This is a genomic window from Pelomonas margarita (assembly GCF_043555875.1).
GTDB classification, from domain to species: domain Bacteria; phylum Pseudomonadota; class Gammaproteobacteria; order Burkholderiales; family Burkholderiaceae_C; genus Pelomonas; species Pelomonas margarita.
The window spans coordinates 55,235-167,245 of the sequence record NZ_JBIGHW010000010.1; the positions used below are offsets into that span (position 1 = coordinate 55,235).

The window sequence follows — 112,011 nt, forward strand, 5'->3', positions numbered from 1 at the left end:
GGCTTGCCCACTCGCTGTGCGTCGGCGCCAAAGCTGGCGAGCGCCAGCAGCAGTAAACAGATCGGCCGGTTCAAGGATTTCCTCTCAAATGGGATCGGAGCCTAACGCTGGGTGGCCACCCACGTTGCCAGGGCGTCCAGCACCGGCCGCCCCTTGGCCGCCGCGTCGGGATGGTTGACGAAGGCCACGAACACCCAGGGCTTGCCCGACGCATCCGGCACAAAACCCGCCAGGCCGACAGCATCGCGCAGCGTGCCGGTCTTGAGCCGCGCCAGCCCGGTGGCCGGGCCGTCGCGCAGCCGGCGTGACAGCGTGCCGTCCTCGCCGGCGATGGGCAGCGTGGCCAGCAGGTCCGGCGCCTGGCGGCCGGCGTGGGCCACGCGCAGCACCCGCGCCAGCTGCGCCGGGCTGATGCGCTCGTGGCGCGACAGGCCGGAGCCGTTGTCCATCACCAGCCCCTGCACCTCCACGCCACGCTCGCGGAACCAGTCGCGCACGACGCGATCGGCCGCCGCCAGCGTGGGCTCGCCATCACGCGCAGCCTGCGCGCCCAGCTGCAGATAGATAAGCCGGCTCAGCGCGTTGTCGCTGCTCTTCATGACGCCGCGCATCACCTCCGCCAGCGGCCGCCCGCGGTGCGTGGCCAGCACCACGGCGCCGGCCGGCGCGGCGGCCTCGGCATCACCCGGGCCCAGCGTGCCGCCCAGCTCTGCCCACAGCTGTCGCACAGCCTGCGCCACCAGCCACTGGCGGTCCAGCAGCTGCAGGCTGGCGCGCTGGCGGCAGCCCGCCGGAAACTCGCCCTGCAGCCGCAGCACGGTGCGACCGTCGACGCCGGGCCGGGCCTGCGCGGGCTGCCAGCCGTCATCCCAGTCCTTGCAGGGGCGGCCGGCGGCCAGCGTCATGGCGCTGGCATCCACCACCAGCCCCGGCAGCGTCGGCACGCTGCGCGCCGTGACACCCGCCGGGGTGGCCTGCAGCTCGAAGTCCAGCAGGCTGCCGTTGAAGTGCAGCGCATCGGGGATGACGTTGTAGGGAAACTCGGGGGACTCGTCGAACGGCGGCTGGCCCAGGTCCGGCCGCGCCGGGCGGAACAGCGTGCGGTCGATGACAAGACCGCCGCGGATGTCGCGCACGCCGCTCTCGCGCAGCTGGCGCAGCAGCCACCACAGCGCGGGCCAGTCGAGGTCGGGGTCGGCGCCGCCCCGCAGGATGAGCGATCCCTCGATCACGCCGCCCACCGCCGGCGCCGCCGCCAGCAGCTCGGTGCGGCCGCGATGGTTCAGGCCCAGCCGGTCCAGCGCGACGATGGCACTGACCAGCTTCATCGTCGAGCCGGGCGACATCGGGTCGTCGGCGCGACGCGCCAGTGCGGGGCGCGAGCCGTCCAGCGGCTGCAGCAGGTAGCCCACGCTGTCGGCCGGCAGGCCCTGACGTGCGAGCACGGCCTGCACGGGATCAGGCACGGTCGTCGTCGCGCAGCCGCTCAGCAGCAGCGCGCCCGCCAGCCAACCCAGCGCACGCATCAGCACGCCCCCAGGCGGCGCGCCACGACGCGGGCCAGCGCCACGTCTTCCAGGCCGATACCCACGCTCTTGTAGACGGCGATGTCGGCCGCCGCGCGCGGGCGCGGGCGGGCAACCAGCTCGCCCAGCTCGACCCAGCGCTCGGCCGGGCAGTGGACAAGGTCGCCGGCCTCCAGCTCGGCCGCCGTGCGCCATTCGACGGCGATCGTCGTGGCGCGGGCCAGCAGCGTGTCGTCAAGCTCGCGCGCGGCGCGAGTGCTGGAGCCCACTGCCGCGACGAAGGCGCCCGGCCGCACCCGCGCGCCGTCGAACAGCGGTGTGGGCGAGCGCGTGGCGGTGACGATCACGTCGCCCTCGGCCGCCGCCATGGCGGCATCGACGGCCTCGCCGCCGAACTCGGCCGCCAGTGCCTCGGCACCCGAGCGCGCGCAAACCAGCACGCGCTCGAAGTGACGCAGCGGCATGAGCGCCTCCAGATGCGCGCGCGCCTGGATGCCCGCGCCGAAGACGGCCAGCGTGCGCGCCTCGGGCCGGGCCAGCAACTCGGTCGCCACTGCAGTGGCGGCCGCCGTGCGCAGCCGCGTGAACTCATTGGCCTCCAGCGTGGCCAGCGGTGCGCCGGTGTCGGCCGAGAACAGGCTGACGAGAAAGTGATAGCGCCCGTTGCGGGCCGAGTAGACCTTGGTGCCCAGCACCGCGGGCAGATCGCCGTCGGCCTGCAGGATGGCCCCCATCGCGCTGATGGCCAGCGCAGTGCCGTCCACGGCGCTGGTGGCCCGGTGGCGGGCCAGCACCTGGGCCTGGCCGTGGCCGTGCTGGGCAAAGGCGGCATGCAAGGCCTGGCGAGCGGTGTCCCGGTCGAGGGTAGCGATGACCTGGGCTTCGGTGATGAGCTGCACGGGAACTCCGGATGACAAGTGAAAGAGGCCCCCGCAGGGGCCTCACGCGCACGGTTATCGCGAGCTTAGAGCTTCCAGCTGGCGGAGAGCATGAAGGTGCGGCCACGCGGGTCTGCAACACGCGGATCCCAGCCAGCACCCGAGGCGCTGTCCACGTTGTGCCAGGTGAAGGAGGGCTGTCGATCGGCCAGGTTGATGATGCTGCCACTCAGCGTCACGTTCTTGAGGCCCGAGTAGCTGCCCACCAAATTGAAGGTCGAGTAGGACTTCACCGTGCGCGTGTACGGCTGGGCAGACGTGTAGTTGGCGCCGCCCTGGGCTGTCGGGCCCCGGTTCTGGTCTTCGTAGCTGTCGCGGTACAGGCCGGACAGCGTCATCGCCCACGGGCCCGTGCGATAACTGACGCTGGCATTCAGGCGCCAGGGCAGATACAGCGTCGTGTTGGACCACATGCCGACGTATTCCCGCATGGGCGCGGTCTCGAGGGCGCGTTCCTTGTGGCTGATCATCTTGGTGCCGCCGAGCGAGCTGGAGATCTTGCCGCCCAGCGCCGTCATCTGGTGCTTGATGCCGAAGTCCAGGCCCTTGGTCTTGCTGCCGGCCGCATTGACCCAGCCGGCCTGGATGTAGCGCACGACGCCCGTGGCCGGATCCCGCACGAAGTTGTCCTTGAACAGCTCGTAATTGGAGACCATCTCCGTGATGCTCAGCGCACGGATGCGGTCATCCAGCTCAACCTGCCAGTAGTCGGCGTAGGCCTGGAAGTCCTTGATGGGCGCGAACACCATACCGACGGAGAACTGCTTGGAGGTCTCGGGCTTCAGGTCCGGGTTGCCGCCAGTCGCATAGGGCGTGCTCAGGCGCGCGCATTGCGTGGCGTCCTGCGGGTTGTTGACGTCGGCGCACAGCACGGGATCGCGGAACTGGCCCGTCATGGCCGACACCACCACCCCCTGGCGCACCTGCTGGGCCGTGGGCGCACGGAAGCCGGTGTTGGCCGAGGCGCGCAGAAGCAGGCTGTCGAACGGCGTGAACTTGATGCCGACCTTGGGGTTGGTCGTGCCACCGATCTGCTGGTACTGGTCGTGCCTCACCTGCAACGTGACTTCCAGGCTCTTCAGCGGCTGCACCACCAGCTCACCGAACACGGCGGTGATGTCGCGCGACAGCGTGGGCGACGAGGTATTGCCCGGGCAGCCGAAGGTCAGCGCCGTGTTGTCATAGGTGGCAAGCGTCGCGGCGGTGATGCTGTCCACGCACAGGAAGTTCTGCGACCCCGAGAACTCGTAGGTCTCCTGCCGGGCATTCACGCCGGTGGCGAACAGGATGTCGCCCGCCATGAACTTGCCCAGCGAGCCCGATAGCGTGGCGTCAAACTGCTTGACGCTGGTCTTGCCGTCGTAGATCTTGCCGCGCATCTGCATGTCCTCGAAGGCCGCAACAACCTCGGCGGACTGCGTCTGGCCCGGCATGATGAAGGGGTTGTACTTGCCGGAGGCCAGCAGGTTGACGAGCTTGCGCGTGTTGGCAAAGCCGCTGATCAGCGTGGCCGAGCTCTTGGATTCGCCGTAGCCCGCGCTGACGCTGTAGTCGAAGCGGCCGATCGTGCCTTCGAGCGAGGCCTGGGCACGCAGGTTCTTGGTGTTGTTTTCGCGGATGCGGAAGCCCAGGTCGTTCAGGAAATTGACGCGGTAGGCGATGGGCTTGGTCGGGTCGAACTGCGTGGCGCCAACCAGGGTGCGCATGTTCAGGTAGTGGGGGCTACTGGTTTGCAGGTGGGTGTTTGAGACCGTGGTCACCCCATTGACCGTGGCGGTCGTGTTGCCGGAACTCACCTGCAGCGGCGAATACTCGCCGCGGTTCGTCACATCAGACGTGATGAGCTCCAACGAGGCCTGGTGCTTGTCGTTGATGTTGAAGGTGCCCTTGACCAGCGCGTTCGTCGCCTCCTGCGGCGAGCGCAACATGTAGTTGCGGCCGTAGTCGCGCGTGCAGCGGTACTGCGAATTGGCCTTGGTGTAGCCGAACAGATCCCAGATCTGGACGTTGGGGGCCAGCGGCACCTGGTTGGGGATGTCCTGGCAACGGCCCTGGATGGCGAGCAGGTTGAGGTTGGTGTAGCGGGTGGTATCGCCGCTGGTGCCCACCATGGTGCCGGCTGCCGGGATCGCCGTGTTGTAGACCGCCGACGTCGTCGAGGAGCTGCCGGCGATCATGTTGGCGTGGACGGCGCTGGTCGAGTCCGGGGTCAGGTATTGATCGGGCTGGTAGCCGGTCGCCCAGGGGCGGTCGGTGCCGCGCAAGATCTCGTTGTTGTCGAAGGTGACCGTGGCCATCAGGTTGTAGCCATCGCGCGCCAGGCTGCCCACGCCCCCGCTCGCCGAGATGCGGCGGGTCTGGCCGCCACCGTCGGCTTGCGGCGTGGAGTAACTGCCCCGCAGCGACAACCCCTGGTAGTCGCTGCGGGTGATGAAGTTCATCACCCCGCCGACAGCGTCGGTGCCGTACACGGCCGAGGCGCCGTCCTTCAGCACCTCGACGCGCTCGATGGCGTCCATCGGGATGGCGTTCAGGTCCACCGAGCCACCACTCATGCCATGCGTGGACACGCGGCGGCCGTTCAGCAGCACCAGCGTGCCGGTCGGGCCAAGGCCGCGCAGGTTGGCGAAGTTGGCGCCGCCCAGCGTCTTGTCGGCATCTGTGCCGAACACCGCGTTGTTGGTGACCTGGTTGGTGTTGCCCGCCACGTTGGCCGACAGCAGGTCGGCCAGTTGGTCAGCGCTGCTGACGCCCAGCTCGCGAATCTGTGCCGCCGTCATCACCTCGATGGGCATAGCCTTCTCGTCCGCCAGCCGCTTGATGCTGGAGCCAGTGATGGTGACCTTTTGCAGCTTCTGCTGCTCACTCGGTGCATCCGCACCGGTTTGGGCCGTCACGGCACCACTGAGACACAACAGCGCGGTGGCGCAGGCAATACGGGTGGGCTTCATGCTTTTTTCCTGTGAGGTGACACGCTGTTCACATGATTGCCGTAGGCAGGCCGTCGAGAACAGAGGGGCGTGCCCGGGTCGTCGCATTCATGACGATCACGCTTTGCGCGCCGGGCATAACCTGAGCACATAGCTCGGGCGCTCGGGCCGGTTTCACGCCGGGTGACGGCACTTCAACCATGCATGAACCGCGCCCCCCAGCGCCGGCAAGCGCCACGTCGTGGCGGCATCGACATGCGGCGCGTAACGCGAGCCCAGGCTGGTGGTGACGGCGATCAGGTAGTGCAGCCCGCCGTCGTGCACGATGCCGGCATCGCTGCTGTAGTTCTGCGTATTGCCGGTCTTGTGCGCGAAGCTGGCTGGCGGCGTGGGGATGCCCGGCAGCCAACCGGGCAGCGCGCGCAGGGATTCGCTGCTCAGGATGTGGTGCAGTTGCTGCGCATCCAGCGTGCGGCGCAGCACGGCCTGGCTGGCGGCGCTCAGCAGCGGCGGCGCGCCTGCGGGCGGCGGCGCCTCGGCGTCCAGCAGCCACAGCAGCCGCAGCGCGTCCCAGGCCGTCATGCGGATCTCGCCCACGCCGGCCCCGGCATCGTTGCCCCAGCCACCGTCAGGCCGCGTGTTGGCGATGCGCAGGCCCGGCAGCCCGTGGGCGGCGAACAGGTCATGCAGTTCGTTGTGTAGCTCGCGTTCGCCGTCGCGCCGGATGGCGCCGCAGGCGTGCAGGTGGGCCACCAGCGCCGACGTTGCCGCATTGCAGCTGATGGTGATCATGTCGTGCAGCCAGTCGGCCACCGGGCGCTCCCGGCCGCCATGGGCCAGCGCACGCGCCCAGGCACTGCGCCCCTGGTCCACCAGCCGCGCCACGCCCACCGCCACCATCAACTTCAGCAGCGACGCCGGGTAGGGCGACACGACCCTGGGCCCGCTGCCGAACCAGGGCGGGAAGTGCAGTTGGCCCCAGTCCGCCTCCGGCAGCCAGGCCACCGAGCGGCCTTGCGCATCGCGCACGTCCGCGTGGAAGGCGATATTGGCCACGGCACCGAACGCGCCGTCGACGTAGGCCACCAGCCCCTGCGGGTGCTCGCGCGAGAACAGCACATTGGCCGCCACCGGCCGGGCACCGCCGAACACCAGCACGGCCAGGTCGACGCTGGGCATCAGGCCCAGCGGCGCGCCGCCCTGCAGCGCATCGGGGGTCTGCTCGAAGTGCTGAGCCAGCACGGCCAGGCGCAAGGCCTGGGCGAGCTCGTCAGCCGTCACAGCTCGAGGCCATCCAGCGGCAGCGGGCTGGCATGACCTGACACCAGCGCGGCGACGATGTCGGCCGTCGCGAACGAGAACGTGAAGCCCAAGGCGCCATGGCCCACGTTGAGCCACAGGCCGGCGATGCCGCTGGCGCCGAGGATGGGCGCGCCGCTGGGCGTGGCCGGGCGCAGGCCGGCCCAGGGCGTGGCGCGGTCGTAGTCGGCCGCGTGCGGGAAGGTGGCACGTACCGAGCGCTGCAGCGAGGCCAGCCGGCCGGCGTCCAGCGAGGCATCGTCACCCACCAGGTCCACCATGGCGGCCACGCGCAGGTCGCTGCCGATGCGGGCGTAGAGGATCTTCTTCTCGAAGTCGGTCACGCTGACCTCGGGCGCGCGGTGGCCCGGCCCAATGGGCGCCGTGAGGCTGTAGCCCTTGAGCGGGTACAGCGGCAGCCGCACATCCACGGTGGCCGCCAGCGCGCGGCTGTGCAGGCCGGCGGCCAGCACGACGGCATCGGCCGTCACGTCGCCGGCCGGGGTGCGCACGCCGAACACGGCGCCGGTCCGGTCAATCAGGAAGCTGTCGACCCGCGCACCCAGCCGGCCGCGGAAGTGCTCGTGCGCCCCCAGGCGCTCATGCAGCTGGCGGCAGAACGCGTGGCAGTCAGCCACCGCCTCGCCGGGCGTGAAGATGCCGCCGGCGAGCGTGGCTTCGGTATCGGCCAGTGCCGGCTCCAGCGCTACGCAGTCGTCGTGCGACAGCGCCTGCTCCGCCCCGCCCTGTGCCCGCGCCGCGACACGGGCGAACTCGGCTTGCTGGCGGTACACCACCAGCTTGCCCGGCGCGCGCAGCGCCACGGCCTCGCCCAGCTGCGCCTGCTGCTGCAGCCGCGCGAACGCGGCCTGGCTGTAGGCGCCCAGCGCCAGCAGGCGCTCGGTGGCGCGCCGGTTCACCGGGCCACGACAGTTGCGCAGGAAGGCAGCCAGCCACGACCACTGGGCGCGGTCAAACTCGGGCTTGAAGCGCAGCGGGCCATCCGGGTCCAGCAACCAGCGCAGCGCCTTCAGCGGCACGCCGGCATCGGCCAGCGGCGACACATAGCGGTAGCTCAGTTGGCCGCCGTTGGCCCGGCTGGCACCCTGGGCCACATCGGTCGCCTGCTCCACCAGCGTGACCGCATGGCCGCGCTGCAGCAAGGCCCAGGCCGTGGTGAGCCCCACCACGCCGCCGCCGATTACCACGCAATGCTTCATCCTGACCCTGGGCTCTTGAACTGGCCGGCAGGGTAAGGACGCCGGGAAGCCGCTACCAATGAAACCGGCAGCGGCGGCCATCACCCGACGTTATGGCGTCAAGCGTTGGGCTGACGGCCTCCACGGGCCGAGCGCCGGGCCGCCCCAAGCCGGCCCGCGCTGACGATATTGGCGGCTCGATGCCGCCGATATCGGCGTCCCCTCGGGGGACCGACCAGAATCGCCTGCGTCCAGCCGGGCGGGCTGGGCGAGGGGCCAACAGATCATCAGGCCAGTACGGCGGCCATGGCCTCGGCGGTGGCTTCGACGTTGCGGGTGTTCAGCCCCGCCACGCACATGCGGCCCGAGCGCAGGATGTAGACGCCGAACTCGTTTTTCAGCCGCTCGGCCTGCTCGGCCGTCAGGCCGGTGTAGCTGAACATGCCGCGCTGGGTCAGGAAGTAGCTGAAGTCGCGGCCCGGCAGCTTGGCGGCGATGACGTCGTGCAGCGCCCGGCGCATGGACTGGATGCGGCCACGCATCTCGGCCACCTCGGCCTCCCACATCGCGCGCAGCGCGGGCGTACCCAGCACCTTGGCCACGATCTGGCCGCCGTGCAGCGGCGGATTGGAGTAGTTGCGGCGGATCATGAACTTCAGCTGGCCCAGCACGCGGGCGGCCTGGTCGGCATCGGGGCAGACAACGCTCAGCGCACCGCAGCGCTCGCCATACAGGCTCATGCTCTTGGAGAAGCTGTTGGCGATGAGGAAGCTGATGCCCTCGTCGGCCAGCAGGCGCACGGCGAAGGCATCTTCCTCGATGCCGTCACCATAGCCCTGGTAGGCCAGGTCCAGGAAAGGCAGCAGCTCACGCTCGCGCAGGACGGGCACCAGTGCGCGCCACTGGTCGGCCGCCAGGTCCACGCCGGTGGGGTTGTGGCAGCAGGCGTGCATCAACACGACGCTGCGCGCCGGCAGCGTCTTGAAGAAGGCCAGCAGCGCGTCGAAGCGCAGGCCGCCCGTGGCGGGGTCGTAGTAGGGGTAGGTCTCGCAGACGTGGCCCGAGCCCTCGAACACCGCGCGGTGATTGTCCCAGGTCGGGTCGGACAGGTAGATCTTGCTGTCGGGAAAGTAGCGCTTAAGCAGGTCGGCGCCCACCTTCAGGCCACCGCTGGAGCCCACACCCTGGATGGTGGCGATGCGACCGGCCGCGATGGCCGGGTGGCCCTCGCCGAACAGCAGACCCTGCACGGCGCTGCGGAAGTTGGCCGCGCCCTCCATGGGCAGGTAGGGCCGGGCACCGGCCGTTTCGACAACGGCCAGCTCGGCCGCGCGCACCGACGGCAGCATGGGGATGCGGCCCTCATTGTCGAAGTAGATGCCGATGGACAGGTTGATCTTGCCGGTGCGGGGGTCTTTCTGGAATGCCTCGTTGAGGCTCAGGATGGGGTCGCCGGCATAGGCGTCGACGTGCTGGAACATGGGTCGGTCTCCTTGGGGAGGCCGGATTATCCAAGCGGCGCTGCGTCGACAGCCGCCAACGCCATCCGCTCACAGCCAGGCCACCCAGCGGCCGTGCGGGTGACTCCAGGCCAGCGCCTGCTCGGCGAAGCGGCCAGCCTCGGCATGCCGCAGCGTCCACAGCGTCAGCGACGACGGCGCCTCGCCCGCTGGCAACACCGGCACGGGCGGCGGCGCGGCCTGCGCACTCAGGGCCGGCAGGTCACCGCAGATCCAGGCCAGCCCGTGGCTCAGCGCCAGCCGGTCGACGGTCGCGCGCAGCCGCGCGAGCTCGGCTGCGTTCAGGTAGTACAGCACCCAGCTCGTCAGCAACACCGGCTGCACGCCGGCCGGCAGGCCGCGCAGCCATGGCGCTATGGCGGCAATGCAGTCCTCCGCCTGCGTCAGCGTCACGGGCAGGTTGGCCAGCTGCGCGGCCGCGCCGGCCAGCCGCTCGCGGCGGCGCGCATCGTGCGGCCACAGGCAGGCCTGCAGCCAGCGCAGGCGGGCCGCGTCGCTCACATCCACGGGCGCCGGGTCCAGCCCCTGGCGCAGCGTGAGGCGCCAGTCGGCCTCGGCACTTGGCGGCGGCGCCGCGCCCAGCCAGCGCGACTCGATGGCCACCGACGCACCGCCGCGCTCATGCCAGGCGCCATCGTCCGTGCGGTAGCGCAGCCGGTAGCGGTCCACGCCGAGGTTGAGCCCCGCGCTGCAGCCGAAGTCCAGCAGCGCAAGGTGGCGCGCGCCGGTCGTCTGCGCCGCCGCCCCCAGCGCGGGCCAGATCACCGCGCAGCGGCCGACCTCGTTGGTCTGCGTGGCGCCGTGCCGCAGGTGCTGCACCAACGCCGGCCACTCGCGCGCCAGGCAAACCCGCAGGGCCGGTCCCAGCGCCGCATCGGGCGCCCGCTCGCCCCCGACGCTCGGGTAGTAGGCCGCCAGCTCGGGCGCCGCGCCGGCCAGCACGCGCTCGTGCAGCGCCGCCAGCAGCAGGTTGGCCTTGCGCTGCTCGGGCGGCGCCTCGGCCAGCAGTGCCAGCGCGCGCTCGTCATCCGCAGCGAGCTCGCACAGCGCGATGTACAGCGGCTCCTGGCTGCATTCCTCGCGCCCGAATCGGCGCAGCAGCGTGGGCAGGTCTTGTCGTGAGTCCATGCGCCCAGCATAGGCAGCCACACGGCACGCCTGTGTCGGCCAGCCGACAATGCCATCATGTCCGATGACGCCGTCTACCAGCTGATCACGGCCAACTTCCCCGCCCTGCGGGTGCCGGCCGCCGTGGCGGCCCGGCTGCCGGCCCTGGTGCCACGGCGCCGGCTGGCCGAAGGCCGCAGCCTGTTCGTTCAGGGGCAAAGGCCCACCGCCTTCTACGCCGTGGCGGCAGGCGCCATCGAATCGCGCTTCACCGGCGCGGACGGCCGCATCTCGGTGCTGGGCGACGTGGCCCCGCCGCGCTTCTTCGGCCTCGCGGCCTTCGCGGCAGGCCTGCCGGCCGAGTACGAAGCCGTGGCGCGCGGTGCGAGCGAGGTGTTCGTCATCGGCCGCGAGGCCTACACGCTGCTGATGGACGAGGTGCCAGGTTTTGCGCGCGCGCTGATGGCCGAGTTCGCACGGCGCTACGACGGCACGCTGCGCCAGCTGCAGGCCGCCCGCCACCTCGCGGCGCCGGAGCGCTTCCGGCTGGCTCTGGCGCAGCTGGCGGGTGAGCGCGGCGTGCCGGCGGGCGGCGGCTGGGCGCAGGTGCAGGCGACGCAGTCCGAACTGGCGCAGCTGGCCCATGTGTCACGGCAGACCGCCAATGAACTGCTCGCGGCTGCCGAGGCCGACGGGCAAGTGCGGCGCGGAAGGGGGCGTTGGTGGTGGCGAGACAGGGCGTGAGCTCGCAGTTCGGTAGGCTGGGGTGAATGAAATGAACCCTAGCGACATGCTGGCCGTGGATTGCCTTCTTGGGTGTTGGCCTCACGCGCAGGCCACGGCCAGCGGGTAGGTTCATGGCGTGAACGCCGTGAACCCGAACGCTGGGGTTCTGAAACTCACCCCAGCCTACCGAGCTTGGCGGATCACTGGCTCGACACCACGCTGCCTAAGCTGCAGCGTCAAACGTTGCGCGATTGCCTGAGCGTGCGTTGCGAGGTCCTCCTCGATCTCGCCCAGATCCATCCACTGGCCGCGAACAGTGAGCGAAACAGAGGGCGGATGCCCGGACCAAGCCCTGACCTCGATATGACCCTCATCGTCGCGTAGCGAAATGTGGATGCAGTCGTGATAGAGCTTATGCGCCACCTCACCCGCCCACAGAGCGGCGGAGAGTTCGTCAAGACCATCAACGTGAGACATCACGTGTTGGGGGGACAGACGCCGCTGCACAGGGTCGGCGATGCCCACCCCTCCCGGGGTCAGCCCTTGAGCGCCGCCTCAATATCCCCGCGCAGCTTGTCCGGCGCGTCATTGGGCGCAAAGCGCTTGATGACCTGCCCATCCCGCCCGACGAGGAACTTGGTGAAGTTCCACTTGATGGCCTCGGTGCCCAGGAAGCCGGGCTTCTCGCTCTTCAGGAATTTCCACAGCGGGTGGGCCTCGCTGCCGTTGACCTTGATCTTGGCCATCATGGGGAAGCTGACGCCGTAGTTGAGCTCACAAAAGCTCGCGATCTGGTCGTTGCTGCCGGGGTCCTGGCCGCCGAACTCGTTGCTGGGGAAGCCGAGGATGACCAGGCCCTGCGGGCCGTAGTCCTGCCAGAGCTTCTCCAACCCCTTGAACTGTGGCGTGAAGCCGCATTCGCTGGCCGTGTTGACGATGAGCAGCACCTTGCCGCGCTGGGCGGCGAGGTCGGCCGGCTCGCCGGTGATGGAAACGGCCTGGAAGTCGAAAACGCTGTCGGTCATGTGTACCCCCTTGCGCTGCACGCGTCGCTGCGGGCCGGCAGCGACCCTGCGAAAAGCCACGCATGCTACTGCCCGCCGTGCGTGAGGGTTTGTAGCATGGCGGCCGCTGCGCCGCTGGCCTTCCAATCGCGCGAACTTCGGAGCTCCCCTCTGGGGTGCCGCCGGCCCACAACTTGCCCCGGAACCTGCCCATGTTCATGGATCACCTGGCCTGCTTCACCCCGGCCGACCTGGCTGGACGCACCCCGCCCGACCTGACGCAATTCCGCTGGAAGCTGCTGGCACAGGGCGACTCGTGGTTCTCGAACTCGCGCGCCAAGCTCAACGCCCACGCCAATCTGCTGCAGGAACTGGTGTTCCGCGGCACGGCGATGACGGTGAACTGCGCGGGCACCGGCAATGCGCTCGCGCACATGGTGGACCTGGAGTCCAGCCCCGACTTCGTGCGCCTGCTGGTCGGCCCCGACGCCCCGGCCTGGGACGGCGTGCTGCTGTCGGTGGGCGGCAACGACCTGATCGCCGCTGCCCGCACGCCCGCGCACGATGCGGCCGGCGCGCCCATCCCGCTGGATCTGCGGCTGATGCGCCGCCAGACCGAATGGGGGCCGCCGTCGGCCGGCGTGGCGCGCTACTTCTCCGAGCCCGGCTGGGCCACCTATGCCGAGTACCTGCGCGCCAACGTCAAGCACCTGTTGAGCCTGCGCGACCAGGGCCCGTCGGCCGGCAAACCCGTCTTCATGCACTGCTATGCCGTGCCCATGCCGCGCCCGGCCGGCGCCGAAAGCGCCGATGACCTGGGCGCCGCCAGCGGCCCCTGGCTGTACCCGGCCATGAAGGCCTACGGCGTGCCGGCGGCCGACTGGGCGGCCGTGAGCCGGCTGATGGTGTTCCACCTGGCGCAGCTGCTCAAGGGCATGGCGGCCGACAAGGAAGGCTTCCCCGGCCTGTTCGTGTTCGACTCGACCGCCGTGCCGCTGGCGCTGGCCGCACCGGGCTCCACCGGCATCAGCGGCGACTGGCACAACGAGATCCACCTCAACCACAGTGGCTGCTTCAAGATCGCCCGCGCGTGGAGCGAGCACATCGAGATGGTGCTGGAAGGCAAGCACCTGCTCCAGCCCACGGGCACCGGCCGCAAGAGCCGCGCGAAGTAGCCCACCAAGCGCCGGCCTCGCCGGCGCCGGCGCTCACTTGTCGACCGTGGTGACGTGGTCGCTGCGGGCGAGGTCCAGCAGGCGCTCGACCTCGTCCTTGTGCAGGACGAGGTTGCGCTGGTGCCAGCGGCGGATCATCTCCATCACTGCAGCCACCAGCAGCCCGAAGACGGTGATCGCGCCAAAAGCGGTCAGCCCGAACTTCGTCATGCCGACGTAGAACGCCCCCAGGCCCAGGATGCAGGCCTGCTCGTTGAAGTTCTGTACCGCGATTGAGCGGCCTGCACCCATCAGGGTGTGGCCACGATGCTGCAGCAGGGCGTTCATCGGCACGATGAGGAAGCCGCAGATGGCGCCCATCACGACGAGGAAGGGGACCGCACTGCTCAGCGAGCGGATGAACACCAGCCCAATCATCAGAAAGCCGACGACGATGGCAAGCGGGATCACATTTGTGGCGCGATCAAGCCGGCAGGTGAAGCTGGCGATGACCGCCCCAATGACCGAACCGATGACGACAACACCGGCGAGGTTGGACGCCTGAGCCGTCGTGTAGCCCAGCGCCACCGCAGCCCAGGCGAACACAATCAGCCGCAGGTTGCCAAAGATGCCCCAAAGCAGCGTCGTCGTGCCCAGCGAGATCTGGCCCAGCTTGTCGTTCCACAGCCGCGAGTTACAGCTGGTGAAATCGCGCACCAACGCCACCACCCCAGCCATCGGCTGCAGCGGTGCGCCAGTGTGCGGGATGAACAGGTTCAGCGACGCCGCGATGCCGTAGAACAGCAGGATCACGCAGATCGCTGCCTCGGGCGCGGTATCAATGCCGGTGTCCAGGTAGGGAATGTCGACCCCGAGCAGCGCGCCGGAGACTCGCTGCCCGATCAACTGACCGCCGAACAGGATGCCGAGCACGATGGAAGCGACGGTCAGCCCTTCAATCCAGCCGTTCCCCTTGACCAGCTGCGAAGGGGGCAACAGCTCGGTCAGGATGCCGTACTTGGCCGGCGAATAGGCTGCCGCACCCAGGCCGACGATGGCGTAGGCCGCCAGCGGGTGGGTACCAAACAGCATCATCAGACAGCCGACGACCTTGACAGTGTTCGAAACGAACATCACCCGGCCCTTCGGGATCGAATCGGCAAAGGCGCCGACAAAGGGGGCCAGGAGCACGTAGAACAGCGCAAACATGGGCGCCAGCGCTGGCACCTGCCAGGCGGGGGCCTTGGCCATGCGAAGCAACTCGACGGCTGCAACGAGCAGCGCGTTGTCAGCCAGCGAGCTGAAGAACTGCGCCGACATGATGGTGTAGAAGCCGCGTTTCATCGGTCGTCGGGCGCGATCAGGACTGTCTCGGATGCTTGTAGCTGTGGCCGACCAACGGGCGGAGCGGGTTTATAGCACGCGGCCTGCGCCGCCTTCGTGCAAGCCTGCCGGCGCAGAATCGCGCCTCCTTGATGCCCCGACGCTGCCAACCACCGCGCCGCCCCATGAAGGCGCCAGCGCACAACGCGCAGCCCAGCGTTCACCGACATGCCACGCCCCATCGAAGCCCTGGTCCACACCGACGCCCTCGCCCACAACCTGGCCCGCGCCCGCGCGCAGGCGCCCAACGCCCGGGTCTGGGCCGTCGTGAAGGCCAATGCCTACGGCCATGGCATCGAGCGGGCCTTCGAGGGGCTGCGCGCCGCCGACGGCTTCGCGCTGCTGGATCTGGCCGAGGCTGAACGCCTGCGCGCGCTGGACTGGCGCGGCCCCATCCTGCTGCTGGAAGGCGTTTTCGAGCCGCGCGATCTGGAGCTGTGCTCGCGCCTGAAACTCTGGCACGCGGTGCACTGCGAGCAGCAGATCGACTGGCTGGCCATGCACAAGACGCACGAGCCGCACCGCGTGTTCCTGAAGCTGAACTCGGGCATGAACCGCCTGGGCTTCACGCCCGCGGCCTTCCGCGCCGCCTATGCGCGGCTGGATGCGCTGCCGCAGGTGGACGAGATCGGCTTGATGACGCACTTCTCGGACGCCGACGCCCAGCGCGCCGGCCAGGACGGCATTGCCCACCAGCTGGCAGCCTATGACACGGCCACCGACGGCCTGGCCGGCGAGCGCACGATTGCCAACAGCGCCGCCACACTGCGCCACGCCGGCCGCACGGCCCACGACTGGGTGCGCGCCGGCATCATGGTCTACGGCGGCGTGCCGGACTTCCCCGAACACGACGCCACCCACTGGGATCTGCGCCCGGCCATGACGCTGCGCTCCAAGGTCATTGGCGTGCAGCAGCTGCAGGCGGGTGACACGGTGGGCTACGGCAGCGCCTTCACGGCCGAGCAGCCGATGCGCATCGGCATCGTGGCCTGCGGCTATGCCGACGGCTACCCGCGCCACGCGCCCACCGGCACGCCGGTGCTGGTGGACGGCCGGCGAAGCTGCACCATTGGCCGCGTGTCCATGGACATGCTGGCGGTGGACCTGACTGACCTGCCGGCCAGCGGCTGGGGCAGCGAGGTGACGCTGTGGGGCGAGGGGCCGCGCGGCTCACGACTGCCCATCGACGACGTGGCCCGGGCCGCCGGCACCATCGGCTACGAGCTGATGTGCGCCGTCGCGCCGCGCGTGCCCATGCGCCATGCCTGATCTGAACTGGACGCCGCGGCCGGAGGAACTCGTCTTCGACGCCATCCGCGCCAGCGGCCCCGGCGGCCAGAACGTCAACAAGGTTTCAAACGCGGTTCACCTGCGCTTCGACATCCGCGCGTCCAGCCTGCCGGACGGCGTGAAGACACGGCTGCTGGGCTGGGCGGACCAGCGCATCACGGCAGACGGCGTCGTCGTCATCAAGGCCCAGGACTCGCGCAGCCTGGAGCGCAACCGCGCAGACGCCGTGGCCCGCCTCGTCCAGCTGGTGAAAGCCGCCGCGCATGTGCCCAAGGCGCGGCGTGCCACAAAGCCAACCTACGGCTCGCAGCAGCGCCGGCTGCAGGGCAAGGCCCGGCGCAGCGAGGTCAAGGCGGGGCGGCGGCGCGACGCCGACTGATCACGGCGTGATCTGCAGGCTGCGCCAGATGATGTCGGTCAGCAGCCGGCGGGCGCGCTCGAAGTCCTCGTCCTCCAGCGCCGGCTTGCCCATGTAGAGCGAGAACTGCGGCCCCAGGTCGGCATAGGCCTGGGTAGACGACCAGATCAAGAACATCAGGTGCGTGAAGTCCAGGCGGCGGATCAAGCCCTGGTCGGCCCAGTGCTCGAAGCGCTCCACGTCGGCGTGCAGCAGCGGCATGACCTGGGCCTTGAGCACATCCTGGTAGCGCGGCGCGCCGGCCATGATCTCGCGCGTGAACACAGCATTGCCGCTGGCCCGCTCGCGGCTGAAGCGCAGCTTGACCGACACATAGGACTGGATGGCCGCCTCAGGCTCGTCGGCCTGGGCAATCGCCGACATGCTAGCCATCCACTCGCCCATGACGCTGTCCAGCACGGCGCGGTACAGATCCTCCTTGCTGGGCCAGTGGTAGAGCAGGTTCTGGCGCGAGAGGTCCAGCGCCGCGGCGATGCTGTCGAGGCTGACGCCTTCGAATCCGAAGCGGGCGAACTGGCGCTCGGCCTCGGCGAGGATGGCCTCCTGCTTGCGCAAGGTGGCGGCGCGCGGCGTGCGGGTCGCGGGAGCAGTCACGGTCATGCACCGGATTCTGACGTTGCGCACCAAGCGCTTGCTGCGGGTTTTTACGTCTACGTCAATTTTTACGGGGCAGTAATGTTTGGCCGTTTTCCACTCGGGAGAAGCCCGTGGACACTGCCGATCTGAAGCCCGGCCGACTGGCCGCCGACGACTATGCGAGCCGTTTCGGCGACGCCCATGCGCCGCTGACCCGCACACAGGCCCTCATCGAAGCCGAGCGCTGTTACTACTGCTTCGACGCGCCCTGCCAAACGGCCTGCCCCACGGGCATCGACGTGCCCACCTTCATCCAGCGCATCGCGCAGGACAACGTGCGCGGCGCGGCCGAGACCATCCTGACGGCCAACCCGCTGGGTGGCCTGTGCGCCCGCGTCTGCCCGACCGAGGTGCTGTGCGAACAGGCCTGCGTGCGCAATACCAACGAGAGCAAGCCAGTGGAGATCGGGCTGCTGCAGCGCTTCGCGGTAGAGGCTCACTTCGCCACTCCCGGAGCCCGGCCGTTGTTCGAACGCGGCCAGCCGACCGGCAAGCGGGTCGCCGTCGTCGGCGCTGGCCCGTCCGGGCTGGCCGCGGCGCATGGCCTGGCGTGGCGCGGACACGACGTCGTGCTGTTCGACGCCGCACCAAAGCTGGGCGGCCTCAACGAATACGGCCTCGCCACCTACAAGGTCGCCGGCGGTTTTGCCCAGCGCGAGATTGACTGGCTGCTGTCCATCGGCGGCATCACGCCGCGGCTGAACTGTCGATTGGGCCGCGACATCACGCTGGACGGCCTGCTGGCCGAATACGACGCGGTCTTCGTCGGTCTGGGCCTGCAGGGCGTCAACGCACTGGGCATCGCCGAGCCCGAGCTGCCCGGTCTGCGCGACGCGGTCGACTTCATCGCCGAACTGCGCCAGAGCGACCCGGCCCAGGTACCGGTAGGCCGCAAAGTCGTCGTGATCGGCGGCGGCATGACGGCCGTGGACGCAGCCGTGCAAAGCAAGCTGCTGGGTGCTGAAACCGTCACTATGGTCTACCGCCGCGGGCAGGAGGGCCTGTCGGCCTCCACGCACGAGCAGCACTGGGCGCAGACGCACGGAGTGACGATCCGGTGCTGGGCGCGGCCGCTGGCCGTCGAGGCTGAAAGCGGCGTGCTGCGCGGACTGCGCTTTGCGGCGACCCGGCTGGAAGGCGGCAAGCTCGTCGACACCGGCGAACAGTTCGTCATCGAGGCCGACCTGGTGCTGCGCGCCATCGGCCAGACCTTCGACGACCACCCCGTCGGCGCCGCCCTCGATTTGCAGGGCGGCCGCCTCAAGACCGACGCCGACGGCCGCACCAGCCTGGCCCGCGTGTGGGCAGGTGGCGACTGCCGCGCCGGCGGCCGCGACCTCACGGTGGAAGCCGTGGAGCACGGCAAGCGCGCCGCCGCCAGCATCGACCACGCGCTGCAGCACGCCAGCGCCCGCCATCTCGACAAGGAGGCCGCCCATGGCTGACCTGAGCACCAACTTCCTCGGCATCAAGAGCCCCAACCCGTTCTGGCTGGCGTCCGCGCCCCCGACCGACAAGGAGATCAACGTGCGCCGCGCCTTCGAAGCCGGCTGGGGAGGCGTCGTCTGGAAGACGCTGGGCGAGGACCCGCCGGTCGTCAACGTCAACGGCCCGCGCTACGCGACGCTGTGGAGCCAGGACCGCCGCGTCATCGGCTTCAACAACATCGAGCTCATCAGCGATCGGCCGCTGCAGACCAACCTCGACGAGATTGCCCGCGTGAAGCGCGACTTCCCGGACCGCGCGATGGTGGTGAGCCTGATGGTGCCGGTCAACGAGCTGGCCTGGCGCAACATCCTCTCCCGCGTGGCAGACACCGGCGCCGACGGCGTGGAGCTGAACTTCGGCTGTCCGCACGGCATGAGCGAGCGCGGCATGGGCTCGGCCGTGGGCCAGGTGCCCGAGTACATCCAGCAGATCACCGAGTGGTGCAAGACGCACGCCAAGCTGCCGGTGATCGTGAAGCTCACGCCCAACATCACCGACGTGCGCATCCCGGCCCGCGCCGCGCGTGCCGGCGGTGCCGATGCGGTCAGCCTCATCAACACCATCAACTCCGTGATGGGCGTGGACCTGGACCGCATGATCATGAGCCCGTCCACCGACGGCCTGGGCTCACACGGCGGCTACTGCGGCCCGGCGGTCAAGCCCATTGCGCTGAACATGGTGGCCGAGATCGCGCGCGACGCGGCCACGGCCGGCCTACCGCTGAGCGGCATCGGCGGCATCACCACCTGGCGCGACGCAGCCGAGTTCATCGCCATGGGCTGCGGCACCGTGCAGGTCTGCACCGCGGCCATGGTCTACGGCTTCAAGATCGTGCAGGACCTGTGCTCGGGCCTGTCCAACTTCATGGACGAAAAGGGCTACACGTCGCTGGACGACTTTCGCGGCCGCGCCGTGCCCACGGTCAAGAACTGGAACCAGCTCAACCTCAACCACGTCGACAAGGCCGTCATCAACCAGGACAGCTGCATCCAGTGCGGCCGCTGCCACGTGGTGTGCGAGGACACCTCGCACCAGGCCATCTGGGCAACCAAGGACGGCCAGCGCCACTTTCACGTCAACGACGCCGAGTGCGTGGGCTGCAACCTGTGCGTGTCCATTTGCCCCGTCCCTGGCACCATCACGATGCGCGCGCTCCAGCCCGGCGAGACGGATGCCCGCACCGGCCGCGTCATTGACGGCAGCTACGCCAACTGGACCACGCATCCCAACAACCCCATGCGCAGCGGCTGCGCGTGACACAAGGATCAGTGATGAGTCACTACGAGGTCGGCCATTGGATCAACGGCGCTGCCACGCGCGGCAGCGGCGAGCGCCAGCAAGACATCCACAACCCCGCCACCGGCCAGGTGCAGGGCCGCCTGCTGCTGGGCAGCGTGGCCGACCTGGACACCGCCGTCGCCAGCGCCACGCAGGCCGCCAAGGCCTGGAGCCAGACGCCACCGCTGGCCCGCGCCCGCGTGCTGTTCAAGTTCCTCACGCTGCTGCAGGAGCGCAAGGAGCAACTCGCCGACGCCATCGTGCGCGAGCACGGCAAGACCGTGCCGGATGCGCTGGGCGAGGTGGCGCGGGGCATCGAGGTGGTGGAGTTCGCCACCGCCATGCCGCAGCTGCTGAAGGGCGAGTACACCGAGCAAATCGCCCGCGGCATGGACGCCTGGAGCATGCGCCAGCCGCTGGGCGTGGTGGCCGGCATCACGCCGTTCAACTTCCCCGCCATGGTGCCCATGTGGATGTATCCCATCGCCATCGGCTGCGGCAACGCTTTCATCCTCAAGCCCAGCGAGCGCGACCCGTCGTCGTCACTGCTGATGGCGCAGTGGCTGAAGGAAGCCGGCCTGCCGGACGGCGTGTTCAGCGTCATCCAGGGTGACAAGGACATCGTGGACGCCATCCTGGCCCACCCCGGCATCGCGGCCGTCAGCTTTGTCGGCAGCACGCCGGTGGCCGAGTACATCTACAAGGTGGGCAGCGCTTCGGCCAAGCGCGTTCAGGCGCTGGGCGGCGCGAAGAACCACATGGTCGTCATGCCCGACGCCGACCTAGACGGCGCCGTGGACGCGCTGATGGGCGCGGCCTACGGTTCGGCCGGCGAGCGCTGCATGGCCATCTCGGTCTGCGTGGCCGTGGGCGACGTGGGCGACAAGCTCGTGGCGGCCCTCGCGCCGAAGGTGAAAGCACTGAAGATCGGCGAAGGCCACCAGATCGGTGCCGAGATGGGCCCGCTGATCACGCGGGCGTCGCAGCAGCGTGTGGAGCGGCTGATCGGCGAAGGCGTCGACGCGGGCGCGAAGGCGATCGTGGATGGCCGCGGCTACAAGGTCCCTGGCCACGAGAACGGTTTCTTCGTCGGCGGCACCATCCTGGACGGCGTCAGCGCCGACATGAGCTGCTACACCGAGGAGATCTTCGGCCCTGTGCTGTGCGTCGTGCGCGTGCCCGACCTGGCCGCAGCCATCTCGCTCATCGAGGCCAACGAGTACGCCAACGGCGTCGCCATCTTCACCCGCGACGGCCATGTGGCGCGCGAGTTCGTGCACCACATCCAGGTCGGCATGGTGGGTGTCAACGTGCCGCTGCCGGTGCCCATGGCCTTCAACAGCTTCGGCGGCTGGAAGCGCAGCCTGTTCGGCGACCACCACGCCTACGGGCCCGAGGCGGTGCGCTTCTACACAAAGCACAAGGCCGTCATGCAGCGCTGGCCAGACAGCACGCCCAAGGGCCCGCAATTTGCTTTTCCTCAGAACACCTGACAGGAGTAGGCATGAACGAAGTCGTGTTGGCGCACCAACTGCGGGCCGAGCGCCGGGCCGCCCCAAGCCGGCCCGCATCCCCTCGGGGGATCGGCCAACGTACCCGTTGGACGAGGGGCTGACATGACGACCGACCCCACGCTGAGCAACCACGATCTGATCCCGACGACCGTTGCTCAGCGAACGTGGCGCTGGCAGGACTTCGCGGCGCTGTGGGTGGGCATGGTGGTGTGCGTGCCGACCTACACCATGGCCAGCTCCATGCTGGACCAGGGCTTCAGCTGGCAGCAGGCGGTCGGGCTCGTGCTGTTGGCCAACCTCATCGTGCTGGTGCCGATGATCCTCATCGGCCGGGTCGGACCCAAGCACGGCATTCCCTTCCCCGTGCTGGCCCGCGCGTCCTTCGGCGTGAAGGGCGCCAGCCTGCCGGCCGTGCTTCGCGGGCTGGTGGCCTGCGGCTGGTTCTCCATCAACTGCTACTTCGGCGCGCTGGCGCTGCACAGCTTTCTGAACGTGCTGGGCCTGGGCCTGGCTGCCCCCGCGCCGGGCGAGACCATCAGCAACTCGCAGCTCGCCTGCTTCATCGCCTTCTGGGCGCTGCACATCATCTTCATCTGGAAGGGCACGGAGTCCATCCGGCTGCTGGAAGTGATTGCAGCACCGCTGATGATCGGCGCGTCCATCGCACTCGTCGTGGCACTGGTGATGATGGTGCCCAGCGCCCAGCTCTTCGGCCTGCCCGCCAAGGAGGTGCCAGGCGGCCCCAAGTTCTGGGCGGCGCTGACCGGCCTGGTGGGCTTCTGGGCGACGCTGGCGCTGAACATCCCCGACTTCACGCGCTTCGCCCGCACGCAGCGTGACCAGACCGTCGGCCAGGCGCTCGGCCTGCCCGTGCCGATGGCGCTGTTCTCCATGGTCGGCGTCATCGGCTTCTCGGCCAGCGCCATCCTGTACGGCAAGGCCGAGCTCTTCCCCGACGCGCTGCTGGCCAAGATGGGCCCGGTGGCCGCCGGCCTGGGCCTGCTGGTCATCCTGCTGGCCAACCTGACCACCAACGTCGCGGCCAACCTCGTGTCGCCGAGCTACGACTTCTCGCAACTCGCGCCGAGCAAGATCAGCTTCCGCATGGGCGGGCTGATCGCGGCGGTCATCGGGCTGCTCTTCATGCCCTGGAAGCTGCTGGCCACGTCCGGCGGCTACCTGTTCACCTGGCTGGGCGGTTACGGCACGCTGCTGGGCGCCATCGCCGGCATCCTGCTGACCGACTACTACCTGATCCGCCGCACCGAGCTGAACAGCGACGACCTCTACCGCCGCGGGGGCGCCTACGAGTACAGCAGCGGCTGGAACGGCCGCGCCCTGCTGGCCCTGGCGCTGGGCGTGCTGCCCTGCCTGCCGGGCTACCTGGTGGTGTCGGGCGTGCTGGACAAAGCCTCGGTCGCACCGGCCCTCGTCACGCTGTTCGACTTCGGCTGGTTCTTCAGCCTGGCGGTGTCGGGCGCGGTCTATTACTTCTCCATGCCACGCGGAGGTTCGCGATGAGTTCACTGTTGATCCGGGGCGCCACGGTCGTCAATGCCGACGCCGAAAACCGCCAGGACGTCCTCTGTGTCGACGGCCGTGTCGCCGCCCTGGGCGAGCGCGCCGTGCGCGAGGCGCCCGCCGGGGCGACGACGCTCGACGGCACCGGCCAGTACCTACTGCCCGGCGGCATCGACCCGCACACGCACATGCAGCTGCCTTTCATGGGCACGGTCACGCAGGACAACTTCTTCACCGGCACCGCCGCCGCACTGGCCGGCGGCACGACGAGCATCATCGACTTCGTCATCCCCAACCCGCAGCAGCCGCTGATGGACGCCTACCGCACCTGGCGCGGCTGGGCCGAGAAGGCGGCCAGCGACTACGCCTTCCACGTGGCGGTGACCTGGTGGGACCAGAGCGTCAGCGACGACATGGGGACGCTCGTGCGCGAAGAAGGCGTGAACAGCTTCAAGCACTTCATGGCCTACAAGAACGCCATCATGTGCGACGACGAGACGCTGGTGAACAGCTTCAAGCGTTCGCTCGAACTCGGTGCTATGCCAACCGTGCACGCCGAGAACGGCGAGCTGGTCTACCTGCTGCAGGCCGAGGTCGCCAAGATGGGCATCACCGGCCCCGAGGGCCACCCGATGAGCCGCCCGCCGATGGTGGAGGGCGAGGCCGCCAACCGCGCCATCGCGATTGCCGACGTGCTGGGCGTGCCCATCTACATCGTGCACGTGAGCTGCATCGAAAGCGCCGAGGCCATCGCCCGCGCGCGGGCCCGTGGCCAGCGGGTCTACGGCGAGGTACTGGCGGGCCATCTGCTTATCGACGACAGCGTCTACCGCGACCCCGACTTCGCCACCGCCGCCGCCTATGTGATGAGCCCGCCATTCCGCCCCAAGATCCACCAGGAGTTCCTGTGGCGCGGCCTGCAGAGCGGACAGCTGCACACAACGGCCACCGACCACTGCACCTTCTGTGCGTCGCAGAAGGCCGCCGGCAAGAACAACTTCGCCAAGATCCCCAACGGCTGCGGCGGCGTCGAGGAGCGCATGGCGGTGCTGTGGGATGCCGGCGTGAACTCCGGGCGCCTCACGCCCAGCGAGTTCGTCGCCATCACATCCGCCAACGCGGCCAAGCTCTTCAACATGTACCCGCGCAAGGGGGTGATCGCCGAGGGTGCGGACGCCGACCTCGTGCTGTGGGACCCGGCCGGCATCAAGACGCTGTCGGCCAAGACGCAGTTCTCGAAGAACGACTTCAACATCTTCGAGGGCCGCACCGTGCGCGGCATTCCCAGCCACACGATCGCGCAAGGCCGCATCGTGTTCGCCCGCGGCGAGCTGCGCGCAGAAGCCGGCCAAGGCCGTTACCTCAAGCGCCCGCCGTTCGGGCCGCAGTTCGATGCGGCCATCAAGCGCGCCGCCGACCTGCAGCCGACCGCCGTCGCTCGATAAAAGCAAAGCCACCATGAACCCTTCAAACCTCCGCATCAACGGCCAGCGCCTGTGGGACTCGCTGATGGAGCTGGCCCGGATCGGCGCCACCGACAAGGGCGGCGTCTGCCGCCTGACCCTGACCGACCTCGACAAGCAGGGCCGCGATCTCGTCACCCGCTGGGCGCGCGAGGCCGGCATGGCGGTGACGATCGACAAGATCGGCAACGGCTTCATGCGCCGGCCGGGCCGCAACAACAGCCTGCCGCCGATCATGACCGGCAGCCACATCGACACCCAACCCACCGGTGGCAAGTTCGATGGCAACTACGGCGTGCTGGCGGGCATCGAGGTCGTGCGCACGCTGAACGACCACGGCATTGAAACCGAGGCGCCCATCGAGGTGGCCTTCTGGACCAACGAAGAGGGCTCGCGCTTCGTGCCCGTCATGATGGGCTCGGGCGTGTTCGCCAAGGCCTTCACGCTGGAGCATGCCTACGCGGCGACCGACACCGAAGGCAAGACGGTCAAGGGCGAGTTGGAGCGCATCGGCTACATCGGCGAGCAGGTGCCCGGCGACCACCCCATCGGCGCCTACTTTGAGACGCACATCGAGCAGGGCCCGGTGCTGGAGGATCACGACAAGACCATCGGTGTCGTGACCGGCGTGCTGGGCATCCGCTGGTACGACTGCGTCGTCACCGGCATGGAGGCCCACGCCGGCCCCACGCCGATGGCATTGCGCCGTGACGCGCTGCAGGTGGCGACGAAGCTGATGCAGGAGGTCGTCGCCTGCGCCCACCGCCACCCACCGCACGGCCGCGGCACGGTCGGCATGGTGCAGGTGCACCCCAACAGCCGCAACGTCATCCCGGGCCGCGTGAAGTTCAGCATCGACCTGCGCAATTCGACGGACGAGCTGTGCGACGCGATGGACGCGGACATCCGCGCGGTCGCTGCGAAGTTAAGCGCCGAAAGTGGCCTGCCCATCGAGATCACGCCGGTCAGCGCCTACCCTGCCCAGCCCTTCCACCCCGACTGCATCGCCGCCGTGCAAAAGGCCGCCGACGCGCTGGGCTACAGCAACATGCCCGCGGTGTCAGGTGCCGGTCACGACGCCGTCTACATGGCCCGCCTGGCCCCCGCCGGCATGATCTTCATCCCCTGCAAGGACGGCATCAGCCACAACGAGATCGAGGACGCCAAGCCCGAGCACATCGAGGCCGGCTGCAACGTGCTGCTGCAGGCGATGCTCGAACGGGCAGGCTGAACGCGTCAGCGCTTGTACTCCGCCAGCAGCCTCGCCGCCGTGCTCGCCGGCACGGCATAGCTGATGCCCGTCGGCGCGGTGAGCGCCGCTTCCTTGGTGCCCTTGATGGCGCCACCCTGCAACACGCCGACGACCTCGCCGGTCTCGATGTCCAGCACCGGGCCGCCGCTGTTGCCGGGGTAGGCGATGGCGTCGAGCTGCATCACCTTGAAGGCCCCATCCCGCAGCTGGCGCACGGCGCGCGGGTTGAGACCGGCCGGGCCGCCCGCAGGCGTCGCGATGGCCGTCCAGGCCGACACGATGCCGCGGTGCGTGGCCAGCACCTGGCCGAGTGCGTTACCAATGGGGAAACCCATCAAGGCGATGGACGTGCCTTCCGGCGCATCCTGCTCGGCCAGCTTCAGCGCCGGCAGCGCCGGCCCATCGATGGCCAGCAGCGCGAGGTCATTGCGCAGGTCGCGGCCCAGCAGCTTGGCGCTGCGCAGCTGCCACTGGTCGTCGCCCAGCCACACCTGCACGGCGATGCTGCGGTCGATGCGCTCGGGCGTTTCCTCGGGCACCACATGCGCGTTGGTCAGCACATGCAGGCCGTCGCCGACGGCGAAGCCCGCCGCGCGAAAGCCGAAGCGCGGCGTGTCCATCAACCCGTAGCTGCCCACCGCGACAACGGAGCGCTTGACCCGTGCGATCAGCGCCGGCAGGGGCTCGGCGACGGCTGCCGAGCTGCCCGCCAGCAAGCCCGCCGCCATCGCCAGCAGGTGGCGCCGGGACGGCTGGCAGGACGATAGGTCGGGCGGGGTGCGAGGCGCGACATGCATGGGGGAAAGGCCAGGACAACAACAGGTGGGCGAGCCTACTGCATGCGCTGCAGCCCGGCGGCTGCCAGTCTGGGGGTGCGCCCCCCGCAACACCCCCCCGCGCCTGCGGGGTGCGGCGCGCCGACCTGCGGCATGGCGGCGCTTACCCTCGCGCCCCTGCCAAATCTCACTGCTCTCGACCCATGACGTTTACCAAGAAGGCCGCTGCCCTGAGCGTGCTGCTGCTGATCGCCGGCCACGCCGCTGCAGCGGGCCTGACGGCCACCGTGTCCAACCTGCAGATCCAGGTGTTCGACCTGACACCGGACGACGGCATCGCCGCCAGCTTCACGCTGGTGGGGTCGCAGTTCGGCTCGGCCACTACCTACACGGCATCGGGCCTGTTCGACGATCAGGTCGGCCTGACGGCTCAGGCCTCGCTGAACGGCGCGGGCTTGTCGGCCCTGGCCTCGGTGTCTGGCGTTGCCGGCTCGCCCACCAGCTTCAGCCTGATGGCCAGCCTGAACAGCGCCCTGCCCTCGCCCTACGGCGACGCCGGCGCGCAGGCCCTGGCAGGCTTCTCCGTCCTCGTCAGCCCGGGCACGCTGATCCTGATGAGCGCCAACACGCACGTGGCCGTCAACGGCAGCGACATCGTGGACAACACCGACCTGATGAGCCAGGCCAGCCTGCGCTTCTTGCAAACCACGGACGGGGTGAGTGTGGGCAGCACCGGCACGCGCCAGGCATTTGCCAGCTTCGGCGCCGGCACCCTGACGCCTAGCTCCTCGGGACTGCTGTCGGCCAGCTTCGCCAACTACAGCGCCGAGGCCACCCGGCTCCAGGCGCGCTTGTCCGTGTCCACCGGCCTGGCCACGCCCATCGCCGCCGTGCCCGAGCCCAGCTCGCTGGCCCTGCTGGCCGCCGGTGGCGCGCTGGTGCTCGGCGCCGCTCGCCGCCGCAAGGCCGCCTAAGCAGCCGCACCTGCGCTATGAAAAAGCCGCCCAGGGAGGGCGGCTTTTTGCTGCCTGGCGCAAGCGTGCGAGATCAGCCTTCCAGTTGGCTCAAGTCGCGCACGGCCCCCTTGTCGGCCGACGTCGCCAGCAGCGCATAAGCCTTCAGCGCCGCCGACACCTTGCGGGGACGCGCCTCGACCGGCCTCCAGCCCTTGGCGTCCTGCTCGGCGCGGCGCTTGGCCAGCTCTTCGTCGCTGACCAGCACGTCAATCGTGCGGTTGGGGATGTCGATGCGGATGCGGTCACCGTTGCGCACCAGGCCAATCGCGCCTCCGGCTGCCGCCTCGGGTGAGCAGTGGCCGATGGACAGGCCCGAGGTGCCGCCGGAGAAGCGGCCGTCGGTCAGCAGCGCGCAGGCCTTGCCCAGGCCCTTGCTCTTGATGTAGCTGGTCGGGTAGAGCATTTCCTGCATGCCCGGGCCGCCCTTGGGGCCCTCGTAGCGCACCACCACGACATCACCAGCCTTGACCTTGTCGTCGAGGATATTGGCCACGGCTTCGTCCTGGCTTTCGACGACATGCGCCGGGCCTTCGAACACCAGCAGGCTGTCGTCCACACCAGCGGTCTTCACGACGCAGCCGTCCAGCGCGATGTTGCCCCGCAGCACAGCCAAGCCGCCCTCCTTGCTGAATGCGTGCTCGTAGGAGCGGATGCAGCCCTCAGCGCGGTCGGTGTCCAGGCTGGGCCAGCGCGTGTTCTGGCTGAAGGCCGTCTGCGTCGGGATACCGGCCGGTCCAGCCATGTAGAAGGTTTTGACGGCTTCGCTGGGGTTGCGGGCGATATCCCACTGATCCAGCGCGTCCTTCATCGTCTTGGCGTGCACGGTGGGAGCGTCGGTGTGCAGCTTGCCGGCACGGTCCAGCTCACCCAGGATGGCCATGATGCCGCCGGCGCGGTGCACATCCTCGATGTGGTACTTGTTGGTGTTGGGCGCCACCTTGCACAGCTGCGGCACGTCACGCGACAGGCGGTCGATGTCAGCCATGTCGAACTCGATCTCGGCCTCCAGCGCCGCGGCCAAGATGTGCAGGATGGTGTTGGTGGAGCCGCCCATCGCGATGTCCAGCGTCATCGCGTTCTCGAAGGCTTTCTTGCCGATGGCGCGCGGCAGCACGCTGGCATCGTCCTGCTCGTAGTAGCGGCGACACAGCTCGACGACCGTGCGGCCGGCCTGCTTGAACAGCTCTTCGCGGTCCACATGCGTGGCGACGACCGTGCCGTTGCCCGGCAGCGACAGGCCCAGCGCCTCGGTCAGGCAGTTCATCGAGTTGGCCGTGAACATGCCCGAGCAGCTGCCGCAGGTGGGGCAGGCCGAGCGCTCGACCTCGGCCAGGTCGGCGTCGCTGACCTTGGCGTCGGCGGCCATGACCATCGCGTCGATGAGGTCCAGCTTCTTGATTTCGATCTTGGCGGTGCCGGGCACCGCCAGGCGCACCTTGCCGGCTTCCATCGGGCCGCCGGACACGAACACGACGGGGATGTTGAGCCGCATCGCGGCCATCAGCATGCCCGGGGTGATCTTGTCGCAGTTGGAGATGCACACCAGCGCGTCGGCGCAGTGGGCGTTGACCATGTACTCGACCGAGTCGGCAATGATGTCGCGGCTGGGCAGCGAATACAGCATGCCGTCGTGGCCCATCGCGATGCCGTCGTCCACGGCGATGGTGTTGAACTCCTTGGCCACGCCGCCAACGCGCTCGATCTCGCGGGCAACCAGCTGGCCCAAGTCCTTCAGGTGCACGTGGCCGGGCACGAACTGGGTGAAGGAGTTGGCGATGGCGATGATCGGCTTCGCGAAGTCGTCGTCCTTCATGCCGGTGGCGCGCCACAGCGAGCGGGCGCCCGCCATGTTGCGGCCGGCGGTGGAGGTCTTGGAGCGATAAGGCGTGGGCATGGCAGCAGTCGGTGCGGATGCAAGGAAGCTGCGATTGTCCGGCGGAGCCGGCGCCAGGGTTATTCCAAAAGCGCCCCGAAAGCTCGGTTGCCCCTTGCCGAATGCTCGACGCCGGTCACGCGCCAGGCCTGCACGACCGCCCAGCTCGCCTCCGGCAGCAGGAACAGCAACAGCACCGGCTCGCCGGTCTGCGTCCACGCCCAGGCCATCCACAGGCTGAACAGCGCGCGCGCCACGGCGTCATAGCGGCCCAGCTGCGCCGCCGGCCCGCGCAGCCGCAGCACCGACCACACCATGACGACGCTCCCCATCAGCAGCGCGAACAGCATCTGCATTGGCGCGAAGGCCGGCAGCGGCTGCCCGCCCAGCGCCTGGTTGGCGGCGCTGAGGTGACCGAAGGCGATGGCGAAAGTCCAAGGCGTGGCGAACGGCGCGGTGACGACGAGGTCGTACGCCGCGCTGGCCTGCACGACGCGGCGGAACTGAGAGGGGCTGAACGAAGGCATGGCCGCTGCGGGAGTGATGAAGGCCGCCATGCTCAAGGCTGGACTACGCTCCAGGGTCAAGCAATTTCGGCACCCCATGCAGATCGGCACCCTGAGCGAGCGCACCGGCCTCAGAGGTTGAGAGTTTTTCGGCCGTGCCAGAAAGGCGCGGCAAAGCGCCCTCGAACGAGGCGCAAAGCGCAGCCATAGCTCGGGCTATGGCGAGCATTTGCAACGACGGGCGAGGGCGTTTTGGCGTGCAAGGCGGGCATGGGTGAAAGACTCTCAACCTCTCAGCCGCGACAGCCTGCGCTTCTACGAGAAGCGCGGCCTGCTGCAGGCGCGCCGCAGCGCCAACGGCTACCGCGACTACCCAGAAGAAGCCGTGCAATGGCTGGGCTATGTGCGCACCGCGCAGCAGCTGGGCTTCACGCTCGCCGAAATCGCCGCCGACCTGCCGCTGCTCACGCAGGGCGAGGACGCCGGCCCCACCCTGCGGGCCACGCTCAAGCGCAAGTTGGCCGACATCGACGCGCGCATCACGGCCTTGCAGGGCCTGCGCGCCGGGCTTGCAGCGCGGCTGGCCGAGACGCCCGACACCGGCACGAGCTGCCCGCTGCGCCAACTGCCCTGACGGTCAGGCCACGGCGCTGCGCACCGCCTCGCGCACCAGGCCGTCGAGTTTGCCGGTGATCTGCGTGAACTCGCCCGACACGACGGTGAACTCACGGCCCGACATGCCGGCACGCGCCGCGACGACCTGCGCGTTGAACGACACGATGCGCGCGTGCTTGGCAATCTGCTCGATGTCGCCCATGACGGCCGCCAGCCGCTGCTTGGCGGACATGGCCTGCTGGCGTGCCAGATCTTCGTAGAGTTGCGTCAGCCGGTTCAGTGTGGCCAGCAGCGGCGTGGCGCTCTCGACCAGTTGCTCCAGCAGTGCCGGCGCGCCCACGCTGCCGGCATCGACGGCGTCCAGCGTCCGGCGGCTCAATTCGATGAAGGCGCGGATGCGCTCGTCCGCCCGGTCGAGGCCGAAATAGGCCTCCTTCAACTCGCCGCCCAGCGAGGCCGGCGACAGCTCGCCTTCAGTCAGCGCGCGGTGGGCGTCGCTGAAGGTTCCCAGCGCCTCGCGCGATGTGGCGAGCGCACCGTCACGCCCCTGCAGGGCCAGCACGGCATACAGCACGAGCCGCTGCGACGTGAAGCGGCGCCGACCGGACAGGTTGATGGACTTGCCGTACAACTCGGCCGCGGCCGTCTTCGGTGCGGCGGCCGCCCGCGTTGGTGCATGGTCAGGGGCAACGGCGTGGTGCGACATGGTGGACTCCGTGAACTCGGTCACGACCGGCGTCGCCCAGGGTGGCGACTGCCGATCGTCTCGCACCAGGGTTAGCACGGGGCGTGCCATACAGGCCTTGCAAAGCAAGTGCTCGTGCAGGTCCACAGCCTGCTGTTACGCGTCGACGCTCATGCGAGCCGGCCCAGCCGCTTCGCGGCCTCGGCCAGCGTCTCGTCCCGCTTCGCAAAGCAGAACCGCACATGCCGGCGCTCCTGCGGCTGCTGGTAGAAGACCGACAGCGGGATGGCCGCGACGCCCACCTCGGTCGTCAGCCAGCGGGCGAAGTCCAGCTCGTTCAGATCAGACACCGCGCTGTAGTCCACCGTCTGGAAGTACGTGCCCTCGCAGGGCAGCAGCTTCAGCGGGGTGGCCGCCAGCGCGGCGCGGAAGGCGTCGCGCTTGGCCTGGTAAAAGCCGCTCAGGCTCTGCCATGGCGCGGGGTCGGCCAGGTAGGCGGCCAGCGCGTGCTGCGTCGGCGTGTGCACGGTGAACACGGTGTACTGGTGCAAACGGCGGAACGCGGCACTCAGGGCCGGCGGCGCGGCGACGAAGCCGACCTTCCAGCCCGTCACGTGGAAGGTCTTGCCGAAGCTGCTGACGAGGAAGCTGCGCTCACGCAACGCCGAGCGGCGGGCCACGCTCTCGTGCGGCGCGCCATCGAACACCATGTGTTCGTAGACCTCGTCGCTGATGACGAACAGGTCGTGCGCCTCGGCAATGCGCTCCAGCTCCAGCACGTCCTCGCGCGTGGCCACGCGGCCGCTGGGGTTGTGCGGCGTGTTGATAACGATGGCGCGCGTGCGCGGCGTGACGGCGGCGCGCACGGCCGGCCAGTCGATGCGGTAATCCGCCGTCATCGGCACACCCACCGGCACGGCGCCGGCCAGGCGGATGGCGGGGTCGTAGCTGTCGTAGGCGGGCTCGATGATGAGGACTTCGTCGCCCGCACCGACGCAGGCGTGCAGCGCCGTGATGAGGCCCTGCGTGCCGCCAGCGGTGATGGTGATGTCGCTGCCGGCGTCGTAGACGGCGCCGTACAGCGCGTTGAGCTTGGCCGCCACGGCCTCGCGCAGCGCCGGCACGCCGGTCATCGGCGGGTACTGGTTGTGGCCGGCGGCCATCGCGTCGGTGACGAGCTGCAGCAGGGCCGGGTCGGCGCCGAAGTCCGGGAAGCCCTGGCCGAGGTTGACGGCGCCATGCTCGGCCGCCAGCGCCGACATGACGGTGAAGATGGTGGTGCCCGTGTTGGGCAGCTTGGTGGGCAGGGTGGGCATGGGCGGCGGGATTCTGCGGGAGCCTTGCTCAGAGAAACCGCTCCAGCAAGCGCTTGGATTGCTTGTCCAGCGCCCAGCGGTCCGGCACCTGCAGCTGCACGCCGTGGGTGGACGTGATGAGCAGCCGGCCCTCGTCCAGGCGGCGGATGTCTTCCTCGCTCTTCAGCACGAAGTCGACCTCGCCGCGGTCGGTCTCGACGCGCCAGGTGCTGGGCGTGGCGAAGGTGTTCACAGAGATCAGGCGCTTGAGCGTGGGGTGGAACTCGCGCGCGGCCAGCTCGGCCTCCAGCACGCGGCGGGGGCTGTCGGGCAGGGCCGAGAGGCGCTCGACCCAGGCCAGCTCATGGCCGTGCACGCCGACGAGCGACACGCCCTCGTCGGGCGCCGAGATCGGGTGGGCGCGCACCGGCGTGACGCCCTCGTGGGTGGCGCCGTGCAGGTCGGTCAGCACCAGGCGGCCGTGGGCATCCAGCGCCAGATCGCGAAAGGGAAGGCTGCTCATGCGTTCACCGTGTGTGCACTGGGATTGGGGGCGACCACCATCAGGCCGCCGTCATCGGCGCCTTCGGCATCGACTCGCCGCGCCTGCGCTTCCCACAGCCGCCAGTAGTGGCCCTGCATCGCGATCAGATCGTCGTGCGGCCCCAGCTCGACGATCTCGCCCCGGTCCATCACGACCAGCCGGTCGGCCTTGCGCAAAGTGCTCAGGCGGTGGGCGATGGCGATGGTCGTGCGGCCCTTGACGAGGTTGTCCAGCGCGCGCTGGATCTCCTTCTCGGTCTCGGTGTCGACGGCGCTGGTGGCCTCGTCGAGGATGAGGATGGCCGGGTCGATCAGCAGCGCGCGGGCGATGGAGATGCGCTGGCGCTCGCCGCCGGACAGGCCCTGGCCGCGCTCGCCGACGAGGCTGTCGTAGCCGTGCGGCAGGCGCAGGATGAACTCGTGCGCATGGGCCGCGCGGGCGGCAGCGACGATCTCGTCACGTGTGGCGCCCGGCTTGCCGTAGGCGATGTTCTCGGCGATGGTGCCGAAGAACAGGAAGGGCTCCTGCAGCACCAGGCCGATGTGACTGCGGTAGTCGGCCACCTTGACGCGGCGCAGGTCCACGCCGTCCACCTTGATGGCGCCCTCGGTCACGTCGTAGAAGCGGCAGATCAGGTTCACCAGCGTGCTCTTGCCCGAGCCGCTGTGGCCCACCAGGCCCACCATCTCGCCGGGGCGGATGTCCAGGTTCAGCGTGCGGATAACGGAGCGCGAGCCGTAGCGGAAGTTGACGCCCTGCATCGAGATGGCGCCGGTGACGTTCTCGAACGGCTGCGGGTTGACGGGATCGGGCACGTTGGACACGTGGTCGAGGATGTCGAAGATGCGCTTGGCGCCGGCCGCGGCCTTCTGCGTGACGGAGACGATGCGGCTCATGGAGTCCAGCCGCGCATAGAAGCGGCCGATGTAGGCCAGGAAGGCCGTCAGCACACCCACCGTGATGCTCTGGTGCGCGATCAGCCAGATGCCGATGCCCCAGACGACCAGCAGGCCCATCTCGGTCAGCAGCGCGACGGTGGGCGTGAACAGGCTCCAGGTCTTGTTCAGGCGGTCGTTCACCTGCAGGTTGGCGGCGTTGGCGGCCTTGAAGCGCCTCGCCTCGCGAGCCTCCTGCGCGAAGGCCTTGACGACGCGGATGCCGGGGATGGTGTCGGCCAGAATGTTGGTGACTTCGCCCCACACGCGGTCGATCTTCTCGAAGCCGGTGCGCAGCCGGTCGCGCACGAGTTGAATGAGCCACGCGATGAAGGGCAGCGGCACCAGCGTCGCCAGCGCCAGACCAGGGTGGATGCTGAACAGGATGATGGCCGTCATGCCCAGCATCAGCACGTCGGTGATGAAGTCCAGCGCGTGAAGGCTGAGGAACACGCTGATGCGGTCGGTTTCGGAGCCGATGCGCGCCATCAGGTCGCCGGTGCGCTTGTTGCCGAAGTATTCCAGAGACAGGCCCAGCAGGTGCTCGAACGTGGCTGTGCGCAGATCCGCCGCGATGCGCTCCGACACCAGCGCCAGCAGGTAGGTCTTGGCCCAGCCCAGCACCCAAGACACCAGCGCCGCGCCCAGCAGGCCGCTCAGCAGTAGCGCCACCAGCCCGGTGTCGATGGCCTGACCGTTCTGGAAGGGGATGAGCACCCGGTCCATCAGCGGCATGGTCAAGTAGGGCGCCACCAGCGTCGCGCCCGTGGCGCCCAGCATCAGCGCAAAGCCCAGCAGGAGCTGCCCCTGATAAGGCCTGGCGAAGCGCCACAGGCGCAGCAGCACCCAGGTGCTGGGCGGCGCGCTGGACTCGCCGAAATCGAAGTCCTCGCCCTCCTCCTCGGGCTCGGGCAGCGGCTGGCCGGCCAGCCGCTGCACCTCGCGCTCGAAGGCGTCCACCAAGCGCACGGCCGCCGGGTTGCCCGCCAGCGTGAAGCGCCAGCGCGCCAGCCGGCCAGCGGCGTCCAGCAGTTCCAGGAAGGCCAGCCCGCCGTGGTCGCTGAGCTTGAGCGCCTGGCCCGGCGCCAGCGCGTGCTCGCTCCAAGTACCGGTGGCGGGTTCGAAGGCGCGCAGATGTGAACTCGTCAACGCCAGCAGGCCCTGGGCGAAACGCCCCTGCGCGTCCAGGTCAACCTCCACGGTCGCCAGCACGTTCTCGCCAGCCAGGAGCCGCCCCTGCAGCGCGGCCGATTGCGGATGAGGTGCTGTCACTGGAAGTAGGTCTTGCATGCAGTTGTTGGCTCGGAAGGGCTGACCTGATTCTCCCCGATGACTTCGGCGCACAATTCCGGGCGCCCGCCGCGCCCAAACCACCCCCATGAGCAAAAAAGAAGACATCCGCCTGCTGCGCATCAACTACCTGCGCGGACCCAACATGTGGACCTACCGGCCTGTGCTGGAGGTCTGGCTGGACCTGGGCGAGCTGGAGGACTTCCCCTCCAATGTGCTGCCTGGCTTCAACGACCGCCTGACCGCCGCCCTGCCCGCGCTGATCGAGCACCACTGCGGCGTCGGCGAACGCGGCGGCTTCATCGAACGCCTGCGTGACGGTACCTGGATGGGCCATGTGCTGGAGCACATCGTCATCGAGCTGCTGAACCTGGCCGGCATGCCCACAGGCTTCGGCCAGACGCGCAGCACCAGCCAGCGCGGCGTCTACCGCATGGTGTTCCGAGCCCGGGACGAGCAGGTGGCCCGCGCGGCGCTGGCCGAGGGCCACGCCCTCATCATGGCCACGATCAACGACCAGCCCTTCGACGTGCCCGCCGCCATCGCCCGGCTGCGCGACAAGTTGGACGACTGCTACCTGGGGCCCTCCACGGCGGCCATCGTGGCGGCCGCGACCGACCGCCGCATCCCGCACATCCGCCTGAACGACGGCAACCTCGTGCAACTGGGCCACGGCGCGCGCCAGCGCCGCATCTGGACGGCCGAGACCGACATGACCAGCGCCATCGCCGAAGGCATTGCCGGCGACAAGGACCTGACCAAGACGCTGCTCAAGGCCGTGGGCGTGCCGGTGCCCGAGGGTGAAGAGGTCAAGAGCGCCGCTGCCGCCTGGCGCGCCGCGCAGGACATCGGTCTGCCCGTCGTCATCAAGCCTAGCGACGGCAACCATGGCCGTGGCGTCACGCTGGACATCACGAACGAAGCCGACTGCGAGGCGGCCTTCAAGCTGGCGGACGAGGAAGGCTCGTCGGTGCTGGTGGAAAGCTACATCCGCGGCAACGAGCACCGCGTGCTGGTCGTCGGCGGCCAGGTCGTGGCGGCCGCGCGCGGCGAGGCCGCGTGGATCCACGGCGACGGCACGCACACCGTGGCCCAGCTGATCGACCTGCAAATTAACACCGACCCGCGCCGCGGCGTCACCGAGGAGTTCCCGCTCAACAAGATCGTGCTGGGCGACGACCCCGTCGTGCTGCTGGACCTGCAGCGCCAAGGCGTCACGCCCGACGCCGTGCCGCCAGCCGGCAAGGCCGTGCTGATCCAGCGCAACGGTAATGTCGCCCTCGACTGCACGGCCGACGTGCACCCCGAGGTGGCGCACGCCGTGTCGCTGGCCGCGCGTACCGTGGGGCTGGACATCGCCGGCGTGGACCTCGTCACTGAAGACATCGCCAAGCCGCTGAGCGAGACTGGCGGCGCCATCGTCGAGGTGAACGCCGGCCCCGGCCTGCTGATGCACCTGAAGCCTGCCGGCGGCGCGCCGCAGCCCGTGGGCCAGGCCATCATCGACCACCTGTTTGCCGAGGACGAGAGCGGCCGCATTCCCATCGTCGGCGTGGCCGGCTCGCGCGGTGGGCGCCAGATCGCCCGCCTCGTCGCCTGGCTGCTGCACCTGAACGGCCGCCATGTGGGACTGGCCTGCCGTGACGGCCTGTTCCTGGGCACCCGCCGTGTCGAGAAGAAGGACAGCGCACGCTGGGACGCTGCCCACCGCCTGCTGATGAACCGCGGCGTGAACGCGGTCGTCGTCGAGAACGATGCCGCCAGCATCCTGCGCGACGGCCTGGCCTATGACCGCGCCGCCGTCGGCGTCGTCACCGACTTGGACGGCATCGCCGACCTGGCCGAGTTCGACGTGCAGGACGTGGACCAGCTCTACAAGGTGCTGCGCACCCAGGTCGACGTGGTGCTCAGCGACGGCGCCAGCGTGCTGCACGCGGCCCACCCGCGCCTGGTGGACATGGCCGAGCTCAGCGATGGCGAGGTCGTCTTCTACGCCGAGGACGGTAGCCTGGACGCGCTGCAGCACCACCGCGACCGCGGCGGCCGTGCCGTCTTCCTGCGCGGCGGTGCCGCCGTGCTGGCCCAAGGCCCGGCCGAGACGCCCGGCGCGAACATCGACGCGTTGCTGCGCCGTTTCGGCGCGCCCGTCCCTGACGCGGCCACGCTGCTGGCCGCCGTGGCCGCGGCCTGGGCGCTGGGCATTTCGCCCGAGCTGATCGCTGCCGGCCTGGACACCTTCGTGCCCGAGCTCCACCTCGCCTGACGTCAACAGACCCCACAACACCATGGACGTTTCCCGCACCCGCGCGCTGCGCGGCCCCAACATGTGGAGCCGCCACACGGCCATCGAGGCCGTCGTGCATTGCAATGACGCCGAACGCTCGCTGGAGCGCCTGCCCGGCTTTGAGGCCCGGCTGCGCCAGCGCTTCCCCACCATCGGCGCGCTGCGCGCCGACGCCTCACTGGCCCAGGTGCTGGAGCAGGCGACGCTGGCGCTGCAGGCCCAGGCGGGCTGCCCGGTCACCTTCAGCCAGACCCATGTCACGCCGGAGTCCGGCACCTACCAGATCGTTATCGAGTACAGCGAAGAGGACGTCGGCCGCCTCGCCTTTGAGCACGCGGTCCAGCTGGTCAACGCCGCGCTGGACGACAGCGCCTTTGATGCCGACACCGTGCTGGCCGCCCTGCGCGAGCTGGACGAGGACATCCGCCTCGGCCCGTCCACCGGCTCCATCGTCAACGCGGCACAGGCGCGCGGCATCCCGTTCCGGCGCCTGACGCAGGGCAGCCTGGTGCAGTTCGGCTGGGGCGCCAAGCAGCGCCGCATCTGGGCCGCCGAGGTCGATGCGACCAGCGCCGTCAGCGAGTCCATCGCGCAGGACAAGGATCTCTGCAAGCGCCTGCTGCAGGCCGCCGGCGTGCCGGTGCCCATCGGCCGCCCGGTGGACTCGCCGGACGACGGCTGGGCCGTCGCGCAGGAGATCGGCTTGCCGGTCGTCGTGAAGCCGCAGGACGGCAACCAGGGCAAGGGCGTCACGGTCAACGTGGTGGACCGTGCGCACTTCGACATCGCCTACAAGGCGGCCGACGAGATCGGCCAAGTCATGGTGGAGAAGTTCCTGCCCGGCGGCGACTACCGGCTGCTGGTCATCGGCGACAAGCTCATCGCCGCCGCCCGCCGCGACCCGCCGCACGTCATTGGCGACGGCCAGCTGACCGTCAAGCAGCTGGTCGACAAGGTCAACAGCGACCCGCGCCGAGGTGACGGCCACGCCACCTCGCTGACCAAGATCCGCTTCGACGACATCGCCGTCGCGCGCCTCACGCAGCAAGGCCTGACGCCCGAGTCCGTGCCCGAGAAGGGTCAGCGCGTCATCCTGCGCAACAACGCCAACCTGTCCACCGGCGGCACCGCCACCGACGTGACGGACGACGTGCACCCCGAGGTGGCCGCACGCGCCATCGCGGCCGCGCAGGTCGTGGGCCTGCATGTGTGCGGCGTGGACGTGGTGGCCGAGAGCGTGCTGCGCCCGCTGGAGGAGATCAACGGCGGCATCGTCGAGGTCAACGCCGCGCCGGGTCTGCGCATGCACCTGAGCCCCAGTTTCGGCAAGGGCCGCAACGTCGGCGAGGCCATCGTTGGCCACCTGTTCGGCACCGGAAACAAGGCAGAGGACGGCCGCATCCCCGTCGTGGCCGTCACCGGCACCAACGGCAAGACCACTGTCACGCGCCTGATTGCGCACATGTTCGCCAGCTGCGGCCTGAAAGTGGGCATGACGAACACCGACGGCGTCTACGTAGACGGCCGCCAGATCGACAGCGGAGACTGCTCCGGCCCCAAGAGCGCGCGCAACGTGCTGATGCACCCTGACGTGGAGGCCGCCGTGCTGGAAACAGCGCGCGGCGGCATCCTGCGCGAGGGCCTGGGCTTCGACCGCTGCCAGGTCGCCGTCGTCACCAACGTCGGCGCGGGCGACCACCTGGGCATGAACTTCCTGCATACGGCAGAAGACCTGGTGCTGGTCAAGCGCGTCATCGTGCAGAACGTGGCGCCAAGTGGCTACGCGGTGCTCAACGCGACCGACCCGCTGACCGCGCAGATGGCTGCCATCTGCCCCGGCCAGGTCATCTACTTCGCGGCCGACCGTCACCACCCGGTGATGGCCACGCACCGCGCCCAGGGCAAGCGCTGCGTCTACGTGGACGGCGACCAGCTCGTCGCCGCGCAGGGCGTGTGGCGCGAGAGCATCCCGCTGCGCGACATCCCGCTGACGCGCGGCGGCGTCATCGGCTTCCAGGTCGAGAACGCGATGGCCGCCGTGGCCGCGGCCTGGGGCGTGGGGCTGGACTGGGACACCATTCGCCGCGGCGTGGGCAGCTTCGCGAATGACGCCGACAACGCGCCCGGCCGCTTCAACGTCATGGACTATCGCGGCGCCACCGTCATCGCCGACTACGGCCACAACGGCGACGCGATGAAGGCGCTTGTCGGCGCCGTCGCCGCGATGCCGGCAAACAAGCGCTCGGTGGTCATCAGCGGCGCCGGTGACCGGCGCGACGAGGACATCCGCGTGCAGACTGAAATCCTCGGCGCCGCGTTCGACGAGGTCATCCTCTACGAAGACGCCTGCCAGCGCGGTCGCGAGGCCGGCGAGGTGGTGGCGCTGCTGCGTGCCGGGCTGACAGGCGCCGCGCGCACCACGCATATCGAAGAGATCGTCGGCGAGTTCATTGCCATCGACCGGGCGCTGGCCCGCCTGCAGCCGGGCGACCTGTGCCTGGTGCTGGTGGACCAGGTGGAAGAGGCGCTGGCGCACCTGGCGAAGCGGATCACGGAAGGCTGACCCCGCTCAGCCTGCTGAGCGAATGCACGCCGCCCCGGTGCAAGCCGGGGCGGCGTGCTAGCTTGCGCGACCCGTTTTCTGGCCACACAGCCCTTGCCATGAAGCCTCTGCTGAAGTCTCTCGCCGCGGTGTCGCTGCTCGCTGCCGCCACCGCCTTGGCGCAAGTCCCCAAGCTGGAAGTCGCCAACCCCGAGAAGCTGCTGCGCATCGTCGACAAACTGCCTGCGCCGACCGCTGCGCCGCCAGCGGAGAAAGACCTGACGGCCTATCTGCTTGTCTACTTCAAGGACGAGACGCACGACATCTACTTCGCCACCTCGCCCGACGGCTACACCTTCACCGACGTCAACGGCGGCCAGCCCATCTTCCTGGGCCGCGTTCTGGCTGAACAGAAGGGCGTGCGCGACCCGCACTTGATGCGCGGACCCGACGGCACCTTCTACCTGGCGATGACCGACCTGCACATCTTCGCCAAGCCCGCCGGTCTGCGCGAGACCGAGTGGGAACGCCCGGGCGAGGACTACGGCTGGGGCAACAACCGCAACCTCATCTTCATGAAGTCGCGCGACCTCCTGCACTGGACGCACAGCCGCGTGCCGGTCGCCCAGCGCTTCCCGCAGGCCGGCGACCTCGGCGTGGTGTGGGCACCCCAGACCATCTGGGACGACAAGGCCGGCAAGCCCATGGTCTATTACACGACCCGCGTGAGGAAGACCCAGGACCACCTCGTCTACGCCTATGCCGACGAGGCGTTCACGACGCTGACCACCGCGCCCGAGCGCCTGTTCACCTACCCCATCGCCGGCAAGAACGCGATCGACGGCGACATCACGAAGATCGGCGACCGCTTCCACATGTTCTACGTTGCCCACGACAAGCCCGGCCACCTGCGCCAGGCCATCTCGGACCGCATCAACGGCGGCTACGCCTTCAATCCGCAGAAGATCGACCCCGAGACCGTGGCCACCGAGGCGCCCAACCTGTGGCGCCGCCACGGCACCGACACCTGGGTGCTGATGTACGACGTGTTCGGCGCCAAGCCGCGCAACAACATGGGTTTCTCAGAGACGACCGACTTCGTCAACTTCAAGAACCTCGGCCGCTTCAACGAAGCCGCTTCGCCGATGAAGGCGACCAACTTCGTCGGCGCCAAGCATGGTGCGGTGATCTCCATCTCGCCGGACGAGGCCAAGCGCCTTCAGCACTACTTCGCCCGATGAAAGTCCTTGCTGCCACCCTGGCGCTTGCCGCCGCAGTCGCCCACGTCCACGTCCACGCCGACACCGGCACGCTCAACACCACAGCGCCTGGCGCCGTCATCCGCAAGGAGGTCTACGGCCAGTTCGTCGAGCACCTCGGCCGCGGCGTCTACGAGGGCATCTGGGTCGGCACCGACTCGCCCATCCCCAACACCCGCGGGATCCGCGACGACGTAGTCGCGGCGCTGCGTCGCATCAAGGTGCCGGTCGTGCGCTGGCCGGGCGGCTGCTTCGCCGACGACTACCACTGGCGCCATGGCGTCGGCCCGCAGCGCCAGCCCAGCATCAACTCCAGCTGGAGCAACGCCATCGAGCCGAACAGCTTCGGCACGCACGAGTTCATGGACTTCGTCGAGCAGATCGGCGCGGCGCCATATGTCGGTGTGAACATGGGCTCGGGCAGCGTCGAGGAAGGCCAGGCCTGGATGCAGTACATGACCGCACCAGCCAACACGGCACCAGGTGCCGAGCGCGCGCGCAACGGCCGCACCGAACCGTGGGCGCTGCCCTACGTGGGCGTGGGCAATGAAAGCTGGGGCTGCGGCGGGCACATGTACCCGGAGGAATACGCCCACCGCTACCGGCAGTTCCAGGGCTACCTCAAGACCTACTCCGGCCCCAAGGCACTGAAGATCGCGACCGGCCCAGACACGGACGACTACGAGTGGACCGACACGGTGATGAAGCTGGCCACGCGCTTCCGCCCGAACGCCACGTCACCCATCCTCTACGCGCCGACCAAGCCGCTGCTGGACGGCCTGTCGCTGCACTTCTACACGCTGCCCAGCAACCGCTGGGGCGGCGTGCACCCGGCGCGCGGTTTCGGCGAGGCGGCGTGGATCTCGACGATGAAGCGCGCGCTGCTGATGGATGAACTCGTCAGCAAGCACAGCGCCATCATGGACACTTACGACCCGAAGAAGGAGGTCGCGCTGGTCGTCGATGAGTGGGGCACCTGGTACGACAAGGAGCCGGGCGGCCCCGACGGCCTGTGGCAGCAGAACACGCTGCGCGATGCGCTGGTGGCGGCCGTTACGCTGAACATCTTCCACGACCACGCCGAGCGCGTACGCATGGCCAACATCGCGCAGATGGTGAACGTGCTGCAAGCCATGATCCTGACGGACGGCCCGCGCATGATCGTCACGCCGACCTACCACGTGTTCGATCTCTACCAGGTCCACCAGGGTGCCCGCCGCCTGCCGCTCACCCTCGACGCAGCGCCCTACCGCTTCGGCGACATGGCCGTGCCGGGAGTCAGCGGCACCGCCAGTGTGGACAGCAGCGGCCGCACGCACGTTTCGCTCGCCAATCTCGACGCCAGGCAGGCGCGCCGTGTGACGCTGCAGGTGCAGGGTGCCAAGCCCGGCCCCCTGCGCGGCCAGCTGCTGACCGCCCCGGCGATCGACAGCCACAACAGCTTCGAGACGCCGGCCGTCGTCGCACCGCGTGCGTTCACCGACGCCCGCTGGTCCGGCAACACGCTGACCGTCGAGCTGCCGGCAAGGTCGGTCGTGACGCTGGCCCTGCATTGAACGGCAGCACTCGCCAGACCCGCAGAGCCACAGGCCAGCGACCATGAGCCGCCCACCCCACCACCGCGACGGCGGCTTCCAGAACAACCACGGCGACTTCGAGCCCAAGTCGCTAGCCGACGTGCTGCGCTGGCGCTGGCAGGCGGCCCGCCAGGGCCTTCCCCGGCCGCCGGCGGAGCCCATCCCCACGCAGCCGGCCGACCTGCCCTTCCTGCACACCAACCGCGGCCCGGCGCAGCAGCCGGCCGTCACCTGGATAGGCCACGCCACCGTGCTGGCCCAGCTGGGCGGGCTGAACCTGCTGACCGACCCCATCTTCTCCACGCGCGCGTCGCCGGTGTCCTTCGCCGGGCCCAGACGCGCACAGCCGCCGGGCGTGGCGCTGACCGAGCTGCCGCCCATCGACGCGGTGCTGGTGTCGCACAACCACTACGACCACCTGGACCTGCCCTCCTGCCGCGCGCTGGCGGCGCAACCGGGCGGCGGCCCGCTGTTCGTCGTGCCGCTGGGGCTGGCCGACTGGTTCCGGCGGCGCGGCATCGCGCGCGTCGTGGAGCTGGACTGGTGGCAGCACACACCGCTGGACGGCGTGGAGATCACGCTGGTGCCCGCGCAGCACTGGTCGGCCCGCGGGCTCAACGACCGACTCAAGACACTGTGGGGCGGCTTTGCGGTTTTCGCGCCGGACTGCCAGCTGTTCTTCGCGGGTGACACCGGCTACTCACGCGACTTTGCTGACATCCGCGCGCGCTTCGCGCCCCGGCAACGCGACGGCGGCTTCGACATCGCCCTGCTGCCCATCGGCGCCTACGAACCGCGCTGGTTCATGGCGCCGCAGCATGTCAACGTGGAGGAGGCGCTCAACATCCACGCCGACCTGGGCGCGAAGCGCTCGCTGGGCGTGCACTGGGGCACCTTCGAGCTGACCGACGAATCGCTGGACGAGCCGCCGCGCCAGCTGCGCGCCCAGCGCGCCGCGCGCGGGCTGGACGAGGCCGCGTTCTTCACGCTTCCTATCGGCGGCACGCACCGCCTGCCGCCTCGCGGCTGAGCCCTGCCGAGGGCGACTCAGTGCGCGTGGGCTGGCGCTGCTTCGCGAAGCTCCTGGCGCGCCCGGCGCAGCACGTCACGCGAGGAATGCAGCGCCAGCCCCGCCATCGCCACGGCCACCAGCAGGTCCGGCCAGGCCTGGCCCGTCAGCGCCACGCCGCCAGCTGCGGCCACCACGGCCACATTGCCCAGCGCGTCGTTGCGGCTGCACAGCCACACAGCGCGCATGTTGGCGTCGCCTTCGCGGAAGGCGTAGAGCATCAGCGCCACGCCCACGTTGGCCGCCAGCGCCAGCGCACCGACGATACCCATGGTAGCCGCCTCCGGCGCTGTGCCCGCCCAGGCTGACCAGGCCGCGTGGGCCAACACGCCCAGCCCGAACACCGCCATGGTCACACCCTTGAGCCAGGCCAACCGCGCCCGCCACAGCAGGCCGGCCGACAACACAGCCAGCGACGCACCATAGTTGGCGGCATCACCGATGAAGTCCACTGCGTCGGCCCACAGCGACAGCGAGCCCGCGCGCCAGCCCGAGGCCACCTCGATGACCGCCATCGCGGCGTTGATCAGCAGCGCCGCCCACAGCACGCGCCGGTAGCGCGGCGAATCGGCAGCTGGGCTGCTGCTGCAGTGGTCATGGTCATGGCAGGCGTGGCTCATGGGGATGCGCAATGGCTGGTGAACGATGTCGCCATTGCAAACCCTGGAGCCACCCCAGAGTCAAGCGGGATGACGCGCCACAATCGCCGCATGCGCATCGGCGAACTCGCCCGGCTGACGGGCACGGCCATCGACACCATCCGCCACTACGAGCGCGAGGGCCTGCTGGACACGCCCCCGCGCACCGACGCGGGCTACCGCATCTACAGCGCGGCGGACGCCGAGCGCCTGCACTTCATCCGCCGCTGCCGGTCGCTGGACATGAACCTGGCAGAGGTGCGCACGCTGCTGGCGTTGCAGGCCGGCGGCCACTGCGCCGAGACCAGCGCGCTGCTGGAGGCGCACATCGATCATGTCAGCGCGCGCATCACGGCACTGCAGGAACTGGAGCGGGAGTTGCGCTCGCTGCGTGCCCGCTGCACCGGCACCGAGGGCGCCTGCGCCATCCTCGAAGGCCTGGCGCAGCCGGGCGCCGAACTGCCGGCAAAAAACCACATCGGCCACAGCCACTCGTGAAAAAGCCGGCTCAAGGCCGGCTTTCAATCGCGTCCAGCTGGGCTCAACCCACTCGGCAGACCTTCAGCATGTTCGTGCCGCCCGGGTAGCCCATCGGCTCGCCGCACGTGATGGCGTAGGTGTCGCCGGGCATCAGCACGCCGCGCTCCACGAGGATCTTCTCGGCGGCAGCCAGGGCCTCGTCGCGATCGTCGAAGTCGGGCATCAGCAGCGGCGTCACGTTGCGGTACAGCGCCATGCGGCGCTGGCTGACGACCTTGCTGGTGAGGCCGAAGATGGGCACGTTGATGCGGTGGCGGCTCATCCACAGCGCGGTGGAGCCGGACTCGGTCAGCGCCAGGATGGCCTTGCAACCCAGGTGATGCGCCGTGAACAGCGCGCCCATCGCGATGGACTGGTCGATGCGGCCGAACTGGCGACCGGCGAAGTCGGTGTCCAGCGTGACGAACTCGGCACGCTCTGCTTCCAGCGCGATGGCGGCCATCTGCTCGACGGTCTCGATGGGGAACTTGCCGGCGGCCGTCTCGGCCGACAGCATGACGGCGTCGGTGCCGTCCAGCACCGCGTTGGCCACGTCGGACACCTCGGCGCGCGTGGGCACCGGGTTCACGATCATGGACTCCATCATCTGCGTGGCAGTGATGGACACCTTGTCCAGCTCGCGGGCCATCTTGATCATGCGCTTCTGCAGCGCCGGCACGGCGGCGTTGCCCACTTCCACGGCCAGGTCGCCGCGGGCGACCATGATGCCGTCGGAGGCCTTCAGGATGGCTTCGAGGTGGGGAATGGCCTCGTAGCGCTCGATCTTGGCGATCATGGCTGGCTTGTGGCGATAGGGCTCACCGGCCACGTTGGCCAGCTGGCGCGCCATTTCCATGTCGGTCGCGTTCTTCGGAAAGCTGACGGCCAGGTACTCGCATTGGAAGGACATCGCGGTCTTGATGTCCTCCATGTCCTTGCCGGTCAGCGCCGGGGCCGTCAGGCCGCCGCCCTGCTTGTTGATGCCCTTGTTGTTGGACAGCTCGCCGCCCAGCTTGACGGTGGTGTGCACCTGCGCGCCGCGCACGTGGTCGACCGTCAGCACCAGCAGGCCGTCGTTCAGCAGCAGCGTGTCGCCGGGCTTCACGTCACGCGGCAATTCCTTGTAGTCCAGGCTGGCGATGTCCTGATTGCCAAGCTCCGTGCGGTCGGCATCGAGCACGAACTTGTTGCCGGGGATCAGCTCGATCTTGCCGCCTTCGAATTTGCCGACGCGGATCTTTGGGCCCTGCAGGTCGGCCATGATGGCCACCGACTTGCCGACGCGCGCCGCCGCCTCGCGCACCATGGTCGCGCGGTCGATGTGGTCCTGGGCCTTGCCGTGCGAGAAGTTCAGGCGCACGACGTCGACGCCGGCGCGGATCATCTGCTCCAGCACCTCCGGCGTGTTGGAAGCGGGGCCGAGGGTGGCGACGATCTTGGTGGCGCGGGTCATGGCTTGTCTCAACTTGTCAGGGGGGCGCGGAATTATGGGCCGCGAGGCTCGCGGGAAGTTTCGCCGCGTTTCGGTGCAGAACGGGCTACAGCTGCTTTTCCAGAAAGGCGCTGAGCGGGTCGGGCGCGTAGCTATCAAAGGGCCCGCAGGCCACATAGCCCAGCCGCTCGTACAGCGCCAGCGCCTCGGGCTGGTAGATACCCGTTTCCAGCCGCGCCAGCCGCACGCCCCGCGCCAGCAGCTCGGCTTCTAACCGCGCCATCAGCCGGCGCGCAAGGCTGCGGCAGCGCTCGCTGTCCAGCACGAACAGGCGCTTGATCTCCCCATACGCCGGCCCCTCGCACGCCGCGACATGCTTGACGCCACCGCAAGCCAGCAGCTGCTCGCCGCGCCAGATGCCGAAGAAGCTGCCGCCCGGCGGACGCAGCCCGGCCGGCGGCTCGAAGTGGTTGCTCTCGCTGGGGTAGAGCGCGTTCATCAAGTCCTCGGAACGCGCCATCAGCGCCTGGGCCTGGGGGTGGCCCGGGTCGAGGGCTTCGAGCCGCAGGGCGGGGTCATCGATCATGGTCTTGCGCGTTTGGTTACAGCGTGGGCACCGTCATCGCGAGCAGATAGCGCGCGGGCCGGTCCCCGGGGTTGGCAAAGATGCTGCGCCCCTGGCAGCGAAAACTCAGCGAATCTCCGGGCGCGAGCACGAAGGGCTGGCCCTGCAGCGTCAGCCGCACCTGGCCGTCCAGCAGACACAGGTGGTGCTCCAGCCGCGCCACGGGCGGCTCGTCGTAGACCAGCTCGGCCCCGGGCGCGAGCACCGCCTCGATGACTTCGGTCGCAAAGCCGGCCAGCGGCGGGCAGCGCATGCGGCGCTCGAAGCCGCTGTGCTGGTCGTGCCAGCGCGGCTGGTCGCATGCGCGCAGCAGGCGCACGGGCAGCGCCTCGGCCTCGGCCAGCAGTCGGCTCAACGGGAGCCCATGCGCACGCGCCAGCCGCGACAGCAGCGTCGCGGTGGGGCTGGTCTCGCCCCGCTCCAGCCGCGACAGCGTCGCCCGGCTGACGCCGCTGCGCGTGGCCAGCTCGTCCAGCGACCAGCCTGCGGCCATGCGCAGCGCCGCCAGCCGCTCGGCCAACTGGCGCTCGAAGTGGTCTTCCTCGCTCACATCAGAGAAATTTTCTCCCATATGAGAAGATGCTAGCCGAAATGACCGACCGCCAGACCACTCCCCTCATGGCCGCCCTGGCCGTCGTGCTGGTCTGGGGCCTGAACTTCCCGCTGTCCAAGGCCTTGTTCAACCAGGTCGGGCCTGCGGGTTTCCTGGGCCTGCGCTATCTGCTGGTGCCACTGTGCGCCGTGGCCTTGCTGTGCTGGCGCTTCGGGCGGCACTGGCCACGCCTGGATCGTGGCGAGGTGTGGCCGCTGGTGCGCCTGACGCTGGTGGGCCAGGGCCTGCACCTGATGCTGTCCAACTACGGCATGCAGGGCTCCACCGCCTTCAGCGCCAGCGTGCTGCTGGCCTGCGGGCCGGTGTTCACCTTGCTGATCCTGCGCTTGAGTGGCGTGGAGCGGCTGTCACGCGGCCAAGTCGCAGGCGTTGCCGCCGCGGCGGCAGGCGCGCTGCTGTTCATGGCCGACAAGCTGCTGGCCGCCGACTGGCAGGCTGGCCTGGGCGATCTGATGCTGCTGGCCGCCGCCGCGCTGTTCAGCTACTACACCGTGGCCAGCAAGCCGCTGATCCAGCACCACGGCGGTGTCACCGTGCTGGCCTATGGCAGCCTGGTCTGCACGCTGCCCATGCTGGCCTGGTGCGCGCCGGCCCTGCTCGCCATGGACTGGGCCGGCCAGCCCACCTGGGTGTGGAGCGGCGTCGTCTGGCAGGTGACCGGCGGCGGCTTCATCGGCTGGCTGGCCTGGGGCTGGGCCAACGAGCGACGCGGTGTGGCACGCACGGCGCCGCTGATCTACCTGATGCCGCTTGTGGCCGGCCTGGCCGCGTGGCTGCTGGGCGGCGAGCAGTTCAGCGCCCACAAATTGCTGGGCGCCGGTGTCATCCTGGCCGGCGTCGCGCTGGCGCAGTTCAGCCCGGGGAACCCAGCCCCTCGCCCAGCCTCGCGTCGCTGAACGCGAGCGAGGTCGGTCGGTCCCCCGGGGGGACGGCGAAGCTCGCAGCATCGAGCCGCGAGCACATCGCCAACGCGGGCCGGCTTGGGAGCGGCCCGGCGCTCGGCCCGCACAAAACCGCAATGACGGTCAACCGCGGCTCAGCCTGGCCTCGCGCACATCAGCCACCGCCAGAGCCGTCATGTTGACGATGCGGCGCACCGTGGCCGACGGCGTCAGGATGTGCACAGGCTTGGCGGCGCCCAGCAGCATGGGGCCGATGGTGACGCCCTGGCTGGCACTGATCTTCAGCACGTTGAACAGGATGTTGGCGGCGTCCAGCGTCGGCAGCACCAGCAGGTTGGCCGCACCGGTCAGCTTGCTGTCCGGCAGGAAGGCCTGACGCACGCTTTCCGACAGCGCCGCGTCGCCATGCATCTCGCCGTCGCACTCCACCTCGGGGTGGGCGGCTGCGAACAGCTCGTGCGCGCGGCGCATCTTCAGCGCCGACGGCCGCGTGCTGGAGCCGAACATGGAATGGCTCACGAACGCCAGCTTGGGCGGCAGGCCGAAGCGGCGCACCTCCTCGGCGGCCATCGCGGCGATGTCGGCTAGCTCCTCGGCGCTCGGGTCATCGTTGACGAAGGTGTCGGTGATGAACAGCGTCATCTGCTCCAGCATCAGCGCGTTCATCGCGGCGAACTGGCGCGCACCGGGTGCCAGGCCGACGAGGTCGCGCACCTGCTCCAGGTGGCGGTCGAACTTGCCGACCATGCCGCAGATCATCGCGTCCGCATCGCCCAGCTCGATGGCCAGCGCGCCGATGGCGGTGTTGGAGCGCCGCACGGCCGACTTGGCCATCTCCGGCGTCACGCCGTTGCGCTTCATGCGCGCGTGGTACGCCTCCCAGTACTGGCGGAAGCGCGGATCGTCCTCGGGATCGATGACGGCCACGTCCTCGCCCAGCTTCAGGCGCAGGCCGGCGCGCTGGATGCGCGCTTCCAAGACCGCCGGGCGGCCGATCAGCGTAGGCCGGGCGATGCCCTCGTCCAGCGCCACCTGCACGGCGCGCAGCACGCGCTCGTCTTCGCCTTCGGCATAGATGACACGCGCCTTCTCGGCCTTGGCCGCGTTGAACACGGGCCGCATGAACATGCCAGTCTGGTAGACGAAGCGCTCCAGCGACTGGCGGTAGGCGGCCAGGTCCTCCACCGGCCGCGTGGCCACGCCGTCGGCCGCCGCCGCCGCTGCAACGGCAGGTGCGATGCGCAGGATCAGGCGCGCGTCGAAGGGCTTGGGGATCAGGTAGTCGGGCCCGAACGCCAGCTCCTGGCCGGCGTAGGCGGCAGCCACTTCATCGCTGGTCTCGGCCTTGGCAAGCGCAGCGATCTCGCGCACGCAGGCCAGCTTCATGCCCTCGGTGATCTTGGTCGCACCGCAGTCCAGCGCGCCGCGGAAGATGTAGGGGAAGCACAGGACGTTGTTGACCTGGTTGGGGTAGTCCGAGCGGCCCGTCGCGATGATGCAGTCCGGTCGCGCAGCCTTGGCCAGCTCGGGGCGGATCTCGGGCTCCGGGTTGGCCAGCGCCAGGATGATGGGTTGCGTGCCCATGGTCTTGACCATCTCGGCCGTCAGCACGCCGGCGGCCGAGCAGCCCAGGAAGACGTCGGCGCCATTGACGACATCCGCCAGCGTGCGTGCCGCCGTGACCTGGCAGTAGCGCCGCTTGGACTCGTCCAGCTTGCCGCTGCGGGCGTCTTCACGCTCGCTCTGGATGACGCCGCGCGAGTCGCACACGAACACGTGTTCGCGCTTCACGCCCAGGCCCACCATGACGTCCAGGCAGGCGATGGCCGCCGCGCCGGCGCCCGACACGGCCACCTTGACCGCACCGATGTCCTTGCCGACCAGCTCCAGCCCGTTCAGCAGCGCGGCCGACGAGATGATGGCCGTGCCGTGCTGGTCATCATGGAACACCGGGATGTTCATTCGCTTGGACAGCTCGCGCTCGATGTAGAAGCACTCGGGCGCCTTGATGTCCTCGAGGTTGATGCCGCCCAGCGTGGGCTCCATCGCGGCAATGATCTCGATGAGCTTGTCCGGGTCGCGCTCGGCCAGCTCGATGTCGAACACGTCGACACCGGCGAATTTCTTGAACAAACAGCCCTTGCCTTCCATGACCGGCTTGGCCGCCAGCGGGCCGATGTCGCCCAGCCCCAGCACGGCCGTGCCGTTGGTGATGACGCCAACGAGGTTGCCACGCGAGGTGTACTCGGCAGCCAGTGCCGGGTCTTGCTCGATGTCCAGGCAGGGGTAAGCCACGCCCGGCGAGTAGGCCAGCGACAGGTCGCGCTGGTTGCTCAAGGCCTTGGTCGGGGTGACCGAGATCTTGCCGCGCGTCGGGGCGCGGTGGTACTCACGGGCAGCGTCGCGCAGCGCGGCTTCGGCAGGCGACAAGGGAGCGTTGTTCTTTTCCATGGCGGTCGGTCTCGCAGAGGGAACCCACGAGATTACGCCGCGTTTCAGCCCGGCTTGATGCCGGTTTCTTGGCAATCTATGCCGAAGCCGATATCACGCGGTCACGCCCGGCATGCTTGGCGCGGTACATGGCCTGGTCGGCCTCACGCATCGCAGCCTCCAGCCCGGCCTCGTTGCAGGCCTCGGCTACGCCCCAGCTGGCCGTCACGGCCAGGCCAGCCGGCCAGTGCGTGCGGGCCAGCACAGCACGCAGCCGCTCGGCCACAGCCACGGCTTCGTCGGCCGGGGTCTGCGGCATCACGAGCACGAACTCCTCGCCGCCCCAGCGCGCCACCAGGTCATCACGCGGCAGATTGGCGCGCAGCGTCTGTGCCAGCAGCGTCAGCACCTGGTCACCCACCTCGTGGCCGTGCTCGTCATTGATGCGCTTGAAGTAGTCCGCGTCGACGAACACGACCGACATCGGGAAGATCAGTTCGCCCTGGGCCCGCATCAGCAGCTCCAGCGCGCGGTTCAGGCCCTCGCGGTTGGCCACCTGGGTCAGCGGGTCGCGCAGCGCCAGCTTCTCAAGCGCCTGCGAGCGCTTCACCGAGCGGCGCAGCCGCGCCCGCACCAGCCAGCTCTCCCACACCAGATAGCCCAGCAGGCTGAACATCCACAGCCCCACCAGGCCCAGCCGGAAGGTCTCGGGCGGCACCCAGTGGCCGATCAGCTCGGCGCGCTCGATGCGGATGACATGCTCGCCAGGCAACACCTGCCCCCCGGTGCTGAAGCTGATGGCCCGCACACGGTCCAGCTGCGGGCCCATCAGGTGCACGGGCAGCGGATGGGTCTGTGCCCACCAGGAGCTGACCATGAACTGCGACAACCGCAGCTCCACCGGCATGGCCAGGCCTGCTGGCGCGAAGATGACTTCGTGGGGCTTGAGGTCCTCTCCGCCGCCTTTGCCCGGGTAGTCCGGGTGGAAGCTGCGCAGGAACACGCGCAGTTGCGCCGGCCCGCCGTCCTTCTGCGGGCCACTGACGCTGGCCCACAACCGCAGGCTGCTGAAACGGGTCAGGTCCAGGTCGCCGCGGGCCGACTCGAACTGCAGCTCGCAGAACGGCCAGTCGAAGCCGGGCTTGATCTCGCATCGCAAGGCCTTCGCACCATCGGCAGCGCTGACCAGCGCCGCGTGGCTCGCGCCACCGCTGCCGCTGTCATCCACGACCTCCAGCCGCTGGGTCGGCCCCTGCCCGTGCAGCACGACGCGGCGGGTCATCCAGCGCTCGTTGGCCAATAGGCCCAGCAGCGTCAAGACGACGAGCAGGGCGAGCAGCCAGCGGAGAACCATCGGGCCATTGTGGCGGCCCGCCTGACCCGGCGTCCATCCGGGGCGGCCGGGTCGCACGTGACGGAATCAGCCCGCAGCGCGCTGGCAGTTCGTCAATCAGCCGGCGGCGCGCTGGCTGAGGATCTCGAACGCCGGCAGCGTCTTGCCTTCCAGCACTTCCAGGAAGGCGCCGCCGCCGGTGGAGATGTAGCCCACGTCACCCTCGATGCCGTACTTGGCGATGGCCGCCAGCGTGTCGCCACCGCCGGCGATGCTGAAGGCGCTGCTGTCGGCGATGGCGCGGGCCAGCGTCTCGGTGCCCTGCGCAAAGGCGTCGAATTCGAACACGCCGACCGGACCGTTCCAGACGATGGTGCCGGCGGCCTTCAGCTGCTCGGCCAGCTTGGCAGCGGTCTTGGGGCCGATGTCCAGGATCAGGTCGTCGTCGGCCACATCGGTGGCGGCCTTGACGGTGGCTTCGGCATCGGCGGCAAAGCGCTTGGCCGTGACCACGTCTTCAGGAATCGGCACGGCGGCGCCGCGGGCGGCCATGGCGTCGATGACGGCTTTGGCCTGATCGACGAGGTCGGGCTCAGCCAGCGATTTGCCGATCTTCAGGCCGGCGGCCAGCATGAAGGTGTTGGCGATGCCGCCACCGACGATGAGGCCGTCCACCTTGCTGGCGAGAGCCTGCAGGATGGTCAGCTTCGTTGACACCTTGGAGCCGGCGACGATGGCCACAAGCGGGCGCTTCGGGTTGGCCAGCGCCTTGGAGATGGCGTCGATCTCGGCGGCCAGCAGCGGGCCGGCGCAGGCAACCTTGGCGAACTTGGCGATGCCGTAGGTCGTGGCCTCGGCGCGGTGGGCGGTGCCGAAGGCGTCGTGCACGAAGATGTCACACAGCGCGGCCAGCTTCTGCGACAGCTCTTCGCTGCACTTCTTCTCGCCCTTGTTGACGCGGCAGTTCTCCAGCAGCACCAGCTCACCCGGGGCCACGTCGACGCCGTCAACCCAGTTGGCCTTCAACGGCACCGGACGGCCCAGCAGTTCAGCCATGCGCTCGGCCACCGGGGCCAGCGAATCCTCGGGCTTGAACTCACCCTCGGTCGGGCGGCCCAGGTGGGACGTGACCATCACGGCAGCGCCGGCGTCCAGCGCGGCTTGAATAGCAGGCAGCGAGGCGCGGATGCGGGTGTCCTCGGTGATCTTGCCGTTATCGTCTTGCGGCACGTTCAGGTCGGCGCGGATGAAGACGCGCTGGCCGGCCACCTTGCCGGCGGCGATCAGGTCGGAGAAGCGGATGACGTTCATGGTCGGGCGGTGCAGTTGATGAAAACTGCCGGCATTCTCACCGCCCCGCGTTCCGGCGCGGTTACCAGCCCAAGCCCAGCTTGAGCGGCAGCATCACCGCCATGCCGACGAGGATAGTACCGAGGATGTCGCGGCGCCAGAAGTAGTAGCCCGTCGCGGCCAGCGCGCCGGGCCAGCGCGCGTCCTGCCAGGTGGTGATGAGCTGGCCCTGCGTCATGAAGATCTCCGGCGCCACGACGGCCGCCAGCGCCGCCAGCGGTGCCACCTTCAGCAGCTCGCGCAGCCAGCCGGGCATGGGCAGCGGCTGGTCGCTGATCATGAAGAAGCCACGCGTGATCACCGTGACCACGCCCAGCCCGAACAGGGCCACCCAGGTCATCGCGTCACTCATGGCGCGCCTTGCGGGCATCCAACCACCAGCCCACGGCCCCGGCCGCGACGATGGCGCACAGGATGTTGAGCTTCAGCGGCAAAGCATACGTAGCGATGGACACGGCCCCGGCAGTCAGCGCCACCCACCACAGCGTCTTCTCGCTGAGCAGCGAGTACGACAGCCCCAGCAGCGCCAGCACGCCGGCAAAGCCGATGCCCCAGTGTGCCGGAATGCTGTCGGCCAGCAGGATGCCGGTGAAGGAGCAGGCCTGCCAGGTGGGCCAGTTCACCGCCACGCCGCCCCAGAAGTAGCGCTGCTGCGCCGGCTGGGCCACGGGGTCGGGGAAGCGCTTGACGAAGTAGACGAAGTTCAGGTCGGCGGCAAAGTAGGTCCGCATCAGCCGCTGGGCCCGCGGCAGGTGGCCGAAGTAGTGGCGCCACTGCGCGCTGAAGATGACGAAGCGCAGGTTCACGCAGAAGGCCGTGGCCAGCAGCACCCACAGCGGCGCGCCGGCCGCGATCAGCGGCAGCGCCGTCAGCTGCGCGCTACCGGCAAACACCAGCAGTGACATGCCGAAGGCCAGCGGCAGGCTGAGGCCGCTCTTTACCATCGTGACGCCGGTCACCAGGCCCCAGGCAGCCAGCCCCAGCGAGGGGGAGGCCATGTCGCGCACGCCTTGGCGGAAATCGGCATCCGCCGCCAGCGCACGCAGTCGTTCAACGAGCTGCATGCCACCATTGTCGGCGCAGCAGGCGCCGCGGCCGGGCAGGCGCCCGCGCAGGCCTCACGGCCGCAAGGGGCTCACTTGTCGATGCGCGTCACGCCGCCGCTACCGGCGACGGAGGAGGAGATCTCCGGCGAGCCGACGTAGCGCACATCGCCCGAGCCCGCGATGCTGACATTGAGCTTCTTCGTCGCGTTGACCCGCGCGTCGCCGCTGCCGGCGATGCTGACCTTGACCTCGTCGGCCACCAGCTCGGCCGCCTTCACGTCGCCGCTGCCGGCAATGGTGATCGAGGCGCTCGCGGCACGCCCGCTGGCCACGATATCCCCGGCGCCGCTGACCTTCATGGCCAGCTTCTCGGCATTCAGGTTGGCGAAGCGGATGTCGCCCGAACCGGCGATGGCGGCTTCGACGGTGCCCGTCTTCATCGCGTCCACCTTGATGGTGCCCGAGCCGGCGACCGCCAGGCTGCGCAGCGCCGGCATCTCGATCGTGAGGCTGGGCGTCGTCTGCGTCGACAGGTTGAAACCCTTCCTGGGCTGGATGCGCAGCGTGCGACCGTCCAGCTGCGTCTCGATGTAGGGCAGCAGGTTGCGGTCGGCCTTGACCTCGATCTTGCCGCCCGCGCCCTGGCGGATCTGCACATTGAAGCCGCCGCTGAGCGAGACGCTGTCAAAGCCGCTGACGTCCCGGGCCTCGGCCGTGATGTCGCCGGTGCCGGTCATGCGCTCGCTCTTGCTGCCCCAGCCCCAGGCGTGGGCCGAGGTGCAGATCACGGCGGCACTGACCAGGCCAAGGGCGAAGAGGCGGCGGGAGGTGTTCATGGCGGGCTCCATCAAGCGGGTTGCGATGGAATGCATGTTGCCCAGCCTCGTGGTGCCAGTCGCGCCGAGCGCGACGATCCGCTGGAAAGAGGGCGCCAACTGCGGCTGGCGGCGCTGGTCAGTGCGCCTTGGCCTTGTCGACCGGCTTCTCCGTCGACTTCTCGGCGGGCTTGTCCTCGGCATCCTCGGCCGGCTGCGAGGGCTTGGCGCCCGGGCGCGGCACGACCGGTGCCACGCCTTCGAGCTTGTTCTCGCGCATGTACTCGTCCATCTCGCGCCAGCCGGCGTGTACGGCCGCCTTCTGGGCCTTGGGGTTGAGCACGTAGCAGTCCTCGATCGCCCGCATCGCATGCCGGCAGGCACTGCCGATGGCCTTGCCGTCGGCCTCCTTGGCCGCCGCCACCTTCGCGGGGTCCTCGATGCCCAACTGCTCGCAGGCGGACAGCGCGGCGAGCAGGGGCAACACGAGAAGAAGACGCTTCATGAAGACCTTATCGGCGTGCGGGGCGCCAGCTTGAATCAACGCCGGCCGCCGTCGCGGGCCATCGCCATCAGGCGAGCCACGCGCTCCTCGGTGGCCGGGTGCGTGGAGAACAGACCGCGCAGGCCGCCGCCGGACAGCGGGTTCATGATCATCATCTGCGCCGTCTCCGGGTGGGCCTCGGCCGGCGCCATCGGGATGCCCTGGGCGTAGCGGTGGATCTTGTCCAGCGCCGAGGCCAGCGCGGCAGGGTCGCCGGAGATCTCAGCGCCGCCCCGGTCGGCTTCGAACTCGCGGGCGCGGCTGATGGCCATCTGGATCAGGCTGGCCGCAATCGGCGCCAGGATGGCCACGGCGATGCCGGCGATCGGGTTGGTGGGCCGGCCGTTCTCGTCGCGCCCGCCGAAGAAGGCCGCAAAGTTGGCCAGCATGGAGATCGCGCCGGCCATGGTGGCGCTGATGGTGCTGATCAGGATGTCACGGTGGGCCACATGGGCCAGTTCGTGCGCCATGACGCCGCGCAACTCGCGCTCGGACAGCACACGCAGGATGCCAGTCGTCGCCGCGACGGCGGCATGGTCGGGGTTGCGGCCGGTGGCGAAGGCATTGGGCGCGGCCTCGTCGATCAGATAGACGCGCGGCATAGGCAGGTTGGCGCGCTGGGCCAGCTCGGCCACCATGCCGTAGAACTGCGGCGCCGACGAGGCGTCGACCTCGCGGGCGTTGTACATCTTCAGCACCATGTCCGCCGAGAACCAGTAGCTGAAGAAGTTCATGCCCACCGCGACGAGCAGCGCGATCAGCATGCCGGTCTGGCCGCCGATCATGGCCCCGACGGCCATGAACAGCGCCGTGATGGCGGCCATCAGGATGGCGGTCTTCACGAGGTTGAACATGTCAGCAGACTCCGGTGGTGGACAACGACGGGCAGATGGTGCCACGCCGGGCGGATTTCAAGCCGGCAGCTCGAAGCGCTCGCCCACTGCGATGGGGCGGGCCTGCAGGAAGGCTGCCGCCGGACCACGCTTGCCGCCGGCGCGCTGCAGCTCGATCAGGCGCAACGCGCCCTGGCCGCAGGCCACCACCGGCCCGGGCGCGATGACCTCACCCGGCGTGCCGTACCCCTCGACCAGCTCGGCGCGCCAGACCTTGATGGCCTCGCCGGCCAGCGTGGCCACGCCGCCCGGGAAGGGGTCGAAGGCACGCAGCCGGCGCTCGATCTCGGCCGCAGGCTGCGTCCAGGCGATCGTGCTCTCGGCCTTCTCAATCTTGTGCGCGTAAGTCACGCCCTCGACTGGCTGCGGCGTGCGCTGCAGGCGGGCCGCCTGCAGCGCCTGCACGATGAGGCGCCCGCCCTGGGCGGCCAGGCGATCGTGCAGCACGGCCGTGGTGTCGTCGGCACGGATGGGCTCGCGCTCGACCAGCAGCATGTCACCCGTGTCCAGGCCGGCGTCCATCTGCATGACAGTGATGCCGGTCTCGGCGTCACCGGCCTCGATGGCGCGGTGGATGGGCGCCGCGCCACGCCAGCGTGGCAGCAGCGAGGCGTGGATGTTCAGGCAGCCGCGCCGGGGCAAATCAAGCACCCATTGCGGCAGGATCAGCCCATAGGCCGCGACGACCATCACGTCGGCATCCGCCGCCAGCAGCACCTCGCGGGCGGCGGCGGCATCGCCGGCGTACTTGCCATCCAGCTTCAGCCCTTGCGGCTGCGCCACCGGGATGCCGGCCGCCACGGCACGCTGCTTGACGCTTGATGCCTGCAGCTTCATGCCGCGGCCGGCCGGGCGGTCGGGCTGGGTCAGCACCAGCGGCACGCTGAAGCCAGCGGCCAGCAACGCATCCAGCGCCACGGCGGCGAATTCCGGCGTACCGGCAAAGACGACGCGCATGCGCTCAGATCCGCGACGGGCGACGGCGGGACTCGATCTCGTCCTCGCGGGCCTTCTTGACCAGCTTGGTCTTGATGCGGTCACGCTTGAGCGAGCTCAGATACTCGACGAACACCTTGCCGGCCAGGTGATCCAGCTCATGCTGCACGCACACGGCGAGCAGGCCGTCGGCGCTGAACTCGTACACCTCGCCATCGCGGTTGGTGGCGCGCACGGTCACCTCGGCGTGGCGCGGCACCTTGTCGTAAATGGTGGGCACCGACAGGCAGCCCTCCTCGCCGTCCACCATGCGCTCGCTGCGCTGGATGATCTCGGGGTTGATCAGCACGCGCGGCGTGTCGCGCTCCTGCGAGGTGTCGATGACGACGACACGCTCATGCACGTCCACCTGCGTCGCGGCCAGGCCCACGCCGTCGGCGGCGTACATGGTGTCCAGCATGTCATCCACGAGCTGGCGGATGCGTGCGTCGACCTCGGCCACGGGCTTGGCGACGGTGTGCAGGCGCGGGTCGGGGTAGCGGAGGATGTTGAGTTGAGCCATGGGATGTGGGCCGGCGGCCACGGCGCGCGCTTTGTAAGCACTCGCAAGCACCGGCCGCCGGGGTTGAATGCGGGCAGAATCGCCGGGATTTTCGCCGATCCGGCGATCCCCCTCGGAGACCGCGCCTGATGCCCGCTGCCCGCCCCGCCCACCTCGCTGTTCTTGCGGCCTGCCTGACCCTCGCGAACACTGCGGCCTGGGCGCAGTCCGCCGCCTTCCCCGTCACTGCTGAACAGCGCCGCGTGGCCGAACAAGTGGCGGGCGCCGGCGTGCCGCTGTCCGAGCTGGCGCCCAACGCGCCCGACAGCCACACCGTCGTCGCCGGCGACACGCTGTGGGACATCTCCCAGCTGTTCCTGAAGAGCCCCTGGCGCTGGCCCGAGCTGTGGGGCATGAACCGCGACCAGGTCCGCAACCCGCACCTGATCTACCCGGGCCAGATCCTGCACCTGGTCAAGGTGGACGGCCGCGCGCGCCTGCAGTTCGGCCAGCGCGTGGGTGGCGGCGGCGCGGGAGACACCGTCAAGCTGCGCCCGCAGATGCGCATCTCGGCGCTGGACAACAACCCCATCCCGTCCATCCCGCTGCACCTGATCCAGCCCTTCCTGACCGACGCCGTCGTCTTCGACACCGATGTGCTGGCCACAGCGCCGCGCATCGTCGCCACGCAGGAAGGCCATGTGCTGCTGGGCAAGGGCGACCTGGCCTACGCCCGTGGTAACTTCCGTGGCGCGACGGACTTCCGCATCTTCCGCACCTCGCGCGTGCTGCGCGACCCGGCCAGCAACGAGATCCTGGGCTACGAGGCGCCCTACGTCGGCACGGCTGACCTGATCCGCCCCGGCGAGGACCGCCGGCTGACGAGCGGCAAGACCGAGGTCGTGCCCGCCACGCTGCAGATCAGCCAGGCCAAGCAGGAGGTGGGCGTGGGCGACCGCCTCGCCCCGGCACCGCAGCGCAACCTCGAGCGCTACGTGCCCCACGCACCCGACCGGCCGATGACGGGCCAGATCGCCGCCATCTACGGCGAGGCCATCAACGCCGGCCAGAACCAGATCGTCGCGCTGAACCGCGGCAAACGCGATGGCGTGGAGCGCGGCCATGTGTTTGCGCTGTGGCGCGATGGCGAACCTGTCGTCGACAAGACGCAGGACCGCCCGCAGGTCATCAAGCTGCCCGACGAACGCCACGGTGTGCTGTTTGTCTTCGAGGTCTACGAGCGCGTGTCCTACGCGCTGATCATCTCGGTGAAGGAGCCGGTCAAGCCCGGCGACCGCTTCACGCAACCCTGATGACCCCGGCCGAGCTAGCCGCCTGGTTGCGGCTGACCGAGAGCGTTGGCCCCCAAGCCGCACGGCGGCTGCTGGCCATGGCTGGCAGCGCCGAAGCAGTCTTCCAGCTGCCGGCCGCTGCGCTGGACCAGGCGCTGCCGCCCAAGCAGCGCAGCGTCTTCAACCAGCCGCCCGAGCACCTGGCTGAGCTCATCGACAAAGCCCAGGCCTGGCTGGCCGAACCCGGCCACACGCTGATGGCCCTGGGCGACCCGGACTACCCGTCGCAGCTGCTGGCCACCGCCGACCCGCCTCTGCTGCTGTGGCTGCAGGGCCGGCACGAACTGCTGACCACGCCCTCGCTGGCCGTGGTGGGCAGCCGCAACCCCACGGCCCAGGGCGGCGACAACGCCCGCGCCTTCGCCGAGGCGCTGGCCCGGGCCGGCTACACCATCGTCTCGGGCCTGGCGCTGGGCGTAGACGCCGCCGCGCACGAGGGCGCGCTCGACGCTGGCGGTGCCACCATCGCTGTCGTCGGCACGGGGCTGGACCAGGTCTACCCGCGCCGGAATGCGGGCCTGGCGGTGCGGCTGCTGGCCGCCGGCGGCCTCATCCTCAGCGAGTACTCGCTGGGCACGCCGGTGCTGCCCGCCAACTTTCCGAAGCGCAACCGCCTCATTGCCGGACTGAGCCAGGGCTGCCTGGTGGTGGAGGCCGCCGTGCAGTCGGGCTCGCTGATCACGGCGCGGCTGGCCGTCGAGGCGGGACGCGAGGTGTTCGCCATTCCCGGCTCCATCCATTCGCCGCAGGCGCGTGGCTGCCATGCACTGATCCGCCAGGGCGCCAAGCTCGTGGAGTCTGCGCAGGATGTGCTGGAGGAGCTGTCTGGCGTCACGCCGGCGGCCGCGCCCGAGATCACCGAGACGCCGCACGAGCAGCAGGCGCTGCTGGACGCGATGGGCTTCGACCCCGTCAGCCTGGATGCGCTGATGGCCCGCAGCGGCTGGCCGGCCGCCGAGTTGAGCGCGGCCCTGCTGGAGCTGGAACTGGACGGCGAAGTGGCCCGGCTGGCGGGCCAGCTCTTCCAGCGGCGCGGCAAGGGATAGCGAGCTTATCTGCTCGCATGAGGGGCTGATCCGGGGGGTTATTCGCAGCCGGGCGCGCCGAAACGCTGGGCTATCATTCCCTCACGATGTTCGATGTCCTGGTTTATCTCTACGAGACCTACTGGCGCCCGGACGCCTGCCCCGACCATGCGCAGCTGACGCGCAAGCTGACGGCGGTGGGCTTCGAGAACGAGGAGATCCAGGAGGCGCTGAGCTGGCTGCAAGGCCTGGCGGCGGCGGGCGAGGCCGTGCAGGCCGAGCAGAGCCCGCATGCGCTGCGCGTGTACTCCGCGTCCGAGATCGACCACCTCGGCGAGGCCTCCATCAGCTTCATCAGCTTCCTGGAATCCGCTGGCGTGTTGCCCGGCCCCATGCGCGAGATGGTCATCGACCGCGCCATGGCCATCGCCGGCAACGGCATGGAGCTGGATGACCTGAAGATCATCGTGCTGATGGTGTTCTGGAGCCTGGGCGAGGAGCCCGATGCGCTCATCCTCGACGAGCTGTTCGTCGCCCCCGAGGATCGGCTGATCCACTGAGCATCAGCTTCAATGCAGCAACACGGCGCCCCTTGCGGCGCCGTTTTCATTTCAGCAGCTGGTTCGGGTCAGCATCGAGTTTGGCGAGCGCCTTGCGCGTGGCCTGCACGGTCAGCGCCTCATCTTGCGCCGGCAGCAACAGGCCGGCCTGCAGGAAGGCGGCCATGCGGTTCAGCGAGAACAGCACACCACGGCCCTTGGGCGTGACGAACAGCGCCAGCTGCTTGCGCAGCCCGCGCCAGGCCAGCTGCACCTGCTCGTTGCGGCCGCGGTAGTCCAGCATGAACCAGCCACCCACCTGCAGCTCTCGCGCCCAGGCCACCATGGCCGGCGTCGGCGCCGAGCCGCCTTCGGCAACGACCTCCATGCCGTCGGACTCGTGGCCGGACAGGTCGCGCACCAGCATCTCGTCGACATGACTGTCGCCCGAGACGTCCTCGGGCAGCATGGCCTCCAGCGTCTCCAACTGGTCCATCAGCTCGTCCAGGCGCTCGCGCGGGATGGCAGCCGTCTTGGCAGTGAAAGCCGCCGCCAGCGCGTTGTTGAGCAGGCGCACATGATCGTCCTGCTTGTCGGTCGGCAGGCCGGCGTGGCTCATGCCGTCCCGCAGCGTCTTGAGCAGCGGCGGCAGGCGGCGGATGACGTCGGCTCGCTCCTCGCGAGAGGACTTGGCGCTGGCGCTCCAGATCAGGTCGGCCGCCGCACGCTTCATGGCCTTGGTGATATCGGACTGCGCACCGGTGCGCACAGCCGTGACGGCCAGCACGTCGGCCCAGACGTGGAACAGGAAGTCGCGCACGCCGTCCTGCACCGGCACCTCGGACAGCATCTTGCGCAGCTCGATGGTGTACTGGATGGCCAGCGTCTCGCGCTGCTCGACCTGCTGGGCCAGCGACACGCCGCGCTTGGAGGCCTGGTTCTCGTTCTCGAAATAGTGATCGAGGAACTTCTCGAACTCGGTCAACACAGTGGAGAACACACGCCGGCCGGTGTCGGGATAGGCCTCGACGACCTGCACGACGCGCTTGATCTCGCGCTCCAGCGCATCACCGCTGGCGCGCTCTGCACCCGGGCCGGTGGCCTGCGCCGCGTTGAAGCCCATCACGCAGGCACCCATGCGGTCGATGAGGCGGCGTGCCGGGTGGTCGGCGGCTGCAAAGAAGTCGGGCTCGGACACGGCTACGCGCAGCACCGGCATCTGCAACCGCGCGAACCAGACACGCACCGAGGCCGGGATGCGCTCCTCGGTCAGGATGCTCTGGAACATCATGGCCACGATCTCGATGGTGGCGCGCTCGGCGGGCGAGTTGGCGGCCTGCTTGAGGACCTGCTTGAAGGCCTGGTTGCGGGCGCCGATCTCCTCCAGCTGGCGCGGTGCGCTCTGGCCGCTGTCACCGCCCGCCGCAGGGACGGCGGCCGGTGCGGGGCGGCGCTGGAACGCATCCTGCGCATGGCGGATGGCACCCATCAATCGCGGCGACGCCGGCGCCGCCGGCTCGGCATCGGCCAGCGAGGGCTTGGCAACGGCGGCCTCTGGCACTGCGCCTACAGCGCCGAGCCCGGCCAGGCTGGGCTTGCCAACGCCTGGGCGGGCCGGCACCTGGCTCTTGGTGACCGGGAAGCCGGGCACGTGACGGGCCAGCACGCGCTGCAACTGCGCCATCACCTCGTCGGCCTGAGAGCTGGCGCGGCTGCGCGGCAGCTCGCCACTGCCGGACGGCGTGGACAAGGGCGCCAGGCCAGAGGCCGGGGCCGCCGTTGCCACAGCGGGTGCGATAGGCGCCCCCCCAGCAGCGGCAGCCGCCTCCCGCGCGGCCTGGGCCGTGCGGCGGATGAAAGGCCGCAGGTCCACCTCGGGCAGCACCTTCTGGGCGATCAGCCAGCGGTTGGTCTCGTGGTAGGCCTCGCTGATGAGCTGGGCGAACTCCTCATGCAGCTCGTGATGCAGCAGCTGCCAAATGGGGGCATCCAGGCCCACACGGGTCCAGGCGTCCAGCGCGATGCGGGCGATGACATGAGCGCGCAGCAGGTCGAGCGGCTCGAGATCATCGTGAGCCTCCAGCGTCTGCATGCGGGTGCGCAGGTCGGTGAACTCCCAGGTCGCGCGATCCATCATGACCAGCGAGAGCCGCGAGCTGGTGATCTCCCGCTCGATGGTGGAATCGTCCACCAGGCTCATCTTGTGCGTCTGGGGCGTTGCGCCGGTGTCGTGTTCACGGGCGTTGTCGCTGACGCCATGCTGGGCCGCGTGGCGCAGCGCGCCGACGACAGCCATCTGCCAGTTGGGGCCCAGCTTCTGCCACGCCTGCACCGCATCACGCCGCGCCAGCATGACCGCATGCGGCGCCCCCTGCGACAGCAGCTGCGCAGCACCCTGGCCGACGGCAGCCACCAGGGGCGTCATGCCGCGCACCAGGGCTTCGAGATAGACGCGCCGTGCCTGGGTGGCCAGGGCCTGGTTGCGGGCGGCGGTCATGGGAGCGTTAGGGCGCAGCGATGGTGGGAGTTCGAAGTCACTCTACACGACGGCCCCGGCGTTCGGGTCGTTGGGGTCGTCGCGATTCACGGTCGCCTTCACCAGGTCTTCACGCTTGACGCCCAGCCACATCGCGATGGCTGCGGCCACGAACACGGAGGAGTAGATGCCAAACAGAATGCCGATGGTCAGCGCGACGGCGAAGTAATGCAGCGTCGGACCGCCGAACAGCAGCATGGACACCACCACCAGCTGTGTGGAGCCGTGGGTGATGATGGTTCGGCTCATCGTGGTCGTGATGGCGTGGTCGATGACCTCGCGCGTGTCCAGCTTGCGGAACTTGCGGAAGGCCTCGCGCACCCGGTCGAAGATGACGACGGACTCGTTCACCGAGTAGCCCAGCACCGCCAGGATGGCCGCCAGCACCGCCAGCGAGAACTCCCACTGGAAGAAGGCGAAGAAGCCCAGGATGATGACCACGTCGTGCAGGTTGGCGATGACGCCAGCGAGCGCGAACTTCCACTCGAAGCGGATGGCCAAGTAGATGATGATGCCAACGACCGTCATCGCCAGCGCCTTGGCGGCATCCCAGGCCAGCTCCTCGCCCACGGCCGGGCCGACAACCTCGGAGCGCGACAGCTGCAGGGGTTCGGCACCGGCGGCAGTCTTGCAGCTCTGCTTGCTGACCTGCTCGCCTTGCGCCGTCACCTCTTGGTGTTCGCTGACCGTACCGGCCTCGGCCTTGCACAGCTCGGCAAAGACCTTGCCGACCACCTCGGTCTGCTTCTCGCCGGGGCGCACGGGCAGGCGGATCATCACGTCACGCGAAGAACCGAAGTTCTGCACCTGCACCTCGCCGTAGCCCATCTTCTCGATGGTGTGGCGGGTCTTGTCGATCTCGGCGGCCTGCGGATAGGCCACCTCGATGACGGTGCCGCCGGTGAACTCGATGGAGAAATGCAGGCCGCGCGTGACCAGGAAGAACACGGCGGCGGCGAAGGTGATGAAGCTGATCGCGTTGAGGATCAACGCATGCTTCATGAACGGGATGTCCCGTTTGATGCGGAAGAGTTCCATGGGGTACTGTCCTCAGGCCTTGGCGGCGTCGTCGGTGGCTTCGGCGGCGGGCTGGTCGCCATCAGGCCTCCAGACCTGGCCGATGGAGACGCTCTTGAGCTTCTTCTGGCGGCCGTACCAGAGGTTCACGAGGCCGCGAGAGAACACGACGGACGAGAACATCGACGTCAGGATGCCCAGGCAATGCACGACGGCGAAGCCCTTGATCGGGCCAGAGCCGAAAATCAGCAGCGCGAGGCCGCAGATCAGCGTCGTGACGTTGGAGTCCAGGATGGTGTCCCAGGCGTGCTTGTAGCCGAGGTTGATGGCCTGCTGCGGCGGCAGCCCGTTGCGCAGCTCCTCACGCACGCGCTCGTTGATCAGCACGTTGGAGTCGATGGCCATGCCCAGCGCCAGCGCCATGGCGGCAATGCCGGGCAGGCTCAGCGTGGCCTGCATCATGGACAGCACGGCCATCAGCAGCAGCAGGTTGAATCCCAGCGCCAGCGACGAGAACACGCCGAACAGCATGTAGTACACGCACATGAACACGGCCACGGCGACGAAGCCCCAGGTCACGCTGGCGATGCCCTTCTCGATGTTTTCCTGGCCGAGGCTCGGGCCGATGGTGCGCTCTTCGATGATTTCCATCGGTGCGGCCAGCGAGCCGGCGCGCAGCAACAGGGCGGTGTCGGCCGCCTCCTGCGTGGTCATGGCGCCGGAGATGTAGAAGCGGTTGCTGATCTCGGAGTTGATGGTCGGCGCGGTGACGACCTCGCCCTTGCCCTTCTCGAAGATCAGGATGGCCATGCGCTTGCCGACGTTCTCGCGCGAGACCTCCTTCATGATGCGGCCGCCCTTGGCGTCCATCGTCAGGTGCACGGCGGGCTGCTGCTTGTCGTCAAAGCCGGTCTGCGCATCGGACAGGTTGTCACCCGTAACGAGCACCTGACGCTTCACGATGATGGGGCCGAAGCCGCGGTCGATGTAGCGCTCGGTGCCGAAGGGCACGGGGCCGTTGCCCTTCAGCGCCTCGATGGCCTCGGCACTGTCGTCCACCATGCGCAACTCCAGCGTGGCGGTGCGGCCGATGATGTCCTTGGCCTTGGCGGTGTCCTGCACACCCGGCAACTGCACGACGACGCGGTCGGCGCCCTGCTGCTGGATGATGGGTTCGGCCACGCCGAGTTCATTGACGCGGTTGTGCAGCGTCGTGATGTTCTGCTTGATTGCTGCGTCCTGCGTGGCGGTGCGCGCCTGCGGCGACAGCTCGCCGTTCAGGCGCAGCTCGCTGCCGTCGCCCTGCGGGGTCCAGACGATGTCGGACAGCTGGTCTTTCAGCAGCGCCTGCGCTGCCGTGCGCTGCGCGGCGTCGCGAAAGGCCACAACCACGGTGTTGCCGTCGCGGCTGATGCCGGCATGGCGGATGTTCTTCTCGCGCAGCAGGGTGCGCACGTCGCCGGTCAGCGATTCGGCCTTCTTGGTGAGGGCCGCCTTCATGTCGACCTGCATCAGGAAGTGCACGCCGCCGCGCAGGTCCAGGCCCAGGTACATCGGGTTGGCATGCAGCGCCTTCAGCCACTGCGGCGAGCGCGACAGCAGGTTGAGCGCAACGATGTAGGACGGATCGGCCGGGTTGGGATTCAGCGCCTTACTGATCGCGTCCTTGGCCTTGAGCTGCGTGTCGGTGTCGCCGAAGCGGGCCTTGACGGAGTTGCCGTCGAACTGCACATAGTCCGCCTGGACGCCGGCGGCCTTCAGCGCGGCCTCAACGCGTTCCTGCATCGAGGCGTCGACCTTGACGGTCACCTTGCCGCTGGACACCTGCACCGCCGGCGCTTCGCCGAAGAAGTTGGGCAGGGTGTAGAGCGTGCCGATCAGCAACGCGACGAGCAGGATCGCGTACTTCCAGAGCGGATAGCGGTTCATTCGAGACTTTCTGATCAGCGCCGCAGCGGGCACCCGGAGGTGGCGTCGCGCCGGCTTACTTCAAGCTGCCTTGACGGACCCTTTAGGGAGAACCTGGGTGATGGCGCTGCGCTGCAGCTGCAGCTCAACGCCGTTGGCGACTTCGATGTGGATGAAGTTGTCGCCCAGCTTGCTGACCTTGCCGAGGATGCCGCCGGCCGTCACGACCTCGTCGCCCTTGGCGATCGCCTCGATCATGGCCTTGTGCTCCTTCTGGCGCTTCATCTGCGGCCGGATCATGACGAAATAGAGCACCACAAACATCAGCACCAGCGGCAGCATGCCGAGGAGGCCGGACTCGGTACTGGCGGCCGGAGCGGCGGCCTGGGCGTAGGCGTTGGAGATGAACACGTTGATTTCCTTGAAGATCTGATCGCTCGTCGGGCGGCTGCGGCCACCGCAAAGCAACCTTGGATTCTAGTGCCGGGGCGCGGGACGATCCGCCCGCCTGCTAACCTGGAACACCCCCGCCTCGCCGGCCGCCGCCGCCCCGCATGAACGCCTCCCCCGACCTCGCGGCGCTGCGCCGCCACGCCGTCGCGCGCAGCCTGTTCGCCCCCGCCACGCTAATGGCGGCCGTGGAGCGCCTGGGCGGATTCGTACAGGCCGACCCGCTGCGCGCGCCGGCACGAGCCCAGGACCTCACGCTGCGCCACCGCGTCAAGGGCTACCGGGCCGGCGATCTGGAGCGCCGCTACCCCAGGCTCGACCTGCAGGAAGACTTCTTCATCAACTACGGCTTCGTGACGCCGGCGCTGCGCGCGCTCATGCACCCGCGCACCGCGCGCCGCGAATGGGATGCCGCGCGCTGGCAGCTCGCTCGTGCCGTGCTGGCGGAGGTCGAGCGGCTGGGCGAGGCCCACCCTGCCGAGGTGGATGCGGCACTGGGTCACGGCCCGGTGAAGAACTGGTTTGGCGGCAACAGCCGGCTGTCGACCGAGTTGCTGGACGGCCTCCACTTCCGCGGCCATCTGGATGTGGTGCGACGCGACAACGGCACGCGCGTCTACCGCCTCGCACACCCCTGGCAGCCGCCAACCGACCCGCAGGCCGCGATGGACGCGCTGGCCGATGCGGTGATTCAGAAGTACGCGCCTCTGCCAGCCGGCAGCCTGTCAACGCTGATCAGCATGCTGGCCGGCGGCGCCCGCCAGTGGCAGGCGCTGCGCAAGCCCACGCTGGCCCGGGCCAAGGCGCGGCTGGCACATGCCCACGTGGACGGCGTGGACTGGTACTGGCCCGCCGACGAAGACCCCCGGCAAGGCTGGCGCATCCCGACGCAGGTGCGGCTGCTGGCGCCCTTCGACCCCGTGGTGTGGGACCGCCGCCGCTTCGAGCTGCTGTGGGGCTGGGCCTATCGCTTCGAGGCCTACACACCGGCGCCCAAGCGGGTGCGCGGCCACTACGCGCTGCCGCTGTTGTGGCGCGACCAGGTCATCGGCTGGGCCAATGCCAGCGTGAAAGGCGGCGCGCTGACGGTCGACGTCGGCTATGTGGCCGGCAAGCCGCCGCGCGAGGCCGCCTTTGCTCCGGCGCTGGACGCCGAGGTGGCACGCCTGCACGACTTCCTCGGCCTGGGCGGCTGAAGCCCCCACGGTCTTGACCGCGATCAAGCCGGGCCGGCACGGCCGCGCGCAGCATCGTCATCCAACCGTCATCAAGAGGAGCGATGCCTATGCCCACCCCGCCCCGCGCCCGCAGCGCCGACCCCGCTCGCCCGACCCCGCGACGCAGCAGCGCCCGCCGCACCACGGCCGGCGACACCTCGCCCCGGCTGGATGCGGCCGGGCTGGAGAAGCACCGCGTCGCCCGCGCCACCACGCGCCACCAGGCCATGGGCAGCGAGACGCTGGCCGAGCTGCTACGCCGCCACCAGCAGGGCGATGCCGGCCCGCAGGCACTGGCGGAGGATCTGGCCACGCTGCTGGACGGCAGCTCGCCCGACGAGCGCCGCCATCTGCGTCGCGCGCTGCGCCAGCACGAGGACGCCATCACCCCCGAGGCGGAGGCGGACGTCGACACTGCGTTGAACCCGCGCTGGCGCCAGGGCGGCTATCCGTACAAGAACCTGCTCTCGCGCAGGAACTACGAGAAACAGAAGTACCGGCTGCAAATGGAACTTCTGAAGCTGCAGGCCTGGGTGAAGGAAACCGGCGCACGCGTCGTCATCCTCTTCGAGGGGCGCGACGCGGCCGGCAAGGGCGGCACCATCAAGCGCTTCATGGAGCACCTCAACCCGCGCGGCGCCCGCGTCGTGGCACTGGAGAAGCCCAGCGAGGTGGAACGCGGCCAGTGGTACTTCCAGCGCTACGTGTCCCACCTGCCGACAGCCGGCGAGATCGTGCTGTTCGACCGCAGCTGGTACAACCGTGCCGGCGTCGAGCGGGTCATGGGCTTTTGCTCCGAGACGGAATACCAGGAGTTCCTGCGCCAGACGCCGGAGTTCGAGCGCCAACTGGTGCGCTCGGGCATCCACCTGTTCAAATTCTGGTTCTCGGTCAGCCGCGCCGAGCAGCGCCGCCGCTTCAAGGAGCGCAAGCTGCACCCGCTCAAGCAGTGGAAGCTCAGCCCCATCGACATGGCCAGCCTGGACAAGTGGGACGACTACACACGCGCCAAGGAGGCGATGTTCCTGCACTGCGACACGTCCGACGCGCCCTGGACCGTCATCAAGAGCGATTGCAAGAAGCGCGCACGCCTGAACGCGATGCGCTTCGTGCTGAACCGCCTGCCCTACGCCGAGCGCAAACCCGAGCGCGTGGGCGCCGTGGACCCGCTCATCGTCGGGCGGCCGGCACTCGTTTCCATGCCGGGCGACGATTTGTTGGCAGGGGGTGGCGCGAGCTGAGCGCGCACGCGACGCCGAGCATCGCTAGAATCTGTGGCTTCCGAGGAGCGTTGCAACCTCAGCACCCTTGAGGCCAGGCTCGGAACAGACACCCTGCAACTGCGCTCACCCGCTGACCGACGGTCGGGGTGAGCCATGTACTCTCCTCCGGCACGCGCCAGCGGCTTCATTCCCTGAAGGAGCCGTCATGACCGCCAACCTCCCCGCCCACATCGTCAAGGACCTGTCGCTGGCCGACTGGGGCCGCAAGGAAATCAAGATCGCCGAGCACGAGATGCCGGCGCTGATGGCTATTCGGCGCGAATACGCCGCGTCGCAGCCGCTGAAGGGTGCGCGCGTCACCGGCTCGCTGCACATGACCATCCAGACGGCCGTACTGGTCGAGACGCTGCAGGCGCTGGGCGCCGAAGTGCGCTGGGCTTCGTGCAACATCTTCTCGACGCAGGATCACGCCGCCGCCGCGCTTGCTGCCGTCGGCACGCCCGTGTTCGCCTACAAGGGCGAGACGCTGGAGGACTACTGGGACTACACCCACCGCATCTTCGAATTCGCCGGCAAGGGCGAGCCGGGCGAAGGCCCCAACATGATCCTGGACGACGGTGGCGACGCGACGCTGCTGATGCACCTGGGTCAGAAGGCCGAGAAGGACCTGTCCGTGCTGGCCAACCCCGGCAGCGAGGAAGAGCGCATCCTGTTCGCCGCCATCAAGAAGAAGGTTGCCGAAGACGGCACCTGGTACACCCGCAAGGCGGCCGAGATCATCGGCGTGACGGAAGAAACCACCACCGGCGTGCTGCGCCTGAACGAGATGGCGGCCAAGGGCACGCTGCAGTTCCGGGCCATCAACGTGAACGACTCCGTCACGAAGAGCAAGTTCGACAACCTCTACGGCTGCCGCGAAAGCCTGGTGGACGCCATCAAGCGCGCCACCGACGTGATGGTGGCCGGCAAGATCGCCGTCGTGGCGGGCTACGGCGACGTGGGCAAGGGCTCGGCGCAGGCGCTGCGCGCGCTGTCGGCCCAGGTCTGGGTGACTGAGATCGACCCCATCTGCGCGCTGCAGGCCGCGATGGAAGGCTACCGCGTCGTGACGATGGAATACGCCGCCGACAAGGCCGACATCTTCGTGACCGCCACAGGCAACAAGAACGTCATCCGCCGCGAGCACATGGAGGCGATGAAGAACAACGCCATCGTCTGCAACATTGGCCACTTCGACAACGAGATCGACGTCGCGTCCATCGAGAACTGCACCTGGGACGAGATCAAGCCGCAGGTCGACCACGTCATCTTCCCGGATGGCAAGCGCATCATCCTGCTGGCCAAGGGCCGCCTGGTGAACCTGGGCTGCGGCACGGGCCACCCGAGCTACGTGATGAGCTCGTCGTTCGCCAACCAGACCATTGCCCAGATCGAGCTGTTCGCCCACAAGGAGCGCTACGAAGCCGGCAAGGTCTACGTGCTGCCCAAGCACCTGGACGAGAAGGTCGCCCTGCTGCAGCTGACCACGCTGAACGCGCAGCTGTCGCAACTGACCGACGAGCAGGCGGCCTACATCGGCGTGAGCAAGGCCGGCCCGTTCAAGGCCAACACCTACCGCTACTGATCCAAGCCATGCAGCCCCCACGCTCACTCCGTTCGCTGCCCCCCGAGGGAGCGCGTCAGCGCCTTCGGGCGGCCGGGCGCCGCTGACATGCGCGCTGACCAGCTCCTCGTCGCCCAAGGCCTGGCCCCGACCCGCTCGGTGGCCCAGCGCCTCATCGCGAACGGCGCAGCCGAATGGGCTGCGCCCACCGGCTGGGCCGCACTGAAAAAGGCCGGCGAGGACCTGCCCGAGACGGCGCAGCTGCGCGTCACCGACGACGCGGAGCTGCGCTACGTGTCGCGCGGCGGGCTCAAGCTGGAAGGCGCGCTGGCCCGCGCGGGCCTGGATCTGACCGACCACACCGTGCTCGACCTGGGCCAGAGCACCGGTGGCTTCACCGACTGCCTGCTGGCCAACGGCGTGCGCCACGTGGTGGGCGTGGATGTGGGCCACGGGCAGCTGCATGCGCGGCTGCAGGCAGACCCACGCGTCACCGCACTGGAAGGCGTGCACGTGCGCGAGCTCGACGCACTGCGCCCGCACTCACCCACGGGCGGCTTCACGCTCATCGTGGGCGACCTGAGCTTCATCACCATGGTGGGCAGCCTGCCGCACCTGCTGCCCTGGCTGGAGGTGCACGGCCACCTGCTGCTGCTCATCAAGCCGCAGTTCGAGCTGGGCCCGCAGGCACTGGACAAGCGCGGCCTCGTCAAGGACGAGGCCGACTACGTTGCGCTGGAGGCACGCGTGCGCCTGGCCTGCACGGCGCTGGGTCTGAAGGTGCTCGACTACTTCGACAGCCCCATCACCGGCGGTGATGGCAACCGCGAATTTTTTCTACACGCGTCCCGATGAGCACGTCCGTTTCCTTCGAATTCTTCCCGCCCAACACGCCGGTCGGCGTCGACAAGCTCAAAACCGTGGTGCAGGAGCTGGGTGCACTGCAGCCCCAGTACTTCAGCGTCACCTACGGCGCCGGCGGCTCCACGCGCGACAAGACGCTGGCCGCTGTCATGGACATCGCCGGCGCCGGCTTCGACGCTGCGCCGCACCTGAGCTGCGTGGGCTCCACGCGCGAGAACATCGCCGAAATCCTGGCCACCTACCGTGAGCGCGGCATCCGCCGCGTCGTCGCGCTGCGCGGCGACCTGCCCAGCGGCACGGCCACGGCGGGCGAGTTCCGCTACGCGTCGGAGCTGGTCAGCTTCATCCGCCAATTCGAAAAGAACGGGCAGGGGCCGGACTGGCACATCGAGGTGGCCGCGTACCCCGAGACGCACCCGCAGCAGCGCTACGCGGCGCGCGACCTGCAGCACTTCGCCGACAAGATGCGCGTCGGCGCCGACGGTGCGATCACGCAGTTCTTCTTCAACCCCGACGCCTACTTCCACTTCGTCGACGAGGCGCGGCGCCTGGGCGTCACGCAGCCCATCACGCCGGGCATCATGCCCTTCCACAACTACGGCCGCATCGCGCAGTTCGCGCAGCGCGACGGCATCGAGATCCCGCGCTGGGTGCAGATGAAGATGGAAGGCTTCATGGACGACGCCGCCAGCATCCGCGCCTTCGGCCTGGATGTGGTGACGCGACTGTGCGAGCGGCTCATCGCCGGCGGCGCGCCGGGCATCCACTTCTATACGCTCAACCAGAGCGCGCTGACGCTGGCGTTGTGCCAACGCCTCGGCCTCGGCGCACAAGCTTGATCCAGCACAAAGCCACCCGCTGAGCGCGGCACGCCCGCCGCGGCACCTTGTGTTGGCTCAAATCGCGCCGGGCGGGCGGCGCGTTCAATGACTGCCATCGGGACACGTCCCATTCACCAGGAGTCATTGATGAAGTTCGCTACCCCCCTGCGTCTGGCCACCCTCGCCGTTGCCGCCCTCGCCCTGCAACCGGCCCAGGCCAACGAGGGCCCGCTGATGGTCCGCGTGCGCGCCGTGCACCTGGACTCGGCCAACAAGGACAGCACCGGCCTGGGTCTGTCCATCAACAACAAGACCCTGCCCGAAGTCGACTTCAGCTACTTCGTGACGCCCAACATCGCGGCCGAGCTGATCCTGACCTACCCGCAGAAGCAGCGTCTGTATTCCAACGGCACCGAGATCGGCTCGCTCAAGCACCTGCCGCCCACGCTGACGCTGCAGTACCACTTCAGCCCCGACACCACCGTGCGCCCCTACGTCGGCGTGGGCGTGAACTACACCAACTTCTCCAGCGTGAAGTTCGCGCCGGCCGTGGCCACCGCGCTCAAGCCCGGCATCAAGCACAACAGCTTCGGCCTGGCCTGGCAGGTGGGTGCCGACGTCGAGATCACCAAGGGCACCTACCTGAACTTTGACGTGAAGAAGGTGAACCTGGGCACGACCGTGTACTCCAACGGCGCCTCGGCCGGCAAGTTCAAGGTCAACCCGACGCTGGCCAGCGTGGGCCTGGGCTGGCGCTTCTGAGGCACCCCTCCCGGGGATGACGAGCGGTGCGGCGCCGAGCGGCGCCGAGCCGCGCAGCACCGCTCAACCGGCGCTCATGTAAATGAGCGCTTTACGTGAGCCACGCTCACGGCCGCCCTCCAGAATGCGCGGCCATGAGCCGCCTTCTCCTTGCGCTGACCGCGCCGTGCATCTGTGCCGTCAGCGCGCAGGCCCTGGCACAGACCCCGCCTGTCACGCCCCCACCGCCCCCCGCCGCCAAGGCGCCGGCCATGCTGCCTGCGGCCACGCCGGCCGCCGAGAGCAAGGACAACAAGCTGGAGCGCGTGGAGGTCAGCAGTGGGCCCACGGCCAACAGCCGCCGCCGCAACAGCACGGCCAGCAAGATCGTCATCGAGCGCGAGGACCTGGAGAAGTACGGCGACGTCGCGCTGGGTGACGTGCTGCGCCGCCTGCCCGGCGTGACGCTGGGCGGCCGTCCCGGACGCGGCGGTGACATCCGCATGCGCGGCATGGGCGGCGGCGCCACGCAGATCCTTATCGACGAGGAGCGCCCGCCGCCGGGCTTCGCGGTAGAAGACCTGCCGCCCGACCAGATCGAGCGCATCGAGATCTACCGCGCGCCCACCGCCGCCACCGGCGCTCGCGCCATTGCCGGCACCATCAACATCGTGCTGCGCGAGCCGCTGCAGAAGTCCAATCACGAGGTGCGCATGGGCCTGGGCTGGGACCGCAACGAGCCCCAGGCCGATGCCAGCTGGACGCGCAACCTGAAGTGGGGCGGCCCCAACGGCGACGAGTTCGTTGGCGCCATCTCCACCAACGGCAATATCCGCCGGTTCTTCAACAACGTGGACACCGGCACCCGCCGGACTGACCTCCAGACCGGCGAGGTTATCGAGCAGAACACGCAGGTGGGCAACAGCGAGAGCCAGAACACCAGCCTCAACGGCAATGCCCGGCTGCGCTGGAAGTACAGCGACAAGCTGAACTTCAACCTATCGCCATCATTCTTCCTGTCGCAAAGCGAAGGCAGCAGCCAGACTGACGGCACCGGCACGCGCTTCCGCGACAACCACAGCGAGAACGACGCCAGGAACCACAACCTGCGCCTGAACCTGTCGGGCGACTACCGGCCCCAGGTGGGCGAGAGTTTCAGCCTCCGCGTGGGCGCGGGCACCTCCAAGAACACCCGGAACAGCCAGCGTCGCGACAAGACCATCATCCGCGGCGTCACCACCGATCGCACGCAGGAGGATCACAGCTCGGTGGAGGACAACCAGGCCAGCATCAACGGCCGCTGGAGCCTGAAGACCGCGCAGGAACACCAGTGGGTCACCGGCGCAGAAGGCGAGCGCAGCGAGCGCACGCAGGTGGTCGACACGCTGGTCAACGGCATCGCGCCGCAAGGCCTGGTGCGCTTCGGCAACACGCTGGCCACGCGCAACGAGCGCTTCGCCGCCTACACGCAGGACGAGTGGAGCCCGAGCAAGCAGTGGTCGCTCTACGCGGGCCTGCGCTACGAGCGCATCGAGACGACGGTCGCCGCCACCGGCGAGCTGCCCGAGACGCGAAACCTGTCCCAGGTCACGTCGCCGCTGCTGCACATCCTGTGGAAGCCCGCAGCCTTTCCCAAGGATCAGGTGCGCCTGAGCCTGACGCGCAGCTACCGCTCGCCCAACCTCAACGACCTCGCTGCCCGGCCCAGTATCAACACCATGTATCCAGAGGGCGCCAACGAGCAGACCCACGCCGACCGCGCCGGCAACCCCGACCTCAAGCCGGAACTGGCCACCGGCATCGACCTGAGCGTGGAGCACTGGCTGCCCACCGGCGGCATCATCTCGGGCACCGCCTTCGTGCGCGACATCACGAACATGATCCGCCGGGAAGTGCAGCTGGAGACGGTGAGCTGGGACACCGCGCAGCGCTGGGTCATCCGCCCGCGCAATCTCGGCAGCGCGCGCATGACGGGGCTGGAGTTCGAGTTCAAAGCCCGAGTGGATGAACTCTGGGAAGACGCGCCAGCCGAACTGCAGATGATGCTGCTGCGCTTCAACGCCGCCGTCTTCAAGAACAAGGTGCAAGGCTTTCCAGGCAACAGCAATCGCGTCGGCGACCAACCGCGCGGCAGCTTCAACTTTGGCATCGACCACCGCTGGAAGGCCTGGGGCCTGAATTTCGGCAGCGGCTTCAACGCCAACTACGTGCCAGCCACACGCGAGCAGGTGACCGAGACGCTGCGCCGTGACATCACGGCACGCCGCCAGTTCGACGCCTACCTGTCCTGGAGCAGCGGCGCCGTGCGCGACGGCATCAACTGGCGCCTGACCATGGCCAACCTGACGCCGCGCGACGCCGAGGACAGCTCGGTCGGCATCAGCCCCAAAACCCTCACGCAACCTGAGTCCCTGACCGAGAGCTGGTCGCGCAACAAGACCTTCCGCGTCGTCTCGCTGCGCGCCGACATGCGCTTCTAGCCGGCAGCCGGCTCGCTACACTGCGCGCCGGGTGCTGCTCCGGGTGTCGGGGCAGCAGGACTTCTGCGATGGTCGGGCCGCCTCGCACGTGACCCGTGGGCCGCGCACCGGCCCCGCTGAAAAGGCTGCCATGTCCGACACCGCCCTGCAGTACACCGCCCTCGCGCTCTTCGCGCTGGCCCTGGCCCACACCTTCGCGGCCAAGCAGTTCGAGCGACTGTCCCACCGCTTCCCGCGCCATGCGGGCCTGTTCCACCTGCTGGGCGAGGTGGAGGTGGTGTTCGGTTTCTGGGCCATCGTGCTCATTCTGACGATGGCGCTGGGCAAGGGCGGCGCCCAGGCGCTGGCCTATGCCGAGTCGCGCAACTACACCGAGCCGCTGTTCGTCTTCGTCGTCATGGTGGTGGCCGCCTCGCGGCCGGTGCTGCGCACGGTGGTATGGGCCGTGGACACAACCGCCCGCCTGCTGCCGCTGCCCAATGCGCTGGCCAGCGCTTGGCTGGGCCTGGCGGCCGTGCCGCTGCTGGGCTCGGTGATCACCGAGCCCGCCGCCATGACCATCGCCGCGCTGATGCTGGCGCCGCAGGTGTTCCGCCCCGACGTGCCCGAGCGCATCAAGTATTTCGCGCTGGGCGTGCTGTTCGTCAACATCTCCATCGGCGGCACGCTGACCTCCTACGCTGCGCCGCCGGTGCTGATGGTGGCCGCCACCTGGCAGTGGGACAGCGCGTTCATGTTCAGCCACTTCGGCTGGAAAGCGGCGGTGGCCGTGCTGGCCAACGCCACGCTGGCCACGGTGCTGCTGCGCAAGCACCTGCACGGCAGCAGCGCCGGCGCCGCCGCCAGGGAGGCGCCGGTGCCGCTGCCCGTGGTGCTGGTGCACCTGGCGCTGCTGGGCGGCGTCGTGCTGCTGGCCCACCACCCGGTGGCCTTCCTTGGGCTGTTCCTGCTCTTCCTCGGCTTCACGCAAGCCTACGAGCGCCACCAGAACCCGCTGATCCTGAAGGAGGCGCTGCTGGTGGCCTTCTTCCTGGCCGGCCTGGTGGTGCTGGGCGGCATGCAGGCCTGGTGGCTGCAGCCCATCGTCTCCAGCCTGGAGCCGCTGGCGCTGTTCTTCGGCGCACTGGGCCTCACGGCCGTCACCGACAACGCGGCGCTGACCTACCTCGGCTCGCTGATCGCCGGCATCTCCGACGACGCCAAGTACATGCTCGTGGCCGGCGCCGTGGCCGGCGGCGGTTTGACGGTGATTGCCAACGCGCCCAACCCGGCCGGCGTCGCGCTGCTCAAGCGGGGCTTCGAGGACGAGTCCATCGGCGCGGGCGGCCTGCTGCTGGGCGCGCTGCTGCCCACGGCGCTGGCGGCCGCGGCCTTCCTGCTGCTGTGAGCGCCGCCATGCCGGCGCCGCGCATCCTGTTCTTCTGCATGGGCAACATCTGCCGCAGCCCGACGGCGGATGGCGTCATGCGCGCCAAACTGCAGGCCGCCGGCCTGCACGCCGAGGTGGACTCGGCCGGCACACACGGCTGGCACGTCGGCGCCCCGCCCGATGCGCGCAGCCAGGCGCACGCACGCCGACGCGGCTACGACCTCAGCAGCCTGCGGGCCCGCCAGTTGGTGGCCGAAGACTTTGAGCGCTTCGACCTCGTGCTCGCCATGGACGGCGACAACCTCGCCCACGCCGAGCAGCTATGCCCACCGGGCCGGCGCGACCGCCTGAATTTGCTGCTGGACTACGCGCCGCAGCTGGGCCAGCGCGAGGTGCCCGACCCGTACTACGGCAGCGACGCCGGCTTCGAGGCCGTGCTGGACCTGGTGGAAGCCGCCTGCGACGGCCTCATCGCCACCGAACTGCAGCGCCGCTGAACGCCGTGCGCTGCGCCATCAGGCGCGCGCCTCCACGGAGCCGTCCTTGGGTGCCAGCTTGTTGTTGCCCCAGCACTGCTCGTACTTCCAGCCTGTCAGCTCCTCCGCCACAGCGCGGGCCTCGGGCGACACATCGGCAATCCGGCCACCGGCCTTGATGCGGGCAATTTCCTTGAGCAGCACCGCGTGGTTCTGGCGGTCCAGCTTCATCTGGTAGGTGTAGTAGATGCCGCCCAGGCCCAGCGCAATGACGCCCAGCGCGAACACGCCCACGATGGCATTGACGGCGCTCTCCGGCTGCGTGGCCTGGCCGGACAGGAAACCGAACTCGCCCAGGATCCAGCCCATCGCGAACACCACGGCCGAGCGGGTGATCTTGCCGGCAAAGGTCATCGCGCCGGCATAGATGCCTTCGCGGCGGCGACCCGTCAGCACCTCGTCCACATCGGCCAGGAAGGTGTAGACCGTCCAGGGAATGTAGTACACGCCGCCCGTGCCAAGCCCGAACACCGCCGTGATGGCGAACAGCGCGATCACCGTCGTTTCCTTGGACCAGCCCAGGTAGAACAAGGCCGTGTAGGCGAGCACACTGCCCAACACCACCAGCAGCGCCAGCCGGTAGGGGCGCGCGAAACCGAACTTGATGCAGAAACCGATGAACAGCATCGTCGAGATCAGCTGCATCACCGAGCTGAAACTGTTCAGATACCCGACCGTGGACTTGTCCTGGCCCAGGCCGAAAATGATGAAGTAGGTGAATATCGAGGCAAACAGCCATTCCGCACCAAACCCCAGCAGATACATGCCCAGGTGCTTGCGGAAAATCTTCAGGTGGAAGGTGGACAGCATGTCCAGGCACAGCTTCTTGAGGGCCTTGAGCAGGCTGCCGGCACGCTCCTGCACCACCTCGTGCGGCGCGCGCTCCCAAGACGTGAGGTACAGCGCCACCATCGCACCGCACATGATGAACGCGTAGATGATGCCGGTCAGCAGGAAGGGCGTGGCCGATTCCTTGCTGTAAATCAGGAACAGCTGCGCCGGGATGAACGCCGCCAGGAAATTGGCCGCCTTGCCGAACATGGCCTTGGACCCCGTCAGCTTGGTGCGCACGGCGAAATCGTCCGTCATCTCCGTGGCCAGGGTTTCGTACGGCACCATGATCATCGTGTACACCAGCTCAAACAGGATGTACATGCTCAGGTAATACCAGAAGCCAAAACCCTCCAGCCACATCAGCGGATACAGCAATACCGCCGGAATGCCGAGCAGAATGAAAAACCGCCGACGGCCGAAGCGGCGCCCCAGCCGGGTGTTGTAGAAGTTGTCGCTGATGTACCCGATGATCGGATTGCTGAGCGCATCGACGATGTTCGCGACGGCAAAGATCGTGGCCGCCTCCACCACCGTCAGTCCGCAGAAGGTCGTGTAGAAATACAGCAGCCAGGCCGACGCGATGGCCAAGGCCCCGCTGCCCAGCAGGTTCGCACTGCCGTAGCTCAGCGTGTGCTTCAACGAGATGGTTCTGCCTGTCATGTGCTGCCTCCTGCCGAAATGGACTGTTGTTCCATTTTTTGCGACCTCTTGTTCCATCAAGTATCCCATGTCCGGCTTCTGCGGCACCTGCCGGGAACCCGGGGGCCGGCGCCACGGCCGCCACGCCGGGTTTCCGCGGGTAAGCCGTATTTGTTCGACAGGCAAACAAATGGACGATGACGGCATGCGCTTCCCCCGACACCACCCGACATGACCGCACTCATCAAGCCTCTGCTCGGCGTGGTGCTGGGCGCCCAGTTCGCCCTGGCAGCGGCCTCGCCGGCCGCGCCCCCGGCCGCGCTGCCCCACACCTGGAAGCCTGTCGCCATCGTTGGCGGCGGCTTCGTGGACGGCATCGCCTTCCACCCCGGCGTGCCGGGCCTGGCCTATGCCCGCACCGACATGGGCGGCGCCTACCGCCGCGACAGCGCCACCGGCCCCTGGCAGCCGCTGCTGGACCACCTGCCCCTGGCCGACGTGAACCTCATGGGCGTCGAGAGCCTGGCCGTCGACCCACACGACCCCGACGCCCTCTACCTGGCCTGCGGCACCTACACCGCCCCCACCGTGCCCAACGGCGCCGTGCTGCACTCGCGCGACCGCGGCCGCAGCTGGCAGCGCACCGACCTGCCCTTCAAGCTCGGCGGCAACGAAGGCGGGCGCGGCAACGGCGAACGCCTGGCCGTCGACCCCAACGACGGCCGCGTGCTCTACCTAGGCAGCCGCTTCGCTGGCCTGTGGCGCAGCACCGACCGCGCCGCCAGCTGGCAGCGCGTGGGCAGCTTCCCCGACGCCGCATGGCGCCGTGACGCCAGCGACGGCCCGCCACCCAGCTGGGGTGGCAGCGACGGCAAGGCCACGATCAACTTCCTGCTGTTCGACCCGCGCAGCGGCACCCGCGGCCAGCCCAGTCGCACGATCTACGCGGGCGTCTCTGTCATCGGCCGACCCAGCCTGTGGCGCAGCCAGGACGCCGGCGCGACATGGCTGCCCCTGCCCGGCGGCCCGGCCGCCCACCGCCCCATGCGCGCGGCGCTGGCCAGCGACGGCCAGCTCTACATCGCCTACGCCAGCGAGCCCGGACCGCACCGCATGAAGGACGGAAGCGTCTGGCGGCTGGACCCGCACACCGCCACCTGGGCCGACATCACGCCCGCCCGCCCGGCTGCGATCGACCCCTTCGGCTACGCCACCATCGCCGTGGACCCCGGCCACCCGCAGCGCCTGCTGGCCAGCACTGCGGGGCGCAGCCGTGGCGACGAGCTCTTCCGCAGCACCGACGGCGGCGCCACCTGGCAGCCCCTGTTCACCACCGCCCGCTTCGACGCCTCGGCCGCGCCTTACGTCGCCGACACCCACCTGCACTGGCTGTACGACGTCAAGATCAACCCCGCCGACCCCGACCACGCGATCTTCACCACAGGCTACGGCGGTTGGGAGACGCGCAACCTACGCGCCGCCGACCGCGGCCAGCCCACCACCTGGCGCGTCATGAGCCGCGGCATCGAGGAGACCGTGGCCCTGGCCCTGCACAGCCCCACGCAGGGCGTACCGCTGGTGACCGCCATCGGCGACTACTCTGGCTTCGTCCACACCGACCTCGACCGCCCTGCCGCCGGCAACCCCAAGCCGCCATTCTTCGGCAACACGCACGACGTCACGGGCGCGGCGCTGGCGCCCGAGGTCATCGTGCGCATCGGCCACGCACGCGACGGCGGCAAGAAGAACCTCGGCTACTCGCTGGACGGCGGCACCACCTGGCGCGAGCCCGCCAGCCTGCCGCCGGGCCAACTGCCGGGCGACGGCTTCATTGCCGTGTCGGCCGACGGCCGGGCCTGGGTGTGGTCGCCCAGGGGCCGCGCCCCGCACGTCACCCACGACCGCGGTGACACCTGGCAGGCCGTCCAGGGACTGCCCGCCGGCACCCGCGTCGTGGCCGACCCCGTGAACCCCGCGCGCTTCCACGCGATGGCGCTGTTCGACGGCCAGCTGTTCGCCAGCACCGACGCCGGCCTGAGCTTCAGCGCCCGCCCGCTCACGCTGCCTGACGGCCCCGTCACGCGCAGCGCCACTGGCAGCCACAACCACAGCAGCCGCGGCGACGACCGCGGCGGCCAGGACCGCCTCTACGCCGCGCCTGGCCGGGAAGGCGAGCTGTGGCTGGCGGGCTTCCACGGCCTGTACCGCCAGCGCGCAGGCGATGGCCAGCGCTTCGAGCGCCTGCCCGGTGTCAGCGAGATCCACGCCTTCGGCTTCGGCCGCGCGGCGCCGGGCGCGGCCGACCCGGCCCTCTACCTCGTCGGCACCGTGTCAGGCCGCTATGGCCTGTTCCGCTCCACCGACGCCGCCGCCCACTGGCAACGCATCAACGACGACGCCCACCAGTGGGGCCTGATCCTGCAGATCACCGGCGACCCCAAGGTCTTCGGCCGCGTCTATGTGGGCACGCACGGGCGGGGCGTGCTGTATGGCGACCCGAGGCCCCCTTCAGCGGCCGGCATCACCGACCGACCAAACCGGCCTTGATCGAAGGAGCGCTTGTGCATCGGCGTGGACGTGGACATAGGCGGTGACTGGAGAAATCAGCGGGTCTGCCCTCATAGGGCAGAGCCCTCTGCCTTCCAATGCCGCGACACCTGCGCCGCCAGGCGATATCCTGGTTGGGTGTCAAGACCCGCCTGAGGACTTGCATCAGTTGCCGGGACTTGGGCCCGACGTGGCTTGGCAAAGATGATTCAACACTCAACCAATGACGCAAGCAAGTTGTCCAGACGCCGCTTCTATATGGCGTTAATGGCTTGCGTACTGGGTGTTCAGTTCGGCCTGATATCCATCAGCCTTCCGCTCAGCGAACTGTTCACCGACACGCCGGTTTTTTATTACGACACGGCCTACCACTGGTATGAAATTTGGTTTGCAAAATCAATCTCTCACACCGGAAGCTGGGTTGGCTACGATCCGCTATTTTCCGCCGGACAAGTCAACGGCGTCAATTTAAACTTTAGCGCAAAATCTGCCGCCCTGATTTCCATCATGGGCGGCACGCATATATCTCCGGCCATGGCATACAAGCTGATGATGGCGGGGACTGCGGTTGGTGCCCCCTTGGCCTTGGTCTCGGGGGCCTACTGGCTCAGCTTGTCTCGCCGCGTGGGCGCGGTGGCGGCAATCCTTGCCATCGTCATGTGGTGGGCCTCGGACTTTCGCTCGTACACCAGCATTGGCATGGTGGCGTGGAGTGGGGTCTGCTTTGCGGCGATCCCTTACATGGCCTTGTCTTCACGGTTTCTGGCTGAAAAGAGTGCACCCTTAACACCACTGCTGGGCCTGGCTTGCATCGCCGCGCTGGGGACCTTCTACCACCCGGGTTTCTTGATTGTTGTGGCTTTTGGCTTGATGGCCCTGGCCGCGATGTCAATCGGAAATCTGAATTGGCAACGGGTCATCGCCTACACCCTCTTCATTCCCGCCTTCACTTTTGCAACCAACTATTTTTGGATCTCGGCCTCCGTCACGTACGCCCCCTCGCCCATAGAGGGATTTCTTCCCACACCGTCACTAGCGAAGGTTGACCCAACCTTACCGTGGAAGCTCATGCTGGGAAAAAACAACCTCTGGCCTTATGGTGCAAAGGTGTACCTGCTGCTGATGTGCTGTGGCGTCTATGCGCTTTTCGCAACGGAGAATTCCAGAGAAAAACTAGTTGCGCGCGCACTGTTTGGAGGCAGTGCCGCATTGCTGCTGTTTGGCGCCCTCGGTGCCGCAATTCCCGGACTGGCCTATGCGCAGCCCAACCGGTATTGTCAAGCTGGTTTTGCCATGCAAATGGTCCCCGCCAGCATTGGCATGGTTGCCATGTATCGCGAAGCCACGCGCCGGACCATTGGCGTCCGTCACTCTCTGCGGCGTGGCGTCTCTTGGCTTGTGGCAAGCATGGCCCTTTTGGCCATGCTCTTTTGTCTCAATGAAGTTCGGCGGGAACTTTCCTCAGCATCGATTGGCCACTATGGCGCCATCCCTCCTGAGGTCAAAGGGGTGGGCGACACCACAAACGCACTTAAAAACTGGATTGAAGCCAACACCAGCCCTGCAGGACGCATTCTTTTCGAGGTCACCGCTGGAAAGAGACTTGACTCCGCACAGATTGTTGGATATCTCGCCGCCAGCACCGGTCGCGAGTTCATCGGCGGCCCGTATCCCAGCTGGGCTTATGCGAGCTTTGAAGATGAGAAATTGTTCGGAACGCCCATTGCATTGTTGCCACGGGAAAAATTCCTCAAGCTCATCGAGCTATACAACATAGCTTTCATTGGCGCGTGGAGCGACAAGTCGCGCAAATACCTGGATGAATCGCCCGGCCTTGAAAACATGGGCGAAGTAGGCCCTGTGCGCTTTTATCGAGTCAACCGAGAAAATAGCTACTTCATCTCGGGGTCTGGAAAAGTTGCCGGACGCTCGCCAAACTCATTGACGCTCGAGGCCATCGAGGGGTCTGAAGTCATTTTAAAGTATCACTTCGTCAAGGGACTGCTTGCTGAACCGCCTGTGGAGATGGAGCCCGTATACGCGGGGTCGCCAGCACCGTTCATAAAACTAGTCAACCCGCCTCCCAAGCTTCGCATATACATGGGCAAGTAATCCAATTCTGGATTTCCAGAGGAAATACGCTCGCCGTTGACGTGGGCCCCAGCGTGGATGGGCCACCGCCGCCCAACGGCCGCCCACCCGCGCCTACCACCAGCCGCAGTAGCTGTTCCTGTACACCGGCGTGGGCGGTGACGCAGCCCTGCCGGCAGTCCCGTGCCGCGCGCCGCACCCAGGCCGTGGCATCACCCAGCGTGCGCCGCGAACGCGTCCCGCGTCAGGTTCTCTGGCGCCTCGCCGCCCGCGCGGCAGGCCACGTCGTCCTCGATGCGGATGCCGCCATAGCGCGACAAGCGCTCGACCGCCGCCCAGTCCACCTGGGCCGCCTGCGGGGTGGCGCGCAGTTCGTCCAGCAGCATGGGGATGAAGTACAGCCCCGGCTCGATGGTGACCACCATGCCGGCCTGCAGCGGACGGGTCAGGCGCAGGTAGCGGTGGCCTTCGGGCTTGTCAGCCACGCCGCCTTCCTCGCCGGCCATGAAGCCGCCCACGTCGTGCACCTGCAGCCCCAGCAGGTGGCCGATGCCGTGCGGGAAGAAGGGCTTGGTGACGCCCTCGGCCACCATGGCCTCGTCGCTCATGCGGACGAGGCCGGCCTCGCGCAGCACGCGGGCCACGCGGCGGTGGGTGCTGAGGTGGATGTCGCGGTAGTCCACGCCCTCGCGCACCTCGTCCACCAGCGCCAGCTGCTCGCGCTCCATCGCGGCGATGAGCGCGGCGAACTCGTCGTGGCCGTCGGCCACCCAGGTGCGCGTGATGTCGCTGGCATAACCGTTCACCTGCGCGCCTGCGTCGATGAGGAAGCTGCGTGCCTCGGCCGGTGCGCGCTCGTCCTGGTACTGGTAGTGCAGCACCGCGGCATGCTCGTTCAGGCCGATGATGTTGGTGTAGGGCAGGTCGCGGTCGGTGTGGCCGGTAGCCCGCAGGTAGGCGCGGTGGATGCCGGCCTCGCTCTCACCCTCGAGGAAGGCCGCGCGCGCGGCCAGGTGGCCCGGCACGGCGCGGCGCTGGGCGGCGCGCATCTGGGCCAACTCGTAGGGCGTCTTCATGCCGCGCGCCCAGTGCAGCAGGTTCAGCAGCTGCTCGGGGTTGTTGGGCACCAGCCCCGGCAGCGTCGCATCAGCCTCGCCCAGGATGGCCGTGTGCGGCGTGACCACATCGGCCAGCGCGGCGGCCGCCTGCTCGGGCTCGCGGATGACGACCAGCTCCACTGCCGCCACCCACTCGCCACTCGGCGCCTCGGGCGGCACATGCCAGTAGTCGCGCGGCTGGTAGTAGACGACGCGCGGCCGGTGGCCCGGCCGCACGGCGATCCACGAGTGCGGGTGGCTGGTCAGCGGCAGCCAGTGCTTGAAGTGCGGGTTGGGCTGGAACAGGTAGGGCCGGTCATCGAGGAAGGCGTATTTCTCGATGCCGGCGGCGATGACGAGGGCGTCGTACCCGCAGCGCGCGAGCGCGCGTTCGGCTTGCTGCTGCAGCGTGGCAAGGTGGTCGAGGTAGAGACTCATGCCGATGGCCTCACTGGCGCACGTAGGTCAGCTTCTTGCTGCCGCCGTCGCAACTGCCGATGACCTTGGCCTTATCTCCCAGGGCCGCGACCTTGTCGTTCTCCACGGCCGTGATCTCGTAGCCCTTCACGCCCTTCTCGTCCAGCTTGGCAGCGATCTCGGCCTTCAGTTCATCGCAGGGCTTGGGCGCGGCCTGCACGGTCTGGGTGAGCAGGATGGCGGTGGCCGAGAGCAGCAGCAGGGTGGGCTTGATGGACATGGAGGACGTTGCTTGTGGCAGTGAAGCGCACATTGTCCGGCAGCACGCCTGGTGCCCGCCGCGGCGCTCTTAAGCCCCCGGGAGCGCACCGCACTCGGCCCGCAGCCAGCCCGCAAAGGCGCGCATGGCCGCCGTGGGCTCGCGCGACAGCAGCCGCGTGAGCCAGTAGCCGCCCGCGTCCAGCGTCTGCGCGAAGGGCTGCACCAGCCGACCGGCGCGCAGCTCGCGCGCGAACATGCAGGGCGGCGCCAGCGCCACGCCCTCGCCACGCAGCGCCGCCTGCACCATCAGCGCCGATGCATCGAACACCGGGCCGCGCGCCACCACGCGCGGCGCCCCGGCCGCCGCCAGCCAGGCAGGCCAGTCGCCCGAGCGGTAGGAGCGCAACAGCGGCACGCGGGCCAGGTCCTCAGGGGTGGCCAAACGCGCGGCCAGCGCCGGGTCGCACAAGGGCGCCAGCGGTGCGGCCAGCAGCGGCTCGGCCTCGACGCTGCGCCAGGCGCCGTCGCCAAAACGGATGGCCAGGTCCAGCCCCTCGGCGGCGAGGTCCACCTTGTTGTTGTGCGTCTGCACGCGCAGCTCGACGCGCGGGTGGCTGGCGCGGAAGTCCGCCAGCCTCTCCAGCAGAAAGCCCAGCGCAAAGGTGCCGACCACGCCCACCGTCAGCACCTCGGCCGGCCCGCCCTGGCGCAACGCGGCCAGCGCCGCCCCCATGCGCCCGAAGGCCTGGGCCACGACGGGCGCCAGCGCCTCACCCTCATCGGTCAGCAGCAGACCGCGCGCATGGCGGCGGAACAGGGGCCGCCCGAGCTGTATCTCCAGCGCCTTGACCTGGTGGCTGACGGCCGCCTGCGTCACGCACAACTCCTCCGCCGCCCGGCTCAGATTCAGGTGGCGGGCCGCCGCCTCAAAGGCGCGCAGCCCGTTCAAGGACACCCCGTTCAGCGACACGACACCCCCAAAAAACCTAAGAGCTGACCTCAGAAACCATCGATTGTGCCCAGGAGGATCGCGCCAAAGAATGCGCCGCATCCGCAACCCACCCGAGAAGAACTATGAGCCCCCTCACCCGCCGCCAGGCGCTGGCCGCCAGCGCCGCCGCCCTGATTCCGCCCACCTTCGCCAGCCCTGCGGGCGCCGACCTACCCGCGCTGCGGGCACTGGAGCGCCGCGCCGGGGGCCGGCTGGGCGTGGCCATCCTCGACACCGCCACCGGCGCCCAGACCGGGCTGCGCCGCGACGAGCGCTTCGGCATGTGCTCGGTGTTCAAGCTGCCGCTGGCCGCCATGGTGCTGCGCGAGGCCGACCACGGCCGGCTCGCGCTCGACCGGCGCGTTCCCTACGGCAAGGGTGACATGCTCGCCCATGCACCCGTGACCCAGCAGCACCTCGCCCGCGGCCACATGACGGTGGCGGAGCTCGCCGAGGCGGCCCAGGTCACCAGCGACAACCCGGCCGCCAACCTGCTGCTCAAGCTGATCGACGGGCCGGCCGGCTTCACAGCACGCCTGCGCGAGATCGGCGATGCGACGACGCGCCTGGACCGCTACGAGCCCGAGATGAACCACATGCCGCCGGGCGACCCACGCGACACCTCCACCCCGGCCGCAATGGCGGCGCTGGTGCAGCGCCTCGCGCTGGGCGACGTGCTGAAGCCGGCGACGCGAGGGCGCCTCGTCGGCTGGATGGAGAAGACCGAGACCGGCCTGGCCCGGCTGCGCGCCGGCTTCCCGAAGGACTGGCGCGCCGGCGACAAGACCGGCTCGTTCTGGGACGAGCGGCTGCCCGGCAAGGTCAACGACGTCGCCATCGGCTGGCCGCCGGGGCGCGCGCCCCTGATCGTCGCGGCGTTCTACGAGGCGCCATCGCCGGGCCGGGGCCAGGCGTTCGACGAGGGCCAGCAGGTGCTGGCCGAGGTGGGGCGCATCGCGGCGACGTGGCGCGACTGAGCGCTCAAGCCATCAGCCCTCGCGGTCCCACACCACGCCTTCCTCCGTCAGCATCGCGTCCAGCGGCACGTCCAGCGCGCTGGGTTTGAGCAGCGGCAGAAAGCCCTGCGCATAGCCGATACCCACGGCGGCCGGGCGGGGCTGCATCTCGGCCAGCGTCTTGTCCATGAAGCCGCCGCCATAGCCCAGCCGCAGGCCGCAGGGGCCGAAGCCCAGGCAGGGCACCAGCATCAGCTGCGGCTGAAATTCCTCGGTGCCCTTGGGCTTGGGGATGTGGAAGGCATCCTCCTCCATCGGGCAGCCGGGGAACCAGACGTGAAAGCGCAGCGTGCGGTGCTCTTTGTCCACCACGGGCAGGCCTATTCGGCGTTGCTGGCGCTCGGGGGCGTCCTCGCCCCAGCGGTACAGCGCGGGCAGCGGGTCGAACTCGCCCTTGATGGGCCAGTAGGCGCCGATGGTGCTCTCGCGCCGCCGCAGCAGCCACACGCGCAGCACCTCCTGCAACTCGGCGGCCCGCGCCAGCCGGTCGGGCATGGCAAGGCGCTGCTCAATCAACTTGTGCCGGAGCGCGGCGCGGTCATTCGCATCCATGGCGGCGGAGCTTACATTCGCCCGCATGGACGCGTTGAGCGAACTTTGCGTGGAACTGCTGGCACCGCTGGGGCCCGTGCGCACGCGGCCGATGTTCGGCGGCCGGGGCTTCTATGTGGACGGGCTGTTCATGGCGCTCATCGCCGACGGCCAGTTCTACCTGAAGGCCGACGACCAGACCCGCGAGCGCTTCGTGGCCGCGGGCTGTCCGCCGTTCCGCTACGCGACGCAGGACGGCGAGCGCGTGATGCACGGCTACTACCGCCCGCCCGAGGAGGCGCTGGAATCCCCGCCGCTGATGCGCCCCTGGGCGCGGCTGGCCTTCGAGGCCGCGCTACGGGCTGCCAATGCGAAGGCCGCGAAACCGACGAAGCCGGCGCCGCGCTCAGCGCCCGCCAAGAAAGCGGCGGCCCGCCGCGGCTGAGGCCGGCGGCAGCAGCAGCTCGAACTCGGCCGCCGGCCAGCCTTCCAGCACCGCCGCCTGGCCCGGCGCCAGCGCGATCGCCTGGCCGGCCTCCAGCCAGTGGTCTTGCGCCGGCTCGGCGGCCGTGCCAGACAGCGTCAGCCACACCCGGCCGCGCGCCACCGCCAGGCGCCGCGCCTCGGCGCTGCCGACCAGCGTCAAGGCCCGGCCGCCGTCCAGATGCCATGTGGATTGCGCATCACTCATGATCCTGCTCCTGCGTTGATGGCGCTGATTCTGCGAAGGCACGCGGGGGCAGTCCAATGACTCCGCCGCGCCGATTGATACCATCCGTGCATGAATCAGCCGATACGCCAGAGGCCGCTGTCCGTCGGCCCGCTGCGGGCTTTCGAGGCCGTGGCGCGACTGCTGTCCTTCCGCGCGGCGGCCGAGGAACTGAGCCTCACGCAGTCGGCCATCAGCCGGCAGATCCAGTCGCTGGAGGACGAGATCGGCTGCACGCTGTTCCTGCGCGGCACGCGCAAGGTGGAACTGTCGGTGGACGGCGCGCAGCTGCTGCCCACCGCCGTGGCCGTGCTATCGCGGCTGGACCAGGCGGTGCGCCAGATCCGCCGCACGCGCGGCCGGCGCGTCGTCAACGTGACGACCTTCGCGTCCTTCGCGTCGCTGTGGCTGATCCCGCGGCTGTGCGAGTTCCAGAAGCACCACCCGGACATCGACATCCGCGTCTCCGCGCTGGACAGCCTCATCGACCTGGACGACGGCGAGCACGATCTGGCGCTGCGCTACATCGCCGGCCCCGGCGCGGGCCTGCCGGGCGAGCTGATGTTCGAGGAGACGGTGTCGCCGGTCATCAGCCCCTGGTATGCCGAGTCCACGCGCAACGGCCGGCTGCCGCCGCTGCGCCGCGCGGGCGACCTGGCCGCCCACGCGCTGACCGAAGAGGACGACCCGCGCCCCAGCGCCGAGTTCCTGTCCTGGCGGCACTGGCTGACGCGCCAGCGCGAGCCCGACCTGCAGCCGCTGCGCTGGATGTACTTCAACTTCACCTATCAGCAGATCCAGGCCGCCCTGGCCGGCCAGGGCGTGGCGCTGGCGCGGCTGCCGCTGGTGCACGAGCACCTGCAGCGCGCCGAGCTGCTGGAGCCTTTCGGCGCCGCCGGCCGCCTGACCAGCCCCTACGCCTACTGGCTGGTGACGTCACCTGCCGCGTCGGCCCGGCCCGAGGTGCAGGCCTTCGCCGACTGGGTGCGCGCGCAGGCTGCGCTCACGCGGCAGCAGCTCGCCCAGGTGTGAGCAGCGTGTTCAGTGTGCCGGCGCGGCGGCGGCCGGGGCCGGCTCGCTGACGACCCGCGCCAGCGCCTCCGCCAGCGCCCGCTGCGAGCGCAACACATGGCTGACGCCTGCCTCGCCCAGCCACGCTTCCTCTTCATCGGTGTGCGCCAGCACCGCGCAGCGCAAGGTCGGGTTGAGCTGGCGAGCCAGGTCCAGCAGCGCCGGTACGCCACGAACGTCGGCCAGCGCCACCACCAGCCAGGCCGCCTGCGCGATGTGGGCCTGCACCAGCGTCATGGCCTCGGCGGCATCGCCCAGCACGGCCGCCTGGCCGCCCGCGCGCAGCTGCTCCACCACCTCGCGGTCGCGGTCGATGACCACCACCGGCCGTTCGCCCAGCAGCTGGTGCAGCGCCGTGCCCAGCGTGCCGTGGCCCACCAGCACGATCTGGCCGGCCAGTGCGCTGCCCGGCGTGTCGGCCGGCAGCTCTGCCAGCGGGTCGTCGCGCGCCTCCAGCTTGCGCGCCCAGGCCGAGCGGTTCAGCACCCAGCGGCGCAGCGGCTCCACCCCGGCGAACAACAGCGGATTCAGCGCAATGGACACGATGGCGCCCGCCACCACCAGGCTGGTCGCCTCGGCCGGCACCAGCTTCAGGCTCTGGCCCAGGCCCAGCAGGATGAAGCTGAACTCGCCGATCTGCGCCAGGCTTACGGCCACCGTCAGCGCGGTGGACAGCGGGTACTTCAGCAGCAGCACCAGCGCCGCCGCCGCCACCGTCTTGCCAACCAGGATGACGGCCACCGTGGCCAGCACGGCCAGCGGCTGCTTCACCAGCACCATGGGGTCGAACAGCATGCCCACGGCCACGAAGAACAGAACCGCGAAGGCGTCGCGCAGCGGCAGGCTCTCGTGCGCCGCGCGCTCGCTGAAGGCCGATTCGCGCAGCACCAGGCCGGCAAAGAACGCGCCCAGCGCCACGCTGACACCGAACAACGCCGCGGCGCCCACGGCAAGCCCCACGGCGGCTGCCACGGTGGCCAGCGTGAACAGCTCGCGCGAGCCGGTGCGGTTGACCTGCCACAACAGCCACGGCAGCAGCCGCCGACCGGCGATCAGCATCACGGCCACAAACGCCGCCACGGCCAGCAGCGTAGTGACGATGGTGACGGCCAGGTTGCCGCCGCCCTCGCCCTCGGCCGGGCCGCCCAGCACCGGGATCAGCACCAGCGCCAGCACCATGGCCAGGTCTTCGACCACCAGCCAGCCAACAGCGATGCGGCCATTGCCGGTGTGCAGCAGCTCACGCGACTCCAGCGCCCGTAGCAGCACCACCGTGCTGGCCACCGACAGCGCCAGGCCGAAGATCAGCGCCGCGCCCATGTCCCAGCCCCACCACCAGTGCGCAAGACCTGCCCCCATGGCCGTGGCCGCTGCCATCTGCACCAGCGCGCCGGGCAGCGCGATGCCCTTGACCGACATCAGGTCGGCCACCGAGAAGTGCAGCCCAACGCCGAACATCAGCAGCATCACACCCACCTCGGACAGCTGCTGGGCCAGGTGCACGTCGCCGACGAAACCGGGCGTGTGCGGCCCGATCAGCACACCGGCCAACAGGTAGCCCACCAGCGCCGGCAGCCGCGCCCATTGCGCCAGCAGCCCCAGCACCAAGGCCAGGCCGAAGGCCGCGGCCAGCGTGGAGATCAGGGTCATGCCGTCATGCATCGTGCGGGAGCCTTTCTGTCATTCAGGGTGCGATCAGTTCGCGCTCGGTGAGGAGAAGGGTGAGGGGCTGGTCGTGCGGCTGCACGTCGAAACGCACCTCGCCGCCGCTCCAGGCCAGCCCAATGGTGGTGACGCCCGGGTGCGCGGCCAGGAAGCGGTCGAAGTAGCCCCCACCATAGCCCAGCCGGAAACCTTCGCGCGTGAAGCCCACACAAGGCACCAGCACGACGTCCGGCACGGCCACCCCGCCACTGGCCGTGGCAATGCCGCATTCGTCGCGCAGCGTGGGCGGCTGGCCGTCCCAGCGGCGGAACACCATCGTCGCCGGCTCGCGCCTGGCGAATGGCAGCGCCTGCGCGCAGGGCAGCGCCCCTGGGTTAAATTCCCCCGGCAACGGCCAGTAGACCCCCAGCAGTTCCGGTTCCAGCTGAGCCAGCAACTCGCGCAGTGGCGCCGCCAGCGCGGCCTGGGCGGCCGCAAAGGCCGGCGTGTCGGCAAAGGCGCGGCGCGCGGCGATCAGTTCGCGGCGCAGCGCGGCACGGTCGGCGGGGTCAGGGCGAGGGCTGGTCATGGACAGGAGAGCGGTGGTGCGTAGGAATTGGGCGATTTTGGACGGGCTGGCCACACCGGCCCGGCGGCTGACGACGGCGCTGGCGCTGTGCGCGGCCCTGGCACCCGCCGCCAGCCCCGCGCAGCCGGCCGACGATCTGGCCGTCCAGGCCCGCGAGGCCTGGGCCAAGCGCGATCGCGCCCGGCTCGCCACGCTGACCGAGGCCGCCCGCGCCCAGGCCCACCCGCTGGCCGGCTGGGTGGAGTACTTCGAGCTCAACGCACGGCTGACCCAAGTGCGCCAACCCGAGATGGACGCCTTCTACGCCCGCTATCCGGGCAGTTATGTGGAAGACCGGCTGCGCAACGACTGGCTGCTGGAGCTGGGCCGCCGCCGAGACTGGGCCAACTTCCAGCGCGACCACGCCGCCTACCAGATGCGCGACGATCGCGAGGTGCTCTGCTACACGCTGCTGGCTGAGCATGCGGGCGGCGCCCGCGTCACGGCTGATGCGGCGCGCGGCGCCTGGTTCGCGCAGAGGGACGCCGACGAAGGCTGCCGCGCGCTGGCTGCCGCGATGGTGGCGGCCGAGGTCTTCAAGCCCGACACGCTGTGGGCCCGCGCCCGCCAGGCCCAGGAGCAGGGCCGGGCGACGGCAGTGCGCCAGGCAGTCGCGCTGCTGGACAACAGGGCGCTGAGCCAGAAGCTTGCCGAGCTGCAGGACAACGCCGGACGCTACCTGACCCGCAAGGCCCGCACCACGCCGCGCGCGGAGGCCGAACTCACCGCACTCGCGCTGGCCCGCGTGGCCGCCAACGACCCCGACCAAGCCGGCGCCGTGCTCACCGCCAAGTGGGCCAAGCTGCCGCAGGACCTGCGGGCCTGGCTGTGGGTGCAGATCGGCCGGCACTCAGCGCTGCGGCTGCAGGACGACGCTCTGGCCGCCTTTGAGCGCGCACACCAGCTTGCGCCCCAGCAGGCCTGGAGCGACGACGCGCTGGCCTGGTGGGCCCGCGCCGCGCTGCGCGCTCGTTCGCCGGCGGTGGCGCTGCGCGCCATCGAGCAGATGAGCGCCCACGAGCAGCGCGATCCCGGCTGGGCCTACTGGCGCGCCCGTGCCACGCGCATGCAGGGCGACGCGGCCGGCGCACGCGCACAGCTGCAGGCACTGGCCGCCGCCACGCAGGCCGCGCCGCTGAACTACTTCGGCCGCCTGGCCGCCGAGGACCTGGGCCAGCCCACGCCGCTGCCGCCCGCGCCCGCGCCGCTGACGGCCGACGAGCGCCGCGCTGCGCGCGGCCATGTGGGCCTCACGCGCGCGCTGCGCCTCATCGAGCTGGGCCTGCGCAGTGAAGGCGTGCGCGAGTGGAACTTTTCGCTGCGCGGCATGAGCGATCGCCAGCTGCTGGCCGCCGCTCAGGAGGCCTGCGACCGCCAGATCTGGGACCGCTGCATCAACACCAGCGAGCGAACCAAGGCCGAGATCGACATGGCGCAGCGCTTCCCCACGCCGCACCGCGAGGAACTGCTGCGCGAGGCGCGCGCCGCCGCGCTGGATCCAGCCTACGTATTCGGGCTGGTGCGCCAGGAGTCGCGCTTCGTGCTGGACGCACGCTCCCATGTCGGCGCGGCCGGGCTGATGCAGGTGATGCCGGCCACGGCCAAATGGACGGCCAAGAAGGTCGGCCTGCCCTACAGCCCCGAGCGGCTACACGACCGCGACTTCAACCTGCGCATCGGCACCCACTACCTGAAGCTGGTGCTGGACCGCTTCGACGGCGCCCAGGCGCTGGCTGCCGCCGCCTACAACGCCGGCCCCGGCCGCCCGGCGCGCTGGCGCGAGGGTCCGGTGCTGGACGCAGCCATCTGGGCCGAGAACATTCCCTTCAATGAGACGCGCGACTACGTGCGCAAGGTGCTGCTGGGCGGTGCCATCTATGCGCAGCTGCTGGGCCTGCCGGCCACGCAGTTGCGCGAGCGGCTGGGCGGCAATGTCGGCCCAGCCAAGCAACGCGACGAGGACGACCTGCCATGAGCCTGAACCTCCTTGTGCTGGGCGGCAGCGGCTTTGTGGGCCGCGCGCTGTGCGAACAGCTGACGCGCCGCCTCGGCGCCGACGTGCGCATCACCGTGCCGACGCGGCGGCTACGCCATGCGCAGGCAGTGCAGAGTCTGCCGGGCGTCACCATCGTGCAGGCCGACGTGTTCCGCGAGCTGCCGACGCTGCTGGCCGGGCAGCACGCGGTGGTCAACCTGATCGCCATCCTGCAGGGCAGCGAGACTGCCTTCGAGCGCGTACACGCGACCCTGCCCCGGCACATCGCAGCCGCCATGGCCACGGCCGGTGTGCGCCGGCTGGTGCATGTCAGCGCGCTGGGCGTGGCGGCGGACGCGCCCTCGCGCTACCTGCGCAGCAAGGCCGCGGGCGAGGCGGCGCTGCAGGCCGCCGCGCAGGCCGGCACGCTGGACCTGACGCTGGTGCGTCCCTCGCTGGTGTTTGGCGCGGGTGATGCCAGCGTCAACCTGTTCGCCGGGCTGCAGCGCCTGTTCCCGCTGATGCCGCTGGCCGGCGCGGGCGCGCAGCTGCAGCCGGTATGGGTGCAAGACCTGGCTCGGGCGTTGGTGGAGGTACTGCTGCGCCCGCAGGCCATGGGCCAGACCTACGAAATCGCCGGTCCGCGCGTGCTGACGCTGGGCGAGCTTGTGCAGCTGGCTGGCCGCGTGGCCGGGCATGCCCGCCCCGTGCTGCCGCTGCCCGGCCCGCTGGCCACGCTGCAGGCACTGGCCATGGAATGCCTGCCGGGCGAGCCGCTGCTGTCGCGCGACAACCTGGCCTCGCTGAGCGTGCCCAACGTGGCCAGCGGCCTCCTGCCCGGCCTGTCCGCGCTGGGCCTGCAGCCGGCGTCGCTGGAGGCCGTGCTGCCCGAGCACCTGGCGCCCGGCCGCGGCGTCGCACGGCTGAACGCGTGGCGCGCACGGCATTGATCCCTTGCGCATTGCTCATCACACGCGGGCCGCGCGCCGCCTAAGCTGGCGCCATCCCATTCAGGAGTCCCCGTGAAGCTCTACATCGGCAACAAGAACTACTCGTCCTGGTCCATGCGCAGCGGCGTGCTGCTGGCCGCGTTCGGCATTCCGTTCGAGGAGGTCAAGCTGCGTTTCGACTTCTCGCCCGACTCGCCGTGGACGCGCGCCATCGCCGCCATCACGCCCACCAAGCGCGTGCCAGTGCTGGTGGAGGACGACGGCTTCACCGTGTGGGACACGCTGGCCATCACCGAGTACATCGCCGACCGCCACCCCGAGCTGCCCATCTGGCCCCGCGACGCGCGGGCCCGGGCCCGGGCCCGCAGCCTGTGCGCCGAAATGCACGCCGGCTTCTCGCGCCTGCGCAGCCTCTGCCCGATGAACATCGAGGCCTTCTTCCCCGATGTGGGCGCCCAGCTGTGGGCCGAGGACGAGGCCTTGCGCGCCGACGTGGCGCGGCTGGAGCAGGCCTGGGGCGACGCGCTGCAGGCCAGCGGCGGCCCCTTCCTGTTCGGCGCCTTCAGCGCGGCTGATGCCTACTTCGCGCCGGTGGCCGTGCGGCTAAGCCGCTTCGGCCTGCCGGTGTCGGACGCGGCCGCCGCCTACCGCGACGCGCTGCTGGCCCACCCGGCCGTGGAGGACTGGGTGGCCGAGTCCCTGCGCGAGCAGGACTTCATCGTCGAGGACGAGCCCTACCGCCAGCAGCGCTGAAGCGCTGACGGCCACGGGGCGCGCAGAATGCCGCCCCATGCCTGAGTTTCAGAAGTTTCTCGTCGGCGGCGCGGTGCGCGACCGCCTGCTGGGCCTGCCGGTGCAGGACCGCGACTGGGTGGTCGTCGGTGCATCGCCACAGGCGCTGCTCGCCGCCGGCTACCAGCCCGTGGGCAAGGACTTCCCGGTCTTCCTGCACCCCGACACGCACGAGGAAGTGGCGCTGGCACGCACCGAGCGCAAGACGGCCGCCGGCTACCACGGCTTCGCCTTCCACGCCGCGCCCGACGTGACGCTGGCACAAGACCTGGCACGTCGCGATCTGACCATCAACGCGATGGCCGAGGACGACACCGGCCAGCTCGTCGACCCCTACGGCGGCCAGCGCGACCTCGCCGACAAGGTCCTGCGCCACGTGTCGCCCGCGTTCGCGGAAGACCCGGTGCGCATCCTGCGGCTGGCGCGCTTCGCGGCGCGTTTCGCGGACTTCACGGTCGCGCCCGAGACCGTGGCGCTGATGCGCGACATGGTGGCGGCCGGCGAGGTGGATGCGCTGGTGGCCGAGCGCGTGTGGCAGGAGCTGTCGCGCGGGCTGATGGAGCAGCGGCCCTCGCGCATGTTCGCCGTGCTGCGCGAGGCAGGCGCCTTGCGCGTGCTGCTGCCCGAGGTGGACGCGCTGTTCGGCGTCCCCCAGCCCGAGGCCCACCACCCGGAGATCGACACCGGCGTGCACGTGATGATGGTGCTGGACCAGTGCGCTCGGCTGCAGGCGCCGCTGACCGTGCGCTATGCCTGCCTGTGCCACGACCTCGGAAAGGGCACGACCCGCCGCGAGGAATGGCCGCGCCACATCGCGCATGAGTCGCGCAGCGAGAAGCTGGCGGCCCGCGTCAGCGAGCGCTGGAAGGTGCCCACCGACTGCCGCGAGCTGGCCGCGCTGGTGGCGCGCGAACACACGCATGTGCACCAGAGTGCCTCCCTCAGCGCCGAGGCTCGGCTGCGCCTGCTGGAACGCTGCGACGCCTGGCGCCGTCCGCAGCGCTTTGCCGAGCTGCTGTGGGCCTGCGAGTGCGACGCGAGCGGCCGCCTCGGCCTGGAGAACCGCGACTACCCCCAACGCGCCCAGCGCCTGGCCGACCTGGCCGCCACGCAGCAGGTTGACCTGACCGCCGTGTCCGCTGCGGCCATGGCCCGCGGCGCGCAGGGCCCAGACATCGGCCGCGCGGTGCAGGCCGCCCGGCTACAGGCGTTGCAAGGCGCAACGCGCTCCGAGGAGAGAACCGCATGAAGTCCCTGCTGCTCACGCTCGCCGCCGCACTGCTCGTCAGTGGCGCCCAGGCCCAGGACACGCTACGCGAGCGCCTCAAGGCCCGCGCCGAACAGCGCCGCGCCGACACCGCCGACGGCCTGCAGGCCCTGAAGGTGCAGGGCCGCCAAGTGCTGGTGCACCTGCCCACCGGTTACCGCGCCGACCGGCCCACGCCGCTGGTGCTGGCCTTCCACGGCGGCGGCGGCCATGCCGAGCACATGGCCGAGCACTACGGGCTGCGCCAGAAGGCCGACGAGGCCGGCTTCATCGTGGCCTTCCCCAACGGCGACAGCAAGTTCCCGGGCGGCAAGCTGGCCACCTGGAATGCCGGCGGCTGCTGCGGCGATGCGCGCGACAAGGGCGTTGACGACGTCGCCTTCGCCCGTGCCGTCGTGGCGGCCCTGCTGGCGAAGTACGCCATCGACGCGGGCCGCGTGTTCGCCACCGGCATGTCCAACGGCGGCATGCTCAGCCACCGCCTGGCCTGCGAGGCGGCCGACGTGTTCCGCGCCGTGGCCGCCGTGGCAGGCACCGACGCCACGCGCAGCTGCACGCCGTCGCGGCCGGTGTCGGTGCTGCACATCCACGCCCAGGACGACAGCCATGTGCTGTTCAATGGCGGCGCCGGCCCGGACGCATTTCGCGACCGCAGCAAGGTGATGGACTTCGTGTCCGTGCCCGAAACCATGGCGCGCTGGGCGCAGCGCAACCAGTGCCCGGCGCCGCCGCAGCGCACGCTGAGCGTGCCGGGCGCCTGGTGCGAGACGCAGACCGGCTGCGCCAGCGGCGTGCGCGTGCAGCTGTGCGTCACGGAGACGGGCGGCCATGCCTGGCCCGGCGTGGAGCACGGCCGGCGCAACAAGCCGGCTGCGTCGCAGGCGCTGGACGCCAACGACACGCTCTGGCGCTTCTTCGAGACCGCAACCGCGCGCCCCTGAGCCGCACGCGCGCCAAAACCCTTTCGTTTACTAAACAAACATTCCGCCCTAGACTCTGAAAACGCTTTCATATTCCGTGCCCCTGTCCATGCTCGCCACGCCTGCCACCCCGCTGTTTCCCTTGATGTGCCGCCACCCGAACGGCCCCGCTGCCCAGGCAGTCTCGCGATGAGCGCGCCGTCGGTCGCCCGCGCCGCGATTGCGCTGCGCACGGAGTTCTTCGTCATGGGAGTGCTGTTCGCCACCTGGGGCGTGCATGTGCCCACGGTCAAGGCGCATTACGGGCTGGGCGAGCAGTCGTTGGCGCTGGCCATGCTGGCCAGCGGCGTCGGCGCGCTGGGGGCACTGGCCTATGCGGGGCGCATCGTCGGCCGCTTCGGGCCTCGCGTCATCGCGGCGGTGATGGGCTGCGTCAGTTGTGCGGCCATCGCCAGCCTGCTGCTGTCCTCGCACTACGTCGCGCTGATCGCAGTGATGCTGGTGTTCGGCAGCTTCGGCAGCCTGTTCGACGTGGCGCTCAATGCCGAGGCCAGCGAGATCGAGGCGCTGACCGGCCGACCGCTGATGAGCGGCTTCCACGGCATGTTCAGCCTGGGTGGCATGGCCGGCGCCGGCCTGGGCAGCGCCGCGCCCGCGCTGGGCCTGGCGGCGCAGCACCACCTGCTGCTGGCCACCGGCGCAGCGGCGCTGGCGGCGCTGGCGGCCAGCCGCGCGATGCTGCCCGTGCCCGAGAAGGCCGGCGAGGAGAAACACCCGCTGAGCCTGCCGCGCGGCCCGCTGCTGCTGCTGGGCGTGCTGGCGTCCATGGGCCTGATCGCCGAGGGCGCGATGTACGACTGGAGCGTGCTGTTCATGAAGCAGGAGCGCGGCAGCGAGGCCGCCACGGCGGCGCTGGCCTATGCCAGCTTCAGCGGCGCGATGGCGGCCGGCCGCTTCGGCGGTGACTGGGTGCGGGCACGCATGTCGGGCACGCGGCTGATGCGCCTGAGCGGCGTGATGGGCGCAGCGGGCATGGCGCTGGCGCTGGCCGTGCCCTCGCCCACCGTGGGGCTGCTGGGCTTTGCGCTCGTGGGGCTGGGCCTGTCCAACGTCGTGCCGGTGCTGTTCAGCGCCGCGTCGCAGACGCCCGGCGTCAGCCCCGCGCACGGCATCGCGGCCGTGTCGGGCGTGGGCTACCTGGGCATGATGGCCGGACCGCCGCTGATCGGGCTGATCGCCGAGTACTCGTCGCTGACCTGGGGGCTGCTGGTGGTGGTGGCATTCGCCGGCTTCATGGCCTTGTCGGCGCAGCGGGCGATGCGGGGCCGCTGACCGCCGGACTCGGGCATATTCCAGCCCCCGGCCCTCAGCACACCCAACGCCCCCGACACCGCCATGACCCAGCCTGCCGCCCCCCTGCCCGCCGACGACCTGCCCGGCGTGGTGGCCGCCCTGCGCGAGGCCCGCCAGCGCTGGCGAGACGCCCACCGCCGCAGGGGCGACGGCCGCGAGCTGCCGTCGCGCGAGCTGCTGGCGGCCATGGTGCAGAGCCTGTCCGGCGCGCTGTTCCCCATGCGCCTGGGCCCGCCCACGCTGCGCCCGGAGGATGAGGATTTCTACGTCGGCCACACGCTGGGCACGGCGATGGTGACGCTGCGTCAGCAGGCCGCGCTGGAGCTGCGTCACGAGGCCCGCCAGCGCGGCGACGACGCGCCCGCGCAGGACGCCGACGCGCTGGCCGCGCGCTTCCTGCAGACGCTGCCCGCGCTGCGCGACCTGCTGGACAGCGATGTGCTGGCCGCCTACCAGGGCGACCCGGCCGCCCGCAGCGTGGACGAGGTGCTGCTGTGCTACCCGGGCCTTCGCGCGCTGATCAGCCACCGGCTGGCGCATGAGCTTTACCGCCTGGGCCTGCCGCTGATCGCCCGCGTCATCGCCGAGCTCGCGCATGCCGACACCGGCATCGACATCCACCCCGGTGCCACCATCGGCCCGGGCTGCTTCATCGACCACGGCACGGGCGTCGTCATTGGCGAGACGGCCGTGCTGGGCCGGCGCGTGCGGATCTACCAGAACGTCACGCTGGGAGCCAAGAGCTTCCCCACCGACGACGACGGCAACCTGCTCAAGGGCCAGCCGCGCCATCCCCTCGTGGAGGACGAGGCCGTCATCTACGCCGGCGCCACTGTGCTGGGCCGCGTCACCATCGGGCGCGGCGCCGTCATCGGCGGCAATGTGTGGCTGACACGCAGCGTCGCGCCTGGCAGCGTGATCACGCAAGCCGACATGCAGTCGCACGAGGGCGCCCAGCCCTGATCAACCCTCAGCGGATCACGGTGCCGGCCACGCTGAAGCGAGCCGGGCGACGGCAGGGCGGCCACGGGGGCGGGGCCGGCACTCAGCGCGTCGCGTTGATCTGCTGCACGAAATCGCGGTGGCTGGGCAGGTCGGCCACGGCGCGCTCGGCGAAGCGCTGGATCTTGGCGAACAGGCGCTCGGCTTGGGCCTGCTGCGTGAAGTCGGCTCGGCCGGCGCTGAGGTCGGTGATGAAGCCCATGCCGTACAGGATGTACTGGTAGTTGAAGAACGCGAAGGTCTCGGTGTCCAGCGCGAAGTCGAAGCGGCCGGGCGGGCGCAGCCGCCACTGCGCCAGCAGCTCGGCCAGGCGCGGCGGCCAGCTGGCGGGGTCGGCGTTGTCGCGCCAGAAGGGTTCGGTGCGCCGGCTGAGGCAGTAATGCAGCTTCAGGAAGGCGACGATGTTGTCGAAGCGCGCCTGCATCAGCTCGTTGAAGCGGCGCGCCGGCGCGTCGATGGGGCCGCTGTGCGGCAGCATCTCGGCCACCATGCCGACGGCGGCCTCGATGAGCACCAGGCCGGTGGCCTCCAGCGGCTCCAGAAAGCCGGCCGACAGGCCCACGGCCACGCAGTTGCGCACCCACTGCTGCTCGCGGTAGCCGGGCGAGAACGGGATGCTGCGCAGCACGGCGTCCTCATGGCCCGGACCGCAGTAGGTGCGCAGCACGTCGGCCGCGTGCGCATCGCTCATGTAGCGGCTGGCGTACACGCAGCCCACGCCGCGCGCGCCGCTGAGGCCGATGTCCCACAGCCAGCCGGCCTCGTGCGCGGTGGCGATGGTGGCGCTCTCCAGCGGCGCATCACGTGCATCGGGCGCGGGCAGCTTGCAGGCCAGCGCGCGATCGACGAAGAGCTGGTCGCCGACCGACTTGAAGGCGCTGCCCAGCGCAGCACCGATGAGCTCGGCACGCAGGCCCGTGCAGTCCATGAACAGGTCGGCCTCGAAGCGTCCCTCGGCGGTCGCGACATGGGCGATGCCGCCGCGCTCGTCCAGCGCCACCTGCGTGACCGTGCCCTGCACATGCCGCACGCCCAGCTGGCGGGCGCGGCCGGCCAGCAGCCGGGCGAAGCGGATGGCGTCGAAGTGGTAGGCGTAGCTCAGCGGCCCGGCGAAAGGCGCCTCGCCGACGCGCTTGGGCGCGCGCTGGGCCTCGGCCACGCGGTGCTGCAGCGTCAGCGCCTGCGCGAACGGCGGCCGCGTGGCCTCATCCTGCAGCAGCCAGTAGGGCACAAGGTTGAGCTCCTCGGCATAGAACGGCGCCTCGAAAGGGTGGAAGAAGGCATGGCGCTGCCCGGCGTGCGGCGCCTGCGCCCAATCGACGAAGCGGATGCCCTGCTTCAGCGTGGCGCCCGTCTCGCGCATGAACTCGGTCTCGGCGATGCCCAGGAACTGCAGCGTGCTGCGGATGGTGGGGAAGGTGCCCTCGCCCACGCCGACGCTGCCGATGTCGGGGGACTCCAGCAGCGTGATCTCCAACTGCGGCCGCTCCGGCAGCCGCAGCGCCCGCGCAAGGTAGGCCGCCGTGAGCCAGCCGGCGGTGCCCCCGCCCACGATAAGGATGCGTCGCTTCGGTGTCATGCCCGGGTGTAGAGGTTCTTGAGCCATTGGTGGCCGGTTTGCGTGCCCTGGCTCCAGTCTTCGTCATCCTCGCCGGGCGGAGCGACGTAGCCGGACGGGTTGAGCAGTTTCACGCGCCCGGCCCGGAAGGCCGGGATGCGCTGCGTGACGAGGGTGAGCCCATGCTCCAGCGCGGTGGCTGCCAGCAGGCCGTCGCGCGTGTTGGCATAGGGCAGCTGGGCGCGGCGGCGCACGACAGCGGCATCCACCGGCAGCACGCGGCCGGCAAAGGCCGGCATCACGCGGTGGTCGATCCAGTCGCGCACCGCCAGCCCGGCGGCGCGGTCCTTGCGGCCCAGCCGCGCGGCAGCGTTCTCGATCTCCAGCAGCGCCAGCGCGGAGATGAACAGCTGCTGCCGCGGGATGCCGCCGGCCCAGGCCAGCAGGCCGGCGTCTGGCTGCAGCGCGCGCGCCTGGCGCAGGGCCAGCACGATGCCGGTGTCCAGCAGGTACATCAGCGGCCCCCGCCGTCCAGCGGCTCGCGGTGGTCCCAGGCCCCGTCGGCCGACGCGTCGGCCACGTCCAGCACCACCGGCTCGGGCATAGCCAGCAGGTCGAGGATGCTCTCCCCCTCGCCCGTCAGTCGGCGGTACTCGGCGATGCTCAGCAGCACATGCGTGGGCTGGCCACGGTCGGTCACCAGCACCGGCTCCTGCAGCGCGGCGCGCTTGGCCAGGCTGACGTCGCGGTTGAACTCGCGGCTGGTGAGCAGCTTCATGGGGCCGCATCGTAGCGATGTGCCTGCAGTCCCTCAACGCTTATGTAGGTACGTAGGTACGAACAGGCCGATCCCAATGGACAGCGCAAACCGCGCTGGCACAGTCGCCAGCCTCGTTGGCAGCGCTTTCAAACCGGCGCCCGCCACCTGCAAAAATCACAAAGGACACGTCATGGATCTCGGCAACATCGACCTCCCGGCCCTGCTGGCGGACGTCTTCGCCAAGCATGGGCCGGCCGCGCCGGCTGCCGCACAGACCTACTCGCCGACGGACTTCAGCGTGCACTTTTTCCTGCAGCTCGCGCTGATCATCCTGGCCTGCCGCGTGGTGGGCTGGCTGGGCAAGAAGTTCCTGGCCCAGCCGCAGGTGGTGGGTGAGATGATCGCGGGCGTCATCCTCGGCCCGTCGCTGTTCGGCATGCTCGCGCCCGAGACGCAGGCCGCCATCTTCCCCAAGGAGATGAAGAACGTCCTGTACTGCGGCGCGCAGCTGGGCGTGGGCCTGTACATGTTCCTGGTGGGCACGACGCTGCGGCTGGACCACTTCGCCACCAAGGCGCGCAGCGCGGTCGGCGTGTCGGTGTCGGGCATCGCGGCGCCCTTCCTGATCGCCGTGCTGATCACGCCCATGCTGCTGCAGGTGCCGGGGCTGTTCGCCGAGGGCATCTCCACGGTCAACGCCACGCTGTTCATGGGCGCCTGCATCGCGCTGACGGCCTTCCCCATGCTGGCGCGCATCATCAACGAGCGCGGACTGGCCCACACCTCGCTGGGCACGCTGTCGCTGACGGCGGGCGCCTTCGATGACGCGGTGTCGTGGTGCGTGCTGGCGCTGGTGCTGGCGGCCTTCGGTGCCGGGGCGGGCGTTGCCGTGCTGGCCATCGGCGGTGGCGCCCTCTGGGCGACCTTCGTGCTGCTGTTCGGCCGCCGGCTGCTGGCGCCGCTGGGCCGCATGGTGGAACGCGACGGTCACATGAGCCACACGGTGCTGGGCCTCACGCTGATCGCATTCTGCGTCTCCGCCTTCGTGATGGACGCGGTGGGCATCCACGCCATCTTCGGCGGCTTCATTCTCGGCGCCGTCATGCCGCGCGGTCTGTTCGCCACCGAGTTGAAGGCCAAGGTGGAGCCGCTGACGGTGATCCTGCTGCTGCCCATGTTCTTCACCTACTCGGGCCTGAACACACGGCTGGACATGATCAATTCCATGGAGCTGTTGCTGATCGCGCTGGGCGTGCTGGCCGCCTCGGTGCTGGCCAAGTTCGGCGCCTGCTACCTGGCGGCGCGCCTGGCCGGCGAGGACAACCGCACGGCGCTGGGCATCGGCGCGCTGATGAACTCGCGCGGGCTGATGGAGCTCATCATCATCAACATCGGCCTGCAGAAGGGCATCATCGGCCCGGCGCTGTTCTCGATGCTGGTGCTGATGGCGGTGGTGACCACCATGATGGCCAGTCCGGTGTTCGAGCTGGTCTACGGCAAACGAGCCCGCGCGTCCGGCGAGCTGGGCGCACTGCCGGGGACGCCCGTCCGTCAGGCCAGCTGAGCGCCGCGACTGTGAGGCAATACCGTTTGTCGTGGGTTCGCTCGCGAAGTTGATTGTTCTGTCGCTCAGACACGCGGTAAGGTTCAGACCTGTTTCGTTTGTCTCCTCCACCCTCTGCGGTGGATTCAACCCTTCGGGCCGGCCTGCCGACCGAAGGGTTTTTTTCTGGTCACACGCACCCGTGCACCAGCCACGAAAAAGGGGCGCCATCGGCGCCCCTTCTGACAGGTCTGTGAACGGGATCAGGCCGTTATCAAGCAGCCACCACGCGGACCATCTCCAACACCTTGTTCGAGTAGCCCCACTCGTTGTCGTACCAGGACACCAGCTTGACGAACGTGCCATCCAGCGCCAGGCCGGCTTCGGCGTCGAAGATGGAGGTGCGGGCGTCACCGCGGAAGTCGGTCGCGACGACCTTGTCTTCCGTGTAGCCCAGCACGCCCTTCAGCGCGCCCTGGCTCTGAGCCTTGAACTCGGCGCAGATGTCGGCATAGCTGGCTTCGTTGTTCAGCTCGACGGTCAGGTCGACGACCGACACGTCGGAGGTGGGCACGCGGAAGGCCATGCCGGTCAGCTTCTTGTTCAGCTCGGGGATGACCTTGCCGACGGCCTTGGCGGCGCCTGTAGAGCTGGGGATGATGTTCTCCAGGATGCCGCGGCCGCCGCGCCAGTCCTTGTTGCTCGGGCCGTCCACGGTCTTCTGCGTGGCGGTGGCCGCGTGCACGGTGGTCATCAGGCCGCGCTTGATGCCCCACTTGTCGTTCAGCACCTTGGCCAGCGGGGCCAGGCAGTTGGTCGTGCACGACGCGTTGGAGATGATCTTCTCGCCGGCGTACTTGGTGTGGTTCACGCCGAAGACAAACATCGGCGTCTCGTCCTTGGACGGGGCCGAGAAGATGACCTTCTTGGCGCCAGCGGCCAGGTGCTTCTCGCCGCCGGCGGCGTCCAGGAAGATGCCGGTGGACTCGATGACGATGTCGGCGCCGGCCTCGGCCCACTTCAGTTCCGTCGGGTCCTTGATGGCGGTCAGGCGGATGGACTTGCCGTTCACGACCAGCGTGTTGCCCTCGACGGCGACATCACCCTCGAACTTGCCGTGCACGCTGTCGTACTTGAGCATGTAGGCCAGGTAGTCGGGTTCCAGCAGGTCGTTGATCGCGACGACCTCGATGTCCTTGAAGTTCGTGACAGCGGCACGGAACACCATGCGTCCGATGCGGCCGAAGCCGTTGATGCCGATCTTGATGGTCATGGGAGAGTCTCCAGAGAAAGGAAATGGAAATAGGCGCGCGCGGGGCCGCTGATTCTCGGGCATCCCAGGCGGGCGTGGTTTCAGAGCGATTTCAGCCGGTTGGTGTCCAGCGTAGCGGACGCCAGTGCCGCGCGCCTTGGCTTTTCTTCAAGCGGGCCTTGCCCGCTGAACGGGGCGATTCTCTGCCGCGCGGATCGGGCCGAGCCTCGGGCCACGGTCGGGGGCGTCCACTGCGTGTCGAAGCTCTAGAAGCCCAGCTATTTCACCAACAGCAAATCCCACCTTTGCGTTCTCATGTGACTCTCAATCTCCCTCGCTACAGAAAGAACCTTTTTGTTGTCGCCAGCTTCATTGCACGCGTACTGATCTATGCAGTGGCTCCACTTTCTGATTTGAAGAAGATCGGGGTTCGACACAAATCTTTCAAATAGTGCGTTTCCGACGTCAATCGTCTGTTGAGCGTTCAAGCCGTGACGCTTCGCCAGTGCGAGAAATGCCCCCGAATCTAACCAAGCGTCGAACTGCGTTGGATACTGCAGGGGATTGGCAAGAAGTTGCGTGAAGGCTTGAAAGTTCTGCTGTTGATCAATTGGAGAATTCGCAAAGACGTGAGCTGATTTTGTAATCGGTCCCAGCGCAGGTTTTGGAAGTTTTCTTAGCTCATTCAGAAAATTCGAAGCATTTCCTGATGAACAAAATGAAAGAACGCGTGAAATCGCGTCTTCACGCTGCAACAAAATTCTCCCTGCATCCTCAAGAGAAACACCAGTGATCCGAGCTACGTCAGATTTTGTCGGCGTCGGGAGGGCGGCCTCTTTCGCCAAGCAAAGCGTGGCAAGTCGAAACGCGCTTGCCCGATCTTCTGGAACTTTCGCCCGTAATGCCGATGTATAGATCGGCTCCAAAGGCACGGAAAGGCGAACTTCGGTGGCCGCCTCTGCCTCAGTGTCTCCACCGCTTATACCCTTTGGTTTCAGGGCGCTTGCCTGCCCAGAGGATGCGGTCGCCTCCGGAGGCGTACTAATAGCCTTGTACCCAACGGCAACTGAATCCGTCGGCGGCGTTGGCTCTACTCTGTCCCCATCGCGACGATAAAGATGCCAAGCGTACAAGAGCGAAGTCAAAAAAATCGCGGGGATGATTGCGCGCGCAAGTTTTTTCATCCTTTGCAAGAACCCTCTCCTACATAAGCAAGATTGATTTTTGGATTCATAGACGTGCAAGCCGTGGCTGCTAAGGTTTTGTTTAGCATTGGGAACGCGTCTTGCACCACACCAACGCAGTAGTTGGTAGCCCTCGCCATGTAGACGCTTGAGGACTCTCCACTCTTGGGGCATGGAGGATCAATGCCTTCTAGCACCTTTTTCGCGGCCTCAACGTCACTCTGCGCCGCAATGGGAGACGCGCCATCGCCTCCGGCGCTTGCGGGTTCAATTGAAGGAGAACTGCTCCAGCCGCCATCGCCACCACCGCCACCACCGAATCCTCCATACGGATCGTTTGCCCAAGGGTCGTATTCCTGAATGGTCCGCTTGCCATTGACGCACACCGTGCCGGATGGGCAGGATTCTTGCGCATGGGGTGAGGCGGCAGAATACAAAACGAAGAATAAGGACAGCGTGCGCATCGAGCGCGACCACTTTGCCATTCATATTTACTATCTCCCTGTAAAAAAGCGACGGAACTTTATCGTTGGCAACACGCAGAGCTTGCCCCCCCCTTGGCGGCTCAGGAAAACCCTTGGCGTTGCATTGAGTGCATCCCGGGCAACAAAAAGGGCGCTTGCGCGCCCTTTTGTTTGAGGTGCGGCCACTCGGTCGCAGGTACATCACTTCTTCTTCAACACCGCCTTCACCGTCGCCGCCACGTTCTCCGGCGTGAAGCCGAAGTGCTTGAACAGCACGCCAGCCGGCGCCGATTCGCCGAAGGTGTCGATACCGACGACGGCGTCCACGCCGTACTTCCACCAGAAGTCGCTGACGCCCATTTCCACCGCCACGCGCGGCAGGCCCTTGGGCAGCACGGCCTTCTTGTAGTCCTTGTCCTGGCGGTCGAAGACATTGGTCGACGGCATGGACACGACGCGCACCTTGATGCCCTCGTCGGCCAGCAGCTTCTGTGCGGCCATGGCCAGCTGAACTTCGGAGCCCGTCGCGATGATGACGGCCTTGGCCTTGCCTTTTCCTTTCGATCCTGCCGGCTCGCTCAGCACATAGGCACCCTTGGCGATCTCGTCGACGTTGGTCTTGGGCGAGTAGGCCAGGTTCTGGCGCGACAGAGCCAGCAGGCTGGGGCGCTGCGCGTTGCCCAGCGCCATGGTCCAGGCGACGACGGTTTCGGTCGTGTCGGCCGGGCGCCAGACGTCCAGGCCCGGGATCAGGCGCAGGCTGGCGACATGCTCGACGGACTGGTGCGTCGGACCGTCTTCACCGAGGCCGATGGAGTCGTGCGTCATCACGTGGATGACGCGCGTCTTCATCAGCGCGGCCATGCGGATGGCGTTGCGGCTGTAGTCGCTGAAGGTCAGGAAGGTACCGCCGTAGGGGATGAAACCGCCGTGCAGCGCAATGCCGTTCATGATCGCGGCCATGCCGAACTCGCGCACGCCGTAGTTGATGTGGCGGCCGTCGTTGGGCTTACCGGCGGCGTCGAAGCGCAGGTTGGGCGTCGAGCTGGTGTTGGTCAGGTTGGAGCCGGTCAGGTCGGCGCTGCCGCCCAGCATCTCGGGCAGCTTGGCGGTGAAGGCTTCCAGCGCGATCTGGCTGGCCTTGCGGCTGGCCACGGTGGCCGCGTCGGCGTGGGCCTTGACGACGGCATCCACGGCGATCTGCGCGAAGTCGGCCGGCAGCACGCCAGCCATGCGGCGCTGGAACTCGGCGGCCAGCTCGGGGTGGGCTTCGGCATAGGCGTCGAAGCGCACGTCCCACTCGCTCTCGACGCGGTCGCCGGTGGACTTGTGATCCCAGGCGGCGTAAACCTCGGCCGGGATGACGAAGGGCTCGTGCGTCCAGCCCAGCGCCTCGCGGGTCAGCTTGATTTCTTCGGCACCGAGCGGCTCGCCGTGCGCCTTGCTGGTGTTGGCGCGATTGGGCGAGCCCTTGCCGATGTGGGTCTTGGCAATGACCAGCGTGGGCTTGTCGGTGCTCTGCTTGGCCTTACCGATGGCGTCATCGACGGCGTCCACGTCATGGCCGTCCACCGGGCCGATGACGTTCCAGCCGTAGGCCTGGAAGCGCTTGGCGGTGTCGTCGCCGAACCACGGGGCGACCTGGCCGTCGATGGAGATGCCGTTGTCGTCGTAGATGGCGATCAGCTTGTTCAGCTTCCACGAGGCGGCCAGCGCAGCAGCTTCGTGCGAGATGCCTTCCATCAGGCAGCCGTCACCCAGGAAGGCGTAGGTGTGGTGGTCGACGATCTGGTGGCCGTCGCGGTTGAAGTCGCGCGCCAGCAGCTTCTCGGCCAGCGCCAGGCCCACGGCGTTGGTGATGCCCTGCCCCAGCGGGCCGGTCGTCGTCTCGACGCCGGCGGTGATGCTCACCTCGGGGTGGCCGGGCGTCTTGCTGTGCAGCTGGCGGAAGGCCTTCAGCTCCTCGATGGGCAGCTCGTAGCCCGTCAGGTGCAGCAGCGCGTAGATCAGCATGGAGCCGTGGCCGTTGGACAGCACGAAGCGGTCACGGTCGGCCCAGTGCGGGTTGGCCGGGTTGTGCTTGAGGTGGCGGGCCCACAGCGCGACGCCGATCTCGGCCATGCCCATGGGGGCGCCCGGGTGGCCGGAGTTGGCGGCCTGCACGGCGTCCATCGCCAGCGCGCGGATCGCGTGGGCCATGAGGGTGGGGGAGGCGGTCGATGCTGCAGTCATGGCCGGGGCTTTCTTCGGGGGTGAGGCAAAACCCGGGATTCTACGGAGCGATGGTCGGCGGCCTTGATCCAGCGCAAGGCCGGGGCGTCGCCACCGCGCGACGCTTGGCACCATGGCTGTCTCGACCCTGCCGCTGACCGTGCGCGTCATCCGCGCAGAACACGACGCGCTCGCTGCGATGCTGCGCACCGTGCCGCTGCTGCTGCAGGCGCAGCAGCGCGCAGGCGCCGCGCCGGACTTTGGCGCGCTACGGGCCATGCTGTTCTACGTCGACGAATTTCCTGAACGTCTGCATCACAAAAAGGAAAGCGAGCTGCTTTTCCCGCGGCTGCGCGCGCTGGCGCCGACGCTGCGCGCCACGCTGGACGAGCTGGAGGCCGACCACGCCCAGGGCGAGCGCGCCATCCGCGAGCTGCAGCACAGCCTGCTGGCCTGGGAGCAGATGGGTGAATGCCGGCGCGACAAGTTCGCCGAGCAGCTGCGCGTGTACTCGGCGCGCTACCTGCGCCACATGAAGCGCGAGGAGACCGAGCTGCTGCCGCGCGCACTCGACACCTTCACTCCGCAGCACTGGGCCGAGCTGGACGAGGCCTTCGGCAGCCACCAGGACCCGCTAGCCCCGCGCCCCGGCCAGGCGGTGGATGCGGCCTACGCGCCGCTGCGCGAGCGCATCCTGGCGGCGCTGCCGTCACCGTTCGGCTGGGGGCCCGCGCTGGCCTGAGAGGGTGAGAGCCTGCCAGCCGCCTCAGCGGCGCGAGCGCAGCAGCGTCAGCCGTCCCGTCACGGCCCAGGCCTCCAGGCCTCTGCGGGCGTCGGCCTGCAGCGCTGCCTCGTCGTCGGCCTCGGCGTCCACCAGGCCCACCCAGGCGTTGCGGCCGGTGTCCTTGGCTTCGTACAGCGCGGCGTCGGCGAGGTCGATGGCGGCATGCCAGTCCAGTGCGGCGGGCAGGCGCGTGCACAGCGGGAAGGCGCTGAAGCCCACCGAGCAGGTCAGCGACAGGCGCAGGTCGCCCTCCAGCGCGAAGGGCTGGGCCGACACGGCCTGCCGAGCGCGCTCGGCCAGCTCGGCAGCGCGGCTGCGCGGCGTGCCACGGGCAACGATGAGGAACTCCTCGCCGCCCCAGCGCACCAGGTAGTCCGTCGCCCGGAACACCTGCGCCAGCCGACCACGCATCTGTGTCAGCACGGCGTCGCCGGCCATGTGGCCGTGGGCGTCGTTGATGCGCTTGAAGTGGTCGATGTCGACAAGGAAGAACAGCAGATCCTGCTCACTGCCGCCAGGGCTGGGGATGTGGGCGATGGGCTCGTAGTGGCGCTGGGCCAGGGCGGCATCGGCCGGGATCTGGCGGTCCAGGAAGCGGCGGTTGCGCAGGCCGGTCAGCGGGTCGGTGAGGCTGGCCTCCTCCAGCTCCGCGGACTTGGCCGTCAGCGCCGCCGTGGCAGCCTCCAGCGCCTGGGTGCGCTCCTGCACGCGGGCTTCGAGCATGCGCTGGCGGCGCAGCAGCCAGCGGGTGCGCACGCGCACGATGGCGGCCACCGTGGCGAGGACGGCCAGCACGGCCAGCGCGCGGGCCCACAGCGTCTGCCACCAGGCGGCGCGCACATGCACGTCCAGCGTCAGTTCCTTGGCAGCCCAGGCGCCGTCGCGGTTGCTGCCCTGCACATGCAGCCGGTAGTGGCCGGGGGCGAGGTTGGTGTAGGTGGCCGTGCGGCCCAGCGTGCCATCGGCCCAGCCGCCGTCCAGGCCCTGCAGCCGGTAGCGGTAGCGGTTGCGGCCAGGCTGGCTGTAGTCCAGCGCGGCGAAGGAGAAGCTGAAAGCCGTCTCGCCCGGCTCCAGAACCAGCGGCGTGCCGGGCGGCGGCAGCGGCCGCTCGTCGCCGTCCACGCGCAGCTCGGACGCCACCAGCGGCGGCTGGTAGGTCCAGGGTGTGAAGCGGTCGGGGTCGATGACCAGCAGGCCGCGCGCGCCGCCGAACAACATGCGGCCGTCGGCCAGCTTCTCGTAAGCGCGAAACCAGCCGGTGCCCAGGTCGGCGCCGTCGGCCGCGCTGAGCTCGCGGCGCTCGCCGGTGC

The 112,011-nt window shown here is 69.2% G+C and carries 98 protein-coding genes and 1 riboswitch (2 of these 99 only partly in view); of the genes, 45 read left to right on the plus strand and 53 right to left on the minus strand.

Features of this window, described 5'->3' with window-relative positions; translation table 11 throughout:
* From ACG0Z3_RS17180 to ACG0Z3_RS17215, 8 genes are all read right to left on the minus strand, one after another.
* Positions 1 to 74, minus strand: partial view of a hypothetical protein gene (locus ACG0Z3_RS17180; protein ID WP_394399652.1) — the 5' portion only. 817 nt of this gene lie to the left of the window's left edge; 74 of the gene's 891 nt are visible here — the first part of the coding sequence; its start codon is at positions 72 to 74; its stop codon lies beyond the left edge, outside the window.
* A 27-nt stretch (positions 75 to 101) separates the two neighbouring features.
* Positions 102 to 1,526, minus strand: a complete 1,425-nt coding sequence (dacB, locus tag ACG0Z3_RS17185) for a D-alanyl-D-alanine carboxypeptidase/D-alanyl-D-alanine endopeptidase (protein WP_394399654.1) — start codon at positions 1,524 to 1,526, stop codon at positions 102 to 104.
* Complete coding sequence (locus ACG0Z3_RS17190; RefSeq protein ID WP_394399656.1) at positions 1,526 to 2,425, minus strand: ornithine cyclodeaminase family protein; 900 nt, start codon at positions 2,423 to 2,425, stop codon at positions 1,526 to 1,528. The genes dacB and ACG0Z3_RS17190 overlap by 1 nt, the downstream gene beginning before the upstream one ends.
* A gap of 65 nt (positions 2,426 to 2,490) precedes the next feature.
* Positions 2,491 to 5,415 carry a TonB-dependent receptor domain-containing protein gene (locus tag ACG0Z3_RS17195; protein WP_394399659.1) on the minus strand — a complete coding sequence of 975 codons (2,925 nt, stop codon included), beginning with the start codon at positions 5,413 to 5,415 and terminating at the stop codon, positions 2,491 to 2,493.
* Positions 5,416 to 5,568: 153 nt separating this feature from the next.
* Positions 5,569 to 6,675 carry a serine hydrolase gene (locus ACG0Z3_RS17200; protein WP_394399661.1) on the minus strand — a complete coding sequence of 369 codons (1,107 nt, stop codon included), beginning with the start codon at positions 6,673 to 6,675 and terminating at the stop codon, positions 5,569 to 5,571.
* Complete coding sequence (locus ACG0Z3_RS17205; protein WP_394399663.1) at positions 6,672 to 7,913, minus strand: D-amino acid dehydrogenase; 1,242 nt, start codon at positions 7,911 to 7,913, stop codon at positions 6,672 to 6,674. Before ACG0Z3_RS17205 ends, ACG0Z3_RS17200 begins: the two co-directional genes overlap by 4 nt.
* Before the next feature lie 266 nt (positions 7,914 to 8,179).
* Positions 8,180 to 9,373, minus strand: coding sequence for an amino acid aminotransferase (locus tag ACG0Z3_RS17210; RefSeq protein ID WP_394399665.1), 1,194 nt, complete (start codon positions 9,371 to 9,373; stop codon positions 8,180 to 8,182).
* 69 nt (positions 9,374 to 9,442) lie between these two features.
* The gene (locus ACG0Z3_RS17215; protein WP_394399667.1) at positions 9,443 to 10,540 is read right to left on the minus strand and encodes a DUF2332 domain-containing protein; all 1,098 of its coding nucleotides are present in this window, start codon (positions 10,538 to 10,540) and stop codon (positions 9,443 to 9,445) included.
* A 57-nt stretch (positions 10,541 to 10,597) separates the two neighbouring features.
* On the opposite strand from ACG0Z3_RS17215, the gene ACG0Z3_RS17220 reads away from it, so the two are divergent.
* Positions 10,598 to 11,263, plus strand: a complete 666-nt coding sequence (locus ACG0Z3_RS17220; protein ID WP_394399670.1) for a Crp/Fnr family transcriptional regulator — start codon at positions 10,598 to 10,600, stop codon at positions 11,261 to 11,263.
* Between the two features lie 165 nt (positions 11,264 to 11,428).
* Here ACG0Z3_RS17220 and ACG0Z3_RS17225 read toward each other — a convergent pair whose 3' ends face one another.
* Entirely contained in the window at positions 11,429 to 11,722 is a 294-nt protein-coding gene (locus tag ACG0Z3_RS17225) for a hypothetical protein (protein WP_394399672.1), read from the minus strand.
* A 59-nt stretch (positions 11,723 to 11,781) separates the two neighbouring features.
* On the minus strand, positions 11,782 to 12,270 hold the full coding sequence (locus ACG0Z3_RS17230) for a glutathione peroxidase (RefSeq protein WP_394399674.1): 489 nt from the start codon (positions 12,268 to 12,270) through the stop codon (positions 11,782 to 11,784).
* A gap of 191 nt (positions 12,271 to 12,461) precedes the next feature.
* Here ACG0Z3_RS17230 and ACG0Z3_RS17235 point away from each other — a divergent pair, with 191 nt between their 5' ends.
* On the plus strand, positions 12,462 to 13,424 hold the full coding sequence (locus ACG0Z3_RS17235) for a hypothetical protein (protein WP_394399676.1): 963 nt from the start codon (positions 12,462 to 12,464) through the stop codon (positions 13,422 to 13,424).
* Positions 13,425 to 13,457: 33 nt separating this feature from the next.
* Here the strand turns inward: ACG0Z3_RS17235 and lplT are convergent, their stop codons facing one another.
* Positions 13,458 to 14,747 carry a lysophospholipid transporter LplT gene (gene lplT / locus ACG0Z3_RS17240; protein ID WP_394399678.1) on the minus strand — a complete coding sequence of 430 codons (1,290 nt, stop codon included), beginning with the start codon at positions 14,745 to 14,747 and terminating at the stop codon, positions 13,458 to 13,460.
* Between the two features lie 207 nt (positions 14,748 to 14,954).
* Here lplT and alr point away from each other — a divergent pair, with 207 nt between their 5' ends.
* The gene (alr, locus tag ACG0Z3_RS17245) at positions 14,955 to 16,055 is read left to right on the plus strand and encodes an alanine racemase (protein ID WP_394399680.1); all 1,101 of its coding nucleotides are present in this window, start codon (positions 14,955 to 14,957) and stop codon (positions 16,053 to 16,055) included.
* Positions 16,048 to 16,455 carry an alternative ribosome rescue aminoacyl-tRNA hydrolase ArfB gene (gene arfB / locus ACG0Z3_RS17250; RefSeq protein ID WP_394399682.1) on the plus strand — a complete coding sequence of 136 codons (408 nt, stop codon included), beginning with the start codon at positions 16,048 to 16,050 and terminating at the stop codon, positions 16,453 to 16,455. The genes alr and arfB overlap by 8 nt, the downstream gene beginning before the upstream one ends.
* Here arfB and ACG0Z3_RS17255 read toward each other — a convergent pair whose 3' ends face one another.
* Entirely contained in the window at positions 16,456 to 17,094 is a 639-nt protein-coding gene (locus tag ACG0Z3_RS17255) for a TetR/AcrR family transcriptional regulator (RefSeq protein WP_394399684.1), read from the minus strand.
* A gap of 107 nt (positions 17,095 to 17,201) precedes the next feature.
* On the opposite strand from ACG0Z3_RS17255, the gene ACG0Z3_RS17260 reads away from it, so the two are divergent.
* From ACG0Z3_RS17260 to ACG0Z3_RS17285, 6 genes are all read left to right on the plus strand, one after another.
* Positions 17,202 to 18,575, plus strand: a complete 1,374-nt coding sequence (locus ACG0Z3_RS17260; RefSeq protein ID WP_394399686.1) for an NAD(P)-dependent oxidoreductase — start codon at positions 17,202 to 17,204, stop codon at positions 18,573 to 18,575.
* Positions 18,568 to 19,875, plus strand: coding sequence for an NAD-dependent dihydropyrimidine dehydrogenase subunit PreA (gene preA, locus ACG0Z3_RS17265; RefSeq protein WP_394399688.1), 1,308 nt, complete (start codon positions 18,568 to 18,570; stop codon positions 19,873 to 19,875). The genes ACG0Z3_RS17260 and preA overlap by 8 nt, the downstream gene beginning before the upstream one ends.
* 14 nt (positions 19,876 to 19,889) lie before the next feature.
* On the plus strand, positions 19,890 to 21,389 hold the full coding sequence (locus ACG0Z3_RS17270) for a CoA-acylating methylmalonate-semialdehyde dehydrogenase (protein WP_394399690.1): 1,500 nt from the start codon (positions 19,890 to 19,892) through the stop codon (positions 21,387 to 21,389).
* 123 nt (positions 21,390 to 21,512) lie between these two features.
* Complete coding sequence (locus ACG0Z3_RS17275) at positions 21,513 to 22,931, plus strand: NCS1 family nucleobase:cation symporter-1 (protein ID WP_394399692.1); 1,419 nt, start codon at positions 21,513 to 21,515, stop codon at positions 22,929 to 22,931.
* Positions 22,928 to 24,376, plus strand: coding sequence for a dihydropyrimidinase (gene hydA, locus ACG0Z3_RS17280; RefSeq protein ID WP_394399694.1), 1,449 nt, complete (start codon positions 22,928 to 22,930; stop codon positions 24,374 to 24,376). Before ACG0Z3_RS17275 ends, hydA begins: the two co-directional genes overlap by 4 nt.
* 13 nt (positions 24,377 to 24,389) lie before the next feature.
* Complete coding sequence (locus tag ACG0Z3_RS17285) at positions 24,390 to 25,625, plus strand: Zn-dependent hydrolase (protein ID WP_394399696.1); 1,236 nt, start codon at positions 24,390 to 24,392, stop codon at positions 25,623 to 25,625.
* A 5-nt stretch (positions 25,626 to 25,630) separates the two neighbouring features.
* Here ACG0Z3_RS17285 and ACG0Z3_RS17290 read toward each other — a convergent pair whose 3' ends face one another.
* Entirely contained in the window at positions 25,631 to 26,443 is an 813-nt protein-coding gene (locus ACG0Z3_RS17290; protein WP_394399698.1) for a S1C family serine protease, read from the minus strand.
* Between the two features lie 182 nt (positions 26,444 to 26,625).
* Between ACG0Z3_RS17290 and ACG0Z3_RS17295 the strand changes: the two genes are divergently transcribed.
* A complete protein-coding gene (locus ACG0Z3_RS17295) occupies positions 26,626 to 27,396 on the plus strand; it encodes a PEP-CTERM sorting domain-containing protein (protein ID WP_394399700.1) in 771 nt (256 codons plus the stop codon).
* A gap of 73 nt (positions 27,397 to 27,469) precedes the next feature.
* Here the strand turns inward: ACG0Z3_RS17295 and ilvD are convergent, their stop codons facing one another.
* Positions 27,470 to 29,332, minus strand: a complete 1,863-nt coding sequence (gene ilvD, locus ACG0Z3_RS17300) for a dihydroxy-acid dehydratase (protein WP_394399702.1) — start codon at positions 29,330 to 29,332, stop codon at positions 27,470 to 27,472.
* Positions 29,333 to 29,391: 59 nt separating this feature from the next.
* Positions 29,392 to 29,838: a hypothetical protein gene (locus tag ACG0Z3_RS17305; protein ID WP_394399704.1), complete on the minus strand. Its 447-nt coding sequence runs from the start codon at positions 29,836 to 29,838 to the stop codon at positions 29,392 to 29,394.
* Positions 29,839 to 30,091: 253 nt separating this feature from the next.
* On the opposite strand from ACG0Z3_RS17305, the gene ACG0Z3_RS17310 reads away from it, so the two are divergent.
* The gene (locus ACG0Z3_RS17310; RefSeq protein ID WP_394399706.1) at positions 30,092 to 30,451 is read left to right on the plus strand and encodes a MerR family transcriptional regulator; all 360 of its coding nucleotides are present in this window, start codon (positions 30,092 to 30,094) and stop codon (positions 30,449 to 30,451) included.
* Positions 30,452 to 30,454: 3 nt separating this feature from the next.
* On the opposite strand, the gene ACG0Z3_RS17315 is transcribed toward ACG0Z3_RS17310, so the two are convergent.
* From ACG0Z3_RS17315 to ACG0Z3_RS17330, 4 genes are all read right to left on the minus strand, one after another.
* Positions 30,455 to 31,138, minus strand: coding sequence for a type IV pili methyl-accepting chemotaxis transducer N-terminal domain-containing protein (locus tag ACG0Z3_RS17315; RefSeq protein ID WP_394399708.1), 684 nt, complete (start codon positions 31,136 to 31,138; stop codon positions 30,455 to 30,457).
* A gap of 149 nt (positions 31,139 to 31,287) precedes the next feature.
* The gene (locus ACG0Z3_RS17320) at positions 31,288 to 32,433 is read right to left on the minus strand and encodes a methionine aminotransferase (RefSeq protein ID WP_394399711.1); all 1,146 of its coding nucleotides are present in this window, start codon (positions 32,431 to 32,433) and stop codon (positions 31,288 to 31,290) included.
* 28 nt (positions 32,434 to 32,461) lie between these two features.
* On the minus strand, positions 32,462 to 32,935 hold the full coding sequence (locus ACG0Z3_RS17325; protein WP_394399713.1) for a cyanophycin metabolism-associated DUF1854 family protein: 474 nt from the start codon (positions 32,933 to 32,935) through the stop codon (positions 32,462 to 32,464).
* A complete protein-coding gene (locus ACG0Z3_RS17330; RefSeq protein ID WP_394399715.1) occupies positions 32,932 to 35,181 on the minus strand; it encodes a cyanophycin metabolism-associated ABC transporter in 2,250 nt (749 codons plus the stop codon). Before ACG0Z3_RS17330 ends, ACG0Z3_RS17325 begins: the two co-directional genes overlap by 4 nt.
* Positions 35,182 to 35,269: 88 nt before the next feature.
* Between ACG0Z3_RS17330 and ACG0Z3_RS17335 the strand changes: the two genes are divergently transcribed.
* From ACG0Z3_RS17335 to ACG0Z3_RS17355, 5 genes are all read left to right on the plus strand, one after another.
* A complete protein-coding gene (locus ACG0Z3_RS17335) occupies positions 35,270 to 37,444 on the plus strand; it encodes a cyanophycin synthetase (protein WP_394399717.1) in 2,175 nt (724 codons plus the stop codon).
* 22 nt (positions 37,445 to 37,466) lie between these two features.
* Positions 37,467 to 40,028, plus strand: coding sequence for a cyanophycin synthetase (cphA, locus tag ACG0Z3_RS17340; protein WP_394399719.1), 2,562 nt, complete (start codon positions 37,467 to 37,469; stop codon positions 40,026 to 40,028).
* A gap of 98 nt (positions 40,029 to 40,126) precedes the next feature.
* Positions 40,127 to 41,248, plus strand: a complete 1,122-nt coding sequence (locus ACG0Z3_RS17345; protein ID WP_394399721.1) for a glycoside hydrolase family 43 protein — start codon at positions 40,127 to 40,129, stop codon at positions 41,246 to 41,248.
* The gene (locus ACG0Z3_RS17350; protein WP_394399723.1) at positions 41,245 to 42,822 is read left to right on the plus strand and encodes an alpha-N-arabinofuranosidase; all 1,578 of its coding nucleotides are present in this window, start codon (positions 41,245 to 41,247) and stop codon (positions 42,820 to 42,822) included. Before ACG0Z3_RS17345 ends, ACG0Z3_RS17350 begins: the two co-directional genes overlap by 4 nt.
* Before the next feature lie 43 nt (positions 42,823 to 42,865).
* A complete protein-coding gene (locus ACG0Z3_RS17355; protein WP_394399725.1) occupies positions 42,866 to 43,873 on the plus strand; it encodes an MBL fold metallo-hydrolase in 1,008 nt (335 codons plus the stop codon).
* 17 nt (positions 43,874 to 43,890) lie between these two features.
* Here ACG0Z3_RS17355 and ACG0Z3_RS17360 read toward each other — a convergent pair whose 3' ends face one another.
* Entirely contained in the window at positions 43,891 to 44,532 is a 642-nt protein-coding gene (locus ACG0Z3_RS17360) for a cation efflux transmembrane domain-containing protein (protein WP_394399728.1), read from the minus strand.
* Positions 44,533 to 44,601: 69 nt separating this feature from the next.
* On the opposite strand from ACG0Z3_RS17360, the gene ACG0Z3_RS17365 reads away from it, so the two are divergent.
* Positions 44,602 to 45,048, plus strand: a complete 447-nt coding sequence (locus tag ACG0Z3_RS17365) for a Cd(II)/Pb(II)-responsive transcriptional regulator (RefSeq protein ID WP_474101493.1) — start codon at positions 44,602 to 44,604, stop codon at positions 45,046 to 45,048.
* 43 nt (positions 45,049 to 45,091) lie between these two features.
* On the opposite strand, the gene pyk is transcribed toward ACG0Z3_RS17365, so the two are convergent.
* From pyk to ACG0Z3_RS17380, 3 genes are all read right to left on the minus strand, one after another.
* Positions 45,092 to 46,522 (minus strand): pyruvate kinase, encoded by a 1,431-nt coding sequence (gene pyk, locus ACG0Z3_RS17370; RefSeq protein ID WP_394399730.1) that lies wholly within the window; start codon positions 46,520 to 46,522, stop codon positions 45,092 to 45,094.
* A gap of 85 nt (positions 46,523 to 46,607) precedes the next feature.
* A complete protein-coding gene (locus ACG0Z3_RS17375; protein WP_394399732.1) occupies positions 46,608 to 47,087 on the minus strand; it encodes a GNAT family N-acetyltransferase in 480 nt (159 codons plus the stop codon).
* 16 nt (positions 47,088 to 47,103) lie between these two features.
* Positions 47,104 to 47,697 carry a helix-turn-helix domain-containing protein gene (locus ACG0Z3_RS17380; protein ID WP_394399734.1) on the minus strand — a complete coding sequence of 198 codons (594 nt, stop codon included), beginning with the start codon at positions 47,695 to 47,697 and terminating at the stop codon, positions 47,104 to 47,106.
* A gap of 20 nt (positions 47,698 to 47,717) precedes the next feature.
* Between ACG0Z3_RS17380 and ACG0Z3_RS17385 the strand changes: the two genes are divergently transcribed.
* Positions 47,718 to 48,635, plus strand: coding sequence for a DMT family transporter (locus ACG0Z3_RS17385; protein ID WP_394399736.1), 918 nt, complete (start codon positions 47,718 to 47,720; stop codon positions 48,633 to 48,635).
* Positions 48,636 to 48,764: 129 nt separating this feature from the next.
* On the opposite strand, the gene ACG0Z3_RS17390 is transcribed toward ACG0Z3_RS17385, so the two are convergent.
* From ACG0Z3_RS17390 to def, 10 genes are all read right to left on the minus strand, one after another.
* Positions 48,765 to 51,092: an NADP-dependent malic enzyme gene (locus ACG0Z3_RS17390; RefSeq protein ID WP_394399738.1), complete on the minus strand. Its 2,328-nt coding sequence runs from the start codon at positions 51,090 to 51,092 to the stop codon at positions 48,765 to 48,767.
* 76 nt (positions 51,093 to 51,168) lie between these two features.
* A complete protein-coding gene (locus ACG0Z3_RS17395; protein WP_394399740.1) occupies positions 51,169 to 52,425 on the minus strand; it encodes a GGDEF domain-containing protein in 1,257 nt (418 codons plus the stop codon).
* A gap of 96 nt (positions 52,426 to 52,521) precedes the next feature.
* Positions 52,522 to 53,715, minus strand: a complete 1,194-nt coding sequence (locus ACG0Z3_RS17400; protein ID WP_394399742.1) for a phosphoglycerate kinase — start codon at positions 53,713 to 53,715, stop codon at positions 52,522 to 52,524.
* A gap of 61 nt (positions 53,716 to 53,776) precedes the next feature.
* The gene (locus tag ACG0Z3_RS17405) at positions 53,777 to 54,106 is read right to left on the minus strand and encodes an AzlD domain-containing protein (protein WP_394399744.1); all 330 of its coding nucleotides are present in this window, start codon (positions 54,104 to 54,106) and stop codon (positions 53,777 to 53,779) included.
* Positions 54,099 to 54,818: an AzlC family ABC transporter permease gene (locus ACG0Z3_RS17410; RefSeq protein ID WP_394399746.1), complete on the minus strand. Its 720-nt coding sequence runs from the start codon at positions 54,816 to 54,818 to the stop codon at positions 54,099 to 54,101. Before ACG0Z3_RS17410 ends, ACG0Z3_RS17405 begins: the two co-directional genes overlap by 8 nt.
* Positions 54,819 to 54,889: 71 nt before the next feature.
* Positions 54,890 to 55,636, minus strand: coding sequence for a head GIN domain-containing protein (locus ACG0Z3_RS17415; protein WP_394399748.1), 747 nt, complete (start codon positions 55,634 to 55,636; stop codon positions 54,890 to 54,892).
* 118 nt (positions 55,637 to 55,754) lie between these two features.
* A complete protein-coding gene (locus ACG0Z3_RS17420) occupies positions 55,755 to 56,120 on the minus strand; it encodes a hypothetical protein (RefSeq protein ID WP_394399750.1) in 366 nt (121 codons plus the stop codon).
* Between the two features lie 35 nt (positions 56,121 to 56,155).
* Positions 56,156 to 57,013 (minus strand): zinc metalloprotease HtpX, encoded by an 858-nt coding sequence (htpX, locus tag ACG0Z3_RS17425; protein ID WP_394399752.1) that lies wholly within the window; start codon positions 57,011 to 57,013, stop codon positions 56,156 to 56,158.
* Positions 57,014 to 57,070: 57 nt separating this feature from the next.
* Positions 57,071 to 58,009 carry a methionyl-tRNA formyltransferase gene (gene fmt, locus ACG0Z3_RS17430; RefSeq protein WP_394399754.1) on the minus strand — a complete coding sequence of 313 codons (939 nt, stop codon included), beginning with the start codon at positions 58,007 to 58,009 and terminating at the stop codon, positions 57,071 to 57,073.
* 4 nt (positions 58,010 to 58,013) lie between these two features.
* On the minus strand, positions 58,014 to 58,550 hold the full coding sequence (gene def, locus ACG0Z3_RS17435; protein ID WP_394399756.1) for a peptide deformylase: 537 nt from the start codon (positions 58,548 to 58,550) through the stop codon (positions 58,014 to 58,016).
* 128 nt (positions 58,551 to 58,678) lie between these two features.
* Here def and ACG0Z3_RS17440 point away from each other — a divergent pair, with 128 nt between their 5' ends.
* The 3 genes from ACG0Z3_RS17440 (at position 58,679) to ACG0Z3_RS17450 (ending at position 61,466) form a co-directional block, all read left to right on the plus strand.
* Positions 58,679 to 59,842, plus strand: a complete 1,164-nt coding sequence (locus ACG0Z3_RS17440; RefSeq protein WP_394399757.1) for a LysM peptidoglycan-binding domain-containing protein — start codon at positions 58,679 to 58,681, stop codon at positions 59,840 to 59,842.
* Positions 59,842 to 60,927 carry a DNA-processing protein DprA gene (gene dprA / locus ACG0Z3_RS17445; protein ID WP_394399759.1) on the plus strand — a complete coding sequence of 362 codons (1,086 nt, stop codon included), beginning with the start codon at positions 59,842 to 59,844 and terminating at the stop codon, positions 60,925 to 60,927. Before ACG0Z3_RS17440 ends, dprA begins: the two co-directional genes overlap by 1 nt.
* An 86-nt stretch (positions 60,928 to 61,013) precedes the next feature.
* Entirely contained in the window at positions 61,014 to 61,466 is a 453-nt protein-coding gene (locus tag ACG0Z3_RS17450) for a Smg family protein (RefSeq protein ID WP_268166839.1), read from the plus strand.
* A gap of 46 nt (positions 61,467 to 61,512) precedes the next feature.
* On the opposite strand, the gene ACG0Z3_RS17455 is transcribed toward ACG0Z3_RS17450, so the two are convergent.
* Genes ACG0Z3_RS17455 through yajC form a run of 4 tightly spaced genes read right to left on the minus strand, consistent with a single transcriptional unit; the run spans position 61,513 to position 67,317 of the window.
* Entirely contained in the window at positions 61,513 to 63,942 is a 2,430-nt protein-coding gene (locus tag ACG0Z3_RS17455; RefSeq protein WP_394399760.1) for a DUF1631 family protein, read from the minus strand.
* Between the two features lie 42 nt (positions 63,943 to 63,984).
* Positions 63,985 to 65,019 (minus strand): protein translocase subunit SecF, encoded by a 1,035-nt coding sequence (gene secF, locus ACG0Z3_RS17460; protein WP_394399761.1) that lies wholly within the window; start codon positions 65,017 to 65,019, stop codon positions 63,985 to 63,987.
* Positions 65,020 to 65,031: 12 nt separating this feature from the next.
* Positions 65,032 to 66,927, minus strand: coding sequence for a protein translocase subunit SecD (secD, locus tag ACG0Z3_RS17465; RefSeq protein ID WP_394399762.1), 1,896 nt, complete (start codon positions 66,925 to 66,927; stop codon positions 65,032 to 65,034).
* Positions 66,928 to 66,987: 60 nt separating this feature from the next.
* A complete protein-coding gene (yajC, locus tag ACG0Z3_RS17470; RefSeq protein WP_394399764.1) occupies positions 66,988 to 67,317 on the minus strand; it encodes a preprotein translocase subunit YajC in 330 nt (109 codons plus the stop codon).
* Positions 67,318 to 67,460: 143 nt separating this feature from the next.
* On the opposite strand from yajC, the gene ACG0Z3_RS17475 reads away from it, so the two are divergent.
* From ACG0Z3_RS17475 to ACG0Z3_RS17515, 9 genes are all read left to right on the plus strand, one after another.
* On the plus strand, positions 67,461 to 68,552 hold the full coding sequence (locus ACG0Z3_RS17475) for a DNA glycosylase AlkZ-like family protein (RefSeq protein WP_394399766.1): 1,092 nt from the start codon (positions 67,461 to 67,463) through the stop codon (positions 68,550 to 68,552).
* Positions 68,553 to 68,635: 83 nt separating this feature from the next.
* A complete protein-coding gene (gene ppk2, locus ACG0Z3_RS17480) occupies positions 68,636 to 69,814 on the plus strand; it encodes a polyphosphate kinase 2 (protein WP_394399768.1) in 1,179 nt (392 codons plus the stop codon).
* A 36-nt stretch (positions 69,815 to 69,850) separates the two neighbouring features.
* Positions 69,851 to 69,928: riboswitch (S-adenosyl-L-homocysteine riboswitch) on the plus strand.
* 73 nt (positions 69,929 to 70,001) lie between these two features.
* Positions 70,002 to 71,420 (plus strand): adenosylhomocysteinase, encoded by a 1,419-nt coding sequence (ahcY, locus tag ACG0Z3_RS17485; RefSeq protein ID WP_394399770.1) that lies wholly within the window; start codon positions 70,002 to 70,004, stop codon positions 71,418 to 71,420.
* Positions 71,421 to 71,507: 87 nt separating this feature from the next.
* Positions 71,508 to 72,254: a TlyA family RNA methyltransferase gene (locus tag ACG0Z3_RS17490; protein WP_394399772.1), complete on the plus strand. Its 747-nt coding sequence runs from the start codon at positions 71,508 to 71,510 to the stop codon at positions 72,252 to 72,254.
* Positions 72,251 to 73,102, plus strand: a complete 852-nt coding sequence (gene metF / locus ACG0Z3_RS17495; protein WP_394399774.1) for a methylenetetrahydrofolate reductase [NAD(P)H] — start codon at positions 72,251 to 72,253, stop codon at positions 73,100 to 73,102. The genes ACG0Z3_RS17490 and metF overlap by 4 nt, the downstream gene beginning before the upstream one ends.
* Positions 73,103 to 73,231: 129 nt before the next feature.
* Complete coding sequence (locus tag ACG0Z3_RS17500) at positions 73,232 to 73,846, plus strand: OmpW/AlkL family protein (protein ID WP_394399776.1); 615 nt, start codon at positions 73,232 to 73,234, stop codon at positions 73,844 to 73,846.
* 134 nt (positions 73,847 to 73,980) lie between these two features.
* Positions 73,981 to 76,305, plus strand: a complete 2,325-nt coding sequence (locus ACG0Z3_RS17505; RefSeq protein WP_394399778.1) for a TonB-dependent receptor plug domain-containing protein — start codon at positions 73,981 to 73,983, stop codon at positions 76,303 to 76,305.
* A gap of 130 nt (positions 76,306 to 76,435) precedes the next feature.
* The gene (locus ACG0Z3_RS17510; protein ID WP_394399780.1) at positions 76,436 to 77,692 is read left to right on the plus strand and encodes a putative Na+/H+ antiporter; all 1,257 of its coding nucleotides are present in this window, start codon (positions 76,436 to 76,438) and stop codon (positions 77,690 to 77,692) included.
* Between the two features lie 8 nt (positions 77,693 to 77,700).
* The gene (locus tag ACG0Z3_RS17515; RefSeq protein ID WP_394399783.1) at positions 77,701 to 78,171 is read left to right on the plus strand and encodes a low molecular weight protein-tyrosine-phosphatase; all 471 of its coding nucleotides are present in this window, start codon (positions 77,701 to 77,703) and stop codon (positions 78,169 to 78,171) included.
* A gap of 18 nt (positions 78,172 to 78,189) precedes the next feature.
* On the opposite strand, the gene ACG0Z3_RS17520 is transcribed toward ACG0Z3_RS17515, so the two are convergent.
* Positions 78,190 to 79,704, minus strand: a complete 1,515-nt coding sequence (locus tag ACG0Z3_RS17520; protein ID WP_394399785.1) for an MFS transporter — start codon at positions 79,702 to 79,704, stop codon at positions 78,190 to 78,192.
* 210 nt (positions 79,705 to 79,914) lie between these two features.
* Here ACG0Z3_RS17520 and ACG0Z3_RS17525 point away from each other — a divergent pair, with 210 nt between their 5' ends.
* Positions 79,915 to 82,230: a xyloglucanase gene (locus tag ACG0Z3_RS17525; RefSeq protein WP_394399787.1), complete on the plus strand. Its 2,316-nt coding sequence runs from the start codon at positions 79,915 to 79,917 to the stop codon at positions 82,228 to 82,230.
* A gap of 237 nt (positions 82,231 to 82,467) precedes the next feature.
* Complete coding sequence (locus ACG0Z3_RS17530) at positions 82,468 to 84,342, plus strand: hypothetical protein (RefSeq protein WP_394399790.1); 1,875 nt, start codon at positions 82,468 to 82,470, stop codon at positions 84,340 to 84,342.
* A gap of 191 nt (positions 84,343 to 84,533) precedes the next feature.
* Here the strand turns inward: ACG0Z3_RS17530 and pepQ are convergent, their stop codons facing one another.
* The 3 genes from pepQ to ACG0Z3_RS17545 form a co-directional block, all read right to left on the minus strand.
* Entirely contained in the window at positions 84,534 to 85,856 is a 1,323-nt protein-coding gene (pepQ, locus tag ACG0Z3_RS17535; protein WP_394399792.1) for a Xaa-Pro dipeptidase, read from the minus strand.
* Positions 85,857 to 85,866: 10 nt separating this feature from the next.
* Positions 85,867 to 86,115, minus strand: coding sequence for a DUF1161 domain-containing protein (locus ACG0Z3_RS17540; RefSeq protein WP_394399794.1), 249 nt, complete (start codon positions 86,113 to 86,115; stop codon positions 85,867 to 85,869).
* Positions 86,116 to 86,184: 69 nt separating this feature from the next.
* A complete protein-coding gene (locus tag ACG0Z3_RS17545; protein WP_394399796.1) occupies positions 86,185 to 87,045 on the minus strand; it encodes a LysR family transcriptional regulator in 861 nt (286 codons plus the stop codon).
* Positions 87,046 to 87,170: 125 nt separating this feature from the next.
* Between ACG0Z3_RS17545 and bla the strand changes: the two genes are divergently transcribed.
* Positions 87,171 to 88,064 (plus strand): class A beta-lactamase, encoded by an 894-nt coding sequence (gene bla, locus ACG0Z3_RS17550; RefSeq protein WP_394399799.1) that lies wholly within the window; start codon positions 87,171 to 87,173, stop codon positions 88,062 to 88,064.
* 12 nt (positions 88,065 to 88,076) lie between these two features.
* On the opposite strand, the gene ACG0Z3_RS17555 is transcribed toward bla, so the two are convergent.
* Positions 88,077 to 88,655 (minus strand): 5-formyltetrahydrofolate cyclo-ligase, encoded by a 579-nt coding sequence (locus ACG0Z3_RS17555; protein WP_394399801.1) that lies wholly within the window; start codon positions 88,653 to 88,655, stop codon positions 88,077 to 88,079.
* A gap of 25 nt (positions 88,656 to 88,680) precedes the next feature.
* Between ACG0Z3_RS17555 and ACG0Z3_RS17560 the strand changes: the two genes are divergently transcribed.
* The gene (locus ACG0Z3_RS17560; RefSeq protein WP_394399803.1) at positions 88,681 to 89,079 is read left to right on the plus strand and encodes a TfoX/Sxy family protein; all 399 of its coding nucleotides are present in this window, start codon (positions 88,681 to 88,683) and stop codon (positions 89,077 to 89,079) included.
* On the opposite strand, the gene ACG0Z3_RS17565 is transcribed toward ACG0Z3_RS17560, so the two are convergent.
* Positions 89,041 to 89,325, minus strand: a complete 285-nt coding sequence (locus tag ACG0Z3_RS17565; protein WP_394399805.1) for a DUF2917 domain-containing protein — start codon at positions 89,323 to 89,325, stop codon at positions 89,041 to 89,043. The genes ACG0Z3_RS17560 and ACG0Z3_RS17565 overlap by 39 nt on opposite strands.
* Before the next feature lie 90 nt (positions 89,326 to 89,415).
* On the opposite strand from ACG0Z3_RS17565, the gene ACG0Z3_RS17570 reads away from it, so the two are divergent.
* Positions 89,416 to 90,375: a LysR substrate-binding domain-containing protein gene (locus tag ACG0Z3_RS17570; RefSeq protein WP_394399807.1), complete on the plus strand. Its 960-nt coding sequence runs from the start codon at positions 89,416 to 89,418 to the stop codon at positions 90,373 to 90,375.
* Between the two features lie 9 nt (positions 90,376 to 90,384).
* Here ACG0Z3_RS17570 and ACG0Z3_RS17575 read toward each other — a convergent pair whose 3' ends face one another.
* Together ACG0Z3_RS17575 and ACG0Z3_RS17580 are read right to left on the minus strand one after the other, a co-directional pair.
* Positions 90,385 to 92,076, minus strand: a complete 1,692-nt coding sequence (locus ACG0Z3_RS17575) for a cation:proton antiporter domain-containing protein (RefSeq protein WP_394399809.1) — start codon at positions 92,074 to 92,076, stop codon at positions 90,385 to 90,387.
* 22 nt (positions 92,077 to 92,098) lie between these two features.
* Positions 92,099 to 92,647 (minus strand): 5-formyltetrahydrofolate cyclo-ligase, encoded by a 549-nt coding sequence (locus ACG0Z3_RS17580; protein WP_394399811.1) that lies wholly within the window; start codon positions 92,645 to 92,647, stop codon positions 92,099 to 92,101.
* A gap of 16 nt (positions 92,648 to 92,663) precedes the next feature.
* On the opposite strand from ACG0Z3_RS17580, the gene ACG0Z3_RS17585 reads away from it, so the two are divergent.
* The 7 genes from ACG0Z3_RS17585 (at position 92,664) to epsC (ending at position 100,906) form a co-directional block, all read left to right on the plus strand.
* A complete protein-coding gene (locus tag ACG0Z3_RS17585; RefSeq protein WP_394399813.1) occupies positions 92,664 to 94,661 on the plus strand; it encodes a lytic transglycosylase domain-containing protein in 1,998 nt (665 codons plus the stop codon).
* Positions 94,658 to 95,611, plus strand: coding sequence for a complex I NDUFA9 subunit family protein (locus tag ACG0Z3_RS17590; RefSeq protein WP_394399815.1), 954 nt, complete (start codon positions 94,658 to 94,660; stop codon positions 95,609 to 95,611). Before ACG0Z3_RS17585 ends, ACG0Z3_RS17590 begins: the two co-directional genes overlap by 4 nt.
* A gap of 72 nt (positions 95,612 to 95,683) precedes the next feature.
* Complete coding sequence (locus ACG0Z3_RS17595; RefSeq protein ID WP_394399817.1) at positions 95,684 to 96,364, plus strand: glutathione S-transferase family protein; 681 nt, start codon at positions 95,684 to 95,686, stop codon at positions 96,362 to 96,364.
* 37 nt (positions 96,365 to 96,401) lie between these two features.
* Entirely contained in the window at positions 96,402 to 97,652 is a 1,251-nt protein-coding gene (locus tag ACG0Z3_RS17600) for a multifunctional CCA addition/repair protein (RefSeq protein ID WP_394399819.1), read from the plus strand.
* Positions 97,649 to 98,611, plus strand: a complete 963-nt coding sequence (locus tag ACG0Z3_RS17605) for an extracellular catalytic domain type 1 short-chain-length polyhydroxyalkanoate depolymerase (RefSeq protein ID WP_394399821.1) — start codon at positions 97,649 to 97,651, stop codon at positions 98,609 to 98,611. Before ACG0Z3_RS17600 ends, ACG0Z3_RS17605 begins: the two co-directional genes overlap by 4 nt.
* A 168-nt stretch (positions 98,612 to 98,779) precedes the next feature.
* On the plus strand, positions 98,780 to 99,922 hold the full coding sequence (locus ACG0Z3_RS17610; protein WP_394399823.1) for an MFS transporter: 1,143 nt from the start codon (positions 98,780 to 98,782) through the stop codon (positions 99,920 to 99,922).
* A 63-nt stretch (positions 99,923 to 99,985) separates the two neighbouring features.
* Positions 99,986 to 100,906, plus strand: coding sequence for a serine O-acetyltransferase EpsC (epsC, locus tag ACG0Z3_RS17615; protein WP_394399825.1), 921 nt, complete (start codon positions 99,986 to 99,988; stop codon positions 100,904 to 100,906).
* Positions 100,907 to 100,988: 82 nt separating this feature from the next.
* Here epsC and ACG0Z3_RS17620 read toward each other — a convergent pair whose 3' ends face one another.
* The 3 genes from ACG0Z3_RS17620 to ACG0Z3_RS17630 are packed head-to-tail and all read right to left on the minus strand — an operon-like array spanning position 100,989 to position 103,281.
* Positions 100,989 to 102,524, minus strand: a complete 1,536-nt coding sequence (locus ACG0Z3_RS17620) for a tryptophan halogenase family protein (protein WP_394399827.1) — start codon at positions 102,522 to 102,524, stop codon at positions 100,989 to 100,991.
* On the minus strand, positions 102,521 to 103,018 hold the full coding sequence (locus tag ACG0Z3_RS17625) for a PIN domain-containing protein (protein ID WP_394399830.1): 498 nt from the start codon (positions 103,016 to 103,018) through the stop codon (positions 102,521 to 102,523). Before ACG0Z3_RS17625 ends, ACG0Z3_RS17620 begins: the two co-directional genes overlap by 4 nt.
* Positions 103,018 to 103,281: a type II toxin-antitoxin system Phd/YefM family antitoxin gene (locus tag ACG0Z3_RS17630; protein WP_394399832.1), complete on the minus strand. Its 264-nt coding sequence runs from the start codon at positions 103,279 to 103,281 to the stop codon at positions 103,018 to 103,020. Before ACG0Z3_RS17630 ends, ACG0Z3_RS17625 begins: the two co-directional genes overlap by 1 nt.
* 172 nt (positions 103,282 to 103,453) lie before the next feature.
* Here ACG0Z3_RS17630 and ACG0Z3_RS17635 point away from each other — a divergent pair, with 172 nt between their 5' ends.
* Positions 103,454 to 104,827: a cation:proton antiporter gene (locus tag ACG0Z3_RS17635; RefSeq protein WP_394399834.1), complete on the plus strand. Its 1,374-nt coding sequence runs from the start codon at positions 103,454 to 103,456 to the stop codon at positions 104,825 to 104,827.
* A gap of 253 nt (positions 104,828 to 105,080) precedes the next feature.
* Here the strand turns inward: ACG0Z3_RS17635 and gap are convergent, their stop codons facing one another.
* The 4 genes from gap to tkt form a co-directional block, all read right to left on the minus strand.
* A complete protein-coding gene (gene gap, locus ACG0Z3_RS17640; protein ID WP_394399836.1) occupies positions 105,081 to 106,079 on the minus strand; it encodes a type I glyceraldehyde-3-phosphate dehydrogenase in 999 nt (332 codons plus the stop codon).
* Positions 106,080 to 106,336: 257 nt separating this feature from the next.
* Positions 106,337 to 107,251, minus strand: a complete 915-nt coding sequence (locus ACG0Z3_RS17645; RefSeq protein WP_394399838.1) for a hypothetical protein — start codon at positions 107,249 to 107,251, stop codon at positions 106,337 to 106,339.
* Positions 107,239 to 107,706, minus strand: a complete 468-nt coding sequence (locus ACG0Z3_RS17650) for a hypothetical protein (protein WP_394399840.1) — start codon at positions 107,704 to 107,706, stop codon at positions 107,239 to 107,241. Before ACG0Z3_RS17650 ends, ACG0Z3_RS17645 begins: the two co-directional genes overlap by 13 nt.
* A gap of 201 nt (positions 107,707 to 107,907) precedes the next feature.
* Positions 107,908 to 109,905 carry a transketolase gene (gene tkt / locus ACG0Z3_RS17655; protein ID WP_394399842.1) on the minus strand — a complete coding sequence of 666 codons (1,998 nt, stop codon included), beginning with the start codon at positions 109,903 to 109,905 and terminating at the stop codon, positions 107,908 to 107,910.
* A gap of 145 nt (positions 109,906 to 110,050) precedes the next feature.
* Between tkt and ACG0Z3_RS17660 the strand changes: the two genes are divergently transcribed.
* Positions 110,051 to 110,659: a hemerythrin domain-containing protein gene (locus tag ACG0Z3_RS17660; RefSeq protein ID WP_394399844.1), complete on the plus strand. Its 609-nt coding sequence runs from the start codon at positions 110,051 to 110,053 to the stop codon at positions 110,657 to 110,659.
* 24 nt (positions 110,660 to 110,683) lie between these two features.
* Here ACG0Z3_RS17660 and ACG0Z3_RS17665 read toward each other — a convergent pair whose 3' ends face one another.
* Positions 110,684 to 112,011, minus strand: the 3' portion of a protein-coding gene (locus tag ACG0Z3_RS17665; protein WP_394399846.1) for a ligand-binding sensor domain-containing diguanylate cyclase. 1,753 nt of this gene lie beyond the right edge of the window; 1,328 of the gene's 3,081 nt are visible here — the last part of the coding sequence; the start codon falls outside the window, past its right edge; the stop codon is at positions 110,684 to 110,686.

What these genes read in the sequence shown, in the direction of transcription:
- dacB (WP_394399654.1), bottom strand. Translation starts at nt 1,526, where the DNA reads ATGCGTGCGCTGGGTTGGCTGGCGGGCGCGCTGCTGCTGAGCGGCTGC.
- ACG0Z3_RS17195 (WP_394399659.1), bottom strand. Translation starts at nt 5,415, where the DNA reads ATGAAGCCCACCCGTATTGCCTGCGCCACCGCGCTGTTGTGTCTCAGT.
- ACG0Z3_RS17205 (WP_394399663.1), bottom strand. Translation starts at nt 7,913, where the DNA reads ATGAAGCATTGCGTGGTAATCGGCGGCGGCGTGGTGGGGCTCACCACG.
- ACG0Z3_RS17210 (WP_394399665.1), bottom strand. Translation starts at nt 9,373, where the DNA reads ATGTTCCAGCACGTCGACGCCTATGCCGGCGACCCCATCCTGAGCCTC.
- ACG0Z3_RS17215 (WP_394399667.1), bottom strand. Translation starts at nt 10,540, where the DNA reads ATGGACTCACGACAAGACCTGCCCACGCTGCTGCGCCGATTCGGGCGC.
- ACG0Z3_RS17220 (WP_394399670.1), top strand. Translation starts at nt 10,598, where the DNA reads ATGTCCGATGACGCCGTCTACCAGCTGATCACGGCCAACTTCCCCGCC.
- ACG0Z3_RS17225 (WP_394399672.1), bottom strand. Translation starts at nt 11,722, where the DNA reads ATGTCTCACGTTGATGGTCTTGACGAACTCTCCGCCGCTCTGTGGGCG.
- ACG0Z3_RS17230 (WP_394399674.1), bottom strand. Translation starts at nt 12,270, where the DNA reads ATGACCGACAGCGTTTTCGACTTCCAGGCCGTTTCCATCACCGGCGAG.
- ACG0Z3_RS17235 (WP_394399676.1), top strand. Translation starts at nt 12,462, where the DNA reads ATGTTCATGGATCACCTGGCCTGCTTCACCCCGGCCGACCTGGCTGGA.
- lplT (WP_394399678.1), bottom strand. Translation starts at nt 14,747, where the DNA reads ATGAAACGCGGCTTCTACACCATCATGTCGGCGCAGTTCTTCAGCTCG.
- alr (WP_394399680.1), top strand. Translation starts at nt 14,955, where the DNA reads ATGCCACGCCCCATCGAAGCCCTGGTCCACACCGACGCCCTCGCCCAC.
- arfB (WP_394399682.1), top strand. Translation starts at nt 16,048, where the DNA reads ATGCCTGATCTGAACTGGACGCCGCGGCCGGAGGAACTCGTCTTCGAC.
- ACG0Z3_RS17255 (WP_394399684.1), bottom strand. Translation starts at nt 17,094, where the DNA reads ATGACCGTGACTGCTCCCGCGACCCGCACGCCGCGCGCCGCCACCTTG.
- preA (WP_394399688.1), top strand. Translation starts at nt 18,568, where the DNA reads ATGGCTGACCTGAGCACCAACTTCCTCGGCATCAAGAGCCCCAACCCG.
- ACG0Z3_RS17270 (WP_394399690.1), top strand. Translation starts at nt 19,890, where the DNA reads ATGAGTCACTACGAGGTCGGCCATTGGATCAACGGCGCTGCCACGCGC.
- ACG0Z3_RS17275 (WP_394399692.1), top strand. Translation starts at nt 21,513, where the DNA reads ATGACGACCGACCCCACGCTGAGCAACCACGATCTGATCCCGACGACC.
- hydA (WP_394399694.1), top strand. Translation starts at nt 22,928, where the DNA reads ATGAGTTCACTGTTGATCCGGGGCGCCACGGTCGTCAATGCCGACGCC.
- ACG0Z3_RS17285 (WP_394399696.1), top strand. Translation starts at nt 24,390, where the DNA reads ATGAACCCTTCAAACCTCCGCATCAACGGCCAGCGCCTGTGGGACTCG.
- ACG0Z3_RS17290 (WP_394399698.1), bottom strand. Translation starts at nt 26,443, where the DNA reads ATGCATGTCGCGCCTCGCACCCCGCCCGACCTATCGTCCTGCCAGCCG.
- ACG0Z3_RS17295 (WP_394399700.1), top strand. Translation starts at nt 26,626, where the DNA reads ATGACGTTTACCAAGAAGGCCGCTGCCCTGAGCGTGCTGCTGCTGATC.
- ilvD (WP_394399702.1), bottom strand. Translation starts at nt 29,332, where the DNA reads ATGCCCACGCCTTATCGCTCCAAGACCTCCACCGCCGGCCGCAACATG.
- ACG0Z3_RS17305 (WP_394399704.1), bottom strand. Translation starts at nt 29,838, where the DNA reads ATGCCTTCGTTCAGCCCCTCTCAGTTCCGCCGCGTCGTGCAGGCCAGC.
- ACG0Z3_RS17315 (WP_394399708.1), bottom strand. Translation starts at nt 31,138, where the DNA reads ATGTCGCACCACGCCGTTGCCCCTGACCATGCACCAACGCGGGCGGCC.
- ACG0Z3_RS17320 (WP_394399711.1), bottom strand. Translation starts at nt 32,433, where the DNA reads ATGCCCACCCTGCCCACCAAGCTGCCCAACACGGGCACCACCATCTTC.
- ACG0Z3_RS17325 (WP_394399713.1), bottom strand. Translation starts at nt 32,935, where the DNA reads ATGAGCAGCCTTCCCTTTCGCGATCTGGCGCTGGATGCCCACGGCCGC.
- ACG0Z3_RS17330 (WP_394399715.1), bottom strand. Translation starts at nt 35,181, where the DNA reads ATGCAAGACCTACTTCCAGTGACAGCACCTCATCCGCAATCGGCCGCG.
- ACG0Z3_RS17335 (WP_394399717.1), top strand. Translation starts at nt 35,270, where the DNA reads ATGAGCAAAAAAGAAGACATCCGCCTGCTGCGCATCAACTACCTGCGC.
- cphA (WP_394399719.1), top strand. Translation starts at nt 37,467, where the DNA reads ATGGACGTTTCCCGCACCCGCGCGCTGCGCGGCCCCAACATGTGGAGC.
- ACG0Z3_RS17345 (WP_394399721.1), top strand. Translation starts at nt 40,127, where the DNA reads ATGAAGCCTCTGCTGAAGTCTCTCGCCGCGGTGTCGCTGCTCGCTGCC.
- ACG0Z3_RS17350 (WP_394399723.1), top strand. Translation starts at nt 41,245, where the DNA reads ATGAAAGTCCTTGCTGCCACCCTGGCGCTTGCCGCCGCAGTCGCCCAC.
- ACG0Z3_RS17355 (WP_394399725.1), top strand. Translation starts at nt 42,866, where the DNA reads ATGAGCCGCCCACCCCACCACCGCGACGGCGGCTTCCAGAACAACCAC.
- ACG0Z3_RS17360 (WP_394399728.1), bottom strand. Translation starts at nt 44,532, where the DNA reads ATGAGCCACGCCTGCCATGACCATGACCACTGCAGCAGCAGCCCAGCT.
- ACG0Z3_RS17365 (WP_474101493.1), top strand. Translation starts at nt 44,602, where the DNA reads ATGACGCGCCACAATCGCCGCATGCGCATCGGCGAACTCGCCCGGCTG.
- pyk (WP_394399730.1), bottom strand. Translation starts at nt 46,522, where the DNA reads ATGACCCGCGCCACCAAGATCGTCGCCACCCTCGGCCCCGCTTCCAAC.
- ACG0Z3_RS17375 (WP_394399732.1), bottom strand. Translation starts at nt 47,087, where the DNA reads ATGATCGATGACCCCGCCCTGCGGCTCGAAGCCCTCGACCCGGGCCAC.
- ACG0Z3_RS17380 (WP_394399734.1), bottom strand. Translation starts at nt 47,697, where the DNA reads ATGGGAGAAAATTTCTCTGATGTGAGCGAGGAAGACCACTTCGAGCGC.
- ACG0Z3_RS17385 (WP_394399736.1), top strand. Translation starts at nt 47,718, where the DNA reads ATGACCGACCGCCAGACCACTCCCCTCATGGCCGCCCTGGCCGTCGTG.
- ACG0Z3_RS17390 (WP_394399738.1), bottom strand. Translation starts at nt 51,092, where the DNA reads ATGGAAAAGAACAACGCTCCCTTGTCGCCTGCCGAAGCCGCGCTGCGC.
- ACG0Z3_RS17395 (WP_394399740.1), bottom strand. Translation starts at nt 52,425, where the DNA reads ATGGTTCTCCGCTGGCTGCTCGCCCTGCTCGTCGTCTTGACGCTGCTG.
- ACG0Z3_RS17400 (WP_394399742.1), bottom strand. Translation starts at nt 53,715, where the DNA reads ATGAACGTCATCCGCTTCTCCGACCTGATCGCCGCCGGCAAGGTGGCC.
- ACG0Z3_RS17405 (WP_394399744.1), bottom strand. Translation starts at nt 54,106, where the DNA reads ATGAGTGACGCGATGACCTGGGTGGCCCTGTTCGGGCTGGGCGTGGTC.
- ACG0Z3_RS17410 (WP_394399746.1), bottom strand. Translation starts at nt 54,818, where the DNA reads ATGCAGCTCGTTGAACGACTGCGTGCGCTGGCGGCGGATGCCGATTTC.
- ACG0Z3_RS17415 (WP_394399748.1), bottom strand. Translation starts at nt 55,636, where the DNA reads ATGAACACCTCCCGCCGCCTCTTCGCCCTTGGCCTGGTCAGTGCCGCC.
- ACG0Z3_RS17420 (WP_394399750.1), bottom strand. Translation starts at nt 56,120, where the DNA reads ATGAAGCGTCTTCTTCTCGTGTTGCCCCTGCTCGCCGCGCTGTCCGCC.
- htpX (WP_394399752.1), bottom strand. Translation starts at nt 57,013, where the DNA reads ATGTTCAACCTCGTGAAGACCGCCATCCTGATGGCCGCCATCACGGCG.
- fmt (WP_394399754.1), bottom strand. Translation starts at nt 58,009, where the DNA reads ATGCGCGTCGTCTTTGCCGGTACGCCGGAATTCGCCGCCGTGGCGCTG.
- def (WP_394399756.1), bottom strand. Translation starts at nt 58,550, where the DNA reads ATGGCTCAACTCAACATCCTCCGCTACCCCGACCCGCGCCTGCACACC.
- ACG0Z3_RS17440 (WP_394399757.1), top strand. Translation starts at nt 58,679, where the DNA reads ATGCCCGCTGCCCGCCCCGCCCACCTCGCTGTTCTTGCGGCCTGCCTG.
- dprA (WP_394399759.1), top strand. Translation starts at nt 59,842, where the DNA reads ATGACCCCGGCCGAGCTAGCCGCCTGGTTGCGGCTGACCGAGAGCGTT.
- ACG0Z3_RS17450 (WP_268166839.1), top strand. Translation starts at nt 61,014, where the DNA reads ATGTTCGATGTCCTGGTTTATCTCTACGAGACCTACTGGCGCCCGGAC.
- ACG0Z3_RS17455 (WP_394399760.1), bottom strand. Translation starts at nt 63,942, where the DNA reads ATGACCGCCGCCCGCAACCAGGCCCTGGCCACCCAGGCACGGCGCGTC.
- secF (WP_394399761.1), bottom strand. Translation starts at nt 65,019, where the DNA reads ATGGAACTCTTCCGCATCAAACGGGACATCCCGTTCATGAAGCATGCG.
- secD (WP_394399762.1), bottom strand. Translation starts at nt 66,927, where the DNA reads ATGAACCGCTATCCGCTCTGGAAGTACGCGATCCTGCTCGTCGCGTTG.
- ACG0Z3_RS17475 (WP_394399766.1), top strand. Translation starts at nt 67,461, where the DNA reads ATGAACGCCTCCCCCGACCTCGCGGCGCTGCGCCGCCACGCCGTCGCG.
- ppk2 (WP_394399768.1), top strand. Translation starts at nt 68,636, where the DNA reads ATGCCTATGCCCACCCCGCCCCGCGCCCGCAGCGCCGACCCCGCTCGC.
- ahcY (WP_394399770.1), top strand. Translation starts at nt 70,002, where the DNA reads ATGACCGCCAACCTCCCCGCCCACATCGTCAAGGACCTGTCGCTGGCC.
- ACG0Z3_RS17490 (WP_394399772.1), top strand. Translation starts at nt 71,508, where the DNA reads ATGCGCGCTGACCAGCTCCTCGTCGCCCAAGGCCTGGCCCCGACCCGC.
- metF (WP_394399774.1), top strand. Translation starts at nt 72,251, where the DNA reads ATGAGCACGTCCGTTTCCTTCGAATTCTTCCCGCCCAACACGCCGGTC.
- ACG0Z3_RS17500 (WP_394399776.1), top strand. Translation starts at nt 73,232, where the DNA reads ATGAAGTTCGCTACCCCCCTGCGTCTGGCCACCCTCGCCGTTGCCGCC.
- ACG0Z3_RS17505 (WP_394399778.1), top strand. Translation starts at nt 73,981, where the DNA reads ATGAGCCGCCTTCTCCTTGCGCTGACCGCGCCGTGCATCTGTGCCGTC.
- ACG0Z3_RS17510 (WP_394399780.1), top strand. Translation starts at nt 76,436, where the DNA reads ATGTCCGACACCGCCCTGCAGTACACCGCCCTCGCGCTCTTCGCGCTG.
- ACG0Z3_RS17515 (WP_394399783.1), top strand. Translation starts at nt 77,701, where the DNA reads ATGCCGGCGCCGCGCATCCTGTTCTTCTGCATGGGCAACATCTGCCGC.
- ACG0Z3_RS17520 (WP_394399785.1), bottom strand. Translation starts at nt 79,704, where the DNA reads ATGACAGGCAGAACCATCTCGTTGAAGCACACGCTGAGCTACGGCAGT.
- ACG0Z3_RS17525 (WP_394399787.1), top strand. Translation starts at nt 79,915, where the DNA reads ATGACCGCACTCATCAAGCCTCTGCTCGGCGTGGTGCTGGGCGCCCAG.
- pepQ (WP_394399792.1), bottom strand. Translation starts at nt 85,856, where the DNA reads ATGAGTCTCTACCTCGACCACCTTGCCACGCTGCAGCAGCAAGCCGAA.
- ACG0Z3_RS17540 (WP_394399794.1), bottom strand. Translation starts at nt 86,115, where the DNA reads ATGTCCATCAAGCCCACCCTGCTGCTGCTCTCGGCCACCGCCATCCTG.
- bla (WP_394399799.1), top strand. Translation starts at nt 87,171, where the DNA reads ATGAGCCCCCTCACCCGCCGCCAGGCGCTGGCCGCCAGCGCCGCCGCC.
- ACG0Z3_RS17555 (WP_394399801.1), bottom strand. Translation starts at nt 88,655, where the DNA reads ATGGATGCGAATGACCGCGCCGCGCTCCGGCACAAGTTGATTGAGCAG.
- ACG0Z3_RS17560 (WP_394399803.1), top strand. Translation starts at nt 88,681, where the DNA reads ATGGACGCGTTGAGCGAACTTTGCGTGGAACTGCTGGCACCGCTGGGG.
- ACG0Z3_RS17565 (WP_394399805.1), bottom strand. Translation starts at nt 89,325, where the DNA reads ATGAGTGATGCGCAATCCACATGGCATCTGGACGGCGGCCGGGCCTTG.
- ACG0Z3_RS17570 (WP_394399807.1), top strand. Translation starts at nt 89,416, where the DNA reads ATGAATCAGCCGATACGCCAGAGGCCGCTGTCCGTCGGCCCGCTGCGG.
- ACG0Z3_RS17575 (WP_394399809.1), bottom strand. Translation starts at nt 92,076, where the DNA reads ATGCATGACGGCATGACCCTGATCTCCACGCTGGCCGCGGCCTTCGGC.
- ACG0Z3_RS17580 (WP_394399811.1), bottom strand. Translation starts at nt 92,647, where the DNA reads ATGACCAGCCCTCGCCCTGACCCCGCCGACCGTGCCGCGCTGCGCCGC.
- ACG0Z3_RS17590 (WP_394399815.1), top strand. Translation starts at nt 94,658, where the DNA reads ATGAGCCTGAACCTCCTTGTGCTGGGCGGCAGCGGCTTTGTGGGCCGC.
- ACG0Z3_RS17600 (WP_394399819.1), top strand. Translation starts at nt 96,402, where the DNA reads ATGCCTGAGTTTCAGAAGTTTCTCGTCGGCGGCGCGGTGCGCGACCGC.
- ACG0Z3_RS17605 (WP_394399821.1), top strand. Translation starts at nt 97,649, where the DNA reads ATGAAGTCCCTGCTGCTCACGCTCGCCGCCGCACTGCTCGTCAGTGGC.
- ACG0Z3_RS17610 (WP_394399823.1), top strand. Translation starts at nt 98,780, where the DNA reads ATGAGCGCGCCGTCGGTCGCCCGCGCCGCGATTGCGCTGCGCACGGAG.
- epsC (WP_394399825.1), top strand. Translation starts at nt 99,986, where the DNA reads ATGACCCAGCCTGCCGCCCCCCTGCCCGCCGACGACCTGCCCGGCGTG.
- ACG0Z3_RS17620 (WP_394399827.1), bottom strand. Translation starts at nt 102,524, where the DNA reads ATGACACCGAAGCGACGCATCCTTATCGTGGGCGGGGGCACCGCCGGC.
- ACG0Z3_RS17625 (WP_394399830.1), bottom strand. Translation starts at nt 103,018, where the DNA reads ATGTACCTGCTGGACACCGGCATCGTGCTGGCCCTGCGCCAGGCGCGC.
- ACG0Z3_RS17630 (WP_394399832.1), bottom strand. Translation starts at nt 103,281, where the DNA reads ATGAAGCTGCTCACCAGCCGCGAGTTCAACCGCGACGTCAGCCTGGCC.
- ACG0Z3_RS17635 (WP_394399834.1), top strand. Translation starts at nt 103,454, where the DNA reads ATGGATCTCGGCAACATCGACCTCCCGGCCCTGCTGGCGGACGTCTTC.
- gap (WP_394399836.1), bottom strand. Translation starts at nt 106,079, where the DNA reads ATGACCATCAAGATCGGCATCAACGGCTTCGGCCGCATCGGACGCATG.
- ACG0Z3_RS17650 (WP_394399840.1), bottom strand. Translation starts at nt 107,706, where the DNA reads ATGCGCACGCTGTCCTTATTCTTCGTTTTGTATTCTGCCGCCTCACCC.
- tkt (WP_394399842.1), bottom strand. Translation starts at nt 109,905, where the DNA reads ATGGCCCACGCGATCCGCGCGCTGGCGATGGACGCCGTGCAGGCCGCC.
- ACG0Z3_RS17660 (WP_394399844.1), top strand. Translation starts at nt 110,051, where the DNA reads ATGGCTGTCTCGACCCTGCCGCTGACCGTGCGCGTCATCCGCGCAGAA.